This is a genomic window from Gilliamella sp. B3172, assembly GCF_026536465.1.
Classification (GTDB): domain Bacteria; phylum Pseudomonadota; class Gammaproteobacteria; order Enterobacterales; family Orbaceae; genus Gilliamella.
Genome location: NZ_JAFNOA010000007.1, coordinates 57,672 through 158,323 on the forward strand (window position 1 = coordinate 57,672; position 100,652 = coordinate 158,323).

The 100,652-nt window shown below is 36.4% G+C and carries 95 protein-coding genes, 4 tRNA genes and 1 pseudogene (1 of these 100 only partly in view); 46 read left to right on the top strand and 54 right to left on the bottom strand.

Annotated features, from left to right (window positions below; translation table 11 throughout):
• Window positions 1-996: pseudogene (locus J3U37_RS12185) on the top strand (RtcB family protein) (it extends 402 nt beyond the left edge of the window).
• Between the two features lie 313 nt (window positions 997-1,309).
• Here J3U37_RS12185 and ggt read toward each other — a convergent pair.
• From ggt to J3U37_RS08750, 9 genes are all read right to left on the bottom strand, one after another.
• Window positions 1,310-3,049 (bottom strand): gamma-glutamyltransferase, encoded by a 1,740-nt coding sequence (gene ggt, locus J3U37_RS08710; RefSeq protein ID WP_267374392.1) that lies wholly within the window; start codon window positions 3,047-3,049, stop codon window positions 1,310-1,312.
• Between the two features lie 125 nt (window positions 3,050-3,174).
• Window positions 3,175-4,041, bottom strand: a complete 867-nt coding sequence (gene pdxY, locus J3U37_RS08715; protein WP_267374394.1) for a pyridoxal kinase PdxY — start codon at window positions 4,039-4,041, stop codon at window positions 3,175-3,177.
• Window positions 4,042-4,053: 12 nt separating this feature from the next.
• Window positions 4,054-5,331, bottom strand: a complete 1,278-nt coding sequence (locus J3U37_RS08720; RefSeq protein ID WP_267374396.1) for an MFS transporter — start codon at window positions 5,329-5,331, stop codon at window positions 4,054-4,056.
• Window positions 5,332-5,604: 273 nt separating this feature from the next.
• Window positions 5,605-6,492, bottom strand: a complete 888-nt coding sequence (locus J3U37_RS08725) for a hypothetical protein (RefSeq protein WP_267374398.1) — start codon at window positions 6,490-6,492, stop codon at window positions 5,605-5,607.
• Window positions 6,482-7,645, bottom strand: coding sequence for an AAA family ATPase (locus J3U37_RS08730; protein WP_267374400.1), 1,164 nt, complete (start codon window positions 7,643-7,645; stop codon window positions 6,482-6,484). The genes J3U37_RS08725 and J3U37_RS08730 overlap by 11 nt, the downstream gene beginning before the upstream one ends.
• A complete protein-coding gene (locus tag J3U37_RS08735; protein WP_267374402.1) occupies window positions 7,639-9,585 on the bottom strand; it encodes a DUF262 domain-containing protein in 1,947 nt (648 codons plus the stop codon). The genes J3U37_RS08730 and J3U37_RS08735 overlap by 7 nt, the downstream gene beginning before the upstream one ends.
• Window positions 9,586-9,637: 52 nt before the next feature.
• Entirely contained in the window at window positions 9,638-10,741 is a 1,104-nt protein-coding gene (locus J3U37_RS08740) for a DNA cytosine methyltransferase (RefSeq protein ID WP_267374404.1), read from the bottom strand.
• Window positions 10,742-11,206: 465 nt separating this feature from the next.
• The gene (locus J3U37_RS08745; RefSeq protein ID WP_267374406.1) at window positions 11,207-11,413 is read right to left on the bottom strand and encodes a hypothetical protein; all 207 of its coding nucleotides are present in this window, start codon (window positions 11,411-11,413) and stop codon (window positions 11,207-11,209) included.
• 528 nt (window positions 11,414-11,941) lie between these two features.
• Entirely contained in the window at window positions 11,942-12,670 is a 729-nt protein-coding gene (locus J3U37_RS08750; protein ID WP_267374409.1) for a hypothetical protein, read from the bottom strand.
• Between the two features lie 282 nt (window positions 12,671-12,952).
• Here J3U37_RS08750 and J3U37_RS08755 point away from each other — a divergent pair, with 282 nt between their 5' ends.
• Window positions 12,953-13,396 carry a DUF6389 family protein gene (locus J3U37_RS08755; protein WP_267374411.1) on the top strand — a complete coding sequence of 148 codons (444 nt, stop codon included), beginning with the start codon at window positions 12,953-12,955 and terminating at the stop codon, window positions 13,394-13,396.
• A gap of 299 nt (window positions 13,397-13,695) precedes the next feature.
• Here the strand turns inward: J3U37_RS08755 and J3U37_RS08760 are convergent, their stop codons facing one another.
• The 6 genes from J3U37_RS08760 to J3U37_RS08785 form a co-directional block, all read right to left on the bottom strand.
• Complete coding sequence (locus J3U37_RS08760; protein ID WP_220218391.1) at window positions 13,696-14,703, bottom strand: peptide ABC transporter ATP-binding protein; 1,008 nt, start codon at window positions 14,701-14,703, stop codon at window positions 13,696-13,698.
• Complete coding sequence (gene dppD / locus J3U37_RS08765) at window positions 14,690-15,670, bottom strand: dipeptide ABC transporter ATP-binding protein (RefSeq protein ID WP_220218392.1); 981 nt, start codon at window positions 15,668-15,670, stop codon at window positions 14,690-14,692. Before dppD ends, J3U37_RS08760 begins: the two co-directional genes overlap by 14 nt.
• Window positions 15,671-15,683: 13 nt before the next feature.
• Complete coding sequence (gene dppC / locus J3U37_RS08770) at window positions 15,684-16,610, bottom strand: dipeptide ABC transporter permease DppC (protein ID WP_220218393.1); 927 nt, start codon at window positions 16,608-16,610, stop codon at window positions 15,684-15,686.
• Window positions 16,611-16,624: 14 nt separating this feature from the next.
• Window positions 16,625-17,641 carry a dipeptide ABC transporter permease DppB gene (gene dppB, locus J3U37_RS08775; protein WP_220218394.1) on the bottom strand — a complete coding sequence of 339 codons (1,017 nt, stop codon included), beginning with the start codon at window positions 17,639-17,641 and terminating at the stop codon, window positions 16,625-16,627.
• A gap of 137 nt (window positions 17,642-17,778) precedes the next feature.
• Window positions 17,779-19,392, bottom strand: coding sequence for an ABC transporter substrate-binding protein (locus J3U37_RS08780; protein ID WP_267374414.1), 1,614 nt, complete (start codon window positions 19,390-19,392; stop codon window positions 17,779-17,781).
• A 955-nt stretch (window positions 19,393-20,347) separates the two neighbouring features.
• Window positions 20,348-20,941: an isochorismatase family protein gene (locus J3U37_RS08785; protein ID WP_267335978.1), complete on the bottom strand. Its 594-nt coding sequence runs from the start codon at window positions 20,939-20,941 to the stop codon at window positions 20,348-20,350.
• 92 nt (window positions 20,942-21,033) lie between these two features.
• On the opposite strand from J3U37_RS08785, the gene J3U37_RS08790 reads away from it, so the two are divergent.
• Window positions 21,034-21,882 carry a LysR family transcriptional regulator gene (locus tag J3U37_RS08790; RefSeq protein WP_267374416.1) on the top strand — a complete coding sequence of 283 codons (849 nt, stop codon included), beginning with the start codon at window positions 21,034-21,036 and terminating at the stop codon, window positions 21,880-21,882.
• Between the two features lie 171 nt (window positions 21,883-22,053).
• On the opposite strand, the gene J3U37_RS08795 is transcribed toward J3U37_RS08790, so the two are convergent.
• Window positions 22,054-22,129 (bottom strand) — tRNA-Phe (locus tag J3U37_RS08795).
• A gap of 157 nt (window positions 22,130-22,286) precedes the next feature.
• Between J3U37_RS08795 and J3U37_RS08800 the strand changes: the two genes are divergently transcribed.
• The 6 genes from J3U37_RS08800 (at window position 22,287) to J3U37_RS08825 (ending at window position 29,016) form a co-directional block, all read left to right on the top strand.
• Entirely contained in the window at window positions 22,287-22,625 is a 339-nt protein-coding gene (locus tag J3U37_RS08800) for an FxsA family protein (RefSeq protein ID WP_267374419.1), read from the top strand.
• Window positions 22,609-22,755: a hypothetical protein gene (locus tag J3U37_RS08805; protein ID WP_267374421.1), complete on the top strand. Its 147-nt coding sequence runs from the start codon at window positions 22,609-22,611 to the stop codon at window positions 22,753-22,755. The genes J3U37_RS08800 and J3U37_RS08805 overlap by 17 nt, the downstream gene beginning before the upstream one ends.
• Window positions 22,756-22,900: 145 nt before the next feature.
• Window positions 22,901-23,194, top strand: a complete 294-nt coding sequence (locus J3U37_RS08810; RefSeq protein ID WP_220218397.1) for a co-chaperone GroES — start codon at window positions 22,901-22,903, stop codon at window positions 23,192-23,194.
• A 46-nt stretch (window positions 23,195-23,240) separates the two neighbouring features.
• On the top strand, window positions 23,241-24,887 hold the full coding sequence (gene groL, locus J3U37_RS08815) for a chaperonin GroEL (protein WP_220218398.1): 1,647 nt from the start codon (window positions 23,241-23,243) through the stop codon (window positions 24,885-24,887).
• A 353-nt stretch (window positions 24,888-25,240) separates the two neighbouring features.
• Window positions 25,241-26,872, top strand: a complete 1,632-nt coding sequence (locus J3U37_RS08820) for a hypothetical protein (RefSeq protein ID WP_267374423.1) — start codon at window positions 25,241-25,243, stop codon at window positions 26,870-26,872.
• A 14-nt stretch (window positions 26,873-26,886) separates the two neighbouring features.
• Entirely contained in the window at window positions 26,887-29,016 is a 2,130-nt protein-coding gene (locus J3U37_RS08825) for an AAA family ATPase (protein WP_267374425.1), read from the top strand.
• A 1,175-nt stretch (window positions 29,017-30,191) separates the two neighbouring features.
• On the opposite strand, the gene J3U37_RS08830 is transcribed toward J3U37_RS08825, so the two are convergent.
• Genes J3U37_RS08830 through J3U37_RS08840 form a run of 3 tightly spaced genes read right to left on the bottom strand, consistent with a single transcriptional unit; the run spans window position 30,192 to window position 32,645 of the window.
• Window positions 30,192-30,764, bottom strand: coding sequence for a manganese efflux pump MntP family protein (locus tag J3U37_RS08830; RefSeq protein WP_267329010.1), 573 nt, complete (start codon window positions 30,762-30,764; stop codon window positions 30,192-30,194).
• A gap of 59 nt (window positions 30,765-30,823) precedes the next feature.
• Window positions 30,824-31,438, bottom strand: a complete 615-nt coding sequence (locus J3U37_RS08835) for a hypothetical protein (RefSeq protein ID WP_267374427.1) — start codon at window positions 31,436-31,438, stop codon at window positions 30,824-30,826.
• A 25-nt stretch (window positions 31,439-31,463) separates the two neighbouring features.
• A complete protein-coding gene (locus J3U37_RS08840; protein ID WP_267374429.1) occupies window positions 31,464-32,645 on the bottom strand; it encodes a bifunctional tRNA (adenosine(37)-C2)-methyltransferase TrmG/ribosomal RNA large subunit methyltransferase RlmN in 1,182 nt (393 codons plus the stop codon).
• A gap of 101 nt (window positions 32,646-32,746) precedes the next feature.
• On the opposite strand from J3U37_RS08840, the gene J3U37_RS08845 reads away from it, so the two are divergent.
• A complete protein-coding gene (locus J3U37_RS08845) occupies window positions 32,747-33,499 on the top strand; it encodes a M15 family metallopeptidase (protein WP_267329008.1) in 753 nt (250 codons plus the stop codon).
• Here J3U37_RS08845 and J3U37_RS08850 read toward each other — a convergent pair.
• Together J3U37_RS08850 and J3U37_RS08855 are read right to left on the bottom strand one after the other, a co-directional pair.
• On the bottom strand, window positions 33,496-34,797 hold the full coding sequence (locus J3U37_RS08850) for an ATP-binding protein (RefSeq protein WP_220218405.1): 1,302 nt from the start codon (window positions 34,795-34,797) through the stop codon (window positions 33,496-33,498). The genes J3U37_RS08845 and J3U37_RS08850 overlap by 4 nt on opposite strands.
• Before the next feature lie 18 nt (window positions 34,798-34,815).
• A complete protein-coding gene (locus J3U37_RS08855; protein WP_366915688.1) occupies window positions 34,816-35,496 on the bottom strand; it encodes a response regulator transcription factor in 681 nt (226 codons plus the stop codon).
• 333 nt (window positions 35,497-35,829) lie between these two features.
• Between J3U37_RS08855 and J3U37_RS08860 the strand changes: the two genes are divergently transcribed.
• The 12 genes from J3U37_RS08860 to asd all read left to right on the top strand — a co-directional run bounded on the left by J3U37_RS08860 (window position 35,830) and on the right by asd (window position 45,173).
• Entirely contained in the window at window positions 35,830-37,125 is a 1,296-nt protein-coding gene (locus J3U37_RS08860) for a serine dehydratase subunit alpha family protein (RefSeq protein WP_267374431.1), read from the top strand.
• Between the two features lie 125 nt (window positions 37,126-37,250).
• A tRNA-His gene (locus tag J3U37_RS08865) sits at window positions 37,251-37,326 on the top strand.
• 24 nt (window positions 37,327-37,350) lie between these two features.
• A tRNA-Pro gene (locus J3U37_RS08870) sits at window positions 37,351-37,427 on the top strand.
• A gap of 325 nt (window positions 37,428-37,752) precedes the next feature.
• The gene (locus J3U37_RS08875; protein WP_220218408.1) at window positions 37,753-38,475 is read left to right on the top strand and encodes a GntR family transcriptional regulator; all 723 of its coding nucleotides are present in this window, start codon (window positions 37,753-37,755) and stop codon (window positions 38,473-38,475) included.
• The gene (locus J3U37_RS08880; protein WP_220218409.1) at window positions 38,472-39,155 is read left to right on the top strand and encodes a GntR family transcriptional regulator; all 684 of its coding nucleotides are present in this window, start codon (window positions 38,472-38,474) and stop codon (window positions 39,153-39,155) included. Before J3U37_RS08875 ends, J3U37_RS08880 begins: the two co-directional genes overlap by 4 nt.
• Window positions 39,156-39,166: 11 nt before the next feature.
• Window positions 39,167-39,634: a PTS sugar transporter subunit IIB gene (locus J3U37_RS08885; protein WP_220218410.1), complete on the top strand. Its 468-nt coding sequence runs from the start codon at window positions 39,167-39,169 to the stop codon at window positions 39,632-39,634.
• A 14-nt stretch (window positions 39,635-39,648) separates the two neighbouring features.
• The gene (locus tag J3U37_RS08890) at window positions 39,649-40,485 is read left to right on the top strand and encodes a PTS mannose/fructose/sorbose/N-acetylgalactosamine transporter subunit IIC (protein ID WP_220218411.1); all 837 of its coding nucleotides are present in this window, start codon (window positions 39,649-39,651) and stop codon (window positions 40,483-40,485) included.
• Window positions 40,466-41,290 (top strand): PTS system mannose/fructose/sorbose family transporter subunit IID, encoded by an 825-nt coding sequence (locus tag J3U37_RS08895; protein WP_267374433.1) that lies wholly within the window; start codon window positions 40,466-40,468, stop codon window positions 41,288-41,290. Before J3U37_RS08890 ends, J3U37_RS08895 begins: the two co-directional genes overlap by 20 nt.
• Window positions 41,291-41,300: 10 nt before the next feature.
• Window positions 41,301-42,386, top strand: a complete 1,086-nt coding sequence (locus J3U37_RS08900; RefSeq protein ID WP_267374435.1) for an SIS domain-containing protein — start codon at window positions 41,301-41,303, stop codon at window positions 42,384-42,386.
• Window positions 42,383-43,381: an SIS domain-containing protein gene (locus tag J3U37_RS08905; RefSeq protein WP_267374438.1), complete on the top strand. Its 999-nt coding sequence runs from the start codon at window positions 42,383-42,385 to the stop codon at window positions 43,379-43,381. The genes J3U37_RS08900 and J3U37_RS08905 overlap by 4 nt, the downstream gene beginning before the upstream one ends.
• An 11-nt stretch (window positions 43,382-43,392) precedes the next feature.
• A complete protein-coding gene (locus J3U37_RS08910) occupies window positions 43,393-43,824 on the top strand; it encodes a PTS sugar transporter subunit IIA (protein WP_220218415.1) in 432 nt (143 codons plus the stop codon).
• Between the two features lie 245 nt (window positions 43,825-44,069).
• Window positions 44,070-45,173 (top strand): aspartate-semialdehyde dehydrogenase, encoded by a 1,104-nt coding sequence (gene asd / locus J3U37_RS08915; RefSeq protein ID WP_267374441.1) that lies wholly within the window; start codon window positions 44,070-44,072, stop codon window positions 45,171-45,173.
• 45 nt (window positions 45,174-45,218) lie between these two features.
• Here the strand turns inward: asd and J3U37_RS08920 are convergent, their stop codons facing one another.
• The 3 genes from J3U37_RS08920 to nagB are packed head-to-tail and all read right to left on the bottom strand — an operon-like array spanning window position 45,219 to window position 48,441.
• The gene (locus J3U37_RS08920; RefSeq protein ID WP_220218417.1) at window positions 45,219-46,445 is read right to left on the bottom strand and encodes an ROK family protein; all 1,227 of its coding nucleotides are present in this window, start codon (window positions 46,443-46,445) and stop codon (window positions 45,219-45,221) included.
• 35 nt (window positions 46,446-46,480) lie between these two features.
• On the bottom strand, window positions 46,481-47,623 hold the full coding sequence (gene nagA / locus J3U37_RS08925; RefSeq protein ID WP_267374444.1) for an N-acetylglucosamine-6-phosphate deacetylase: 1,143 nt from the start codon (window positions 47,621-47,623) through the stop codon (window positions 46,481-46,483).
• A gap of 11 nt (window positions 47,624-47,634) precedes the next feature.
• Window positions 47,635-48,441: a glucosamine-6-phosphate deaminase gene (gene nagB / locus J3U37_RS08930; RefSeq protein WP_220218419.1), complete on the bottom strand. Its 807-nt coding sequence runs from the start codon at window positions 48,439-48,441 to the stop codon at window positions 47,635-47,637.
• Window positions 48,442-48,689: 248 nt separating this feature from the next.
• On the opposite strand from nagB, the gene nagE reads away from it, so the two are divergent.
• The gene (gene nagE, locus J3U37_RS08935; RefSeq protein ID WP_267374446.1) at window positions 48,690-50,189 is read left to right on the top strand and encodes an N-acetylglucosamine-specific PTS transporter subunit IIBC; all 1,500 of its coding nucleotides are present in this window, start codon (window positions 48,690-48,692) and stop codon (window positions 50,187-50,189) included.
• A 212-nt stretch (window positions 50,190-50,401) separates the two neighbouring features.
• Here the strand turns inward: nagE and tusC are convergent, their stop codons facing one another.
• Genes tusC through fkpA form a run of 3 tightly spaced genes read right to left on the bottom strand, consistent with a single transcriptional unit; the run spans window position 50,402 to window position 51,969 of the window.
• Window positions 50,402-50,755, bottom strand: coding sequence for a sulfurtransferase complex subunit TusC (gene tusC / locus J3U37_RS08940; RefSeq protein ID WP_267335965.1), 354 nt, complete (start codon window positions 50,753-50,755; stop codon window positions 50,402-50,404).
• Window positions 50,756-50,771: 16 nt separating this feature from the next.
• Window positions 50,772-51,140: a sulfurtransferase complex subunit TusD gene (gene tusD, locus J3U37_RS08945; protein ID WP_220218422.1), complete on the bottom strand. Its 369-nt coding sequence runs from the start codon at window positions 51,138-51,140 to the stop codon at window positions 50,772-50,774.
• Between the two features lie 16 nt (window positions 51,141-51,156).
• Entirely contained in the window at window positions 51,157-51,969 is an 813-nt protein-coding gene (gene fkpA, locus J3U37_RS08950; protein ID WP_267335964.1) for an FKBP-type peptidyl-prolyl cis-trans isomerase, read from the bottom strand.
• 230 nt (window positions 51,970-52,199) lie between these two features.
• Between fkpA and fabZ the strand changes: the two genes are divergently transcribed.
• Genes fabZ through rnhB form a run of 4 tightly spaced genes read left to right on the top strand, consistent with a single transcriptional unit; the run spans window position 52,200 to window position 55,206 of the window.
• On the top strand, window positions 52,200-52,646 hold the full coding sequence (gene fabZ, locus J3U37_RS08955) for a 3-hydroxyacyl-ACP dehydratase FabZ (protein WP_220218424.1): 447 nt from the start codon (window positions 52,200-52,202) through the stop codon (window positions 52,644-52,646).
• 42 nt (window positions 52,647-52,688) lie between these two features.
• A complete protein-coding gene (gene lpxA, locus J3U37_RS08960; RefSeq protein ID WP_220218425.1) occupies window positions 52,689-53,468 on the top strand; it encodes an acyl-ACP--UDP-N-acetylglucosamine O-acyltransferase in 780 nt (259 codons plus the stop codon).
• Complete coding sequence (gene lpxB / locus J3U37_RS08965) at window positions 53,468-54,622, top strand: lipid-A-disaccharide synthase (protein ID WP_220218426.1); 1,155 nt, start codon at window positions 53,468-53,470, stop codon at window positions 54,620-54,622. The genes lpxA and lpxB overlap by 1 nt, the downstream gene beginning before the upstream one ends.
• Complete coding sequence (rnhB, locus tag J3U37_RS08970) at window positions 54,616-55,206, top strand: ribonuclease HII (protein ID WP_267374448.1); 591 nt, start codon at window positions 54,616-54,618, stop codon at window positions 55,204-55,206. The genes lpxB and rnhB overlap by 7 nt, the downstream gene beginning before the upstream one ends.
• Here rnhB and J3U37_RS08975 read toward each other — a convergent pair.
• Entirely contained in the window at window positions 55,203-55,811 is a 609-nt protein-coding gene (locus J3U37_RS08975) for a YiiX family permuted papain-like enzyme (RefSeq protein ID WP_267374450.1), read from the bottom strand. The two genes, rnhB and J3U37_RS08975, sit on opposite strands and share 4 nt — an antisense overlap.
• A 101-nt stretch (window positions 55,812-55,912) precedes the next feature.
• Window positions 55,913-57,202, bottom strand: coding sequence for an NAD(P)/FAD-dependent oxidoreductase (locus tag J3U37_RS08980; protein ID WP_267374452.1), 1,290 nt, complete (start codon window positions 57,200-57,202; stop codon window positions 55,913-55,915).
• Window positions 57,203-57,539: 337 nt separating this feature from the next.
• Between J3U37_RS08980 and J3U37_RS08985 the strand changes: the two genes are divergently transcribed.
• From J3U37_RS08985 to rraA, 5 genes are all read left to right on the top strand, one after another.
• A complete protein-coding gene (locus tag J3U37_RS08985) occupies window positions 57,540-58,511 on the top strand; it encodes an HlyD family secretion protein (RefSeq protein WP_416380002.1) in 972 nt (323 codons plus the stop codon).
• A complete protein-coding gene (locus J3U37_RS08990; protein WP_220218430.1) occupies window positions 58,493-59,632 on the top strand; it encodes an ABC transporter permease in 1,140 nt (379 codons plus the stop codon). Before J3U37_RS08985 ends, J3U37_RS08990 begins: the two co-directional genes overlap by 19 nt.
• Before the next feature lie 14 nt (window positions 59,633-59,646).
• Window positions 59,647-60,816, top strand: a complete 1,170-nt coding sequence (locus J3U37_RS08995) for an ABC transporter permease (RefSeq protein ID WP_267374457.1) — start codon at window positions 59,647-59,649, stop codon at window positions 60,814-60,816.
• A 94-nt stretch (window positions 60,817-60,910) separates the two neighbouring features.
• Entirely contained in the window at window positions 60,911-61,813 is a 903-nt protein-coding gene (locus J3U37_RS09000; protein WP_267374459.1) for a 1,4-dihydroxy-2-naphthoate polyprenyltransferase, read from the top strand.
• Between the two features lie 88 nt (window positions 61,814-61,901).
• Window positions 61,902-62,393 carry a ribonuclease E activity regulator RraA gene (gene rraA, locus J3U37_RS09005; protein ID WP_220218433.1) on the top strand — a complete coding sequence of 164 codons (492 nt, stop codon included), beginning with the start codon at window positions 61,902-61,904 and terminating at the stop codon, window positions 62,391-62,393.
• An 86-nt stretch (window positions 62,394-62,479) separates the two neighbouring features.
• Here the strand turns inward: rraA and dprA are convergent, their stop codons facing one another.
• Complete coding sequence (gene dprA / locus J3U37_RS09010) at window positions 62,480-63,580, bottom strand: DNA-processing protein DprA (RefSeq protein ID WP_267374461.1); 1,101 nt, start codon at window positions 63,578-63,580, stop codon at window positions 62,480-62,482.
• A gap of 160 nt (window positions 63,581-63,740) precedes the next feature.
• Between dprA and def the strand changes: the two genes are divergently transcribed.
• On the top strand, window positions 63,741-64,253 hold the full coding sequence (gene def / locus J3U37_RS09015; RefSeq protein WP_267374463.1) for a peptide deformylase: 513 nt from the start codon (window positions 63,741-63,743) through the stop codon (window positions 64,251-64,253).
• A gap of 38 nt (window positions 64,254-64,291) precedes the next feature.
• Here the strand turns inward: def and grpE are convergent, their stop codons facing one another.
• On the bottom strand, window positions 64,292-64,876 hold the full coding sequence (gene grpE / locus J3U37_RS09020) for a nucleotide exchange factor GrpE (RefSeq protein WP_267329451.1): 585 nt from the start codon (window positions 64,874-64,876) through the stop codon (window positions 64,292-64,294).
• Between the two features lie 153 nt (window positions 64,877-65,029).
• Here grpE and nadK point away from each other — a divergent pair, with 153 nt between their 5' ends.
• The gene (gene nadK, locus J3U37_RS09025; RefSeq protein WP_220218437.1) at window positions 65,030-65,908 is read left to right on the top strand and encodes an NAD(+) kinase; all 879 of its coding nucleotides are present in this window, start codon (window positions 65,030-65,032) and stop codon (window positions 65,906-65,908) included.
• A gap of 109 nt (window positions 65,909-66,017) precedes the next feature.
• On the opposite strand, the gene J3U37_RS09030 is transcribed toward nadK, so the two are convergent.
• Window positions 66,018-66,521, bottom strand: a complete 504-nt coding sequence (locus tag J3U37_RS09030; protein ID WP_220218438.1) for a phosphatidylglycerophosphatase A — start codon at window positions 66,519-66,521, stop codon at window positions 66,018-66,020.
• A 98-nt stretch (window positions 66,522-66,619) separates the two neighbouring features.
• Window positions 66,620-67,627 carry an ornithine carbamoyltransferase gene (gene argF / locus J3U37_RS09035; RefSeq protein WP_220218439.1) on the bottom strand — a complete coding sequence of 336 codons (1,008 nt, stop codon included), beginning with the start codon at window positions 67,625-67,627 and terminating at the stop codon, window positions 66,620-66,622.
• Between the two features lie 269 nt (window positions 67,628-67,896).
• Here argF and carA point away from each other — a divergent pair, with 269 nt between their 5' ends.
• Entirely contained in the window at window positions 67,897-69,057 is a 1,161-nt protein-coding gene (carA, locus tag J3U37_RS09040) for a glutamine-hydrolyzing carbamoyl-phosphate synthase small subunit (protein WP_267374467.1), read from the top strand.
• A 1-nt stretch (window position 69,058) separates the two neighbouring features.
• Entirely contained in the window at window positions 69,059-72,274 is a 3,216-nt protein-coding gene (gene carB, locus J3U37_RS09045) for a carbamoyl-phosphate synthase large subunit (protein WP_267374470.1), read from the top strand.
• Window positions 72,275-72,534: 260 nt separating this feature from the next.
• On the opposite strand, the gene J3U37_RS09050 is transcribed toward carB, so the two are convergent.
• On the bottom strand, window positions 72,535-72,957 hold the full coding sequence (locus J3U37_RS09050) for a GFA family protein (protein WP_220218442.1): 423 nt from the start codon (window positions 72,955-72,957) through the stop codon (window positions 72,535-72,537).
• Window positions 72,958-73,171: 214 nt separating this feature from the next.
• Between J3U37_RS09050 and J3U37_RS09055 the strand changes: the two genes are divergently transcribed.
• Window positions 73,172-73,248, top strand: a tRNA-Met gene (locus J3U37_RS09055).
• Between the two features lie 40 nt (window positions 73,249-73,288).
• Here J3U37_RS09055 and metF read toward each other — a convergent pair.
• The 3 genes from metF to J3U37_RS09070 form a co-directional block, all read right to left on the bottom strand.
• The gene (metF, locus tag J3U37_RS09060) at window positions 73,289-74,164 is read right to left on the bottom strand and encodes a methylenetetrahydrofolate reductase [NAD(P)H] (protein ID WP_220218443.1); all 876 of its coding nucleotides are present in this window, start codon (window positions 74,162-74,164) and stop codon (window positions 73,289-73,291) included.
• 103 nt (window positions 74,165-74,267) lie between these two features.
• Window positions 74,268-76,541, bottom strand: a complete 2,274-nt coding sequence (metE, locus tag J3U37_RS09065) for a 5-methyltetrahydropteroyltriglutamate--homocysteine S-methyltransferase (RefSeq protein WP_267374472.1) — start codon at window positions 76,539-76,541, stop codon at window positions 74,268-74,270.
• A gap of 184 nt (window positions 76,542-76,725) precedes the next feature.
• On the bottom strand, window positions 76,726-77,277 hold the full coding sequence (locus J3U37_RS09070; RefSeq protein WP_267329445.1) for a YagU family protein: 552 nt from the start codon (window positions 77,275-77,277) through the stop codon (window positions 76,726-76,728).
• Window positions 77,278-77,467: 190 nt separating this feature from the next.
• Here J3U37_RS09070 and J3U37_RS09075 point away from each other — a divergent pair, with 190 nt between their 5' ends.
• From J3U37_RS09075 to J3U37_RS09100, 6 genes are all read left to right on the top strand, one after another.
• A complete protein-coding gene (locus J3U37_RS09075; RefSeq protein WP_267374474.1) occupies window positions 77,468-77,932 on the top strand; it encodes an AraC family transcriptional regulator in 465 nt (154 codons plus the stop codon).
• A gap of 119 nt (window positions 77,933-78,051) precedes the next feature.
• Complete coding sequence (gene recN, locus J3U37_RS09080; RefSeq protein WP_267374476.1) at window positions 78,052-79,713, top strand: DNA repair protein RecN; 1,662 nt, start codon at window positions 78,052-78,054, stop codon at window positions 79,711-79,713.
• A gap of 52 nt (window positions 79,714-79,765) precedes the next feature.
• Window positions 79,766-80,998 (top strand): bifunctional phosphopantothenoylcysteine decarboxylase/phosphopantothenate--cysteine ligase CoaBC, encoded by a 1,233-nt coding sequence (gene coaBC, locus J3U37_RS09085; RefSeq protein WP_267374478.1) that lies wholly within the window; start codon window positions 79,766-79,768, stop codon window positions 80,996-80,998.
• Window positions 80,976-81,434, top strand: coding sequence for a dUTP diphosphatase (gene dut, locus J3U37_RS09090; RefSeq protein ID WP_220219673.1), 459 nt, complete (start codon window positions 80,976-80,978; stop codon window positions 81,432-81,434). Before coaBC ends, dut begins: the two co-directional genes overlap by 23 nt.
• The gene (slmA, locus tag J3U37_RS09095) at window positions 81,431-82,024 is read left to right on the top strand and encodes a nucleoid occlusion factor SlmA (protein ID WP_220218447.1); all 594 of its coding nucleotides are present in this window, start codon (window positions 81,431-81,433) and stop codon (window positions 82,022-82,024) included. Before dut ends, slmA begins: the two co-directional genes overlap by 4 nt.
• A 57-nt stretch (window positions 82,025-82,081) precedes the next feature.
• The gene (locus J3U37_RS09100; RefSeq protein ID WP_267329441.1) at window positions 82,082-82,918 is read left to right on the top strand and encodes a mechanosensitive ion channel domain-containing protein; all 837 of its coding nucleotides are present in this window, start codon (window positions 82,082-82,084) and stop codon (window positions 82,916-82,918) included.
• A gap of 56 nt (window positions 82,919-82,974) precedes the next feature.
• Here the strand turns inward: J3U37_RS09100 and cysE are convergent, their stop codons facing one another.
• Window positions 82,975-83,742 carry a serine O-acetyltransferase gene (gene cysE, locus J3U37_RS09105; RefSeq protein ID WP_366915689.1) on the bottom strand — a complete coding sequence of 256 codons (768 nt, stop codon included), beginning with the start codon at window positions 83,740-83,742 and terminating at the stop codon, window positions 82,975-82,977.
• 169 nt (window positions 83,743-83,911) lie between these two features.
• Entirely contained in the window at window positions 83,912-85,168 is a 1,257-nt protein-coding gene (locus J3U37_RS09110; RefSeq protein ID WP_267374480.1) for an oligosaccharide MFS transporter, read from the bottom strand.
• 199 nt (window positions 85,169-85,367) lie between these two features.
• Between J3U37_RS09110 and J3U37_RS09115 the strand changes: the two genes are divergently transcribed.
• Window positions 85,368-86,369 (top strand): LacI family DNA-binding transcriptional regulator, encoded by a 1,002-nt coding sequence (locus J3U37_RS09115; RefSeq protein ID WP_267329440.1) that lies wholly within the window; start codon window positions 85,368-85,370, stop codon window positions 86,367-86,369.
• Between the two features lie 47 nt (window positions 86,370-86,416).
• On the opposite strand, the gene J3U37_RS09120 is transcribed toward J3U37_RS09115, so the two are convergent.
• Entirely contained in the window at window positions 86,417-87,886 is a 1,470-nt protein-coding gene (locus tag J3U37_RS09120) for a glycoside hydrolase family 32 protein (protein WP_267374483.1), read from the bottom strand.
• A 283-nt stretch (window positions 87,887-88,169) separates the two neighbouring features.
• On the opposite strand from J3U37_RS09120, the gene J3U37_RS09125 reads away from it, so the two are divergent.
• Window positions 88,170-89,129, top strand: coding sequence for an aminoimidazole riboside kinase (locus J3U37_RS09125; RefSeq protein WP_220218453.1), 960 nt, complete (start codon window positions 88,170-88,172; stop codon window positions 89,127-89,129).
• A 4-nt stretch (window positions 89,130-89,133) separates the two neighbouring features.
• Entirely contained in the window at window positions 89,134-89,685 is a 552-nt protein-coding gene (locus tag J3U37_RS09130) for a sugar O-acetyltransferase (protein WP_267374486.1), read from the top strand.
• Between the two features lie 6 nt (window positions 89,686-89,691).
• On the opposite strand, the gene ispC is transcribed toward J3U37_RS09130, so the two are convergent.
• The 14 genes from ispC to J3U37_RS09200 all read right to left on the bottom strand — a co-directional run.
• Window positions 89,692-90,876: a 1-deoxy-D-xylulose-5-phosphate reductoisomerase gene (gene ispC, locus J3U37_RS09135; protein ID WP_267374489.1), complete on the bottom strand. Its 1,185-nt coding sequence runs from the start codon at window positions 90,874-90,876 to the stop codon at window positions 89,692-89,694.
• Window positions 90,877-90,878: 2 nt separating this feature from the next.
• On the bottom strand, window positions 90,879-91,640 hold the full coding sequence (gene deoR, locus J3U37_RS09140; RefSeq protein ID WP_267374491.1) for a DNA-binding transcriptional repressor DeoR: 762 nt from the start codon (window positions 91,638-91,640) through the stop codon (window positions 90,879-90,881).
• A gap of 55 nt (window positions 91,641-91,695) precedes the next feature.
• Window positions 91,696-92,361 carry a deoxyribose-phosphate aldolase gene (gene deoC, locus J3U37_RS09145; protein ID WP_065562697.1) on the bottom strand — a complete coding sequence of 222 codons (666 nt, stop codon included), beginning with the start codon at window positions 92,359-92,361 and terminating at the stop codon, window positions 91,696-91,698.
• A gap of 614 nt (window positions 92,362-92,975) precedes the next feature.
• Entirely contained in the window at window positions 92,976-93,533 is a 558-nt protein-coding gene (gene frr / locus J3U37_RS09150; RefSeq protein WP_220218457.1) for a ribosome recycling factor, read from the bottom strand.
• A 29-nt stretch (window positions 93,534-93,562) separates the two neighbouring features.
• Entirely contained in the window at window positions 93,563-94,297 is a 735-nt protein-coding gene (pyrH, locus tag J3U37_RS09155) for a UMP kinase (protein ID WP_267329434.1), read from the bottom strand.
• 118 nt (window positions 94,298-94,415) lie between these two features.
• On the bottom strand, window positions 94,416-95,276 hold the full coding sequence (tsf, locus tag J3U37_RS09160; RefSeq protein ID WP_220218459.1) for a translation elongation factor Ts: 861 nt from the start codon (window positions 95,274-95,276) through the stop codon (window positions 94,416-94,418).
• Between the two features lie 88 nt (window positions 95,277-95,364).
• Window positions 95,365-96,102 (bottom strand): 30S ribosomal protein S2, encoded by a 738-nt coding sequence (gene rpsB / locus J3U37_RS09165; RefSeq protein ID WP_220218460.1) that lies wholly within the window; start codon window positions 96,100-96,102, stop codon window positions 95,365-95,367.
• 499 nt (window positions 96,103-96,601) lie between these two features.
• A complete protein-coding gene (locus J3U37_RS09170; protein WP_267374493.1) occupies window positions 96,602-96,820 on the bottom strand; it encodes a hypothetical protein in 219 nt (72 codons plus the stop codon).
• A gap of 455 nt (window positions 96,821-97,275) precedes the next feature.
• Window positions 97,276-97,668 carry a hypothetical protein gene (locus J3U37_RS09175; protein ID WP_267374495.1) on the bottom strand — a complete coding sequence of 131 codons (393 nt, stop codon included), beginning with the start codon at window positions 97,666-97,668 and terminating at the stop codon, window positions 97,276-97,278.
• 45 nt (window positions 97,669-97,713) lie between these two features.
• Complete coding sequence (locus J3U37_RS09180; RefSeq protein WP_267329431.1) at window positions 97,714-98,295, bottom strand: Imm52 family immunity protein; 582 nt, start codon at window positions 98,293-98,295, stop codon at window positions 97,714-97,716.
• On the bottom strand, window positions 98,255-98,434 hold the full coding sequence (locus J3U37_RS09185; RefSeq protein ID WP_220218464.1) for a hypothetical protein: 180 nt from the start codon (window positions 98,432-98,434) through the stop codon (window positions 98,255-98,257). Before J3U37_RS09185 ends, J3U37_RS09180 begins: the two co-directional genes overlap by 41 nt.
• A gap of 9 nt (window positions 98,435-98,443) precedes the next feature.
• The gene (locus J3U37_RS09190) at window positions 98,444-98,626 is read right to left on the bottom strand and encodes an Imm52 family immunity protein (protein ID WP_267335936.1); all 183 of its coding nucleotides are present in this window, start codon (window positions 98,624-98,626) and stop codon (window positions 98,444-98,446) included.
• Between the two features lie 62 nt (window positions 98,627-98,688).
• A complete protein-coding gene (locus tag J3U37_RS09195; RefSeq protein WP_267374497.1) occupies window positions 98,689-99,849 on the bottom strand; it encodes a hypothetical protein in 1,161 nt (386 codons plus the stop codon).
• A gap of 90 nt (window positions 99,850-99,939) precedes the next feature.
• Window positions 99,940-100,652 (bottom strand): hypothetical protein (locus J3U37_RS09200; protein ID WP_267374500.1); only part of this gene is annotated, 713 nt, incomplete at its 5' end.

The window sequence follows — 100,652 nt, forward strand, 5'->3', positions numbered from 1 at the left end:
TTATTGCAAGATTAACGCGATGTACCTGTTACTCCGCAATCTTTTCAAGCATTATTCGATCAAGGTCTTGAAGCATGCTTATCGGCGTTACCGCAGCAAGGTTTGTGGAATTCAGTTAATTATGAACGGTTACAGGTAGAGCTTAGTAAAATATCGGGTCATCATTTAATTAAGGCTGATAGTCAGTATGCGCCTGAAGCCTTTTTTGAAAAGCGCGATATTATTCGCCCAGCGAGTTTAGGTACAGTCGGATCTGGCAACCATTTTGTCGAGTTACAAATTATTGATGATATTATCGATCGGCATTTAGCTTATCAATTAGGTCTTGAAAAAAATAGTGTCGTCGTCATGATTCACACTGGATCGCGTGATGTCGGTTTTTACATTGGTCAGCGTTGGCAAGATAAAACAAAAGCTTTATGGCCGAATAATGAAAAGCAACCAAAATCAGGATTGTTTGGTTTAACAGATAATCACGCGCAAGCCTATTTACACGCTATGGGCGTTGCTGCGCGTTATGCTTGGATTAATCGAATTGTGATTACCGAATTGATACGTAAATCACTTGCAACTATTTTTCATCAAGATAATAGTCAACTTGTGGTCGATATTTCGCACAATATCATTTTGCCTGAACAAGAGATGAATATTCATCGTAAAGGGGCAACGCCTGCTTATGCTGGTCAGATAGCTTTAATCCCAGGTTCGATGGGTGATCACTCTTATGTGGCAGTAGGAAAGGGTAATGCAGATTGGTTATGGTCTTGTTCACACGGTGCAGGTCGTGCAGAAAGACGACAAGCTATGCGTAGCAAAAAAGTCGAATATGATAAGGTTAATTTGCAATGGCAATGTATTACCTTAAAAGAAGAACGGCTACGTGAAGAGGCGCCTACAGCCTATAAACCGATCATACCTGTAATTGAAGCACAACAAAACGCCGGTTTGATTCAAACAGTGGTTAAACTTAAACCGTGGATTACGTTTAAGGTGTAATTTTTATACAACAACCGCATTAATTTGGCTTGATGCGGTTTTAAAAAATACTTTGTTTGCACAAGCATCGGCTAAATCAGCAAAAATACTCACAACAACTTGTTTATAGCAAACAATACCAAGCTAATAGTTGTTGCTTATTAAAATTAAATTCTGTAAAAATCATTGAGAAGCCTATACCCTTATTCAGTTTAAGGCTTCCAACATTCAACGGTGGAAACCTTACCAAAATTAGATAATGTTATAGCTTAAAAGGGATTTTCTGCGTTGGTAAACTTTATTTTATATTTATCAACTCACTACCCAAATAGTATCAATACCCAGCCGCTAAACCATCTCCTCTCGGGTCGGTTGCGCCCATTAGTAGATGATGATTGGTATCGATAAGAATGGCACCGGCATGACCCATGGTATCCGAGTAATCATCAACAATTTGCACATCATATCCACGTAATTTGAGGGAATGAATCACATCGTTAGGTATGCGTCCCTCCACTTTAAGATTATTGGATGATGCACCCCATGTGCGGCCATGTAACCATCTTGGTGCATTAATGGCATCTTGAGGTGTCATGCCAAAATCAACAATTCGTGTCACAATTGCCGCTTGCGTTTGTGGTTGTCCTTCTCCGCCCATGGTGCCATAAACCAGATAAGGTTTATTATCTTTTAAAAGCATGGCTGGATTTAACGTATGAAAGGTGCGTTTATTTGGCTCTAAACGATTAATATGGTTAGGATCTAACGAGAAAAAACTACCACGATTTTGCAATAAAATTCCTGTATCTTTAGCAACAATGCCAGAACCAAAATCATGATAAATACTTTGAATAATAGATACCGCATTTCCTTCTGCATCAACAACACCAAACCAAACAGTATCACCTTTAGGATCTAATGGTTTTATTTCTACACGAGCCTTTTGCATATCAATCTGTTTTGCTTGTTGCTGACCATGTTGGGTAGATAATAAGAGATCAAGCGGAATCTCATTAAAATCAGGATCGGTAAGGTATTTATCTCGATCAGCAAATGCTTGTTTTGTTGCTTCAATAATTAAATGGTAATAATCAACACTACCTTCACCCAAGGATTTTATATCAAAATTATTGAGTATATTTAGAATCTCTAACGATGCCATACCTTGTGTATTGGGTGGTAGATTATAGGCGGTATATTCTCGATAATTAACATGGATCGGGGCTACCCATGTAGCACGATGCTTAGCAAAATCATCTAAAGTTAACACACCACCATGGCTTTGCAGATCGTTGACAATATTTTTAGCAATATCACCCTGATAAAATTCCTTAGCGCCTTTATTTGCTATGGTTTTTAATGTGTTAGCTAAATCGGGTTGTTTAAGGATTTCGCCGATTTGGTAAGCTTGTCCATCGTTTTTTAAGAATACTTTTTTAAACTCCGAAAAACGCTGTAACTCCCGAAACTCTTTGTCTTTTGGATCAATATTGATTGTTGTCCAATAATTTAAGCTAGGTGAAACCGAAAATCCATGTTCGGCATAATCAATTGCTGATGCGAATAACGTGCGCCACGGTAGTGCATTTTTCATATTTTTAGATGCATATTGGTACGCCTCATTCCAACCGGAAACAACCCCAGGAACGGTATTGGCTGCCAAATAGCCACGTGAGGGAATTTTATGGAAACCTTGATTTTTATAATAGTCTATCGTGGCTAAACTACCAGAACGACCACTAGCATTTAGCCCTTTTAGTTCTTTGGTTTTAGCGTTGTAGATTAACCAAAAGTTATCGCCACCAATGGTATTCATTTGAGGATAAACAACAGCAAGCGTTGAGGCTACGGCAATCGCTGCATCAACCGCATTGCCTCCTTTGCGTAATATATCAATTCCAGCTTGAGTCGCTAAATAATTGGGGGACGTTACCATGACATTGGTAGTTATCGGGTTAAGACAACGGGAAGGGGTATCACAGTACTTCCCTATATTGGATAGAGGTATATCAGCAGCGCCAGATAAATGACTAATAAGCAATAAACTTATTAATATTGGGTATCTTTTCCTCATTTTAGAAGTTCCTCAATTGTTAACTGTAACATTTTGAGGAATGCATTTTCTATGCCAATAATAAACTATTTAAATTTTGCAGCTAAAATGATTATGACCAAACGATAATACCGATCTGAATTGCCTTATAATGCTAGCGGTGTCCCACGATACTTCAAATCCGGCTGTTTAATCCACTGCTGAGCATCAATAATCGCCAGCTCTCGGGCATTTTGTTGTTTGGTGACATCAAGCACGTGATTGGCGGCATTGGCGGCGAGTTCAAAGGCGGTTAATTGGGATTGTCCATTGACTAAATGGGCAGTAAACAGACTGCAAATTAAATCACCCACGCCCAATGGACGGTGGGGAAAATCATATAATGGTCGTGCCAGATGATAGCTTTGCGATGGTGTGGCTAAAATCATTTCAAATAATTCAGTCGTTTTACCGGCATGTAGCAGATTTTTAACCAATATGGCTTGAATCGGCTTATTTTGCAGTGTTTTTATTGCGTTAAGCACATCGTTAAACGTTTTGATTTCCAGATTCGATAATATCTGTAACTCCAATAAATTTGGTGTGATATAGTCAGCGTATTTGATTGCTTGCTTAGTGAAGAAATCAATAATATTTTGTGGCAAGGAACTGCCTTTATTGATGTCGCCCCCCATAACCGGATCGCAAACATAAATCGCATCAGAATTATAAAATTTAATCTTTTTTACGGCCTCAAGGATTTCTTCGCCTTGTTCGGCAAGTCCAATATAGCCCGAAATAATGGCATCAATGGATGACAATACACCAATTTTTTCTAAACTATTGACGATTCGAGTGATTTGCTGAGCGCCCAGCACAATGCCGTCATAATGTGGATAAACCGTATTACTCGATAACTGAACGGTGTGAATTGGCATCACTTCGACACCTTGCAATTGCATCGCCAGCGTCGCCACTTTATTACCGGCATAACCATAAACAACATTGGACTGAATTGATAAAACAGTTTTCATATATAGGCCTTATTATTCATCATAATAACGATATTTGCTTAACAAGTAGATGCAGATAATGGATATCAGTGCTAAACCGCAATAAAACAAGGCTAATGGTAACCAGAACGTATTGTAAGTATAGATAATGTATCCCCCTATCATGGGAATAAGACTACCAAAAATCGCGGCGCATCCTTGGTAACTCATTGAGAGCCCAGTATAACGAATTCTTGCTGGAAAAATTCGGCTTAAATATCCGGCTATCACACCATAAAAACCGCTATAACAAATCACATTTAACGAAATACCAATAATAAAACTGGTTTTCGTACCTGAATTTATAATCGGGAATAACAAAAATACTGATGCCATCGCTAATATTGCCGAACAAATCAAAAAGCGAGTTGCCGAGAATTTTTCTGACCAATAAGAGATGAAAGGTTGGGCAACAAAATGGACAAGCGCAATCCAAAATAGAGCATCGACAATTACACCTTTTTCAACACCTAGTGCGATAGTGGTATAACCAATCATTAAGGTATTTGAAAAAATACCACTAAATGATAACACATTGGCACCTATGGCTAAAACTAGTAATGGGGTTGCCTTTTTAAATACATCAATAATGGGAGCGGATTCTTGTTTTAAGTCTGCTTGTTTTTTGCTTGATTCAATAAAAACCGGCGATTCGGTTAAGGTGACACGAGCAATAACCCCAATAATTAACAAAATAAAACTGGCTAAAAAAGGAATACGCCAATATCCACTATCGATAAGTTCAGCAACTGGTAACCGAATAATATAAGAGAAAACCAATAGTGCTAAAATATTGCCGGCAGGGCTTCCCCACTGAGCAAATGACGAAAAGAAGTTTTTCAACCCTTTCGGCGCATGCTCATTTGTCATCAACACGGCACCTCCCCACTCACCACCAACGGCAACACCTTGTAAAATACGTAGTGCGACCAATAAAATTGGCGATATCACACCAGCTTGTTGGTAAGAGGGCAATAAACCAACACACGTTGTTGCTACGCCCATTAGCACTAACGTAATAATTAACGACTTTTTACGCCCTAAGCGATCACCGATATGACCAAAAAGCACTGCACCTAAAGGACGTGACAAAAAACCTACTGCAAAAGTAGCAAACGCACCTAAAATTTGCACAAACTCGTTATCTGAAGGGAAAAAAAGCTGACCAAAAATCAATACCGATGCCAACGCATAGATATAAAAATCATACCACTCAATGGTGGTACCGATAAAAGCGGCGAAAGCGACTTTTTTAGCCGATGAATTTGACATAAGCAACCTTGGTTTAACCAATATTTTATGTAAGTGATAACGATGAAACTAGCATAAAATGAGTGATTTCACAATTTGTTATCTGAAAAGGTGGGGTAAAGATTATATGAAAATAGAAGAAAATTTTTAGATAGTCTTAACTTATCAAATAATAAAAACTTAGAAAGTTATAAGAATTATATTTTTAATAAATTAAAGTTTAATTCAATGAATTGTATATTATTCATAGACTATTTCTTTATTATATAAAATGGCAATTAGCAATCTTTTGTATTATAAATGCCCTCCAATATGGCCTATACAAATTACTTTTCCTTTAGTTTCAATGTTACTTAATCCAAAATAAATTCTATTTTGGTAATGAAAAGAATCACCTTTATTGTTACATGTATTAATTTTTAAATGATATTCGCAAAATATTTTTTTTTCTTCATTTTGACTATCTATTTTAAACATAAAATTAAATCTGTTATCTTTATTGGCTCCTTGCGCTGTGCACTCAAAACCTGCTGTCGCACCAATAATATCTAAGTCATTACTATTATTATTAGAATTTTTAATTAATGGCGCACACTGTTGAAGAGCAGACAATGCCCTAACAAAAGGAGCAGAAAAATAAGTAATATCTTTTCCTTTAATACTTCTAATTGATTCGAAACAATTTTCGCTAAAATATACATCACTAAAAATATAGTTGGCACGTCGGATAAAACTATCATTAGTTAAAGGATATTTAGAAAGAATCTCGCAATCAAAATTATATATCTCAGTTATAGAATGACATTGTTTTTCGATATTGGGCCAAAATATATAATCTTCTAAACAATATGCAGTGTAATAAATACTTCCTTTTTCAAAACTATTATTAGAGATATTTTGAACCATTTGATCAGTAGTATAGCTTGAAATATTACTTCCAATTGTTTGATTATAAAATAAAGACATCAATGCTGCGGTATCCGGAGAATAATTATAAACTGCACCCAATACACTATTATCATGGCCACAAATAAAATCTATACTAAAAGATAACTTTCTAAATTCATTATTAACTTTTTCTTTTAATTCAATTAATGTGTTACTTAATGTTTCAAAATCAGAATAAGTTAATAATTTTTTTATATCAACAGAATAAATTGATAAACATACTTCACTCTTCATTTTCTTTTCCTGTCATAAGGATTTTGAGATCAACAATTTGTTGATCAAAGAATCCCCTTGGCCATTTAGCTAATTGAGCATTATCATCAAAAACTAGCTTTTCAATTAATGGTTGGCTATTTTTCTCCTTATGGATAAAATATGTTAACGTGGCGTTTTTAGGGTAATTTTTATCTAATTTGATTGCCACTCTTATACCATTTATTATGTGTTCACTATGAGTTTCCAAAATGATTTGTATTCCGGCTTTTGCTGCACGAGCTATTAATCTACCCAAATAACTTTGCCCACGAGGATGTAAGTGCGCTTCAGGATTCTCTATAATTACAAGCCCACCTTTAGTAGTACATAATAGTGCTGTTATAATACTTATAACATAGCTTAATCCAAATCCAACATGAATGGATCTATAAGTTATTCCTTCAGTAGTAAAATTAGTATAACTAATCAATGCTTCTTGTATATATTGTGAAGAAATATAAATATCTGGAGTAATTTCTTTCAACCATGCCTCAATATTTCTTATTATAACATTTGTATTTTCTTTAGGGTGTATTCGAGGGTCTTTAAAAGCTTCATGGTGATATGGAGCAGATTCTTCGCAGATTGGCTGAAGGGCAACACTATCCTCGTTTCTTTCTATATTTTCAAATGTTGTGCTGTTTGATAACAACGATAATACTTGTGCTGTATATTCCCCCTTAATACCTAACCAATATTTGGATATCCTAGATGAAGAAGAAGGGTAATTATTTCTAGGCCCTAACCGCTCGGCGATAATAAATTGGTAATTATTATTTATTTTTTCTTTAATATTCTTTAATTCTTTATTATCACTATTTTCCAAATATAAACATTCTTGATTATTATCACCTTTCCAGTTATAAAAATTATCACTTATTCCAATACCTATTTCTAATGATTCATCTTCATCAATGAAACGATTGAATACATCATTATAACTTCCTAGATTTACAAGTGCCCCATCAAATGAAAGCTTATGTACCTCATCTGATTGTAAAAACATTGCTATAGATTGAATAATTGCACTTTTTCCTGAAGAATTAATGCCACAAAAGATATTTAAATTTTTTAATTCTAAATCAATATTCTGATAACATTTAAAATTTTTTAATTTTATACTGCTTAGCATTTAGGAAATTCCTTTGTATAATCAAAAATAGGTTCTAGAGAAACATTAAGATTAGTTATATCATTTAACATATTTATAAAAAAATCGAATCTATATTTTATGGTAACATTTTTACCTGTAGAGTTTGTAATAGAATCGTTAAATCCCCTATTTTTCTCTTGATACACAAGTGAGATCCACGTCGCATATTTAGAAGAATTTGAATAAATTGCATCAAATAATTGATTATAAATTTTATCTTTATATTGTAAAACTAGTTCGATTTGATCTTGATTCAAAGATGAAAAAACAGCAACAATCACTTCAAATAGAGGTTTACTAATAGGTGGGCTTCTCAACGATGATTTTTCTTTTCTAAATGCATCACTTCCAAATAATTCTTGAGAAAGAAGTAAACCTTGATTAAATCTTCTTTTCAATATGCTATAAATTTCATCTGATTTTACAATTTTAGGTAATTCAGCATCTTCATTCAAGCTAGTAGATAACTCAAAAGTAAATTTATTCAAGAATTTCATGGTATTTGATAAGAATATATCAAGTTTATTTTCGTTATAGTTTTTATATCCAAAGATAATGAATGAAATAGCATCCAAACATAACTCCATATCTTTTTGTCGATCTATTCTTACTTTTCTTGAAGTGCTGAATGCAAATTCATCTTGAAGTGCTAAATACCGAATAAATCTAACACTATTTCCACTATTTAATGCCGATCTTATCTCTTGATCACTTAATTTTACTCCATAAGTATTGATACGATGAAATAATTCTACAATTATTTCATTATTAGTATTATCCATTTCTAATAAGTGCCCAGTAATTTGGTGTTCTCTAATTTTCCGTTGATCAATCCTTTCTAATTCACTAAACTTTTTATTATTTAAATAAGTTAATCGTTTAAGCCCTCGAAGGGTAATATCGCCTCTCATGAAATCATATATTGTAGTAATACGTTGTAAACCATCAATAATAACCCAATTTCCATTAGTTTGTTCAGCAAAATAAAATACAGGAAGAGGTAACCCCATGAGAATTGATTCAATAAGTTTTGACTTCCGTTCTAAAGGCCAGATTCTATCCTTACGTTGAAAATCCGGTTGTAAATCTATTTCGTTATAATTAATCCTATCAAAGAGTAAAGATACAGTTGGTGTTAAATGCCTTATTTTTGGCCCATTATCTTTACTTATTTCGACTTCGTCATAAATTCTATCAGATCCATTTTCCTCTTCAATTTCATTCGCCACACCAGTAAATATCTCGTCATCCATCAAATTATCTAATGATTTATATTGATTATCATAATCAATAAATTCTTTTACAGAATAACCAGTATTTAAACTAACTATTGAATTTTTTAATTCGTTGTCTAATTGACAAATTTTATTTAATGCTTGATTTAAATTTTGAACTTCAGAATCGCCAGGGTATTTTTTTAGTATTATATCAAGTGAGTCATAAAGTTTATCGATATTTTTCCTCAAAATTTTATGTATTCTTTTTATATCCAAATTTAAAGCGTTATCAATTTGCTTCTTTACTATTTTCAACTCAGATGAAGATAATTCTGAAATTTCTCCTAGGTTATGAACATCTTTTTCTCGTAATATTAAATGCTTTTTTCGTTCAAAATAAAAAAATTGAATGTAAGGTAAATTAGCAAATATTGTTTCAGGATTATGCCTATTTGAATTAGAACCGCCTAAAGCTTGTTCAACACTTGCAAACCCATTTCTTTTCAAACTGTTCCAAATGGCCTCCAGTTCATCAGTACTGCGAGGGATCACACGCGTAGATTCAGGGGTTTTAACGAAATACTTTTTTTTATCTATATCAACATCAACTAAAATGAGAATTCCCGTAGATTTATTTATTGCTCGTAAAGGAAGGCCTTTCAACCTCTTAATATCATTTAGAATTTCTTCAAAATTTTTCATAACTTTTAATCCATTTTAATATGAATGATGATATAGATTATATTCAATAAATTCAATTATTCATGATTTCATCTAAAAAATCATAAACACTTTTTGCAACACCTTTGGCAGCTAGAAAAGGAACACCATTACCTACAGTTTTAAACATATTTGTTAATGTCATATTTGGAGGTAAATAAAATTCCTTCGGCAAAGATTGAATAGCTAAAGCTTCGGCAACAGTTATCCTTCTTGGCTCCGTTGGGTGTATATGAACCTCATTATTACCATATGCAGCAGTTGGAGAGAACTTATAACGATGTAACCGTTTAAATGATTTTCTTTTATTATCACCCTCCAAAATCACTTTAAACTTATCTAGACCAGCTTTAGCATTAAAGGCATGTAACATATTTGGATGATTTGAGACATCATTTTTATTAAACCAATGTTTTATAGTTAATTCTTCTGGAGTACAACTACAACAATTAGCCTCTCCGATATCTGGCCATTTAAATGAAGAAATTTCTTGTTTAGAATAAATTACATACTTATCCCAATCAAAATCACTTATCGAATGATTTTGTAAAATTTTTTTTTGTATTCCAAATAATATAATTCTATCCCGGTTTTGAGGAACACCGTATTCTAAAGAGTTTATTAATTTTTCTGTTAAAGCATAACCATTATTTTCCAATTGTTTTTTTAACATATTGAAAAATTCACGGTGTTTAATGGTACGGTACAAACCTTTAACATTTTCAAAAATGAAAAAATTAGGTTTTAATTTACATATTAAATCAACATATGATTGAGATAACTTTCCATTTTCACCATTTTTTCCCCGATTTTTACCTCCTATAGAAAAATCAGGGCATGGGGGTCCACCAATAAAGCCTACTAAAGAATTTTTATTTAAACTTTTTTCATTATCTAAAATTAACTGAAGCTTTTGATATTCTTCTCCACTAAAACATTCTTCAATTGATCCAGAAAAGTAACCATATTTGGGGGGGGTAATCCCCATTTTGTTCCTAGCAAATTTGTAAGCGCTAAGAAAAGGTTCATAAAATTCGTTAACATAACAAACTTTAAAACCAGCTTTTTCAAAACCAAGATCTAAAAAACCACTACCAGAAAAAAAAGATAATATTGGTATTTTCTTTGTTTTATTCATAAATATCCTGTAATGTTACTTTTATCAGAAATCGTTTTAAGCACTATTTTAGCATGTAATTCCAATAATTATGTTTAATAATATTTAATATAATATTAAACTTACAGGCTACTTCGCAACCTGATCGCAAATTAATAGTGAATAACTACCACATTTTCAGTGATTTTACAGATAACATGCATTAAGGATGCAATGTTTTACTTTTAACAACCAAAATTATTAAATACCATTATTTTAAATTAGTTCTATTTAAGCGCTATTAATGGAATGTATTTTTTTCACATTCATATACTAAATAACAACTACTAATAAACAAAAATTTTTTAAATCCTACGAATTATTATAAAGCTTAATAAATCGATATGTTTAATTTTATAATATTAATTATTAATCCAATCCCTAAACACTTCCCTAAAATAACATTGACAAACAGATCATGTAATTAATTTTCCTTCGAGGAAAATGCTAACTTAAAATCTGTTCTGCTAATTGATCAATAGCTGATAGATTTTTTATAAGATATTGATAGGACAGTTCATCAAATCCCCCATAAGCTTGTGATGCAACTAGTTGTTTACTGGTCGGTTCTTTACTTGGATTATTGATATTTATGCAATTTTCAATATTAGTTAATTGCCAGAAACCATCATTTCTCAAACACCAAAAAGGCATATTAGGATATTAATGCCTACACTGAAGACCAAAACGTATCAAGAGATTAAGCAACAGTTCCTCAACCTCAATCTTATAATTAAATAAACGCGTATGATCATGTTTATATTTTGATAATACATACAAAATAGGCACATGTTGTGCTCGTTGTTCGCCTTTTTTCCAAATGATGATATCAATGATTTTATGTTGTAATTGTTTGATACCCATTATTTTCATTAACCTAATGTAAAAATCGGGACATTATTACAAATATAGGAATATTTTTGTGATCTAGCTCACAAAAATTTGAAACACACTGAAAAAATAATTTTATTATAGAAAAAATGAGAGTATTTACTTCCAAATCGTATTTGATAAAAAGCCAGCAATCGCTGGCTTTATTTTTTTGGATACTAAATTAGATTACAAATTTTTTTAATTGCATACTCGTTCTTACAGAACGTTTATATAACGTGTCGAAAAATTATTATTTCTTGAAAAAACATATTTATAAATTTTTCAATTCCTACATTCCTCAGTTATTGCTTATTCCTCAATCTCTATTACAGGATATTCTAAACCATTGTAATGCATATAAAATGTTTTATTAGGTAAGGCAATTTCTCGCGCAAGACATTCGCCATAATCATCTACCACAGCTATTTCATTTACATTTTTTTCAAAAACAATTAGGTCGACATAACCATTAGTCATACAAGTTCCTAATATTATATTACGATCATAGATACGAATGTCATGTGCGCACCTTTGATCATTCTCACCTGAAAGTTCAAACATGGGGAGATTATTAACAACGGGTTTTAATTTATCATTTTGTTTAACGTAGAGATTAATATATTCTCCGCTATAAGGAGAGGAAGTTGATCTGATTCTATATTGAATACGTACACCAAAAGCCAAAGTTTCAGGATTAAGTTGATAACTATCTTTATCAATTTCAAAACCAATTAATTCTTTGGCATCACTTTCAAGTGCATTAGGTTGCCAACTATTAGCAATGACTTGTCCTGATTGATTATCAATTAATAAAACATCAAGGTCATAGGTGTCAACTATACCGCCTTTTTGTAGTAAGGGTAAAACAACAATAGATTTGCTTTTATCTGCTTGCCAAACATCGCAAATTGCCATTTTGCTATCACGAGAATGGTGTCGCTCATTGAGCAATATATCAATCCACTTTTCACAATCTGCATGACTAACAACAGGTAAACATAGTAGTGTTAATAACAACGAATTTTTTAAACCAATCATTTGATTATACCTTTCAAGCCTTTTCTGTTGGAATTGCGATGAGGATTATAATTTATATTTTATTAACATGGTTATTTTTTATTCTAATATGAAGGTTATTTTAAATTTCAGGTCAATAAACAACTTTTTTAACTACAATTACAACCGGCAATGAATTAATTATTCAAGTGGGCAAACATCTCGTGAAGGACTGTATTATGTACACTGCCAAACAAGAATTAAACAAAAAACTGTCGTTTATTGCGTATAAAGCAAGGAAAACAAACTAACGAGAAGAAAGTTATGACAAAAACTCAATATATGATAATACTGAAAGATATTCTTAATAGGCACACGCAAGATGCGATTGCGAAGATTAATCGTATTAAACAGATTCTGCCCGAAAAAGCTAGATCGGTTGAGGTTGGTATTCATCCCACCCAAGATGAGGAAGGTATATTTTCTATTATGATTCACCTTATCGGACCAGATCTATACGTACTTAATAAAGTGATAGAACATTATCGTGAACTGTTTGGCATAAAATTCATTGATGCTAAATTACAACCGGAAGTGCCTTTATTTGATCCTTATCAAACTCCATTTTCAGTTAATGATCTAATTGTTGAAGTAAGCATTGACTGGCTTAAGCGGATATGGAATTTGTCAGGGGGGCTAGGCATACCTGCGTATGCATTTGGAGAAGAATGCTCTAAATTTGAGGGATTTATCCCCCTAGGTGAGTAAATAAAAATCCAAAGATAAATAGGTTTCAGGGGAAAATATATTGGTATAGTAAGTCATATATTACCTATCCTACTTTAAGATAGTATTTATTAAAAATAGTGTTTATATATTATTTTAGCACTTTACTCGCTCATATATTTGTTTGGCAAGTCGTTTAATCACTTCTTTTAATTCTACGTCACCCATAACCTTATTACATACTTCTTCATTACCACTCAATCGTTCAAAAAGTAAGTTAGAAGTTTTGTTAATAAAAATTCCGTAAAAATTTCCCATATAATGGCAGTTTAGTGGCAGCATTAACTGCCACTGTTATTAATTTTCTCTTCTGTGCAAAAACAAGCAATTTTATGTTCATTATAATTAATCAGCTTTGGTTGCTGAGATGCACAACGTGAAAATGCCCAACGACAGCGAGCATGAAAAGCACAACCTAAAGGCGGGTTCAAAGGGCTTGGTAATTCCCCTTCTAACTTTATTCTATCACGCCTAAGATCGGGATTTAATCTTGGTGTTGCGGATAAAAGTGCCTGCGTGTATGGGTGTTGAGGATGACGATAGATTTCATCTTTTCTCCCTTGTTCAACACAACGCCCCAAATACATTACCATTACTTCATCAGCAATATGCTCAACGACTGAAAGGTCATGAGAAATAAATATATAAGATAACCCAAGATCTTGTTGCAAATCCATCATCAAATTAAGTACTTGTGCTCGCACAGAAACATCCAATGCTGAAACCGGTTCATCAGCAACCACCACTTCGGGATCAAGCATTAAACCTCTTGCGATAGCAATACGCTGGCGTTGTCCACCCGAAAACATATGAGGATAACGATTATAAAACTCTTCTTTTAACCCAACTTTTTGCATCATTGATAGTACTTTTGCTTTACGGTCACTTGCCGTTAAATCAGTATTGATAATGAGAGGTTCTTCTAATATCGAGCCGATTTTTTTTCGTGGGTTTAATGATGAATAGGGGTTTTGGAAAACGATTTGTATTTTTTGACGACGTAATTTTTGCGCTTGAGGATCATCATTTAATAGGTTCTGATTTTTAAAATATATTTCACCGGATGTCGGTTTTTCAATCATTGTTAATAATCGGGCTAATGAAGATTTACCACACCCTGATTCGCCAACAATCGCAAGGGTTTTGCCTTTACCTAATGTAAAAGAGACACCATCAACCGCTTTGACTTGTTTTTTTTCCGAAAAGAAACCGGTTTTTACCGAATAATATTTTGTCAAGTTTCTGGCATCAAGCAGTAATTCACTATTTTCCATATTATTGTTGTTCATATTGAGGTGTCCCTTCGCGCGATAATGGATAATGACATTTGACTTTCCTGGTTTTGGAATAGCTGATTAATGTAGGCTCCTCGGTATTACAACGCTCAGTTGCATAAGGACAACGAGGATTAAGTAAGCAGCCCACTGGTCTATCGTATTTACCCGGTACAACACCAGATAACGATTCTAACCGTTCTTTATCTTGAGTAAACTCAGGAAGTGATCGTAATAATGCTTGAGTATAAGGATGTAACGGCGTTTTAAAGATAATTTCAGCATCGCCAATCTCCACAACTTGCCCGGCATACATCACAATAATTTTTTGTGCTGCTTCAGAAACTAACGCTAAATCATGGGTAATAAGAACTAATGCCATGTTATTTTTGCGTTGTAACTCAAGCAATAACTCAATAATTTGCCCTTGAATGGTAACATCTAATGCGGTTGTCGGCTCATCAGCAATTAAGAGTTTAGGATTGCACGCAATTGCGATTGCGATCATGACCCGTTGACTCATCCCACCTGACAACTGGTGTGGATAAACACTTAAACGATTTTCAGCATCTGGAATACCCACTAATTTAAGCAATTCAATCGCCCTTGCTTTAAGTGCTTTTTTACTGCCACCTTGGTGAATTTTTAATGTTTCAATAATTTGGTAACCTATAGTGAAACAAGGATTCAAGCTAGTCATTGGATCTTGAAAGATCATCGCCACATCTGCACCTACAATCTTACGACGCATTTTGCTTGTAAGCTGTTGAAGGTTTTTAGTATCAAAATGTAATGCTTCGGCAGTAACTTTGCCGGGAAAATCAATTAATCCCATTATTGCCAGCGAACTAACTGATTTACCTGAGCCAGATTCTCCAACTATACCAACTACTTGTCCTTGTTCGACGTCATAACTAATATGATCTACGGCTTTGAATCCGTTAAATTCAACTGATAATTCTTTTACTTCTAATAGTGCCATGACTGTATCTCCATTACTGCTTCAATTTAGGATCAAGTGCGTCACGCAAACCATCTCCCATTAAGTTGAAAGCTAACACTGTCATTAAAATAATTAAGCCAGGAAAGGTAACAACCCACCATGCAGACTGTGCAAATTGCAATACGTCAGCAAGCATAGTTCCCCATTCAGGTGTTGGCGGTTGTGCGCCCATACCTAAAAATCCTAAGGCGGCCATATCTAAAATTGCATTTGAAAATCCTAACGAGGCTTGAACAATCAGTGGCGCTAAACAATTTGGCAAAATATTTATAAACATCTGCCGTAAGGCTCCGGCACCGGCAACTCGGGAAGCAATCACATAATCTTTATTAATTTCAGCAAGCGTCGCGCCTCGAGTTAAACGAACATAGTGTGGTAATGCAACAAAAGCTAAAGCGATAGAGGCGTTAGTAATAGATGGGCCGAAAATTGCAACCAAAACCAGTGCAAGCAGTAAACTCGGTAAAGCAAGCATAATATCAACAGCTCGCATAATGATGTTATCGACGAAGCCACCAACATAACCAGCAATCAAACCCAGAGTAATGCCCAAAATAAGTGAGATGATGACAACCAAACAACCGACCAATAAGGATAGACGAGCACCATAAATAAGACGAGATAAAATATCTCTACCTACATCATCGGTTCCCAAAATAAATTGCCAACTGCCATCTTTCATCCAGACAGGAGGAGCTAATAATGCTTCTCTAAATTGTTCAGAAGGAGAATGTGGCGCAATAAAATTAGCAAAAACAGCTAGCAATACAACGATAACAATAAAAACTAAACCAACAACAGCCCCTTTATTTTTTGAAAAATAGAACCAAAACTCTCGTAAGGGCGTTAAGGGTTTAGGTGCAACCAAACTAGCATCCGGCTGTGTATTGGTTTTTTCAGCAATATCCTGTTTATTCATCTGTATACATACTCTTATTTATGTCTAATACGTGGATTGATAACGCCATACAACATATCAACTAATAAATTCACTAAAATGATCATACCCGCAACGATTAACACGCCACTTTGCACGACAGGGTAATCTCGGCGTTGTAGCGCTTCAATAAGCCAACGTCCAATTCCAGGCCATGAGAAAACCGTTTCGGTCAATATAGCTCCAGCTAGCATTGAACCAACTTGTAAACCGATAACAGTAATCACTGGAATCATCGCATTGCGTAACGCATGAACAAGGATAATACGAATTCGGCTAACGCCTTTAGCACGTGCTGTTCGGATGTAATCTTCACTCAATACTTCTAACATTGAAGAACGGGTCATACGGACAATGACCGCTAATGGAATAGTACCTAACACAATAGCCGGTAAAATTAAATGAGTTACAGCATCAATAAAATCTTCTGTTTCACCCCACAAGAAAGTATCAATTAGCATAAATCCAGTTAAAGGATTACTTTCATCCAAAAATAGCATATCACTGACACGTCCGGACACTGGGGTTAAGTTTAAATGTACAGAGACTAACATTATTAGCATCATTCCCCACCAAAAAATTGGCATGGAATAACCGGTTAGAGACAGGCCTATCGCTGTATGATCAAATATTGAACCACGTTTCACAGCAGCAAGAACACCGATTGGAATGCCAAAACTGACAGCAAACAACATTGCGCAAAATCCTAACTCAAACGTTGCTTTAAATCGGGGTACAAATTCGTCCCATACTGGTATTTGGCTTTTAAAAGAGATTCCAAAATCGCCATGAAACATATTGATAATATATTGAAAATATTGATGATAAAGTGGTTTATCTAAACCCAGTTGAGTCATCAATTCAGCATGGCGTTCTGGGGATAAGCCTCGCTCTCCAGCAAGCACTGTAATAGGATCCCCTGGGATAAGATGGACAAAAATAAAAGTAAGCAGTGTGATACAAATAAACGTCGTAATCAGTATACCTAACCGCTTTAAAATAAATTGGAACATATAGTTGCTCTTAAATATTGCTTCTAACGTATTGTTTATATGATAGATAATTTTTTATAAAAATAATATTTACTATTTCAACCCTAAAAAAGCTAATGCCGCAATTAACCACAAAAAAGTGGTTAATTGCATTGATGCTATTTTTCAAGAGTAACTTGGTTAAAATTATGTAATGCTAAAGGATCCATGATGTAGCCTTTAAGCTCTTTACGTAATGGCATATAAACCATAGAATGAGCAATCATTAGCGCAGGCGCTTGATCACGCATTTCAACTTGCGCTTGTTTGTATAACTTGACCCTTTTTTCATGATCAGGCTCAATGCGAGCTTGTTGTAATAAATCATCAAATGGCTTATAGCACCAATGTGAATAATTTTGACCTGATTTAACCGCATCACAACTCATCAAAACAGAATAAAAATTATCCGGATCACCATTATCTCCAGACCAACCCATTAACACCGCATCATGTTCACCGTCACGAATACGGGATAAATACTCTCCCCATTCATAACTAACAATTTTAGCGGTTACACCAATCTTAGCCCAATCTTCTTGAATCATTTCAGCCATACGGCGCGCATTTGGATTATATGGACGTTGTACTGGCATTGCCCATAAAGTGATAGTAAATCCGTTTTCTAGCCCAGCTGATTTTAATAATTCTTTTGCTTGTGCTGGATCATAAGGGTAATCTTTTACTTCATCGTTATAACCCCACATTGAAGGAGGAATAAAGTTTTTAGCCGGTTCAGCGGCACCTTGAAAAACAGCCTTAATAATCGCATCTTTATTCACTGCCATATTTAATGCTTGTCGAACTTTTAAATTATCAAGTGGTGGCTTATCCATATTGTAGGCTAAATAGCCAATGTTAACCCCAGCCATTTCTTTCACTACAATATTATTGTCTGATTTCATTCGTTCAACATCGGCCACATTTGGAAATGGCATAGCATGACACTCTCCTTTTTGCAATTTTGCATAACGAATTGCAGCATCTGGTGTAATTGAAAAAACTAAACGATCAAGTTTAGCTTTTGGACCAAAATATTCTGGATTAGCTTTATAAAGGATTTTTGAATCTTTTTGATATTGAACAAAAGTGAATGGCCCTGTACCAACAGGAACTAAATCCACCTTTTCGGGGGTGCCATTTTTAAGCATAGCATCGGCATATTCAGCAGATAAAATTGAAGCAAATGACATCGCTAAATCAGCTAAAAAAGGCGCTTCCGGTTGATTTAATTCAAATACAATTGTATATTCATCAACCTTTTTAATCTCTTTAATTAAATCTGTTAACCCCATACTATCAAAGTATACGTATTGCCCACCAGAAACTTTGTTATAAGGATGATTTTTATCTTTTTGTCGCATAAATGTGAAAATAACATCATCAGCATTTAAATTTCGTGTTGGTTTAAATTCTTTAGTGTTATGCCATTTCACATCATCACGTAAATGAAAGGTATAAGTTAAACCATCTTGGCTAATATCCCAGGATTTAGCTAAAGAAGGTTCAATTTCGGTCGTACCTAATTTAAACTCGACCAAACGGTTATAAACAGGTACAGCGCTAGCATCCATTGAAATTCCACTTGTCACTAACTGTGGATTGAATGTTTCAGGTGAAGCCTCAGCACAATAGACTAGTGTTTGGGCAGCATGAAGCTGTGCACTAGCAAGCATCGTCAGCAACCCAACACCTAACAAAAATTTACGCTTATATTTCCTTAAATTATTCATGATAATTACTCCAATTATTGAATTGTAAATCTATTTTTATATTACTTAAACAAAGTTAAAGACGTTGTATTACTAATATCTTTTAAATAAAGCCTGTATAAATAGTCTGAATTTTGATTTTCAGAACATTTTATTTTATTAGAATCTTTTTTCATCAAATCTTGCACAGCAATAGTGCAAATTGCATTATGATTAAAAGTCCAATATCACATTGAAATTTATAATAATATTCCATTTTTAATTGAAAAATGTTCAACACAAGCTATAAGTGATGTGTAACAAACAAATTCTGCAAAAATAGTGCCATTTTTCAAGCAAAATCATGCTAAACAAAAATATAAAAAACAACTAATCAACACATTTTCTTGATATGTTTAACTTATCTATGTCGCTCGACTGATTAGATGATTTTTCGCTTACTGTTTGATTTTTATTGAATGTATTATAATTAGTGCAGATAAAATAATCATCAAAATTATAATTTTAAATAATTTTTATAATAAACTACCAAAAATAAGATATAGATCACATTTTTCGCATCTCAGTTTGAAAACATAGTCAGTTTTCCTTTTACTTCTTTTTAGCTTTTAACAGTGAGTATCCGGTTTATCACGTTATGCTTTTGTATCCCTCGGAATACCTAAAATTATTATTGATAGCCCAATGAGTATTATCCATGCTTTGGTGACTTGTTGTATTACAGTAGTGGTAACATTTATTTTGACATGATTTATGAAATTTTTTGCTCTAACGTTATTTCGCAAGTGTAGGTTTTATGAAGCGCTTGTTGCTGTCCCCATACTTATCGCAGATTGATTTAGCTATTTATAAATGACTGGTAAGGATAATATAACTATGCCAAACGGCAAAAGAACGATAAGTTGGTTTACAGCATTTGGTGACAGAATCAACCGTCACCTTTAAACTGCAATCAAACTAAATTCAGAAAAGGGGGCTAATTTAATACATCATAAGATTTCATGAGTGTTGCATAACGATCTCCTAATAATGCCATTGAAGATCTGTGTAATAAATCTTCTTCTACTATTTCATCAAATAATGGAAGCTTTCTTGTTGCACAGCAGTCAGTGAGAACAAAGTTATCAAACCCAAGCTCAAAGGCCCTTATAACTGTTGCCGTCACACACATATGACTGGCAAAACCCATTATAACTAATTGCTTTTTACCCGTAAGTTGCAATAAATCATAGAGATCAGTTTTATAGAATGAGTTAGGTATTGTTTTGACAATTATATTTTCACCTTTTCTTGGCTCCAGCTCTTTGATAATGTTGATATCGTTACTGGTACTATTGAATAATTTAGCTTTATCATTACTAACGTGTATAACATGAAAAATATTAACTTTTTTGTTTCTGGCAAAATCAAGAACACTTTTAGCTTTCAAGACAGCGTCTCTCCCTCGCTCTTTTAGATCGAGTTCTCTCTCAAAATATTGATTTTGCATATCTATTAGTAATAAATTACAATTATTCCAATCGATTTGTTTATTTTCAACGCCTGATATCTGTAATAATGTTTTAATCATCTTTTTCTCCTGTTTTAATCATAGTACTACAGCAAAATTGGATGGGAACCATATAAATTGCATATAGGATATTCATAATTGTAGGGAGTAGTATGAATTGGGACGATCTAAGGTATTTGGTTGCAATTATCGACAATAAAACAGCCTCAGCAGCAGCTAAAAAAATGGGCGTTAACTATGTAACTGTTTGTAGAAAAATAGAGAGATTAGAACGCTCGTTGAAAAAAAAATTAATTTTTTTTAAGGACAATAGCTACTATCCAACCAATGAAGGACAAGCTTTATATGAAAAGGCTGTAGAAATCAGTTTATCGTTGATGGATATGGAAGAAGAATCAACGGCAGGTAGTCATTTAAAACAAACCCTTACTTTATCATCAAGCGCTTCTATTGCTGAAAATATATTAATACCAGGCCTAAAACCAATATTAAATAAATACCCTCAAGTAAAAATTAATTTCTTAATAAGTACTAACATTGAAAGTCTCCATAAAAGAGAGTGTGATATAGCAATAAGGTACATTAATACGGATAGAGATTATGAGGGGGATTTATTACGTAATATTAACTACCATTTATGTTGTTCTAAGCAGTATTTGGAAAATGAAATATTGTGTGACAAAAAGATAAAGACATTGCTTTACAATTTTGATTTAAAAGACCTTCCTGAAAACCATTATATAATTGATAAATATGGTAGAAAGTCAATATTATTCGAATCCAATACGCTGAACTCTATTTATGTCGCTATTAAAAATGATTTTGGAGTAAGCCTACTACCAGACTATTTAATTGATGATTCTCTACATATTATCCAAAAAAATGTTTTACAGAAAAAAATAATTATCTGTTTTCCAAAAAGGATACAAGATATTACTGCCGGTAGAATAATTATAGATGAAATAAAAAAAATCTTTTCCGATAATCAGCAATTCACTTAAAAATTAATGACAATTACTGAGGATACTTCCTAATATCGAAACAACATTACCTGCTTTTGCCCGTACTATTTAGCATAATTTCAGTAAAACTTTGTTGATAGGTAAAATAAAAAAACACCCCAAAAGTTTCAGACACAAAAAAACCAGCTTTCGCTGGTGTTCTTTTAGAATTGGTGCCCGGACGCGGAATCGAACCACGGACACGGGGATTTTCAATCCCCTGCTCTACCGACTGAGCTATCCGGGCAACAATGGATGCACATTAAACACGATCTGTGATAATTCGTCAATTCTTTTTGTGATATATTTTAAAAAAAATAAACTGTTTGGTTGAAAAATAACTGATTGGGTTTATATTACTACAAATATTCTGACTGTATCATGTTGTTTCTAGGTAATGACTAATGCGATTTTTAGCCTATTTTATTCTTTTTCTTATTATATTTTATTTTTATTGCGAAATTAGTTTATTTAAACTGGTGATTTCTTTAATCGGTGTATGGCCAACCCTAATTTTTGTGATTGCTAAATTCATTCTTTGTTCTCAATTCGCTAAAAAACAAATTATAAAAAATGATCGATTTATGCAACAGGATGAGACGAATCTAAAGGGTATGAAACTGGAGAGTTTAAAAATTGAAACACTTTCAAATATTTTAACAACAGTTGGGGTTTGTCTTGTCACCCTTCCTGGTTTTGTAAGTGATATATTTGGGGGGGATTTTATTGATTCCCTACGTTAAAAGGTATATAACCAAATCAATTTTAGAAAAAGTATTTAGTAAAACGGTTGTTGTTTCATCAAAAACAACAACCGTTAATCAGTTTGATGAATATATTGAAGGTGAATTTAGTCGTAAAGATGATGAATAAATAATCAATCGGTTATTTTTTTGGAATCTTTCTCTTGAAGAATATAAAAATATCCCCATGTAAAGCACACTATATTTTAAAATCATTAAATTATGATTTATTGTTAATAATCATTTGTTTACAAATTAGTGCTAGGAGATAACTAATGAAAATTCGTCCATTGCATGATCGTGTGATCATTAAACGCAAAGAAGTAGAATCAAAATCAGCTGGCGGTATTGTTTTAACGGGTTCAGCTGCGGGTAAATCAACACGTGGTGAAGTTTTAGCTGTTGGTAATGGTCGCATTTTAGAAAATGGTCAAGTTCAACCATTAGACGTTAAAGTTGGCGATATCGTTATTTTCAATGAAGGATATGGCGTTAAAACAGAAAAAATTGATAATGAAGAAGTGCTTATCTTATCTGAAAGCGATATTTTAGCCATTGTTGAAGCGTAATTGGCAAATAATTTTATTTATATACAGAATTTAGGAGAAATACAAAATGGCAGCTAAAGATGTAAAATTTGGTAATGACGCTCGCATTAAAATGCTAAAAGGCGTTAATGTATTAGCTGATGCAGTTAAAGTAACATTAGGTCCAAAAGGACGTAATGTCGTTTTAGATAAATCATTTGGTGCACCAACCATTACTAAAGACGGTGTGTCTGTTGCTCGTGAAATCGAATTAGAAGATAAATTCGAAAACATGGGTGCACAAATGGTTAAAGAAGTGGCTTCAAAAGCAAACGATGCCGCTGGTGACGGTACAACTACCGCAACAGTACTTGCACAAGCAATTGTTAACGAAGGTTTAAAAGCGGTTGCGGCTGGCATGAATCCAATGGATTTAAAACGTGGTATCGATAAAGCAGTTGTTGCAGCGGTTGAAGAGCTTAAAAAATTATCTTCACCTTGTGCAGACTCTAAAGCGATTGCTCAAGTAGGTACAATCTCTGCTAACTCAGATGAAACTGTTGGTACTTTAATTGCACAAGCAATGGAAAAAGTGGGTAAAGAAGGTGTTATCACTGTTGAAGACGGCACAGGTTTACAAGACGAACTTGATGTAGTTGAAGGTATGCAGTTCGATCGTGGTTATTTATCACCATACTTCATCAATAAACCAGAAACCGCAACAGTTGAATTAGATAGCCCATATATCTTATTAGTTGATAAAAAAATCTCTAATATCCGTGAATTATTACCGGTATTAGAAGCGGTTGCTAAAGCAGGTAAATCACTATTAATCATTGCTGAAGATGTTGAAGGCGAAGCATTAGCAACACTAGTTGTTAATACTATGCGTGGTATTGTTAAAGTTGCCGCAGTTAAAGCACCTGGCTTTGGTGATCGTCGTAAAGCTATGTTACAAGACATCGCTATTTTAACAGCCGGTACTGTAATTTCAGAAGAAATCGGTTTAGAGCTTGAAAAAGCTACTTTAGAAGATCTAGGTCAAGCTAAACGTGTTGTTATCAATAAAGACAATACCACTATCATTGATGGTGTTGGTGAAGAGTCTTTAATCAGTGCACGTGTTGAACAAATTCGTAAACAAATCGAAGAATCAACTTCTGATTACGATAAAGAAAAACTTCAAGAACGTGTAGCTAAATTAGCGGGTGGTGTTGCAGTAATTAAAGTTGGTGCAGCAACTGAAGTTGAAATGAAAGAGAAAAAAGCACGTGTTGAAGATGCATTACATGCAACTCGTGCAGCTGTTGAAGAAGGTGTGGTTGCCGGTGGTGGTGTTGCGTTAGTTCGTGCTGCATCTGCAATTTTAGACCTTAAAGGTGCAAACGAAGATCAAAACGTTGGTATTAAAGTTGCCCTTCGTGCAATGGAAGCGCCATTACGTCAAATCGTAACTAACTGTGGTGAAGAAGCATCTGTTGTGGTTAACGCAGTTAAAGGTGGCAAAGGTAACTATGGTTACAATGCTTCAACTGAAGAGTACGGCGATATGATCGCAATGGGTATCTTAGATCCAACTAAAGTAACTCGTAGCGCATTACAATATGCGGCATCTGTTGCTGGTCTTATGATCACAACTGAATGTATGGTTACTGATCTACCTAAAGATGATAAAGCTGATTTAGGTGCTGCTGCAGGTATGGGCGGCATGGGTGGAATGGGCGGAATGATGTAATTCCTCTCATCTACATACGAAAAGCATTAACTCGAATCACCCGCAAAGTGCGGGTGATTTTTTTTTGGTTATTTTTTAATTGATTTAAAGGTGTAAAACAAATTTTTTCGCTTGATGCGGATCTAATTTTGATAGAAAAAACAGCTACAACCCCACACCCAATGCCCTCACGATATCTTACCGAGATAACCTATCAAGCAGATGAATTTTATAATTTATAATAATTATATTGTCAAAAAGAGAGGTTGATTAGATAATAACGCGCTGAAAAGATGAGACTTATCTTTTTCAAGTAATGGAATTAATTATCCTGTTTTTAAATAAAAGGATAGATTTTAAAAAGGAAAAAAACAATGAGCGTAGCTTCAAAGAAAAAAATAGCCACCCCTGAACAAAGAGATTATTCTGCAAGACAACGTGAAAAAAATACTAAAGCAGAAAACCCGCAAGCAAATATTAAGGACAATACCTTTTTTAATGTCATTTTTTCAGATAGCCTCTCTTTAGAGCAAAAAGTAGAAGAAGTCACCCGCATATTAGCTTTCACTGACAACAAAGAAAATGATCGTGCCAAAATTCAAGAATTTGATGCGTTTAAGGAATACTTACAATCTATCTCAGAAGAGATGTCAAAACAGCGTATCGAAATGACCGATACAGAAGTGTTTGCTGAATTACAACGTGTTTATTCTGATTTTAATGATGATCTTAATGATTTTATTGAAAAAATAAAACCGCTTACCGAAATCACTGATGCACTTTATAACTTGCGCCAAAATGGTGAAACGCGTAATGCATTAGCAAAAATTAAAGCTGATCAACAATGGGATGCAGAAAAAGAGGCGCAACAAGCGCAATTAAACAACGAAATTCATGACAATCAAATACAAATCAAAAAACTTGAAGCTGACAATATTGAACTTGAAAAAGAGAGATCGTTCTTCGGGCTAGGTCAAACCAAACCGGCAGCAAAAGCGAAAATCACCGCTAATGAACAAACAATAGCATTTTTAAAACAAGCTATCGAAAACAAGCGTAAGCAAATTGGCGAGATCGTAGCTGAAGTCAAACAGAATCATCAGCAGCGCACGCAATCAATTGATGTTGAAAAGCTTAAAGAATTACTGAATTTAACTTCCGATCAACACACCTTACGCCAAGCCGATATGGTTCAATCAGCACTAAAATTTGTCAATCAAGGCAAAGAGCGTTTTGGTGCTATCCGCAATCATCTGGAAAAAATGGTCAAGCAAATTGAGGGATTAAGTGATAATAATGGCAATATGATCCAAATCTACGCCATTATGAACGAAGCGACCAAACAAGTTGAAAAAGTTCACCGTGAACGCAGAGCAGAGCTTGAAAACAAAGACGTCGGCGACAATTTACTTGAGTCAATGAAACTCGATGAAGCAAGACGTAATTTAGATGAACATATTGATACCGTTTCAACAGCAACCGTTGATACCATGCAAACTTATGGTGAATTAACCACTGAAGCAATCAAAATACGTAATATGCAAGCGGCAACCAAAAAGCAAGTTGAAAGCGCAAGAGCAATGCACTCTCGCGGTATTGCATCGGTTGCATCACAACTGAGTGTCGTGGTCACAGCGGTTAACTCAGCGGCGATCAATGAAGCACAATCCATGGCAGGCAATACCCTCGCTGAAATGACACGTGTAACTAATGATATTGCGAAAAATGAAGCAATCCGCATCGCAACTGGCCGTGATGAAATTAATAATGATTTAGAAGCCATGTTACAAAACTTAGCAGAATTTGGTGATACCCAACGTGAAGCGACTGAAATCACCCGTTCAGCACTTGAAACAATGCGTGCTAATTTGGAAGAAATCGAAAAAATGTCTAAAGATGTTCAAGAAGACACCCGTGACTTTATTGCAGTAACCGGTGACGTTTTATCAGAAAAAACCGAAACCAAAAAAGAGAGCACGGGTACAACTTCGCCCTTTAAACTATAATAAAGGAATTATCAATGTATTTAGTTAGAGGACGCGAATATTTAGCGCAATATCCCAATTTTGCTTTAGTGGGAAGGGAGCATGATTTAGAAAGAATATCATCGATTCTTATACGAAAAACTTCAAACTCACTATTATTAACGGGTCCAGCAGGTGTAGGCGTTTCGGCGCTTACCCTTGGCTTACAAGCGGCAAAAAATAATCCGGACACACCATTTGACTTAATTGTCAAAAAACTGTTTTGGTTAAATAGTGATGCACTTTTTGCCAGTGGTGATAGCGCAAAAATTAATAACGAGTTTCAACGAATTTTAAAAAAATTAATGCAAACGCCGGAATCGGTTTTAATCATAACCGACACGGCTAATTTTCTTGAAGCCGCACACAACACCGGCAACTCGCACTTTATCAACGCATTAAATAATGCGGATAAATCAGATAATTTCCAAGTTATCTTAGAAGTGCGTGATGATAAATTAAGCAGTGTTTTAAAAGCCAGCACCAATATGTCTGAGCTTTACACCCTTTATGATGTCAAAGAGCCAGCTGGAGATGATTTAAATGCAATTGTTAGTGTTGTTGCACAAGAGTTATCAGAGCACCATAAAATCGCTGTGGATGAAGAAGCCGTCATCGAGGCGATCCATTTAACAAGTAAATATCGTGACAGTTTAGGTTTAGGTGGCGCACAACCACAACGAGCAATTTCATTACTCGATCGTGCTTTTGCCAGCTACCGCCAATTGACCCATAAACAGCACCCTAAAATTACGGAATTAATGGAAAAAATCAGCCGTAGTTCTAATGAATCAGAAAAGCAAGAGCTACAAAAGCAACTTGACCAGTGGCAACAAGATTGGCAAGAACTTAAATCAGAGATTAGCAAAACTTACCAATATCAACGTGATGCTGAAACAATGCGCTTTAAGTTGCAAGATGAGATCACTCAGTTAGAACAAGAAGAAGAGAATAACAAAAATTCAGAATCTTCTGCTATAAAAACCTTTGCCCAGTTAACTTCTGGTGGATTTGATTCACCCGCAGTGACCAAATTAAAAGAAAAAATTCGACAAATCGATGCCGAAATTGAACAAAATAACCAACAACATAAAAAACTGGTCACATTAGCTAACAAAGATTTACAGCTTAAGCGCCAGCAAGTGATCAGTGAATTTAGTAAAATTTCGGGTATTTCGGCCAATAAACTCGATGAAAATGAAATCGAAAACTTAATTCATCTTGAAGATCACCTATTATCACGCATCTTTGGGCAAGATAATATCGTTAAGCATGTCGCCAATTCGGTAAAAGTTGCGAAAGTGGATGCACTTGAAGAGTCGGGTCCAGCCATGTCTTACTTATTCCTAGGTCCGTCCGGTGTAGGTAAAACCGAAATGGCCAAAGCGCTTGCGCTCTATGTATACGGAGACGAAAAATCATTAATACGTTTTGACATGTCTGAATATATGGAAAAACATGCCGTTGCCAAATTGATCGGTGCACCGCCAGGTTATGAAGGCTTTGAAGCAGGCGGAATTTTAACCAATTCAGTTAGAGCAAAACCTGTTGGTATTTATCTTTTCGATGAAATCGAAAAAGCACATCCGGATGTATTTAATATCTTTTTACAGATCTTATCGGATGGAAGATTAACCGACAACGTTGGTCGAACCGTTGATTTTTCCGATATCATGATCATCATGACATCTAACATCGGACAATCTTACTATTTAGATCCGGAACTGTCCGATGAAGTAGCTTGTCAATTGGCAACAAATGAACTCAATAATACTTACCGTTCAGAATTGCTTAACCGCTTTAACGGACGAGAAAATATTCTTCACTTTAAACGCTTGCCGATGCAAATTATCGAAAAAATTATTCGCCGTGAAATCGATAAATTGAATCAAGCTTATCAGCCACGAGGCTATAGCGTTGAAATGCAAGATGCTTGTATCAGCGCATTTTGTCATGAACACTATGACATTATTCGTGGTGCACGAGGTTTACCGGGTTATATTAAAGCCAATATAAGACCATTTATTGTGAATCATATTTTACAAAACCCTCATGATCAGGGCGTATTTAAAGCGATTTATAATCAACAGACGCATAGTTTTGATATCGAATTTAGCAAAAACTAATACGGTATTTTACTTTGGGCAAATAGGTTGATTTATTGCTAAATCATACTTAAGCAAAGGGGGCTATATGCCCCTTTTTTATTTCCTTATCCGCCCCGCATCCTTTAAATAAAAGATTAATCATCAATTTGGCTTTTAAACAAAGCGATCAAATCTTGACAAGAAGTTTCAGAAAATACCCACGTTTTAGTATAAAACACGAATCTTTGCTTTTTTTGAGGTACTTAACAATAGAATCACTGCAAAATCCAATCGTCCCGACAAAACAAGCAATGTATGATTTGGTTTGTGGTTTAATGGATAAATGTTTGACAAGAAGTTTCAGAAAATACCCATGTTTATGTATAAAACACGAATCTATGCTTTTTTGAGATACTTAACAATAGAATCACTGCAAAATCCAATCGTCCCGACAAAACAAGCAATGTATGATTTAGTTTGTAGTTCAATCGATAAATATTTAACAAGAAGTTTCAGAAAACACCTATGTTTTAGTATAAAACTCGAATCTATGCTTTTTTGAGATACTTAACAACATGATCACTGCAAAATCCAATCGTCCCGACAAAACAAGCAATGTATGATTTGTGTTTGTAGTTCAATCGATAAATATTTGACAAGAAGTTTCAGAAAACACCTATGTTTTAGTATAAAACTCGAATCTATGCTTTTTTGAGATACTTAACAACATGATCACTGCAAAATCCAATCGTCCCGACAAAACAAGCAATGTATGATTTAGTTTATAGTTAAAGCGATAAATGTTTTGACAAGAAGTTTCAGAAAATACCAACGTTTTAGTATAAAACACTAATCTTTGCTTTTTTTGAGGTACTTAACAATAGAATCACTGCAAAATCCAATCGTCCCGACAAAACAAGCAATGTATGATTTAGTTTGTAGTTCAATCGATAAATATTTGACAAGAAGTTTCAGAAAACACCTATGTTTTAGTATAAAACACTAATCTTTGCTTTTTTGAAATACTTAACAATAGGATCACTGCAAAATCCAACCGTCCCGACAAAACAAGCAATGTATGATTTGGTTTGTCGTTTAATCGATTAACGTTTGACAAGAAGTTTCAGAAAATACCTATGTTTTAGTATAAAAATAGTAACGGCAGATAATAATCTGCCGTCAATAAAAAACCGTCACGTAGACGGTTTTTCTCATTAGGATAGATGCTGATAAAGCGTTATCACACCAATTAAGATAAGGACTATTCCGCCGATTAGCTCAGCTTTTTTTCCAATAAAACAACCGATTTTTCGACCTAACAATAAGCCAATTGTCACCATAATACAGGTCGCCAGACCAATCATTCCAGCGGCAAGATAGATATTAACACTGGCAAGCGCTAATCCAACCCCCACGGCAAAGGCATCAATACTGGTTGAGATAGCGGTAAAAATAAGCATTAAAAAAGATTTTTTTGACGATTGGGTGACTGACTCATCACAATTTTCATCATCTTCCTTAAAACTATTATAAATCATGCTAATACCTAAAAATAACATGACGGCAAAAACGACCCAATGATCCCACTTTTCAATATATTGCAGAGCAATATAACCGATTAACCAACCCAATAAGGGGGTAATGGCTTCAATGACACCAAATAATAGTCCAACTTTTAATGCGCCAATAAAAGGCGTTGATTGGTAAGATGTGCCACGACATACCGCTACGGCAAATGCATCTGTAGACATGGCTAACGCCAATAACAAAATAGCCCAGAAACTCATGACATATACTCTGCTTCAAATGATATATTTTATATTTAATTTTTATTGTTTAATCAAAACTATTTTTTGGTTACTGAAAATAGGTAATTCGCCACTTTCGCATCCCCTTTTGTTCGGTAGAGTTCTGCGGTTTTTATTACGCTATCTCGACGGCTTGCATCGTATTTAAACAGTTGCTGAAACATTGAGTCAGCCGTTTTTGTATCGCCATTTTGAATCGCACAATATCCATATTGCTCATAGACATCCGCTTTCCAATTGTGCCGGTCGAAATCAAGCCCTTGCTGAAACTGTTGCTTAGCTTCTTGATAGCGATTACGGCCACATAAAAACGATCCATAATGAACATGATATAAGCCATTACCCGGTTGCATTAAGGTAATGCGTTTATAAATCATCTCCGCTTCGTTATATTCACCAACATGCTGATCAAACATTGCCATAGCTAGCATGACCTGCGGATTATTCGGCGAGTATTGTGCGGCTAATTTCAGATTATAATGTGCGGCTTTGACGTTATCTTCTGATTCATCGGCTTTGGCCAAATACCCCAAGCCTAAACGCATTCGGGCTAGCGCCGCTTTTTCAGGATCAAACTCTTCACCATTTGTGTTTTGACAACCCGCTAATAGCATGACCATTAAGCAACTTAATATCGGCACTATTTTTTTCATGTTCAATTCCTTATATTCTGCTTTGTTATGCCGTTTGTTGAGCAAGATTTTGCTTTTTATAAAGCGTTCTTTTCGTGCGATCAACAACTTCACCGGCTAACTGACCACACGCTGCATCAATATCATCACCACGTGTTTTACGGACAATAACGGTAAAACCATAGCCCATTAACGTTTTCATAAAACGGTCGATGCGGGTATTGGAACAACGGGAATAAGGCGCACCGGGGAACGGATTCCATGGGATTAAATTAATTTTACTCGGCACATTTTTTAGGAACTTAGCCAGTTCATGCGCATGCTCAACACTGTCATTAATTTGGTTAAGTAACACATACTCTATGGTGACCTTGCCATGGTTGGCATTGGAAGTCGCCAGATAGCGTAAGATAGAATCTCGCAGCATCGCCATATTATATTTTTGGTTGATTGGCATAATTTCGCTACGGATAGCATCATTAGGCGCATGCAGGGAAATGGCTAATGCCACATCAATCATACCAGCTAATTTATCTAAAGCCGGAACAACGCCGGACGTAGAAAGCGTGACTCGACGTTTTGATAAACCATAGCCAAAATCATCAAGCATGATCTCCATTGCTGGTGCCACATTCGATAAATTCAGTAACGGTTCGCCCATACCCATCATCACCACATTAGTAATCGGACGATCGGCCAATTTACCGGTTACTCCAATAGCATTTGACGCTCGCCAAACTTGGCCAATAATTTCAGAAACGGTTAAATTACGGTTAAAACCTTGCTGAGCGGTCGAGCAGAATTTACACTCTAACGCACAACCCACTTGTGATGAAACGCACAGTGTCGCTCTATCACGCTCAGGGATATATACGGATTCAATCATTTGGTTATTACCAACATCAAGCGCCCATTTAATGGTGCCGTCAGATGATCGTTGCTCCATTGCAATAGTTGGCGCTTTAATTTCTGCCAGCGTTTTTAACTGTTCACGTAATTTTTTATTGATATCGGTCATTTGATCAAAATCATCAATACCAAAATGATAGATCCATTTCATCACTTGGTCAGCTCTAAATGGTTTTTCTCCTAACGAGATAAAAAACTCACGCAATTGCTGCCGGGTAAAATTGAGCAAATTGATTTTTTCAGGCGTTGGATTGAGATCAAGGGTTTTGGTTGTGTCTGAACAATTTACAGACGTATTAGATGTTGCAGTTATTAACATAAGGCCTCGTTTTTACACATTATGGCTATTTCAAATTTCAGGGAAAGGATTATACTGTTTTTCACCTATTGTGGCTAATAGAATATAATGGATAATATAAAATGATTAAGAAGGCAAGAGTTATAAAAATAATTTTTACTTCACTTTCAACATTAACCCCACTTTTATACACAACTTTCACTATGGCACAAACAATACCACTAAACAAACTTATCGGTCAGTTCGATGAAAAACAAGACAGTAATTTTGTTGCTTTAGATTCAACAATCTTACCGGTTAATAAAAAAGGCATGTATCTACAAAAGGAGCCGACAGAGCAACTGATTAAAGCTTATAACGATTTTAAGGCAGCACATCCCGATATTCCATTTATTGTAGTTAGCGCAACACGCAATTACACCTATCAAAATGGCATTTGGCAACGTAAATGGGATGCGCTGGCAAAAAAGATAAATGATCCACAAAAAATTGCTCAAGAGATTTTGAAATTCTCTTCCATGCCCGGCACATCAAGACACCATTGGGGTACCGATATTGATATCACCAGTGTTTCATCAGACTATTTTAAAAATGATAAAAAAGGCATCATTTTATATAAATGGTTACAAGATAATTTAGCTAAATATGGATTTTGTCAGGCATTTAATGAAGGGCGTAAAGGTGGCTATCAACCCGAAGAGTGGCACTGGTCTTATAAACCGATTGCCAGCCAATATATTGCACAATATAAAGCGACATTAGAAACCAATCCGCAATCTATAATGCAATCGCTCAATTTTATCGGTCATGACAAAATTGAATTACAACGGCTCATTAAAGAGTATGTGCTAACAGTTAATCAAGACTGCTATTAGTGTTTACGCCAGTAAGGTAATTTAATTGTCACCACTAACCCACCACCATCACGATTATTTGCTTGAATAGTGCCGTTATGCATAATAACGGTCTTTCTGGCAATGGCAAGCCCCAGCCCATAACCTTTACCTAACTGAGCAGATTGAATACGAACAAACGGTTCAAAGATACTCGATAGTTTACTGGATTCAACGCCGGGCCCCCGATCTTTCACTTCAATTTGTAAGCACTTACCTGACTCTTTTAACGTCACTTCAACCGCTTGCCCGGGTTTGGAAAAACGAATCGCATTACGGATGATATTTTCAACTGCCCGACGGATCTGTTCTGAATTACCTTTCACAATTGAATGAGAAATAGGCGATAAATTAAAATAGACATTAATCAATTGATGATTGGCTTCGTAATTCGCATCGCTTATCACAACGCCAAGTAACTCTTTAAGATCAAAATATTCATCGGTACGATTATTCATCTCAGCACGAGAGTAGTTTAGGATTTCACCAATAAGCTGATCTAATCGTTCTGATTCTAACTCAATACGGGCTAATGCGGTGTCAATATTTTGTTTATTTTGCTGGGCTAGTCCAATGGCTAATTGCAAGCGAGCTAATGGCGTTCTAAGTTCATGTGACACATCATGCAATAGGGCTTGACGATCTGAAATTAAGATGTTGAGCTGCTCAACCATCATATCAAAATCTTTACCCAGTTCGCTTAATTCGTCACGTCGAGCTTTTAGTTTCTCAAATAATCGTACAGATAGATCGCCTTGAGAGACTCGAAAAAAGCCTTCCCTTAGTAGCTTCATCGGTCTGGTTAAGTTCCACGCTAAAAACAGACTAAATAGCAGCCCAACACAAATACCCATTAATACAATAGGTAGAGGCATGTTAAACAGTGCTTTTTTAACGTGATCATCCTTATCTTTATCTTCTTTAAATGACACCGTATAGAGCGTGCCGTCTGGCGCGATAGTGGTGCGTTGATAAACATAAGTTGGCGGTTCTAATTCATCAGTCAGAATATTGACTTGATCATTTTGCGGAGAAACTAACTTTATCGACAACAACGCCCGTTCACGCTCCGGTAAATGGGCGATAAAATTGAGTGTTTCATCTTCGCCAGCAACATGCAATAATTGCGCTATCATGTCGACTTTTGTCGGCATATGATTTAAAAATCGTTGATTTTTACTTTCTATATAGTAAGAAAAAGCAATCCAAGTAAATTGGAAAGTAAGATAAAAAATGACCCCAAATATAATGAGTATTTTTGTGAATAATCGACGATTCATAGCAAGCCTAATTGCAAATTAACGAATACGATAACCAACAGCCCGAATCGTTTCAATTGTGACATCATTTTGGGCGACTTGATGTAATTTTTGACGAATGTTACTGATATGAACATCGACACTACGATCATAGAGCTCACGTGCTCGTCCAAGTCCAATTTCTGAAAGCTCTTCTTTAGTAACCACTCGCTCACTATGTTTGACCAATAAAACCAACAAATTAAACTCGGTTGAGGTCAAATCAATGACTTTACCATTCCAGGTACAAAGTCGTTGAGGTAAATCTAACGTTAAGCCATTAAAATGATATTTTTTATCATCAACCAATTCGACTGAACGTTCATCAAAACGACGTAACACAGCACGCAATCTGGCTAATAATTCACGTGGATAACATGGTTTAGGGATGTAATCATCAGCGCCTAACTCCAGTCCCAAAACGCGATCAATATTATCACCTTTAGCCGTTAACATAATAACTGGCATATTACATTGTTGACGAATACTTTTAAGGACATCAATACCATTAACATCCGGTAACATAACATCTAAAATTGCTGCACGATATTTACCTGAAAGTGCTTCATCAATACCATCTTTACCCAAATAAACACTTTTGATATTAAAACCTTCATTGGTCAAATATTCACTAAGCATCTGTGATAATTCAATATCATCATCAATTAATAAAATATTTATCATATATCGCCATTATTATTTAATTTTAGGTATTTACATTATTGCAATAATAAAAAAAAAGTCAGTCGGTTTTACTAAAATATTACATAATTTGAACGATTGCCGACGATTTAATTTACCTTGAAATAATGCAAATAAGTTTAAGATTTAATGTACGTTTTAGTCTATTTATGACTAAATAACATCGATAAATTAGTCATTAAATATTAACCACTATTGATAATATATTGACATTATTCAATTCTTGATCAACATAGACTAAAATAGTACGTTCATTGTCTGTTAAATGTTCTTCACCATCTAACATTACTTATGACTATATGGAGATAAAAAATGAAACAACAAGTAATGTGGCAACAATTAATTAAACTGGTGAAACATGAAGTTTTGCCGGCACTTGGTTGCACTGAGCCGATTTCACTTGCTTTAGCCGCCGCTTGCGCAGCTCGGCATATTGATAAAAACAGTATTGAAAAAATCGACGCTTTTGTTTCCCCTAATTTAATGAAAAATGGTATGGGCGTAACCGTACCCGGAACCGGTATGATTGGATTACCCATTGCCGCTGCAATAGGTGCGATTGGTGGCGATGCTAATGCCGGACTTGAGGTATTAAAAAATATTACAGATAACCAAATCACTCAAGCCAAAAATATGTTAGCAGACAACAAAATCACGGTACAAATTGCCAAAAGCAATAAAGCTATCTACTCGGAAGCGAATATTTATACCCGCTCTGACCATGTTAAAGTCTGCATCGAAGATCAGCATACTAATGTGACGTTAATTGAAAAAAATGGTGAAACAATTTTTCAAGCCGATAACACCCGCCGATGTGAGTCAAAAAACGATATCATCCTTAAAAATATGTCGGTGAGGCTCATTTATGAATTTGCCAGTCAGGCTAACTTTGACGATATCAAATTTATCTTAGATTCAGCAAAATTAAATGATGCTTTATCACAAGAAGGGTTATCAAAAGCCTATGGTTTAAGTATTGCCACAACTTTACATCAACAAACCAAAACCGGCTTACTGGCAGATGATCTACTTTCTAAAGTGATAATTCGCACAACCGCCGCCTCGGATGCACGAATGGGCGGGGCAACACTGCCAGCAATGAGCAACTCCGGTTCGGGTAATCAAGGCATCACCGCTACAATGCCAGTCGTTGTGGTTGCTGATTATTTAAATGCAACGCCTGAACAGCTAGCTCGAGCCTTGATGTTATCGCATACGATTGCGATCTATATTCATAGCAAGTTCCCGCCTTTATCGGCACTTTGTGCTGCTTCAACCGCTGCCATGGGGTCGGCAGCAGGTATGGCTTGGTTACTGGGTAAAGGGCAATATGAACCGGTTGATATGACGATTTGTAATATGATTGGTGATCTATCGGGCATCATTTGTGACGGCGCATCCAATAGCTGTGCGATGAAAGTTTCAACTTCGGTATCATCGGGTTTTAAAGCCGTTTTAATGGCGTTGAATCAAACCCGAGTCACCGGTAAAGAAGGCATTGTCTGTGATAGTGTGGAAACATCTATCAATAATTTAGGTGCAATAGTTAGCAATAGCATGAAAGTTATCGACAGCCAAATTATTGATATTATGTCGCATAAAGCTTAAATAATTTGGTTATTGCTAAAAGATTAAACTTTTAGCGCTTTTAATATAATCAATCAGCACATTTTTTAAAAAATATGCTGGACAATGTTATTTTTTATGCGTAATATTTCGTCCTGCTTCTTATGGTGGCTATAGCTCAGTTGGTAGAGCCCTGGATTGTGATTCCAGTTGTCGTGGGTTCGAGTCCCATTAGCCACCCCATTTATACGAAGCAAAAACATCTAACGGCGAGTAGCGCAGCTTGGTAGCGCAACTGGTTTGGGACCAGTGGGTCGGAGGTTCGAATCCTCTCTCGCCGACCAATTTAATATAAAAAAGCCTGCTCAATGAGTAGGCTTTTTTATTATCCGCTTCAGCTCTGTTATTCTCCGCAATAGCTTATAAACTGTCGCTTTATCGTATTTATTTAACGCACTATCTGCTGCTATTTTACCCCGCCGCCAACCCTGATTAATATTCATTTAATTTAATTGATTTTATTATATTTCTCATAAAATTTGTGATCTCCCTTACACTTTTGGTACTTAAAATTGACAACATGTATTTTTTTATCTATTTTTTGAACTATATTATGTGATTTAAGATATATCTGTGAATTAAAAAAGCCCAGTAATTGGAGTGTGATCTTTGGAATATCGTGATATTGCGTCTAAAACCGATGTAGAAGAACAAATAAGAGCAAATCCTAAAATTATTACGGAAAAATCGACTGAGCGAGGGCTTGCGGAATTTTTTAAGGTAAGCCGAACAACCGTCAGGAAAGCCTTGCATGATTTAGCGATGGAAAGTTATATTTTTCAAGCCGATAACCACATTCCGAATCACAACGTTTTTGAAATCAATATGCTAAAAATGTCTTCGTTTAGTGAAGAGATCCAAAAAGAAGAAAATGTTCAAATTGAAATAAAAGTATTGTCCAACCAAATTATAAAAATGCCCGCACAATTGCGTAGCTTTTTTGGATCCAACCAGCAATTAATTCGAATTATCCGACAACGTTTATTGGGCAACACTCCGCTTTCTTATGAAATCAATTATCTCCCTTCAGAAAAATTTACCGATTTAGAAAAACAGGACTTAAATAACGTTTCGCTCTATGAATACCTTAAAGAGCATTATCATTTTACCCCAAGCCATGGTCGGGAAGAGATCACTTACGAAGCAGCGACCGAAGATAAAGCACAGTATTTAGCTATTGCCGAAGGAACACCTATCTATAAAGTATCAAGTTACAGTTACGATAATAATTTCCAGCCATTTGAACATACCGATCAATATTTGATTGGCAACCGATTTCGCTATCACTTATCGGCTAAAAATATCTTCAATTATGAGGAAAAACATAAATGAAGCTATTTGAAAAAATTGCCGCTCAATTACTTGAGCAGATAAATACCGGACGATATGGCGTTGGTGCTGAGTTACCACCCGAAGGGCAATTACAAAAAGATTACAATGTAAGCCGAACAACTGTCCGTAAAGCAATAGATCGATTAGTCGATCAAAATATGGTGGTGAGGAAAAAAGGAGTGGGGCTGTTTGTTGCGCCAACGCTTTCGACCCAAAATATTTTAGAGATGACAGGCATCATTAAACCTTACATCTACCCCAATCATAAAAAAGTTATCAAAGAAGCTTACTTAAGACAAGCAGGCGCATATTACAGCCAATTACTAAAAATAAAACCGGCTGAACTGGTCTATTACATTAGCTTCCTTGAAGTGGCAAAAAACAGTATCGTAAAAGCGATCTTTGTGCTGCCATTAAATAACTTTCCCGATTTTCAAATTTCAATTATCAAAGTGTTATCTGCGCTCGAAATCATCAATTCAGGCAAGAAAAAAGTCGATAAATTAGAACAAGATTTGCAATTGATTGTAGCCAACTCAGAGCTCGCCAAACAACTTCGAATCCAGATTAACGACCCATTATTTAAAATTTCTAATCACTATTTTGATACTAATAGCGAACCGATTGCCCTTGAGTATAAGTTTGCTAGTAATACCAAATATGTGGTCGATTTCACTTAGGAGGTACACCAATGATTAAATTGTTACGTGTTGATCATCGCTTATTGCATGGTCAAGTTGTTGTTTCATGGTTCGAAAGTATGGATGCAAACACGATATTAGTTGCTAATGACGTTGTCGCCACTGACGAACTACGTAAATCTGCGATTCGTTTGGCTAAGCCAGAGCATGCAAAATTAGTGATGAAATCTATCGATGACAGTATTGAGGCAATTAACTCAGGCGTTACGGATAAATATCAGATGCTAATTGTCGTTGAATCAGTAGCAGATGCTGAAAAATTAATCCGTGGCACGCAAGGCAAAATAACCAGCCTTAATTTAGGCGGTACTAAGCCACGTGAGGGCACAAAAAACTACTCTAAAACCATTAATTTAACCGATCTTGAAGCAGATTTACTGACCAAATTACAACAAGACGGTATTGATATCTACATTCAGCAAATTCCAAGCGAATCAAAGCAGAAATTTGAGAAATAGTTGAGAGGTACAAAATGAGTATTGAATTAACCGCAGTACTGTTAGCTTTGATTGCGATGTTAGCAAATGGTGAATACTTTTTAGGTTCATCAATGTTATCCAGACCGTTAGTGACTTGTACCTTAGCCGGTTTAGTCATGGGTGATATCACACAAGGCATTATTATTGGGGCAACGTTAGAATTAGCGTTTGTCGGATCGTTTTCAATCGGTGCATCCATTCCACCGGAAATAATTTCCGGCAGTGTTTTAGGTACCGCTTTTGCCATTGGTGCCGGTAAAAGTACCGAAATCGCCTTAGCACTGGGCATTCCAATTGCATCACTGGTTTTATTAGTCAAAAATTTATGTTTTCTTTTTATTCTTCCTTACTTTGTTCACAAAGCCGATAAATACGCCAGCGAAGGCAACGGCAAAGGTATGGATCGAATGAACATACTCGGTGGTTTCTTTTCAATCAATCTGCCAATTGGTTTAGTGGTTGGATTCTCCTACTTATTCGGTAGTTCAGCGGTCAATGGCTTATTAGAAATGATTCCTCGCTTTATTATCGATGGTTTAGGTATTGCAACCGGCTTATTACCGGCGTTCGGTTTTGCTATGTTAATGAAAATTATGATTAAAAAAACCAATGCCACCTTTTTTGTTCTTGGCTTTGCTTTAGCCGTGTATATGAAAGTGCCTGTTACTGGCGTGGCCATTTTTGGTGCCTGCCTAGCACTTATCTTGACCGGTTACTCCTCATTTAATGGAAAAAAAGGCGTAACAGAACAAGACAGTCAGAAGCTAACAACTAACACTGGCAACGTTTTAGGTGCACAGGAGATCGATTATGAAAACGAAGAATTCTAAATTAATAACCAATAAAGAATTAACCCGAACTTTTTGGCGCTCTTTCACCGCTGAATGGTCATGGAATTATGAACGGCAAATGAACTTAGGCTATGCCTATGCCATGCGCCCAGCTTTAGATAAAATTTATAGTGATAATCAAGTGGACCTTACCGATGCCTATCAACGCCACTTAGAATTTTATAATGTTACCCCTTGGCTAATTACCTTCCCTCTAGGCATCTGTATTGCCATGGAAGAACAAAATGCCACCGATAGTGAGTTTGATAAAAGTTCGATTAATGATGTCAAAATTGCGTTAATGGGGCCGTTAAGTGGTTTAGGTGACTCTTTCTTCTGGGGGACATTACGTGTTATTGCCACCGGCATTGGCACCTCTTTAGCACTGGAAGGCAATATTTTAGGTCCATTGTTATTCTTGCTTATCTTTAATGTGCCGGCGATTTTAGCACGATATTTTGGCTTATTAATTGGCTACAACATTGGCGCTTCCTTTATTGAAAAAGTGCAAAAAACCGGCTTAATGGATAAATTGTCCTATGGCGCTTCAGTACTCGGGCTCTGTGTGGTCGGGGCAATGGTTGCCACCATGGTGACACTCAATATGCCATTGAAAATAGGTACCGGTGATGATTCGGCATCCTTACAAGATATTTTTGACGGCATTGTGCCACAGATCCTACCGTTACTCTTTACGTTATTTATGTTTGTGTTGGTGAAAAAAGGGGTTAAAGCACATTGGATCCTTCTACTTATCGCCGCCATTGGTATTTTTGGTGCCTGGACTGGGTTATTAGGAAGTTGAGGAATTAACAATGAAAAGTATTGCTGATTATGTCGCATTAGAGCCGAAATATTATCAAGCTGTTTTAGATAATTATCAGACGTTATTTGCCGATCATATCGATTTAAGTCAAATAAAACAGCTTAATGCCATTGTCATTTTTGCCACCGGCTCCAGTGCTAATGCTGCTTATGGTGCAAGACCGATAATGAGCGAACTGTTGAAGATTCCTGTCTATATTGAAGATCCTTCAATGGCGGCTAATTACCTGCACTATAACGATCCAAATACACTCTATTTTGCCATTTCACAAGGTGGAGAGAGCTACTCAACCATTCATTTAGTTGAACAATTTATTCACCATAACAAGACGATATATAGCCTGACCAGCAATCCGCAAAGTCCTTTGTATCAAGTTAGCAATCACGTTTTATCTATGGGGATGCCGATTGAGGAAATGCCTTATGTCAGTGCCGGTTATAGTATCACCATTTTAGATTTGATCTTAATTAGCCTCATTATTGGGCAAAAAACCGAAACCATTAATCAAACCAAATTTGATGACTATATGAATCAGATTAAAACGATTACCCAATTATTACCACTAGTCATTGAGCGTTCACAAGCGTGGGTTAATCGCCTTGAAGATCAATATAATCAAGCTCAACGGGTAATATTGATCGGTTACGGTGCTACCTACGGGGTTGCAAGGGAAGGAGAAACTAAATTTACCGAAACCGTGCGCAACACAGCGTTGGGTAAAGAGCTCGAAGAGTATATGCATGGCCCTTATCTGGGTTTGCATAGCGATGATCATATCATTTTTATTGAACCGCAAGGGAAACTGGCACAAAGAGCTGATTCTTTAAAACAATTCTTAAATCAGTATGTGAAAAATATTGTAACGATTTATGCACATCAACAAGACAACCTAACAGAAAATGACTTATGTCTAGGTGTCAGTTGTGATGAGCGATTAACTTCGCTGTTTATGACAATTCCTATTCACTTACTTAGCTATCAAGTATCACAGTTAAAAGGTCACAATCTGGAAAAATCAACATATCCGGAATTTGATGAAATTACTAAATCTAAAATTAAGAGGGTTAGAGCATGAGAAAATACGATGAAAAAAAAGAACTCGACAGCATGAATGGTGCATTGGCACTTCGTCCACAAATCAATGAATTTATCGATAAAATTCATTCTCGTGGTTACAGCAATGTGTGCTGGTTAGGTATTGGCGGAACTTACGCTTCATCGATGCAAGCAGTTGTCCATATGAAAGAAAAATCAGCCATTGAAACCTTTATTCAACATGCTGCGGAATATCTGGTAACCGGCAATAAGCGTATAACCAAAGACACCTTAATTATCATCTCATCTGTTACAGGCTCTACCCAAGAAGTCGTTGCGGCTATTGATAAAATTCAACAAGAGGTTGGTGCAACGGTCTTAGCCTTTTTAGATAAAGCCGATTCACCATTAGGTAAAATGGCGCACCATGTGATTTCTTACCCAATGAATGAGCAATTAAAATTCTTTATGGCTGCTGATCGCTTAATGTATTTAGCAGGCGAATATCCTGACTATGATGAATTTTATCAACAAATGGATCAACATTTTGCTAAAAACATCGTCGAAGTGGCGAAAAAAGCTGATGCATTCGGGCAAGAAGTCGCATTGAAACATCATAACGATGCTATGCACTATTTTGTCGGCGCTGGCAACCAATGGGGGGCGACTTATTCTCATGCGATGTGCTACTGGGAAGAGCAACACTGGCTACGTTCAAAATCGATCGAGTCTGCTGAATTTTTCCATGGCACACTAGAAGTGATTGACCGTGATACGGCTGTAACCGTTTATGTTGGTGAAGATAGTCAACGTCCATTAAGTGAAAGAGTGGCAAAATTCTTACCGCAAATTTGTGGTAACTATACCATTATTGATACCAAAGACTATCCATTACCGGGTATATCAGAAAAATATCGTGGTCATTTATCACCGTTTGTGTTTAGAACGATAAATAATCGAATTGATGCTTATGTTGAACACTTGAATCGACATCCAATGACTATTCGTCGCTATTATCGTTGTCTGGATTATTAAGGAGTGCAACAATGGTTGCAGTATTAATCAGTACTCATGGACCAACGGCGCAAAGCTTGATCGTAAGTGCCGAGATGATTTGTGGTAAACAAACCTTATGTGAAGCAGTGCCCTTTTTAATGGGGCAATCGTTAGATGATTTTCAACAGCAGATTGAAAATCATTTAGCAAGCTTTGCCCAACAAGGCGAGGCAATATTGTGTTTGGTGGATTTAAAAGGCGGAACGCCTTTTAATACCACAGCGCAGCTTATGGCAAGTTATCCCAATCTCGAAATTATCACGGGTGTGAATATCCCTATGTTATTAGCGACTTTTATGCTCAGAGAACAATTGCAGCTAGATGATTTATTACCGGAAGTAATCAAAGCATCAGTGGAAGGTATTGAGCAAATTAATATCGCATCAATGACAACCAATTCCGATCAAGATGAGGATTTTTAGCACATAGCTATCGCTCAAGATAAGTCGTCTATATAAGTAAGGCAAACTGGTTTTAAAACACTCAAAACCGCTGCCTTGCTTATCAAGCACTTAATAAACTCATTGATTTAGCTGTTTAATATAACGCCATGTTATTTTGTTATACCCTGTAGAAATAATTCTTATCTTACTTTGTTTTATCAAGATATTTTGTTTTAATAGTAAAAATATAACTTAATATAACATCTACTTTTTGGAAATAAATTATGAAAAATGTTGGTTTTGTCGGTTGGCGTGGAATGGTGGGATCTGTTCTGATGCAACGTATGGTTGAAGAGCATGATTTTGATTATATCAATCCGGTTTTCTTTTCTACATCTCAAGCAGGTCAAGCTGCACCTACATTTGGAGGTAAAACCGGGACATTACAAAGTGCCGATAATATTGATGCGCTAAAAGCATTAGATATTATTGTTACCTGTCAAGGTGGTGATTACACCTCAGAGATTTACGCCAAACTTCGTGCAACCGGTTGGCAAGGCTATTGGATTGATGCCGCTTCAACACTTCGAATGGAAGATGATGCCATCATCGTGCTCGATCCGGTAAATAAAGCTAACATTCATACAGCATTGGATCAAGGCTTCAAAACTTTTGTTGGTGGTAACTGTACTGTCAGCTTAATGCTTATGTCGCTCGGTGGCTTATTTGCTGAAAATTTAGTTGATTGGATTTCTGTTTCAACCTATCAAGCCGCTTCCGGCGGTGGTGCTCGTCATATGCGTGAGCTTTTAACACAAATGGGCATGTTACATGCTGAAGTTGCTAAAGAGTTACAAGATCCTAATTCATCAATTTTAGAGATTGAACGTAAGGTGACGCAAAAAATGCGTGACGGCAGCTTACCGACCGATAACTTTGGTGTGCCGTTAGCCGGCAGTTTAATCCCATGGATTGATAAAGCGTTAGACAATGGTCAAAGTAAAGAAGAGTGGAAAGGTCAAGCTGAAACCAACAAGATTTTAGGCACCAGCCAAATTATTCCGGTTGACGGCTTGTGCGTTCGTATCGGCGCATTACGCTGCCATAGCCAAGCCTTTACAATCAAGCTGAAGAAAGATATCAGCGTGCCTGAAATTGAACAATTACTTGCTGGGCATAATGATTGGGTGAAAGTGGTACCAAATGATCGCCAGTTATCGATGCAAGAACTCACTCCGGCTGCTGTTACCGGAACATTAACAACGCCGGTTGGTCGTTTACGTAAATTGAATATGGGCAAAGATTTCTTATCTGCCTTTACCGTTGGCGATCAGCTATTATGGGGCGCCGCAGAGCCGTTAAGAAGAATGTTACACATTTTAGCCTAATTGACAAAGCCCGAATCATCGGGCTTTTTAGTCACTAAAATCTATTTAATTATAGTCATCAAACAGCGTCATTAATAACGAACCATTAAACAGCGCTTGTTGAATTAAGGCAAATGCACCAATAGCCGATCGGTCATTGAGCGATGAGCAGTTAATGGTAAGATTCTTTCTTAAATCCTCTAAACTTAGCGCATTTAAAGCACTATTGACGGCACTTAAAAGGATTTGTGGTGATTTGGTTAGCTCACCGGCTAACACTATGCGTTGTGGATTAAAAATATTCACCATAATTGCCACAGCTCGACCAAGATTTTCGCCGGCATCTTTGACTAATTTTATTGCCAGCTCATCGCCTTGATTAGCACACTGACAAATGTTAGCAATATGGCACGCATCAAGAGTGAGTTTGGTTGGATAACCTTGTTCTATCATCTGTATGGCACGGCGTTCAATCGCATCGTTTACAACTCGATTTTCCAGACAACCGAAATTACCACAATGACAACGCTCACCCAAAGCATCAACTTGAATATGACCAACTTCACAAGCGCTCTGATTATGGTTGGTTAAAAGTTGTTGATTAACAATAACGCCCGAACCCACTCCGCGATGAACACGAATCAATATTGAGTCTTCAACATCTTGAGTTGAACCAAAGTAGCTTTCTGCCAGTGCTAAGCTTTGAATATCGTTGCCTAAATAAATGGTCACATTAAACTCTTTTCGCAACACTTCAGCTAGCGGCCACGCTTTAACTTGAATATGAGGCGTATAACGAACGATGCCTCGCTGTGAGTCAATCAAGCCAGGTAATACAACTGATATAGCAACCAGTCGTTTAATTTTTTTACTGTGGTTTTCTATAAACTGTTTAAGTAAGCTAATTAAATATTGTTGTACTTCTTGCTCTGTGAAAATTGTCAGCGGATGCACTTCTGACATCAACGAGCGGCCACCTAAGTCATAAAGTTCAATGGTGATATGCGAACGGCTTAACTGCACACCGATTGTTTGATAGTAACTAAATTTTGCCTGTATCGAAACAGCCGGGCGTCCGCCAGTTGATTGTTGCGCATCAACTTCTTTGATCAGTTTATTTTTAAGAAGTTGACGAGTAATTTTGGTAATACTTGCGGGTGCTAGCTGACTGACTTCGGCTAATTGAATGCGTGATAGTGGTGCTTGCTGAACAATCAAACGATAAATAATTGCATAATTTAACTGTTTGATTAGCTCAGCATTACCCACTAAGTTCAGATAATTAAATGTCATATATTATCTCAATATTTTCTTAATTATCTGATATTCTAACGGCTCATCTCTCCATTAACAACCGTTTTAAGTACAGTAAAATCCGGATTAAAAATAACTAAGTTGGCAATTTTGCTTTCAGTTATGGTACCGAGTTGTTTATCAACACCAATGGCTTTAGCAGGATAAAGGGTTGCCATTCTTAATGCTTCATCCAATGCGATACCGACATACTGCACCGCATTTTTTACCGCTTCAATCATGGTTAAGGCCGAGCCACCTAGCGTACCATTTTCATCAATACAGCGACCGTCTTTATAATAAATCGTTTTACCGGCAAATACGCCCGATTCTAAGTTTGAACCGGCAAGCAACATCGCATCGGTAATTAATATTAAGTGATCTTGTTTGATTTTATGGCTATTACGAATGTTTGCCCAACTCACATGTTGACCATCAGCGATAATCCCAACATACACTTCAGGTTCATCATAAATTGCACCAACAACGCCCGGTTCACGCCCGGTAATATAAGGCATAGCATTAAATAAATGGGTGCCTAAACGAATACCGTCATTAAAACCACGACGACAGTCATCATAATGTCCATTTGAGTGCCCAACCGATACATGAATACCAGCTTTAACAAGTTGTTTGATAAAATGACTTTCAACCCGTTCCGGCGCTAAGGTGATGACTTTAATAACATCGGCATTTTCACAAAGAAAATCTATCATTTGCTGTGAAGGTTTACGAATAATATTTTGGTCATGAATCCCTTTCTTTTCAGGATTGATATAAGGGCCTTCAAGGTGTAATCCTAACGCTTGATTCGGATGCGTGGCTAAATATTCCCGCATAACTTTAACCGCTTTAATCATAAACTCATCAGTTGAAGTGATAAGTGTCGGTAAATAGCTTGTGCAACCATAAACAAGGTTGGTCACTTGCATCGCTTCTAATGTTTCAACGCTTAAGGCATCAAGCGTTTCATTAAATTGGACTCCCCCACAACCATTTACTTGGATATCAATAAAACCGGGTGCAACAATTGCGCCTTGTAGATTTTCAACAGTAATATCGGTAGGTAGTTCATTTTGTTTACAGACTTTGGCAATCTTATCGCCGTCGATAACAACGGCGTGATTTTCAAGAATCTCATAACCAGTATAAATACGACAATTGGTTAATGCGTACATTGAGTTATCCTTTATAAAACGGTCACTTTAAGATTATCAGCTTCCATTTGTTTAAAATATTTTAGTGTCTTGACTTTAAGATCATCAGTGCTTGGCTCATCACAAACAATGATTGATGCAGGATGCATTTGTAGTGCGGTGACTGTCCATAAGTGATTAATTGATCCTTCAACACCCGCTTGTAAAGCTAAGCTTTTATTATGTCCACAAACTAATAAAATGACCTCTTGCGCATCCATTAACGTTGCAACACCAATAGTTAGCGCATGTTTAGGCACTTGATCTTTGTCATTATCAAAGAAACGCGAATTCGCAATGCGAGTATCATCTGTTAAGGTTTTGATACGGGTACGGGAGCAAAGTGAAGAGCCGGGTTCATTAAATGCAATATGCCCATCTTGACCAACACCACCAACAAAGATATTAATTTTACCATAGGCTTTAATTTTTTCTTCATATTGACGACATTCGGCATCGATATCTGGTGCATTTCCGTTTAATATATGAATGTTGTTTTTATCAATATCAATATGGTCAAAGAAATTTTCATGCATAAAAGTATGATAACTTTGTGGATGATCTTCTGGCAAGCCCACATATTCATCCATATTAAAAGTCACAACGTGTTTGAAACTCACTTTACCCGCTTGATACTGTTTAATTAATTGTTGATACATGACCAAAGGAGAGCTTCCGGTTGGCAAACCTAACAAAAACGGACGATCTGCTGTTGGATTAAATTGATTAATTTTATTAACAATACGCTGAGCAACCCAAGCGCCTACTTCTTGGGCATTTTCTAAAGGAATGAGTCTCATGGGGGAATACCTCTTTTGATATAATTAAATAACTTCTTTTTTTTTAATGTAAAATATGTTGTCTGTATTCTACTATATTAATGTATTTAAGCAAAAAAAATCGTGACAAAAATCACAAAAAATGAATAATTAATTTGCGAAGTAAAATAATATAGAGTCAAATAGTAAATGATTTACTACAATTACTGAAAAAAGTGAAATTTCATTATTTTTCAAGTAAATCCCAAATAAATATATGAGGTAAAAATATGGGAATTTTAGCTTATTTGCAACGTATCGGGCGCTCATTAATGGTGCCTGTCGCAGTATTACCTGCCGCTGCAATACTATTAGGCATTGGATATTGGATTGATCCAGATCCAAATGGCTGGGGTACCAATAATATTGTCGCTGCATTTTTAATTAAATCCGGAAGTGCCGTTCTTGATAATATGCCTATCCTTTTTGCAATTGGGGTAGCTTATGGTATGTCTAAAGATAAAGACGGTGCTGCGGCGCTTTCCGGTCTGGTTGGTTTTTTAATTATTACGACTTTATTATCGCCTAATACTGTGGCACTCTTTCAAGGAGTCAATACCAAACTAGAAGGCTGGGAAAGTCAGATATCACCAGCATTTGCAAAAATCAATAACCAGTTTATTGGTATTTTAGTTGGGATTATTTCAGCTGAATTATACAACCGTTTTAGTTCTGTTGAACTGCATAAAACGTTAGCATTTTTCAGTGGTAAAAGATTAGTGCCAATCATTGTCTCTTTCGTCATGCTATTGGTTTCTGCTATCTTATATTTCATCTGGCCTGTCGTATATAGCTCATTAGTTGTATTTGGTGAATGTATTAAGAATTTAGGCTCGGTAGGTGCTGGTATTTATGGTTTCTTTAACCGTTTACTTATTCCTGTTGGTTTGCATCACGCACTCAATTCAGTATTCTGGTTTGACGTTGCCGGCATTAACGATATTCCTTACTTCTTAGGTGGGCAAGACTCAATTAAGGACGGCCACGCTATTGTAGGTCAAACAGGTCGTTATCAAGCTGGATTCTTCCCGATTATGATGTTTGGTTTACCGGGTGCGGCATTAGCCATTTATCACACGGCTAAAAAAGCTAATAAAGATAAAACAGCGTCAATCATGATCGCAGCGTCTTTTGCGGCATTCTTTACCGGGATTACTGAACCGCTTGAATTTGCCTTTATGTTTGTAGCACCAGTGCTTTATGTTATCCACGCTGTGCTTACCGGTATCTCATTATTTATCGCCGCTACCATGCAATGGATTTCTGGTTTTGCATTCAGTGCTGGTTTGATTGATATGTTACTACAAAGCCGTAATCCACTTGCTGTACATTGGTATATGCTAATATTACAAGGTATCGTTTTCTTCGTTGTATATTACATTGTGTTCCGCTTTGTGATCGTTAAATTCAATCTTAAAACACCTGGCCGCGAAGATGGCGATGTTTCTTCCGAAGAAACACAAAATCAAGAACAAGTACAAACAGTTGGTGATGTATCAAAACTTGCGCAACAGTACTTAGTTGTTGTCGGCGGTAAAGAAAATCTCACCGGTATTGATTCATGTATTACCCGTTTACGATTAAACGTCAATGACTCAGATTTAGTCGACGAACAAGCGGCAAAAGCGCTTGGTGCAATGGCGGTGATTAAGCTAGGTAAAACCGGCGTACAAATCGTTGTTGGTCAGCAAGCAGAGAAAATTGCCGATCAGATGAAACAACTAGTTTAATTTATTATAACTATAACATTTGATTGATTTTGCCCACTCTATTCGCTTAACTTTAAATAGGGTGGGCTTTTTTATCTAACCAGCCCACAAAAATTCATTGTACCTTTGTAAATATTTACCGTTGGTAAAATCGCTTGCGACTGTTTTAATTTATTTAGTCAGTAGAGAGGTTGCAGATCAAATCCGGTTTTCAATATAAATATCAATATCAATTAGAAACGTAAAATCATATCTTGCTTAGCAAGTAGTTGATTTAACGTTAACCTATCAATAATTTGAGTGGGAATATTTAACGTAATATCAGTTAGATGCTCTGCTTTAAGTGAAGATTGGTCTACATAAACATCTTCAATATCATAAAGTTCAAGCATATTAAATGTCGCAATATAATCACGCATCAAAATTTGTTCAGGCGATTGATTTGCCAATAAATGAAAGATACCACTATCGATAAATATAACCGATATATGGTTAATTGCAGACAGGGCTAAGGCGGCATCAAGTGCTTCTCTGCCTTTAGCGTTACCATGAGGTGGCGAGCTAATAATGATTGCAACGTTTTTCATTGAATATGACCTTAACCTAAAATTGAATCACACGATCTGATTCGGCTATTGATTCACCCAGTTCGCCAAGCCCGGTTAATTCAAAATAGTCAGCAAGATTATCTTCAGTAATACCTCGCCGTTGTGCAGCAGCAACACAAACCGTTAATCGAATAGCATATTTTTTTGCTAATTGTTGCCATGCGTTAACTAAATCAAACTCATCACTAGCTGGATCGGTACAACGGTTTGCGTTGTAACAACCATCTGCATAAAAAAAGATATTTTCAATGCGGTGTGGAGTATGAGCCAGTAGAGCTTGTGCAAATTGATAAGCACAATAAGCTGATTGGGTCCCATAAGCAGGACCCAAAATGACAAGTGTATAGTTTAAAGCGTTAACCAAATTCGTTAACCACGGGTTATTGTTGTGGTTCAGCTGAAGGTTTTACTTTTTCTTCATGCCCTAACGGTTGAATGCTTTGCTGAGAATCATCGCCATCAATGCCGAGTAATTCAACTTCAAATACAAGTGTCGATGCTGGTCCGATACCCGGTTTGTCTCCTTGACCACCCCGTTTTTGATCGCCATAAGCTAATTCAGGTGGAACAACTAACTTAATTTTACCGCCAACGCCAATTAATTGAATGCCTTCAGTCCAACCACTAATTACCGCTTTTAATGGGAATGTTGCCGTTTCGCCATGATCATAAGAACTATCAAATTTCTGACCGTTGGTTAATGTTCCTACATAGTGAACAATTACGCTATCATCAGCGGTTGGATGACGCCCATTGCCTTCTTTAATAATTTGGTAAAGTAATCCAGACTTAGTTTGATTTACACCTTTTTGTTTAGCAAATTCTTGACGGAATTTTTCACCAGCGGCAGTATTTTCAGTTTTTTCTTTTTCAAAACGTGCTTTGCTCTCTTTTTCAACACGTTCACGAAATGCGTTTAATGTTTTTTTAATCTCATCTTCTGAAAGTTGTGATGCGCCACGATAGGTTTCTTCAAAACCACCGATTAAATATTCTAAATCTGTTTGAATTTCGTTTTGGTCTAAATTATCTTTCATATAGGTTGCAAAAGAGGAGCCTAACGCATAAGACTCTTTTTGTGCATCAGTCGAAATGGTAAGTTTGCCAGTAGATGCGTTTTCGTTTTCATTACAGCCGGCTAATGCAAATACCATTGCACTACTTATTAAAGTCATTTTAATCAATGATTTCATTTTACTTCTCCGAGTTAAATGGTTTTTTGTTATTATTCACAATATTATATATGAATTAAAACTTTATAAAATAATATTTACAAATCATTTATTTAAATACCAGATACCAATATTATTTCCAGCGATTTAATCAATCAAAGCCTTGTGGTTGAAATCATCCTTGAGTGATAGCGGGATCCTCAGTTATAATGTTCAAAATTTATTGAAAATAATATATAAGGATAGCTATTTTGACTACCGAACTTAATACCCTTGATATTGAAGAAATCATCAGTTTATTACCTCACCGTTATCCATTTTTAATGGTTGATCGTGTTATTAGTTATGAAAAAGGTAAAACATTAAAAGCCATTAAAAATGTTACGGTTAATGAGCCATTCTTTCAGGGGCACTTCCCAAATAAACCTATTTTCCCGGGTGTTTTAATTTTAGAAGCTATGGCTCAAGCAACCGGAATTTTAGCCTTTAAAAGTATTGAAGAGCTTTCACCAGGCCAGCTTTATTACTTTGCTTCAATTGATAAAGCACGTTTTAAACGCCCGGTTGTGCCAGGTGATCAGCTTATGCTTGATGTGGAATATATTAAAGAGCGTCGTGGTATTGCCTTGTTCCATGGAGTTGCAACTGTTGACGGTAAGTTAGTTTGTGAAGCCGAAATGATGTGTGCTCGTAAATAACTTCGATTTAAAGATATCCCAAAACAGTATTAAGGAACGGTTATGGCAGCAGAAATACATCCAAGTTCAGTGATAGAAAAAGGGGCAAAAATTGGCAATAATGTCAAAATTGGGCCTTTTTGTTATATCGGTGAAAATGTTGAAATTGGTGATGGGACTTTTTTAAAATCGCATGTGGTTATTAATGGTCATACTCAAATTGGTAAAGATAATCAAATCTATCAATTTGCTTCCATTGGCGAAGTTAACCAAGACTTAAAATATCGTGGCGAACCAACTCGGACTATTATTGGCGATCGTAATTTGATTCGTGAAAGTGTGACAATTCATCGTGGCACGGTTCAAGGTGGCGAATTAACACGTATCGGTAACGATAATTTACTGATGATTAACGCCCATGTTGCTCACGATTGTATTATTGGTGATCATTGCATCTTAGCGAATAATGCCACCCTTGGTGGGCATGTTCATTTAGATGATCATGTAATTATTGGTGGTATGACAGCTGTACATCAATTTTGTGTGATTGGATCACATGTTATGGTGGGTGGCTGTTCTGGCGTTGCACAAGATGTTCCCCCTTACGTCATTGCACAAGGTAATCATGCAACACCACATGGCGTAAATTACGAAGGTCTAAAACGTCGTGGTTTTAGTAAAGATGCGTTGCAAGCAATACGCAACAGCTATAAGGCACTTTATCGAAATGGATTAAGTTTTGATGATGCCAAAGCTGAAATTGAGATAATTGCCAAACATCATCCCGAAGCGCAACTTTTTGTCGACTTTTTTAGCCGCTCAACACGTGGCATTATTCGTTAATGACCAATAAACCGTTAACTATCGCTTTAGTCGCCGGAGAAACCTCTGGCGATATCCTCGGTGCAGGTTTAATCCGTTCTCTTAAACAACATCATCCTAATATTCATTTCGTCGGTATTGCCGGCCCTTTAATGCAAGCGCAAGGCTGTCAAGCATGGTATGAAATGGATGAATTATCGGTAATGGGTATTGTTGAAGTATTAGGGAGATTACGCCGTATTTTAGCTATTCGCAAGGATATCACTAAACGATTAATTGCGCTTAAGCCGGATATCTTTATCGGTATTGATGCACCTGATTTTAATCTTTCTTTAGAAGGAAAATTAAAACAAGCGGGCATTAAAACAATTCATTACGTTAGTCCGTCAGTTTGGGCTTGGAAACAAAAACGTGTTTTTAAAATTAAACGTAATACCAATTTAATACTGGCATTTTTACCCTTTGAAAAAGCTTTCTATGATAAGTTTGACGTGCCTTGTCGCTTTATTGGTCACAAAATGGCAGATGATATCCCGCTTGAGCCAGATCAAATCGCAATGCGTCAGCAATTAGGTATTGCCCCTACTGGCCGCTGTTTAGCTTTACTACCCGGTAGTCGCCATGCTGAAGTGACCTTATTGTCAGCCCCATTTTTACAAGCTGCCCAGCTATTGCGTGAGCGTTATCCTGATCTACATATTGTTGTACCGTTAGTGAATGCTAAAAGGCGACAAGAGTTTGAGCAGATAAAAGCCCAAATAGCGCCACAACTTGAAGTACAATTACTCGATGGTCATGCTCGTGAAGCGATGATTGCCAGTAATGCAGCCATATTAGCCTCTGGAACGGTGGCTTTAGAGTGTATGCTAGCTAAGTGCCCAATGGTGGTGGGGTATAAAATGAAACCTTTCACTTTTTGGTTAGCTAAAAAACTGATCAAAACGCCTTATGTTTCGTTACCCAATATTTTAGCGGGTAAACAGATTGTGCCGGAACTATTACAACATGATTGTACCCCGGAAAATATTGCCAACCATATTATTCCTTATTTAGAAAGCGATAATGCCGATTTGAAAAATACATTCTTATCTTTACATAAGCAAATTCGTTGTAATGCTGATGAACAAGCAGCACAAGCTGTACTTGATGTATTAGAGGATTCCCCTTGTTGTTAGAATTTACCTACCCTGATGCCACTTTAATTGCCGGAGTTGATGAAGTTGGACGAGGCCCACTTTGTGGTGATGTTGTTACTGCTGCTGTGATTTTAGATCCAAATAAACCGATAGAGGGATTAACCGATTCTAAAAAGCTGACAGAAAAAAAACGTGAAGCTTTATTTGATATTATCAAGCAAAATGCATTAGCGTGGAGTGTTGCCAGAGCATCAGTCGATGAGATTGATAAGCTTAATATTCTTCATGCCACTATGCTGGCTATGCAACGGGCGGTGTCTGGTTTAAAAATCAAACCCAATTATGTTTTAGTGGATGGCAATCGTTGTCCTGAATTTGGTATTCAAACACAAGCTGTCGTTAAAGGCGATTTACTTGTTGCTGAAATTAGCGCTGCGTCGATTCTTGCGAAAGTGACTCGTGATCGTGAAATGGTTGAATTAGACAAATTGTATCCGCAATATGGATTGGCAAAGCATAAAGGATATCCCACCAAAGATCACCTAATGGCTATAGAATCACACGGTATCAACCATTTGTATCGTAAGAGCTTTGCTCCAATTAAGAAATTGTTACTTATCTAATTCGACCAATGTTGATCTACTGTTATTAATAATGGCGAATTAAATATAGCAATTGGCGAAATAACGGTTTCTTGATAAGGGATCTTATCTCCATAACGCTCAGTTAGTTTTTGTTTAACTGCTGGTGCTGACAGATTAAAATCTTTAATCCTTTGTAATTGTCCAATTTTCAAGTTAAGTGCTTTATTATAAATTTTCCAAACGAGTTCTGAGCAATAAATATACTTATCATCCCAGCCAAACCAAATATCGTAAGGCTTATTTTCAAATGAATGAGCGACTCGTTTTAAATTAGCAATTTCTTTTTGTGATAAAGCGTGATCTTTCAGGCGTTTAATTATATATTGTCTGTTTTTTCCTCGATTTACCCATTTATCAAACGGTGTATAGACCACTTTAGATGCTGCTTCAAAGACATAAGGTTTTCCATTTTTAATAAAAATTATTCCCATGTGACTATAAGGTGACTTGGTTGCTAGCTCAATCGCCTTGCTTTGGTTTGATTGAGAAGATTGGAAAATAATATCGCCATCTAGTGGTTGGTAATCTGCTGTGGCCGTGGTGTAGGTAGCGAAAAGTAATATAATAATTAAAATAGAACGCATGATTCTTTACTTAAAAAAATAAATCAGAGTAATATTATAAATATTATTATCTAAAAGCTACTTAAATAAATTTTAAGTAGCTTTTAGTCATGTTTTAGTAACTAATCCCGATTGCTGAAAATCGATGTCGATTTTGTTTTGTACATAAATTTACTCGCTCGAGCAAAACGGATCGTTTTGAAAATACCGAGTAAACTTGCTTGATGCATTCGATATAACAATCGATGAATAATTAGCGCAAACCACCCTTTTACACTCATTTCACTCTTGCCACCTAGCTTAATCACGCCTTGGGCTGTATCGTGCAACGAGATAATAGTACCATTATCAGTATATTTAAATGATTTTAATGGTTGATTATTCAGTAGATTAACGATGTTTTCATAACAAATTTTTGCCATTTGGTGTGCCGCTTGCGCAGTAGGTGGTGAAGCACGACCGCTTTCCTGCATTGCATAAGCACAATCACCAATCACAAAAATGCTATCATCGCGGGTCGTTTGTAATGTTGTTTTAACCACTAATTGGTTAGAGCGACTCGATTCTAAGCCAGCAATCTCTTTTAAATAATCTGGCGCTTTAACCCCGGCTGTCCAAATCATAATATCGGCTTTTATCGTTTGACCGTCTTTTGGATAAAAACCATCACTTTCAGCCTTCGTAATCATCGTTTTAGTTAACACGTGAATTCCACGGCTTTCTAAAGTTTTAGTGATACTTAATGCAGTAGTTTCAGGTAGGGCTGGTAAAATGCGATCGGTAGCTTCAATGACGGATACATCCAAAAGATCTGAACACATCTTATTACGACCACAAGCACCAAAAGTTTCAACCATGTGTGGTAATTCGGAGGCTAATTCAACACCGGTTGCCCCACCACCAACAATGGCAATACGGATTTTTTCTTGCTCAGTGGAATCTTTGTCATCAATGATCGAACAAAAACGAGTGAATTTTGATACTAAGGTTTCACGTAATTTGATTGCCGCATTTTGGTCATCTAAAAAGATACAGTGCTCTTTCACGCCCGGCGTACCAAAATCATTGGACGTACTACCAATAGCCACTACTAAAATATCATAATCGATAGTATCGGTTTGATTGTTAATATCAGTAATTTTGATCTGTTTATGGTCACGATCAAGATCGGTGAAGGTACCTTGAGTGAATTGAAAATAGTGTTGTTGCCCTTGGGATGCATAATAAATATTATCAACTTGCTCATCAAGCACCCCTGTTGCAACTTCATGTAACAAAGGTTTCCAAAGATGATAACTATTTTTATCAATTAAAGTAATTTGCGCTTTATTGTGTTTACCTAATTTATCACCAAGGTCCGTGGCTAGCTCTAAACCGCCTGCTCCGCCACCAATAATAACTATTTTTTCCATATTACAAACCCTATAATTTTCAATTAAAAAATATCATACTAAATAAGTAGGTTTTTATCTATTTCTTTTGACTGATAATATTCATAAATAAAATCTATTAAAATGTTGGTTTACAATTATTGAAATTTATTTAATGCTCACATAGAATAACTAAAATGTATTAGATGTTAATAGTACCAATATATTCTTTTTTGCCACATAAATGTAGCTTTCATTGTTTAAATAAAGCACTATTCGTATGGTATAATAATCATAACTGACGTATATTGAATCAATCTTACATACAATTTTCCTAGTTCTTTAGGCCTTATCTAATTATTGTCACTTATACAAATTTATGAATAAAAAAACTTTTATTATAATTGCATTAATTGTTATTCTGATTTCGATGACAATTTTAATCCGCGCTCACAACAGCCAGCTTATATTGCAGGGCGAAGTTGATGCGCCTAATGTTAGCATTGCCTCAAAAGCTAAAGGGCGAGTACAACTGATCCATGTTAATCGTGGTGATGATGTTAAGCAAAACGATATTTTAATTACACTCGATAGTCCCGAACTTTTAGCGCAAGTTAGAGCCGCTGAAGCAGCCCGGGATCAAGCACAAGCGCAGGTAGAACTTTCTAAGCATGGTACCCGTGAAGAAAGTATGCGCTATTATGAGGCTTTAGTTGAACAGGCTAAAGTTGCTTATGATAATGCAAATCGAGAGTATAACCGTAATAAAGCCCTTTCTACTAAGGGGTTTGTGTCACAATCGGTGTTAGATAGTGCATTAAAAACCCGCGATGCTGCCTTTCAACAAGTCCAATCAGCACAAGCTAATTTAGATCAAGCTAAAAACGGCGACCGTATTGAACAACGGCAAATTTATGATGCTAAATTAAAAGAAGCACAAGAGCAGCTCAAGCAATTACAAATTCAGTATGACGATTTAATCGTTAAAGCGCCTGTCGATGGTGAGGTGGGATCAATCCCTGCTGAAGTTGGTGAACTTTTTAATGCTAATAGTCCTTTACTAACATTGATTCGATTACCGCAAGCCTACTTTGTTTTCAACCTTCGTGAAAACATTATGCCAAATATCCATAAAGGTGATCGAATTAAACTCAAGGTACCAGCGCTAGGTAATGAAGAAATCGAAGCTGAGATTCGTTATATTGCGCCAATGGGTGATTATGCAACTAAACGGGCAACTCGTGCCACCGGTGACTTTGATCTGAAAACATTCGAAGTTAGACTTTATCCATTAACACCTGTCAAAGGTTTGCGTGCAGGTATGAGCACATTATGGAAATTAGACAACTAACCTTTGACTTTTGGCACCGCTTTAAAGACGCCTTTAACGATGAGATACCGGTTATATTTAGGCGTTTTACCTTTCACTGGTTAATGTGGATTTTGCCACTGATTATCTTTGTTTTAATCAGCAGTATCTTTTATCGTGGGGTACTGTATGATCTGCCTGTCGGCTATGTTGATCTAGATAAAAGTGCATTATCGCGAGAAATAGTTCGTAATCTCAATGCCGGTGCCCATGCCGATCTAGTCAATTATGATAGTGCGCTTGCTGATGCTGAGCGAGATTTACAAAAAGCCAAAATTTACGCCATTTTATATATCCCTTCTAATTTTGAAGCAGATGTTTTAGCTGGTCGCCAACCTACGCCTATGCTCTATTACAATGCGTTATATTATAGTGCCGGGTTATATTCGATTATGGATTATTCGGGCTTAATTGCGCAATTAAATACCCAATATCGAACCACTATGGCAACCAGCATCGGTTTACCGGTACCGACACTTGCTAAAGTGAATTTTAATTATGACGGGCTATTTAACGCCAGCGGTAACTCAATGTACTTCCAGCAATTTTCCGCAGTCGTACATCTGTTACAACTTTTTGTTGTGACAACAACCATTCATATTTTATCGCAACTGCATAAGCGAACTCGTCTTAGTTATCCATTTGTACTTGGCAAATTAGCACCTTATACCATTTGGTATACCATGCTACTTATATTCGAAATCGCAATGTTGGTGCTGTTTTCAGATGCACGAGTATCTGGCTCTCCATTTGCGATGATGATTGTGGTATTTTTTTATGTCATTGCAGCGCAAAGCATTGGCATTTTACTTTTTACTTTCACAAAAACATCACTTGATGCTTACACCTTTATCGGCTTACTGGTAGGATTAGCCTTAACCTATTCCGGTGTTGTTGTGCCCGAATTATCAATGCCGTGGATAGCGAGGTTTATCTCATCACTTGAACCGTTAACTTATGCACTTAATAAACTGTTCGATCTTTTCTTACGGCACTCGACTTATCTCTCTATATTTAAAACTTGTGGGATTTTGATGATCTATCCAATAATAATTACCGTGTTAGTCAGAAAACGCTTAGTTAAGCGTTTACACGCACAGTAAGGAGAAAAAGATAGATGCTTAAAATATTTTTTTCTTCATTTTTAAAAACGTTTATGTATATGTTAGTGCGACCTGTGTGGTTGCTACTACTTATATCCGTATCATTGATGAGTTTAGTATACATTAATGGCACCATTACTAATTTACCAGTAGCCATTGTGGATCAAGATCATAGTGCAACCAGTCGTAGTTTGATTCGTTCATTAAACACCAGTTCTAAAATCGAAGTATTGACTTATGAGAACTCATTGCAAGCTTATGATGATATCAATAATCGTAAACTTTTTGCCGTCTTTACCATTCCAAGAGATTTTGAAAAAAACATCTTAAATGGTCAAGAGGTCACAATACCGGCTTATGGCGATGCTTCGAGCCGTTTAGCGAATGGTTTAATACAAGTTGATATTAGAGGTATTTATCAGCAAATTTTAACCGATTTTAATACCCGTATCATGCGCACCAATGGATTTTCGGATAAACAAATCGATATTATTTTATCGCCCATAAAAGGACAAACTCAGCCCCTTTATAATGCCGGTATCAGTTTTGCCGCCATTACATTTCCGGGATTACTCGTGATGTTATTGCAACACTCATTTTTAATTGCTTCAACCCGTACCAATATTACATTGCACTCTTTACCTCAAGGTAAACCGCCTTTCATTGCTATTTTTGGTGCGCTATGTGGTTTGATACCTATTTGGTTATTTTTATCCATTGTGCTATTCGGTTTGTGGCCTTGGGTGCTGGGCTATAGGCAGCTGGCGAATATATTGGAAATTTTGATAATGACATTTCCGCTACTGCTTGCGGTTTTAGGTTTAAGTAAGTTACTTACTGAATGCTTGCGCCGTTCAGAGATGATTTATCTTACCTTAGCATTTTTGACAACACCGGTGTTTTATCTCTCCGGCACTATCTGGCCGCTCGATGCAATGCCACTTTGGGTACAATTTGTATCGAAAATGCTACCTTCAACTTGGGCAACCAACATGATTGCTGGCGTCAATCAAATGGGGCTTAGCTTATCGGATAATTGGTTTAATATCTTTATGATCTTAATGCTAGGTGTAATTTATGGTTCACTTGGTTATTTCATTGCGGCATTACGTACCGGAAAAGTGAGACGATTTTTCAAAAAAGCCAAAATGTCACCAAACGCATTAAAATGCTTAAGCAAGTAATAGAGAGCTAATTCGGCAGTTGTTATAACGTGAATTTAATATCAATTATTGTTATGATGACTGCTTATTTTTATCGATTTAAATATCATGTTGTATGCACATTAAATATAATCCGTGGATTATTAGTTTACGCCCTAAGACGTTAGCGCTTTCATTAACAACTGTTTTATTAGGCAATGCACTGGCTTTTTGGCAACAATCGTTCAACCTACCTGTTACGATTTTTACTATCATAACAGCTGCATTGCTACAAATATTATCCAATCTTGCCAATGATTATGGTGATGCCATTAAAGGCACAGACAAAGATAATCTAATTGGTCATCAACGTGGAATTCAATTAGGTTTAATTAGCCTTCGGCAATTAAAAGTTGGTTTATCGATTAACATTTTGCTGAGTGTTGTTTCTGGCCTTTGCTTACTTTTGCTGGCGTGCAATGATATTTACCAATTATTAATTTTTATACTATTAGGGCTGTTATCTATCGTTGCGGCGATAACTTATACCATAGGTAAAAAACCTTATGGGTATATTGGGCTTGGCGATCTGTCGGTTTTTATCTTCTTTGGAATAATCGGTGTAATGGGGAGTGACTATTTGCAAACCAAAATAGTATCGCTATCCATTATTTTACCTGCCATAAGTAGCGGTTTACTGGCGGTTGCAGTACTTAATATCAATAATTTGCGCGATGCCGATAACGACCGCATTCACCATAAACGCACGCTGATTGTGTTATGGGGTAAAACATTTGGTAAATACTATCACTTAAGTTTAATCCTTAGCGCATTAAGTCTACTCGGTCTATTTGCTTATCTGTATTTAAAGACAATCTGGAGCAGTTTATTTATCTTAACTTTTCCTTTATACATCCAACATATCTATGCAGTATTTAAATTTAATCAAGCAAAAGATGCTACACCGTTATTAATTCAAATGGTCAAACTTGCTTTATTGACAAATTTACTTTATTGTTTGGGTATTATTTTGAGCTAGCTCACGTTTATGAAATTTAATATCGTGTCACTCAATATTAGCGTTATACTAGAAACAATTCATTATTACAGCAAAAGGAGACTCGATAATGGAGTTTGATACTTCTATTCTTTGCGATTACTACCCAGAAGATGTTAACGTCGTTGAACCAATTTTCAGTAATTTTGGTGGGGTAACATCATTTTCAGGTCAAGCTGTAACAGTCAAATGTTTTGAAGATAACGGCTTGTTATACGAAGTTTTACAATCAAATGGTGCCGGCAAAGTTTTGGTGATTGATGGCGGTGGTTCAGTTCGTCGAGCATTAATAGATGCTGAACTTATTGATATTGCTATCCAAAATCAGTGGGAAGGCATTATCGTTTATGGTGCTGTACGGCAGGTCGATTATTTAGCTGACGCTGAAATTGGTATTCAAGCACTAGCAGCAATTCCAGTCGGATCGGACGATCAAGGCGTAGGCGAAATTGATATTCGTGTCAATTTTGGTGGCGTCACCTTCTTTTCCGGTGATTTTGTTTATGCAGATAATACCGGTATTATCCTTTCTGAAATTGCACTGGAAATTGAAGAAAAATAGAATTGATTATACCGCCGATCACAATCGGCGGTTTTTATATTCAAACACAGGATAATTCTGAAAACTTTTGTCAGCATTGAGATGCCTTAAATTGTTCGGTTTCGTATATATCCGCCTGTAACGGTGATAATTAAGCCGGCTAATTCCATTTCTAATAATTTACTGGTTAATTCCGGAATAGGTATATCAACAAGTAAGGCAATAATATCAACCGGTGTAGGTTGATGACGAATCACTGCAAAGATATCCGGATATAAAATATTGTGACTATCGCCATTACTTCTGTTCGCTTGTCGATTAATCGTCGATAAGTATCCACTATAATGCTCTAAAATATCGGTTGGCTGACTAACTAAATAAGCGCCTTGTTTAATTAAAGCATGGGTTCCAGAGCAATTTTGATTATCGATATCGCCCGGTAAGGCAAAGACATCACGATTTTGCTCAAGTGCATAGCGTGCAGTAATTAATGAGCCACTTTTTTCGGAGGCTTCTATCACAAATGTCCCTAAACTTAATCCGCTAATAATTCGATTACGGCGAGGAAAATAGACCGATCTTGCTTTCTCAAAAGGTAAGAATTCCGACACAATTGCGCCGTCTTTCATTAAAATTTCATTAGCCAAATTTAAATTTGTTCTTGGTGCTATTTGGGCTAAGCCACTTCCCAATACAGCAATAGTATAGCCCGATACATCCAGCGCACCTCGATGACATATCGCATCTATCCCCAACGCTAAACCACTGGTTATTGTCAAACCATTAATTGCCAATTCACCCGCAAAGTATCTTCCCCATTGAGCGCCATAGTCACTATACTCACGGCTACCGACCATTGCCAGTTGGGGAGAGTTTAATAATTGCCGGTTACCTAACACAAATAACAATAAAGGTGGGGAACAAATTTGTTTTAATAGTAATGGATAGTCACTATCGCAATAAGCAATAAGATGCTTTTGTGGCGTTGGAGAATTTAACCATTCAAGTATGGGTTCAAAATGGAGATACGAGGTTTGATAAAACTGTACTAGTTGAGCGTCATTTAATCTTAATTTATCTAACAAAAAAGAGACATCTTGTATAATGTTGGGTAAACCACACGCAAAAAGCTGTCCTATTCTGTCAAAAATTGCTTGTTTTCCATACCCAAGCATTGAAATTCTTAAGAAGAATTCATATTTAGTCATTATAAACCTTTATGAAACAGTTAAAAACCAGTGTCCTGATATGGATTGATAAGATATATCTTACCAATAGCCTGTAAGGACTGTTCATTGTGATAATAAATGTTTACAATGTGTGAGAATCTAAAAAATATTGATAATTGAGGAGTAGATCGAACAATTTATGGCTATTTTACCGGTATTACGTTTTCCTGATGAACGACTTCGCAAAGTTGCTAAGCCCGTTACTAATTTTACCCCAGAACTACAAACAATCATTGATAATATGATTGAAACCATGTATGCCGAAAATGGCATAGGTTTAGCGTCGACTCAAGTTGATGTGCATGAGCAAATTATTGTGATCGATGTATCTGAAGATAAGAGTCAAGTCTATGTGATTATTAATCCTGAGGTGATTAGTCAAGAAGGTGAAACAGGCATTGAAGAAGGTTGCTTATCGATACCCGATTGCCGTGGATTTGTCCCGAGATCTGAAAAAATAAAAATTAAAGCGCTTGATCGGCATGGCAATCCTTATCAAATTGATGCTGATGAGCTACTAGCTATCTGTATTCAACATGAGATGGATCACTTAAAAGGGAAGCTCTTTGTCGACTATCTTTCACCTTTAAAGCGTCAACGAATTGAGCAAAAAATGAAAAAATTAACCCGCGAAGAACAAAGAAACAAATAAAAAAACCGCCATAATTACTGGCGGTTTTTTATATACTTTTATTTTGCAACAATAACCATTGCCGGGCGAATTAAACGACCATTTAAGGTATAGCCTTTTTGGATTGTGTTAACAATTTGACCCGATTGATGTTCCGGCGATTCAACCATACTAATCGCTTGATGCACATCTGGATTTAGTTGGGAATCTTGAGTATTAATCACTTCTATTCCAAACTTTTTAACAGTATCTAAAAAAGATTTTAAAGTAAGTTCTAAACCTTCAACGGTTGCTTGATGTTCCGGATTGTTTTTATCGGTCGATTCTAATGCACGCTCTAAATTATCTATTACCGGTAAAAGCTCATTTGAGAATTTTTCCAGCGCAAATTTACGGGCTTTATCAACATCCTGTTCAACACGTTTGCGAACATTATCGATTTCAGCACGAGCACGAATCATTGCCTCGCTTTCGTTCTTTTTCGCTAGTTGTAGCGCTTGCTCAAGCTCAGCAATTCGGGCATCTTTGGCTTTTAATTGCTCTTCAACATTCGCTTGTGATTCAGTTTTTTGCTCGGTTGATTCTTCCGTTGTGGTTTCAATATTTGTCTCATTTTCTGACATATTGTTATCTTGTTCTGTCATACTGTACTCCAAATGTAGTCGAAAACTTAGTTAATTACGGTTATTATGGGGGCAAATTTTATTATTACAAGTTTATCGATCGGCTGATAACTATTTTTTTAACCCTCGATTAAAAAATATAAAAATTTATATCATTAATTACTAGGATATTTTATGGATACACCATTTAAATGTATAGGTCTGATTGGGCTTCCACGTAAAATAGAAGCAATGCAAACTCATCAAGTGTTGCATGATTGGCTAGTTGAGCTTGGTATTCGTGTTTTAGTCGAAGACCGCTTAGCGGAATATTGCCAGTTTCCCGCCAACGAATATGCTTCGCTCGATACCATTGGTCAGTTAGCTGATTTAGCCATTGTGGTTGGTGGTGATGGAAATATGCTACGCTCAGCTCGTTACTTATCACACTATAAAATTAAAGTGATTGGTGTTAACCGTGGTAATCTTGGCTTTTTGACTGATATTTTACATGATCAAGTGATTGAACAGTTAACACCTGTCATTGCAGGCAAGTATGATGATGATCCACGTTTTTTACTTGAAGTCTCTATTTATGATAATGGTCACTTAATTAATTCCGGTTTTGCGGTTAACGAAATTGTTGTCACTCCCAATACCGTTGCCCATATGATTGACTATGATGTGTATATCAATGAACGTAATGCTTTTTCACAACGAGCCGACGGCTTAATTATTGCCACACCAACCGGATCGACCGCCTATTCATTATCGGCCGGAGGCCCGATTTTAGCGCCGCATTTAGATGCTCTGATTATTACACCAATGTTTCCACACTCATTAGCTATTAGACCGCTGGTGATTAAAAGTGATAATCCTATCCGACTTAAATTTCCAACAACGGCGCTTGATCTTAATATTGCCTGTGATAGCCAAATCATTTTACCGGTAAAACCAACGCAAGATGTCATTATTCGCCGTTCATCGTATGAATTTAATTTAATACATTCAAAAGATTATGACTATTTTAATAATCTTTCAAGTAAATTGGGCTGGTCTCAAAAAAGGTTTTGAACTGCTTAGATAAACTGTTGTAAAGCGATAATAACAAAGCTTTGCAACAGTTTGTGGAAGTCTTGAAAAGCATGCTAGTTTAAAATAAAAGATGAAATATTCGCAATATTTAGCTTGCTAGCAAATAAGCCAATACCCATACCGTAATTGATGAAAAAATAGCTGCAATAACATCATCAACCATAATACCAAAACCGCCCGGCACACGCTTATCAAACCAACGAATAGGCCAAGGTTTTGCCATATCAAACAATCTAAATGCGACAAAAGCAATCGTCACCCATAGTATTGAAAATTGAGGAATGAAATACAGCGTTATCCACATACCGACAAATTCATCCCAAACAATATGACCCGAATCATGAGTATGGGTATCATCCGACGTTTTTTGGCAAATATAACAACCAAACACAAACGTCACTAAAATAAAAACCCAATATAAAGCAGGTTGTAAACCCCAAAATAAAAGCCACAGTGGTATCGCCATTAATGATCCCATAGTACCAGGCATAATGGGTGATAGCCCACTGCCCAATCCGACCGCTAAAAAATGAATTGGATTAGTGAGTTTTAGGTATTTTTTAAAATCTTTATTGCGCGCTTGTTTCGTCATTCTGATGATAATCGGTTGATAAAATTATGCCGACTTGAGGTCGGCAAAAAATTTGCTTAGCTAACTTTAGCCAGCACTAATAATATTTAGCTATATTATTAGTCTTTAGCTAAGGTTGCAACCATTACTGCTTTGATCGTGTGCAGGCGATTTTCGGCTTCATCAAAAACGATACTATGTTTAGATTCAAAGACTTCATTTGTCACTTCTAAACCATTTTTCAAACCATACTGGGCAGCCATTTGTTGACCTACTGTGGTATTCATATCATGGAAAGCCGGTAAGCAATGCATAAATTTAACATTTGGATTCTCGGTTAATTTAATTACATTTTGATTAACTTGGTATGGGGTTAATAATTTCACTCGCTCATCCCACACTTCTTTTGGTTCGCCCATGGAAACCCATACATCGGTATAAAGAAAATCAACGCCTTTCACACCTTCAGCGACATCTTCAGTTAAAACGATTTTAGCGCCTGTTGTTTTAGCTATCTCTTGGCACTTTTGAACAAGCTCTGATTCAGGTTGGCACGCTTTAGGCGCCACGAGTCGGATCTCCATACCCATTAAGGCTGCGCCTTCCATTAACGAATTGCCCATGTTATTACGAGCATCACCTAAATAAGCAAATTTAACGCTATTAAGTGGGCGCTCACCGATATGCTCTTTCATGGTCATAAAATCTGCTAAAATTTGCGTTGGATGCGCTTCAGTCGTTAAACCATTCCAAACCGGCACACCGGCATATTTTGCCAAAGTTTCAACAATATCTTGCCCATAACCTCGATACTCAATACCGTCATACATGCGTCCGAGTACTCGAGCTGTATCGGCTATCGACTCTTTATGCCCAATTTGGCTACCACTTGGCCCTAAATAGGTGACTTGAGCACCTTGATCATATGCACCGACTTCAAAAGCACAACGAGTACGGGTTGAGTCTTTTTCAAAAATTAAGGCAATATTTTTGCCAACCAAATGTTTTTTCTCAGTGCCTTGTTGTTTAGCCTGCTTTAATTGAATGGAAAGATCGATTAATTGATTGATTTCATTTGGCGTAAAATCCAGTAAACGTAAAAAATGGCGCTGATAAAAACCGTGCATAACTAGCTCCTGATAGATGTGATAATTCAAGTCATTCTATTTGAATAATTATGCATTTTCAAGTTAAACCTGATAATATCGTCGATAATCTACAGTAACTTGCAATAAGTCTCAAAAATGAGACATTATTATTTAAATAATTTTAATAATATCGCTTTTTTTGTACAAAAAAGTGTAATAAAATGACCATTCATTGAATCCTGAAAGATAAGCGGTTTTGAATTTTTATTCATAAATAGTAATTCTTTATTCAAAAGGTCTTTTTAACCATGCAAACTTATGCCCTCCTTATATTACAAGACGGTTCACAATTTATCGGTAAATCAATCGGTGCCGACGGACAAACTGTTGGTGAGGTCGTTTTTAATACCTCAATGACCGGTTATCAAGAAATACTCACCGACCCTTCATATTGCGAGCAATTAGTCACGTTAACTTACCCCCATATAGGTAATGTCGGTACTAACAATGCCGATGCTGAATCTAATCAAGTTTATGCAAAAGGGCTGATTATTCGTGATTTACCACTATTAGCCAGCAATTATCGCAATGAGCTCGATCTTTCGAGTTATTTAAAACAGCATAATGTTATTGCCATTGCCGATATCGATACTCGCCGTTTAACTCGAATCTTGCGTGAAAAAGGGGCTCAGCATGGCGTGATTATCACGGCAAACGATAAAGAAACTTTACTTGAAAAAGCCGATACCGCTAAACAAATGGCGATCGATTTTAAAGGATTATCCGGACTGGATTTAGCCCAAAAAGTCACCTGTACAAAAAGCTATTTGTGGACACAAGGTGTATGGACAAGAGAGCAAGAACACCCCGCGGCAAAACCGGAAAGCGCCTTGCCTTATCATGTTGTGGCTTATGATTTTGGCGTAAAACGTAATATCTTACGGATGTTAGTTGCACGGGGTTGTAAATTGACCATTGTTCCGGCCAAAACCTCTGCGCAGGAGGTATTAGCATTAAATCCTGACGGTATATTCCTATCAAATGGTCCCGGTGATCCGGCACCTTGTACTTATGCCATTGATGCCATTAAACAGTTTTTAGCCACTAACATACCGATATTTGGTATCTGTTTAGGGCATCAACTGTTAGCGTTGGCTTGTGGTGCAAAAACCATAAAAATGAAATTTGGACATCATGGTGGCAATCATCCGGTTAAAGATCTTGAAAATAATCGAGTTATGATTACCGCGCAAAATCATGGTTTTGCCGTTGATGAAATGAGTTTACCGACTCACTTACGTGTGACGCATAAATCACTGTTCGACGGTTCGCTACAGGGTATTCATCATAATCAAAAACCCGCTTTTAGCTTTCAAGGCCACCCCGAAGCGAGTCCCGGGCCTCACGATGCCGCCCCACTATTTGATCACTTTATCGAATTAATTAAAATTTATAAGCAGGAGCAATAACATGCCTAAGCGAACAGATATTAATAGCATTCTCATTATTGGCGCTGGCCCAATTGTTATTGGTCAAGCTTGTGAATTTGATTATTCCGGCGCTCAAGCTTGTAAGGCTCTGCGTGAAGAAGGTTATCGGGTTATTTTAGTCAATTCTAATCCTGCCACCATTATGACCGATCCGGAAATGGCGGATGCAACCTATATTGAGCCGATTGATTGGACAACGGTGAGTAAAATTATTGAACAAGAAAGACCCGATGCCATTTTGCCCACCATGGGCGGACAAACAGCGCTCAATTGTGCGTTAGAACTGGATAGAAGAGGTATTTTAAAACAATTTAATGTCGAAATGATCGGCGCTACCGCTGATGCAATTGATAAAGCTGAAGATCGCAAACGTTTTGATCAAGCTATGAAAAAAATTGGTCTTGATACCGCTCGTTCCGGCATTGCTCACTCATTAAAAGAGGCTTATGCGGTACTTGAACAAGTTGGCTTTCCTTGCATTATCCGCCCTTCTTTTACTATGGGGGGAACCGGTGGCGGGATTGCTTATAACACTCAAGAATTTGATGAAATTTGTACCCGAGGACTTGATCTGTCGCCCACCAATGAACTCCTCATTGATGAGTCATTAATTGGTTGGAAAGAGTATGAAATGGAAGTGGTACGAGATAAAAATGATAACTGTATCATCGTCTGTTCGATTGAAAATGTTGACCCTATGGGCATTCATACCGGGGATTCTATTACCGTTGCGCCAGCTCAAACACTAACTGATAAAGAGTATCAAATCATGCGTAACGCATCGATAGCGGTACTTCGTGAAATTGGCGTTGAAACAGGTGGTTCGAATGTACAATTTTCGGTTGATCCTAAAACCGGACGCTTGATTGTGATTGAAATGAATCCAAGGGTATCACGTTCATCAGCATTAGCATCTAAAGCAACCGGTTTTCCAATCGCAAAAATTGCGGCCAAACTTGCGGTTGGCTATACCCTTGATGAGCTATCTAATGATATTACCGGAGGTAAAACGCCAGCGTCATTTGAGCCTTCAATCGACTATGTAGTGACAAAAATACCCCGCTTTAATTTCGAAAAGTTTGCCGGGTGTAATGATCGTCTAACAACTCAAATGAAATCAGTGGGTGAAGTGATGGCTATTGGGCGGACTTTTCAAGAATCATTGCAAAAAGCGCTACGAGGGCTTGAAGTCGGTGCGTGTGGTTTTGATCCGAAAATTGACAATTATGATGATGAAAAAAATCTCAGCAAAATACGTTATGAACTGCAAGAAGCGGGCGCTGAACGAATTTGGTATATTGCTGACGCTTTTCGAGCCGGCTTTAGTTTAGATGAAATTTTCACATTAACGAATATCGATCGCTGGTTTTTAGTGCAGATTGAAGAACTTATCAGCCTTGAAAACCAACTAAAATCGCAATCATTCGCTAGCCTGAATTCAGAATCATTATGGCAACTTAAGCGTAAAGGTTTTTCAGATTTACGTATTGCTAAACTGCTTAATGTTGAAGAACAAGACGTTCGTGATCGAAGAAACCAATACGATATTCATCCTGTATATAAACGAGTTGATACCTGCGCGGCGGAATTCTCGACCGATACAGCTTATCTTTACTCAACCTATGAACAAGAGTGCGAAGCTAAACCACAATTCATTCGCCCTAAGATTATGATATTAGGCGGTGGACCTAATCGGATTGGGCAAGGTATTGAGTTTGATTACTGTTGTGTACACGCAGCGCTGGCGCTCCGTGAAGACAGTTATGAAACAATTATGGTTAACTGTAATCCGGAAACGGTATCTACCGATTATGATACCTCAGATCGACTCTACTTTGAGCCAGTCACACTGGAAGATGTGCTTGAAATTGCTCACGTCGAAAAACCAAATGGCGTAATTGTCCAATACGGCGGGCAAACACCATTAAAATTAGCCAGAGCGCTTGAAGTCGCTGGGCTACCGATTATTGGTACCTCGCCAGATGCGATAGATCAAGCTGAAGATCGCAAACGTTTTCAGTCGATTGTCGATAAGTTAAAGTTAAAACAGCCAGTTAATGCAACGGTTACCGATATTGAAGATGCGGTGATTAAAGCCGAACAAATTGGCTATCCATTAGTGGTCAGACCGTCTTATGTGCTTGGTGGTCGAGCCATGGAAATTGTGTATAACGAGCAAGATTTAAGACGTTATTTTAAAACCGCAGTCAGTGAATCGAATAATGCTCCAGTACTACTTGATCACTTTTTAGATGATGCTATTGAAGTTGATATTGATGTGATTGCCGACGGCGAGCAAATCGTAATTGGCGGCATTATGGAGCATATTGAACAAGCGGGAATTCACTCGGGTGATTCTGCTTGTTCATTACCAACATATACTTTAAGCCCGGAAATTTTAGACCAATTGCGCAAGCAAGCTAAACAGTTAGCGTTAGAACTTAATGTAAAAGGGCTTATGAATGGGCAATTTGCCATCAAAGATAACCAAATTTATTTGATTGAAATCAACCCTCGAGCCGCTCGCACCGTGCCATTTGTGTCGAAAGCTACCGGTTTGCCATTAGCGAAAATTGCTGCACGAGTTATGACAGGGCAATCACTTGCTAAACAAAATATCACCAAAGAAGTCATACCGCCTTATTACTCAGTGAAAGAGGTGGTATTACCGTTTAATAAATTTAGTGGCGTGGACCCAATTTTGGGGCCTGAAATGCGTTCAACCGGTGAAGTGATGGGAATTGGTAAAACCTTTGCCGAAGCCTTTGCCAAAGCACAACTTGGTAGCTTATCCAGTATGAAAAAATCGGGAAAAGCTTTGCTATCTGTTCGTGATCAAGACAAAACTCGCTTGTTAGCGATCGCTAAACGATTAATTGCGCATGGTTTTAGTATTGATGCTACTTTGGGCACCGCTAAGGCATTACAACAAGCTGGCATACCCTGCCAAATGGTCAAAAAAGAGAACGAAGGGCGCCCCAATATTCATGACCATATTAAAAATGGCGAATATAGCTATATTCTCAATACCACATCTGGACGGGCTGCCATTGAGGCATCGAAAATTTTGCGCCGCAGCGCAATCCAATATAAAGTGTATTACGATACCACGATGAATGCGGCCTCTGCCACAACTGCCGCATTAGACTGCGATCCAGCACAATATGTTGTTTCATTGCAAACACTTTATGCATAAATATTGGCTAAAAAGTAAGCCTGTAAAATACATAGCGGCTGACAGATTTGCGCAAAACAAGAACCTTAGTACGATTAAAATATAGTACTAAGGTTGATTTAAAAATGGTGATAATTTGCAGGCTTTTCGCACTTGTATTAACTTTACGCTAAATAAACCTTAATCACTTGCCATTGACTAATGTTGCATCTTGTTTATTTGCTATATCCAAATTATAAGTAAATTTTTATTTAAATTGTCGACGATTTAATTAATTGTATTTATTTAGAATTTTGATTAACTATAGCTAAAATATCGGCCTCTGTCAGTTTCTGCGTCGGATTAGCAAAAGCGTAACAAGTTGGTTTTTTGTCAATAAAGACCTCTGATGTAAAATCCAAATTCTTAATATCATTAAAAATCCAGGCAGCAAGATAATAATTTTGTGTGCCGGTTAAATGATAATAAAGGTGAGATCCGCACTGCTGACAAAATGCTCTTTCAGCCCATTGTGATGAAGGATAATGACGTATATTGTCTTGACCTTCTACGGTAAGCTCACCGTTATACATTAATGACATAAAAGGTCCGGCACTCCACTTCCGACAGGTTTCACAGTGACAGGCACTTAAATGTAAGTTTTTGAAAGGGACAACCAACTTAACTTTGCCACATAAACATGTCCCATGATACTCAGTTGACATAAATACTCCTTTTTGATTGAAATGAATAATTTTTACTCAAACCTAAATCATTATAACTAAAAAAACAAGTAAATCTTGCCAAGAAGTTTCAGAAATACCCTACGTTTTAGTAAAAAAACCGTATTTATTTGTTTAAAAATGTTTAAAATTAGCTCGCTTAAGCAAAAAGGTATTGCTTTATTATTTTATTACTATAATATAGCCACCTCTTTGACGCGGGGTGGAGCAGCTTGGTAGCTCGTCGGGCTCATAACCCGAAGGTCGTTGGTTCAAATCCAGCCCCCGCAACCAATTCCTCAAAAATCTATTCTAAATTATTCTTAATAATAAACTATTCTGATTTCGGTACAGCCAGTAGCGTTGATACAGCTTCACTAATTCTTCTAGCAATATAGCTATTATTCATGGTGTACAAATGGATACCGTCAACATTTTGTGAAACTAAATCAACAATCTGATCGATAGCATAAGCAATACCGGCGTCACGGAACGCATCAGGGTGATGCTCGTATTTCTCCATCATCTGTTTGAATTTCTTCGGTAGATTTACGCCACACATCGATACCATACGTTCAATTTGGTTTTTGTTCGTTACCGGCATAATCCCTGCTTCAATTGGTACATTAATTCCCATATCACGGGCTTTGTCTAAGAAAGTATAAAAATAGTCATTATCAAAAAATAGCTGTGATATGAGTTGATCTGTTCCGGCACTCACCTTTTCTTTTAAATGTATTAAATCTTGTTTTAGCGTTGATGCTTCAAGATGACCTTCAGGATAACATGCCCCAATCACATTAAAATCACCATTTTCTTTAATAAATGAAACCAGCTCGCTGGCATAGCGAAAATCATCTTTAGGTGTAACTGTCGGGCTAATATCGCCTCGCAGTGCAAGCACATTATCGATACCGGCACATTTAAGATCATGAAGAATTTTTTGCATTTCTGCTTTATCAAAATTAATTCCCGGCAAATGAGCAACACTTTCAATGCCATAAGTATGTTTGACAGAGTGGGCGATATCAATTGTGGTTTGACCATTCAAACTACCACCAGCGCCATAAGTAACACTGATAAAATCAGGTTTGAAGTAACCAAGTTCACGCAATGTGCTATAGATTGTCTCTAAAGGTGACGTTTTTTTAGGGGGAAAAACTTCAAAAGAGAACACGGTTTTTTTATTAAAGAGTAAATTAGTTTTCATCTGTATCATCCATTGGTGTGATTACTATTATCCTTACTGACATTTCCGCCGCCAAAATCGGCGGCGGAAATTAAGGTAAAGCAAATTAATTAACGCAACAGTGTTAATTAAGCGTTTTTCGAACTTCTAATGTTGCTTGAACTAAATGTTCTAAACTTGCAACAACTTCTTTCTCACCACGAGTTTTTAAACCACAATCCGGATTAATCCAAAGTTTTTGCTTGTCAATTTTTGCCAATAACTTCTCAATTGTTGCTTTGATTTCCGCAACCGGTGGTACACGTGGTGAATGGATATCATAAACACCCGGTCCAACTTCAGTTTTAAAGTTATTGGCTTTAAGTACATCAATCAATTGTAGATTAGAACGTGATGCTTCAAATGAAATCACATCAGCATCCATGGCATCGATATCTTTGATAATGTCAGCAAATTCGCTATAACACATATGTGTATGAATTTGTGTATCAGCTTGTACTTTGCTGTGTACTAATCTAAATGCTGGAATAGCCCAATCCAGATATTCACTATTCCAATCAGCTTTACGTAATGGTAATTTCTCTTTTAACGCTGCTTCATCAATTTGGATGACTTTAATGCCGGCCGCTTCAAGATCTAACACTTCATCACTGATTGCTAAACCAATTTGGAATACTGACTCTTTTTGTGAAATATCTTCACGAGGGAACGACCAGTTAAGGATCGTCACTGGGCCAGTTAACATGCCTTTAACGGGTTTGTCAGTTAGGCTTTGTGCATATTGTGAATATTCAACGGTAATTGGTTTAGAGCGTGAAATATCACCCCATACAATTGGTGGCTTAACACAACGAGTACCATAAGATTGCACCCATGCTTTTTCAGTAAAGACAAAACCATTTAAGCTTTCACCAAAATACTCAACCATGTCATTACGTTCAAATTCGCCGTGAACTAACACATCAATACCAATCTGTTCTTGAAGCTTGATACATTCTGCAATTTTTTGTTTGTTAAACTCGGTATATTCATTTAAACAAATTTCACCTTTCTTGAATTTTGCACGGTTTAAACGTACATCAGGTGTTTGCGGAAATGAACCAATCGTTGTTGTAGGTAATAATGGCAAATTAAAGGCTTTTTTCTGTGCTGCTTCACGTACTGAAAATTCCGGTAGACGAGTAAAATCAGACGCTTTTAAAGCCGAAACTTTTTGACGTACCGCTTGATTTGCTCCTTCACGCTCACGCGTAAATAGGGTTTGATTTGCTTTGTAAGCCGGACTATTTTCAAAATTCGAGTCTTTGACTAATTCACCAAGTTCTGCTAACTCTTGTAGTTTTTCTTGAGCAAAAGAAAAATAAGCTCGTTGTTGAATCGTTAATTTAGTTTCGTTTTGTAATGTATAAGGTACGTGGAGTAAAGAACACGAAGTATTAATCACAATGTTTGCCGCTTTTTGCTTAATTTTTGCGACTAATTCCAATGTTTTTTTATAATTATTTTTCCAAATATTTTTACCATTTACCACACCGGCAAATAACACTTTATCAGCCGGGAAACCATGACTTTCAAGTAATGCTAAGGATTGTTTACCTTCAACAAAATCAAGTCCGATACCGTCAAATGGTAACGCCACTAATTGTGGGTAACAATCACGCACATCGCCAAAGTAAGTTTGTAAAACCACTTTGGTTGTACCTTTAACGGATAAAATTGACTGATAAAGCTCATTAAATAAAGCAATATCTTCATGAGTTAAATCAGTCACTAAAATTGGCTCATCAATTTGTATCCACTGCGCACCAAGTGCAGTAAATTTCTGAATTATTTCTTGATAGGCTTTAATAATATCGGCTTTAAAATCAACTAGCTGTTTATTACCTAAATACTGTGCTAATTTGAAAAAGGTTAATGCCCCAATCACAACCGGTTTGGTTTGAATACCTAATGCTTTGGCTTCTTGATATTCGTCAAAAGGTTTGGTGCTGGCTAGTTTTATTTGTAGTGAATCTTCAATTTCCGGCACTAAGTAGTGATAGTTGGTATTAAACCATTTTTTCATTGCCAGCGCTCGCACATCACCTTTTTCACCTTGATAACCACGCGCCATGGCAAAATAACGATCGAGTTCAGGTAAGCCTAAATCTTGATAACGTTTTGGGATAACATTCAGTAAACAGGCTGTATCTAATACCGCATCATAAAATGAAAAGTCATTAGAGGAGATTAAAGCAATTTTATGTGATGCTTGTTGTTGTAGATGTTCAGCACGTAGGGCTTTTGCTTCGTTTAATAACTCAGCTTGAGTTTTATTACCTTTAAAATAAGCTTCGGTTGCAAATTTAAGTTCACGAAGTTTACCAACACGAGGATATCCAATAACTGCAGTATTCATTTTCTTTTCCTTATTTAGCATTTAGCACTTTTCTTTAGTGGTTAAAAAGATAGCAAAAAAAAATGTTATTGAATAATTCTAGTTTTTTATCAAAAGATATAGTTTTTAACTATACCTAAAGGTATAAAAAAATCCCTCTGTTTTTCAACAGAAGGATTGAAATATATGAAAATTAATAAATTAACTACTGGCGCCATTCGCCACGGATTGGTCTTGAAAAGTGAGCAAGCACAGCGATCATACAGATTTCAATCGACACGCCCCAATAGATATGCCCTAAAATTTCACTCCAAAGTTCATAACCATTTAGGTTCCATAACCAACCTACCGTACCTTCCGGATCATAAGCAGGATGACGAAAACCTAATAGTGGAATTAAAAAACCATGCATCATAACGGTAATGATAATGCCATAAAATGCACCATACCATAATCGAATATTATTCCAAAAGTAGGCAATAAATACATAAACGAAGGCAAAGGCAAAACTAAATAACCAGTGATAAAGTGTTACTGCGCCCGAAACGATTGCCGTTTGGTAAACATAATCAAGTGAATGAGAATTAATGCCTAACCAACCAAGCCATGCATCAATGTGTGCTGCTGGCGGTGAAATTTCCCCGGGAACACGAGGAGGCATATTAACTTCAGACCCCCATTTAACCAGTGCGCTAATGAATCCACCAATCAGAGTAGTCCAAATAATAATTTGACGATTTATTTTATTTCCAAACATTTAAAAATACCTTTATTGTTATAGTTGAAAAGCTTGTAAATTATATCCGTAAGCAATCTTGGAATGAAAGATAATAAGCCGAATTGACCGAGTGTAAAAGTTATTGTTATAATTGGTAAAAATTATTTATTAAGCGTCTTTTAATAGCGTGGCTAAAAAGTAGCAAATAAATTTTCCATGGATTTAGGTTATGAATGTAGAAATTGTACAATTTCCTGCTACACAATTAGCTGTCATTGAGCATTATGGTTCACCTTTATTAGAGAATAACACTCTAAATAAATTCATTAAATGGCGACAAGAAAACAATTTTTTAGATAGTCAAAAGCATCAAAGTTATGGTATTCATTATACCAATCCAAATACAACTCCACTCAATGAGCATCATGTCGATTTTGCAATATCGATAAATTGCACAATTCCACCAAATGATTACGGAATCATCAATAAAACAATTCCAGCACTTCGTTGTGCCAAGGCAAGGGATATTGGATCTAGAGAAAATAATCAAGCCATTATTTACTTACTCCAAACATGGTTGCCACAAAGTGGCGAGCGAATAGGGAACTTTCCTCCAATTTTCCATTATGTAAATGTTGGTTTAAACATTCAACCACAAGAGATGATTACAGATGTTTATCTACCTTTAGCATAAACAAATTGTCACCTATCTTGATAAAATTCTTATAAATAAAAGTAATCAACTGTATTTATTTACAGTGCCTTTGCTGTTATACTGCCAATATGGTAACAAACCTTATGTGCTAATTTATTATGATAACGCAATTGACTATTAATAATTTTGCTATCGTCGATCAGCTGTTAGTGGATTTTACAACAGGGATGACCGCAATTACGGGTGAAACAGGTGCAGGTAAATCGATTGCGATCGATGCATTAGGGCTTTGTTTAGGGAATCGTTCCGATGCTTCATCTATCCGATCCGGCGCTGATCGTGTCGATATTTCAGCTTGCTTTGTGCTTGATGACACCCCCGCTGCCTTTTCTTGGCTAACTGAGAATCAGCTAGATGAAGGTAATGAGTGTATTTTACGACGAGTTATTAACCAAGATGGACGTTCTAAAGCCTTTATTAATGGTCGGGCAGTACCAATATCACAACTGAAAGATTTAGGACAACTATTGATTCAAATTCATGGTCAACATGAGCCTCAGCGACTTTTACGTAGTGACTATCAACAGCTTTTACTTAACCATTATATGAATGAGCCATCGTTGCTTAGTCAAATGAATCAAGCATATAAACAGTGGAAAACAGCTTGTCAAACTTATCAGCAATATCAAACCTCCAGACAAGAGCGTGAAGCACATATTCAACTTTTACAATATCAACTTAAAGAGCTTAATGAGTTTTCCCCTATTGAAGGTGAATATCAGCAAATTGATGAAGAATATAAACGCCTTTCCAACAGTGAACAGTTAATTCAGCTTAGCCAACAATCAGTGATGCTGTTGGACGAAGCCGAAGAATATAATGTCAGTAACTTACTCAATAGCGTGAAACATACCGTACAGGAGTTATCGGCTTTAGATCCAACTCTAAGCGATATTTGTAATTTGCTTGAAGATGCTTCCATTCAAATTAAAGAAGCCAGCTACGAACTACGCCATTATAGTGAGAGTTTAGAGCTTGACCCTGCCCGTGTGATGCAACTTGAACAGCGACTTTCAAAACAAATATCCTTAGCTCGTAAACACCATGTGGCTCCTGAAGCTTTACCGGAATTACATCAAAATCTTTTAGCTGAGTTTAAGCAAATTAATCAACAAGACGAACAAAGCGAACAACTGAAAGCTGACATTAATAAATACCACCAAGTCACATTAGAACTTGCCAGTAAATTACATCAAAAACGTTTAGCCATCAGTAAAACCTTAGCGAAAAAAGTGACTGCTATTATGCATGAGTTATCGATGCCAAATGGGCAATTTAGTATTGAAATTGCCTATGATGAAAATCGGTTAAATGAAGATGGTGCCGATCAAGTCACGTTTTTAGTAACAACCAATGCCGGCCAACTCGCACAACCACTGGCTAAAGTTGCATCGGGCGGGGAGTTATCTCGTATTGCCCTTGCCATTCAAGTTTTAACTGCGCAAAAAATGGATACACCTGCATTAATTTTTGACGAAATCGATGTCGGTATCAGTGGCTCTACAGCGGCAAAAGTAGGGCAACTGTTAAGACAATTAGGTCAATCAACACAAGTTATTACAGTCACGCATTTACCACAAGTTGCTGGTCAAGCCAATCAACACTATTTTGTCAGTAAAGAAACCAACGGTAAACAAACATCAACCGATATGCAAAAATTGGATGAAAAGGGTCGTATAAACGAACTGGCACGGCTTTTAGGCGGTGATAAAATAACTAATGCAACATTAGCCAATGCGAAAGAGCTACTTATTATCTAATTGAATTGTGGTAATATAACGCTTTCGATTTGGCTATAAAGGAAACGCGATCATGAATCTAGCGGGTAAACATATTCTATTAGGGATTGCCGGAGGCATTGCAGCTTATAAATGCCCTGATCTTGTTCGCCAATTAAAAAAAGCCGGGGCGCAGGTTCATGTGGTACTCACTGAGTCAGCGAGCCACTTTGTCACACCACTAACACTACAGGCAGTATCCGCAAACCCTGTATCAAGCGACCTGTTTGATCCGTCAGCTGAATTATCAATGAGCCATATTGAGCTGGCAAAGTGGGCTGATTTAGTTTTAATCGCACCCGCCACTGCAAATATCATTGCCAAAATAGCCAATGGTATTGCTGATGATCTATTATCGACTGTTTGTTTAGCAACACCAGCGCCAATAGCTATAGCGCCGGCGATGAATCAACAAATGTATAAAGCAGCAGCAACGCAACATAACCTTTCCATTTTAAGTGCCAGAAATTGCCTAATTTTAGGGCCGGATACAGGTTTTCAGGCGTGCGGTGATTGTGGTCCGGGTAGAATGCTCGAGCCACAAACGATGATAAACCAACTCGATAGTTACTTCGCTGATTCATCTTTACTTGCCGGAACATCAATTACTATTACCGCCGGACCAACGATTGAAGAAATCGATCCAGTCCGCTATATCAGCAATTACAGTTCAGGTAAAATGGGCTTTGCTATTGCAAAAGCTGCAGCTGAAATGGGGGCAACGGTCACTCTTATTAGTGGACCGGTAAATTTAGATACACCGAATAATGTCAATCGAATTGATGTTAAAAGTGCAAATCAAATGTATAATGAAGCTATCAAGTTTGCCAAAAAATCGTCTATTTTTATTTCTTGTGCTGCCGTAGCCGATTACCGTGCTGAAACAATCGCCAAGAAAAAAATAAAAAAAACAGATGACAACAATGAGCTAATTATCAAATTAGTCAAAAATCCAGATATTGTTGCCACTGTTGCTGCATTAAAAAGACAGCGCCCTTTTGTAGTAGGTTTTGCTGCCGAAACCAACAATGTTAAGGCTTATGCCCTTAAAAAACTAACTGACAAAAATTTAGATTTAATTTGTGCTAATGATGTTTCCGATAAAAGTATTGGTTTTAATTCAGATCAAAATGCATTAACCCTTTACTGGCAAAATGGTGAGCAAAAATTACCATTAGATAATAAACAGCAATTAGCCAAACACTTACTTGAAGCATTGATAATACGATATAAAGCGAGTCATGATGAAAAGAAAAATCGATATTAAAATATTAGATAAACGTTTAGGTGAGACATTTCCACTACCAACCTATGCCACTGAAGGATCAGCGGGTATTGATTTGCGTGCAATGTTTGACAAAACAACCGAAATCAAGCCAGGTGAAACCATTTTAACCCCTACGGGTTTATCAATGCATATTGCTGATCCAAATTTAGCCGCATTAGTTCTACCTCGCTCCGGTTTAGGCTCTAAAAATGGGATTGTATTAGGTAATTTAGTCGGTTTAATCGATTCTGATTATCAAGGGCAACTGTTTGTACCAATTTGGAACAGAAGCCAAACGCCTTTTGTGATTGAACAAGGCGATCGAATTGCGCAATTAATTATTGTGCCAGTTGTTCAAGCTGAATTTAATATTGTAGATGAATTTACCGAGTCAGTGCGCGGTGAAGGTGGATTTGGACATTCGGGTAAAAAATGATTGTGAGTAATAAAAATAAAAATCGCAAAGAGGATATATTACAAGCGTTGGCAACAATGCTTCAATCCAATGAAGGGACACAGCGAATTACTACTGCTAAACTAGCCGCGACCGTTGGGGTGTCTGAGGCGGCGCTCTATCGTCATTTTCCAAGTAAAACCAAAATGTTTGAAAGTTTAATTGTCTATATTGAGGATATTTTACTTTCTCGTATCAATGTTATTTTACAAGACGAGCCTAACACAATGATTCGTTTGAAGTTAATTTTAGCGTTGATATTAGGCTTTTCAGAAAAAAATCCTGGCTTAACCCGAATTATGACCGGGCATGCCTTAATGTTTGAACAAGATCAATTACAAGAACGCATCAGCCAACTATTTGAACGAATAGAAACACAAATTAAGCAAGTTTTACGAGAGCGTAAAATCCGTGAAGGAGTTGGATTTACCACCGACGAACGAATTTTATCGAGCCAATTATTAGCTTTCTGTGAAGGTATGATGTCCCGTTATTCTCGTTCAGGATTCGAGTATCTACCGACGATAAATTTTGAGACACGTTGGGCATTATTAGCTAAACAATTAGTGTAAAAAATAACTAGCTACTTTTATGTATCAATTACGTGATCAACTATCAAGGATTCCATTATGAATTTCGAAAATACTATGGAACAAATCATCTTATTTATTGAAAAATATGATAGTGTTGTTCTAAATTATATCGCCCATTTTTGTTTTGCCATTATTATTTTCATCCTTGGGCGGATGATTGCCAGATTTATTAGTCGTCAATTTAGACGCATTTTAACCAGTCGTGAGGTCGATCCGACAGTGGTTAAGTTTGTGAGTGCTTTATCTTATTATGCCATTATTATTGTATCGCTGGTTGCCGTATTAGGCCAATTAGGTGTACAAACCGCTTCAATTGTCGCTGTAATCGGTGCAGCCGGTTTAGCCGTCGGTTTAGCCTTACAAGGGTCACTATCTAACTTTGCCGCAGGGGTAATTTTAATAATTTTCCGCCCATTTAAAGTGGGTGAAACAGTCATTATTAATAATCAACGAGGTGTAATAGACTCAATTCAAATCTTCTCTACCACAATTATTACTCCAACCAATGAATTGGTGGTGATACCTAATAGTCAGGTAGTAAGTGCCAATATTATCAATTATACTCGTTTACCGGAAAGACGCTTAGACTTAGTAATTAATGTCGGTTATGATTCTGATATTCAAAAAGTTTATCAAGTGTTAACACACGCGGTTAACCAAACTCAGAATATTTTGACCAGTAAAGAGGCCATCATTCGTTTGGATCTTTTAGATGCTTCGTCGATGAACTTTAATGTCTTAGTTTGGACACTTAATGCCAATTATGGATCGGTCAAGGCCGAGTTACTTGAAAATATTAAAAACAGCTTAACTGAAAATGGCATCAACATTCCTTATCCAACTATGGATGTCAATGTTAATCCAAACCATTAAATAGATTAATAACCTATCTGCTTACCAATAACGGATAGGTTATTTTGCCCACCTCACTAAATTAAATAGTCTTGATCCATATTTAGCGCTGGTTTGTCACAGTCGGGGCAACCAACCACTTTTGCCGGCACGCCAGCGACAGTTGTGTGCGCAGACACTGGCTCTAATACCACTGAACCGGCACCGATTTTAGCCCCTTTGCCAATTTCAATATTTCCTAAAATAGTAGAATGTGCACCAATCATTACTCCCTCTCGAATTTTAGGATGACGATCACCGTTTTCTTTACCTGTACCGCCTAGTGTTACTGATTGTAAAATAGAAACATCATTTTCAATCACAACCGTTTCACCAATTACAATGCCTGTTGCATGATCAAACATCACACCACAACCAATTTTTGCCGCAGGGTGAATATCCACACCAAAAACAATAGCAATCTGACTTTGTAAGAATGTGGCTAAAGATTTACGATTTTGCATCCAAAGCCAATGTGCTATTCGGTATGCTTGTAAAGATAAAAAACCTTTATAATAGAGTAATGGCGTTGTGTAGTAGTTGGTTGCCGGATCGCGAATATAAACGGCCAAAATATCGGTAATAGCAGCCTTGATAATCCCCTTATCAGCCTCATACGTTTGACGGGCTATCTCTCGAATTTCAATAGCTGGCATAACTTGCGTTGCCAGTTTATTTGCCAAAATATAACTTAATGCACTGCCTAAATTTTCATGATTTAATAGCGTTGCATGGAAATAACTGGCTAACATGGGTTCACTTTCAACTAATTCTGTCGCTTCTTGCCGAATGGCTTGCCATAGCATATCGGGTTTAACAACCGTTTTTATATTGTTCACAACAACTACCTATAGATATTAATCAATATAGTGAACATTGTTTCTCAAACTTAACAAGTAAGCAAGCATTGTCTGCATTAACCGATATCAAAAACAGAAAAATGGAAACAATTTGTTTCCATTTTATCTATATATTTCATGATTGATGGGATTGAAGCTTAGCTTTTTTATCATCACATAGAGTAAATATACCAATGAGTAAAATTGTAAGAACAATACTGGCAAGAATATAAAACGTGGTTGTAAACCCGTTATTGTCAAATAACTTACCGACTATCCATGACAGCACAATAACACCAATATTTGATGAAATATTAAATCCGACTAAATAAAGGGTAGAAGACAACCTTGCATCAAAATTCGCAACTACATATTTAAATACCGCTAAAATAAATAACGGTGTTTCGATAGCATGAAAGAGTTTAACAAATGAAATTAAATAAACATTATCCAATGTGGCAGATAATGCAATGCGACAAATCATCACTAATACGGCAATTAATAGCGATCTTTTAGCGCCCATTTTATTAATAAAATAAGGAGCCAAAATCATAAAGCCCGCTTCTAAAAAGACTTGGAAGGAATTTAAATAACCATAGGTTTCATAACTATCTTCAGGTATCTCAAAAAAACTGGTATAAAAATTAGGAAATAACTGCTGATCATAAATAGTATAAAAACTATTGGTACCAATGATAAAAAAGACAAATAACCAAAACTTCTTCATACCAAATAGTGAAAAAATTTCGCTCATGGTTGGTATCGTTGATTTTGTTTCAGCTAAAACTTTACTACTGTTATCGGTTTTTGATGCTGGATCGCGTTTAGGTTTAAAAGCAAGGTTAATGACACAATAGGTTGTAGCAATAACCGATGCCATCCAGAAGTTAATATGCGGATTAATACCAAATAAGATACCTGCAATGAATGTAGCAATCGCATAACCAAATGATCCCCAAAATCGAGCGGGTCCAAATTCAAAACCAAATAATCGACTAATACGCTCGATAAACGAATCAATTAATGCACAACCCGAAATAAAGCCAGCACTTAACACCGGTGCTCCAATGCAAGCTCCCAAAATAAAATCGTTTTTGAGTAAAGGTTCATACACATAAATTAAAAATGGTCCAATAAGAATCATTACAATACTTTGGAAGGTAATTATCGCCTTTCCGATTTGTAATTTATCTTGAATAACACCGTAGAAGATCATAAAAAACATGGCAGCAGCTGAGTTAGCGGAATAAACAATTCCCAATTGTTCGCCGGATAATCCTATATTACTTTTTAGCCAAATGGCATAAAAAGACCACCAAAGCGACCAAGCTGCATAAAAAGTAATAAGGTAACCTGATGAGAACCAATAGTTTCTATTATATATAATATTCATATTCATTACTCTTATGTTGTTGAAGTTTAACGTTAACATGTTAAGGTTAACATTATTGTCATAATTAATATGAAATAGATAGTATCGATTATCATAATTGTTACTTACCTCACACTTTTTATCATTTTTATTTGTGGTATCATCAAAATAATAAATTTAAATAATTAATCTTTTAATGCTGAGCTAAAAGGGTTTAACTATGGTTTCACTTAAGGATGTTGCAAAGTTGGCATCGGTATCATTGATGACGGTATCACGTGCAATTAATAATCCGGAAAAACTAAATAAAGAGACTTATAAACGAGTCAAAAAGGCGATTGAGCAACTTAACTATGTTCCGGATTTATCCGCCCGTAAAATACGCGGTGATCATACCGCCCCACACGCTATTGGTGTTTTGGCATTAGAAACGGCAATGACACCATTTTCTGTCGAGCTTTTACAAGCCATTGAAAAAACTGCTCAACAACATGGCTGGAACACCTTTATTGTTAATTTGTTTGATGATAAACAGCCCGATCATGCAATTAACACCTTATTATCTTATCGCCCTGACGGAATTATCTATACGACAATGGGGCTAAGAAAAGTAGAATTACCTGAAAAACTCCTAGGCAAAGATGTTGTATTAGCTAACTGTATCAGTGATTCCGAGCAGCTTGCCTGTTATATTCCTGATGATTACAACGGTCAATATCTGGCAATGCAACAGGTTATTAAAAAAGGTTATCAAAAACCACTTTGTATCTATCTATCTGAAAACACATTAGCTGGTAATATTCGGCGCAAAGCAGCAGAGCAAGCATGGTTAGATGCGGGTCGAAATTTAGATGATATGCTTAGCTATCACACAGTATTACAACATGACCTTGCACAAGAGTATATGATGACGGTGGAAATACTAAAACAGCATTGTAAAAATAAACCGGAATTTGATGTATTGATTTGTGGCAATGATCGAATTGCTTTTGTTGCCTATCAATTCTTACTAAGTCAAGGCTTTAATATTCCAAACGATATTGCAGTGTTAGGTTATGATAATATGGTTGGTACTGGCGAATTGTTCTACCCACCACTAACAACGGTACAGCTTCCACATTACGAAATCGGCGAGCAAGCGGCTTTACATATTATTGGTGGTAACACACAGAAAAAAACCACCTTAGTGGCATCTCCCTTTTTACAACGAGAATCATTATAAGCAGGATCTTAAATCCACCACTTTTTTTGTGGTGGATTTAAGATTGGTTAGGCATAAATCGATTTTAATTGCCAACTATCTAATTGCGTCACTACCGCCTGACCATTTTCGGCAAATAGATTAATCATTCTTTGAGCGGGTAATTTTGGATAAATACGGCTTGAAAAGCTATATAGATCACCATTAACAAAGACCTCAACCGAGGAAGCATCTACAAACACATGCAGATTTAATTTTTTCGTTTTAGGTAAACGAACGCTACGATAACCTTTTAATTCAAGCCCGGAAAGACTGCGATCAAGTACAATACGGTTTGATTGTAAATCCACATATAAAAGCGTCGCCTGCTTTCCATCTTCGGTTGCAGCAAGTTGTAAACCAAAACGTTCAGCATTACTTTGCATTAAATCGATTTCAACTTTTAACTCACAACTAATTGATTCTATGCGAGTATTTTTAAGTTCATTATTTAATACAATATTGGATAATGATTGCGGTTTTTCACGCAATGCTTCAAGCTCTTTAATTGGTCTGTTACGAACATTATTATGACGATCTAAAATCAGTTCACGAGGCAGGGTAAAAGCGCCCATCCATTTATCCATTTTACTAGGCATGACAGATTCCCACATGTCCATCCAGGCAAAAACAATGCGGCGACCGTCAGCGGCAAGAAACGACTGCGGTGCATAAAAATCATGGCCAAAATCCATTTCTTGAAATGGTTTAATTACGGAGAATGTTTTTCCCGGTTGCCAGTTACCCACAATATAGCCGGATTGGAATCGATTACGATATTGATAACCATTAGCTTTCATACCTTGCGGAGAAAACATCAATATCCATTTATCGCCGAGAGGGAAAAAGTCAGGGCATTCAAGCATATATACATTGGGATCAATATCGCTGATCAGCACATGATCGAATTGCCATTTTTTAAGATCCTGAGATCGAAAAAGTAAAATTTGCCCCACATCATTGTTATCACGTTGGCCAACGACCATCCACCATAGATCATCTTGTTGCCAGACTTTTGGATCTCGAAAATGCATAATGCCGTCTTCTGGCGTCAAAATTGTGCCCTGTTTTTCAAAATGAATACCGTCTTTACTGGTAGCAAGACATTGGGTTTGGCGGATTTGTTCATCATTACCTTCACCTTTTAACCAAATATGACCGGTATAAATCAAACACAGTTCACCATTTTTATCGACAGCAGAACCCGAAAAACATCCACTTTTGTCATATTCATTACCCGGAGCAATAGCAATCGGTAATCTTCGCCATGTTACTAAATCATCACTAACAGCATGCCCCCAATGCATTGGCCCCCAATTTTCATCATAAGGATGATGTTGATAAAAGGCGTGATACTGCCCTTTAAAGTAAATCAAACCATTAGGATCATTCATCCAACCCGCTTGTGGCGCCAAATGAAAATGCGGATAATACTGTTTGTTCATTTTACTTTCTAATTTTTTAATAGCTTGATTAGCTTTATCAATAGCAGTAGACATAAAATCCCCTTTGTTCATCCTATATATGATTAATATAATAACATGGTACATCAATTTAATTGTTAACGTTAACTATAGGCAAAATAAACAGTAAAATATGTGATGTTAATCACATATTTTTAACGTTAACAATGAATTTTTTTAGAAATCATTTAGTCTATTGTTAATGACTAATTGTTAAACAAAGTCTAATCTATACCTAATTGGCTAAATTAAACAACAAATTGCCAACACAGTAATAAATTTTCAACCAAATTAACCATATATTATATAGAGTAATTAAATGAATAACACAAAAGTCTGGTCGCTTGGGGATGCCGTTATAGATTTATTGCCATTTGGCGATATGAATTATCAAGCTTGCGCTGGTGGTGCGCCGGCTAATGTTGCTATTGGTGTTGCTAAATTGGGACTTCCTTCAGCGTTTATTGGCCGAGTCGGTAACGATCCATTTGGTCATTTTATGGAAAAGACATTCAAACAATACCATGTTGACTGTCAAAGCCTTGAAAAAGACGATAATCATAGAACTAGTACTGTTGTTGTAGATTTGGGTGATAATGGCGAACGTAGCTTTACTTTTTTAGTCTCTCCTTCGGCCGATCAATTTTTATCAAAACAAGCATTGCCTAATTTTAATCAAGATATCTTACATTTTTGTTCTCTTGCACTGGTGGGGCATACCTGCCGGCAAACGCTAAAAACTGCAATTGAAGATCTGACGGCCAAAAATGGGTTGATTAGCTTTGATATTAATTTGCGCGAACAGATGTGGCAAGATAAAGACGAAATGCGCACGGTTATTACGCAATTTTGCCATGATGCCGATATCCTTAAACTGTCTGATGAAGAGCTATTTTGGTTAACAGAAAGTGATGATTGGCATCATGCCTTAAATAAATTAACACAACATTATAATGCTCCGCTTAAGCTAATAACTAAAGGAAAAGATGGCAGTATTGTTATATGGCAAGGTAAACGATTTTCTTTTGATTCCTATCATGTCAATAGTGTTGATACAACGGGGGCTGGGGATGCTTTTGTGTCAGGATTGTTAAGTAGCATAGCTTCATCAGGAATGCCCGAAGATAAATTAATGCTAGAAAGCATGATGACTATCGCCAGTGCCTGTGGTGCATTAGCAACAACCAAAAAAGGGGCGTTGACGGCGCTACCCGATAGCGCATTTTTACAATCATTTATTGGCGACAATCCAGCCTTAACCGCTAAACAAATGGCATAATTTAATGACAGAAAAAGAAAAGATGCTTGCCGGTTTGTTATACGATCCCTGTATCAATTTACTGGCTAAAGAACGGCTTTATGCGCAATATCTCTGCTTTCAAATTAATCAACTATCACCACTGGTTGAAGAGCAGCGACAACGATTATTTCAAACCCTGTTAGGAAAAACAGGAAAGCTATTTACAATTATGCCCGGTTTTCAATGTGATTATGGCTACAATATTGAAATTGGAGAGAATTTTTTTGCTAATTTTAACTGCATCATGCTTGATGCGGCCAAAATTACATTCGGAGATAATGTCCTTGTCGCACCCAATTGCGGTTTTTATACCTCAGGTCACCCACTTGATAGCCAAATACGCAACAGTGGGCTTGAGTTTGCCAAACCGATTACGATCGGTAATAACGTTTGGATTGGTGGTAACGTAATTGTACTACCCAATGTGACTATCGGCGATAATACGGTTATTGCAGCTGGCAGTATTGTGGATCGAGATATCCCTTCAAATGTCGTTGCCATGGGTACGCCATGCCGAGTGTATAAAACACTTTAATGCCATTTAAACTATCTGTTTGCTACATTGTGCTCTAGCCCATGCATCAATAATGAACACATCATCAATAGTGGCAGGTTCCGGAAAATTAAGTTGATCTAACGTGGTTGCAACCTGTTTGGCAATATCCATAAAACCAATTTTATGCTGTAAAAATGCTTCAACCGCCACTTCATTGGCAGCGTTAAGCGCTGTTGTTGCCGCTTGCCCTTCACCACAAGCCTCAATGGCTAATTTTAAGCATGGATAGCGAATAAAATCGGGTTGATTGAAGGTTAATGATGAGATTTGAGTAAAATCTAAAGCAGGTACACCGGATGAAATACGTAATGGATAAGACATTGAATAAGCAATTGGCGTACACATATCTGGCACGCCTAATTCTGCAATAATACTGCCATCTAGATAACGAACCATCGAGTGAATAATCGATTGAGGATGTACAATAATCTCCATTTGCTCAGAACTAGCATTAAACAACCAACGAGCTTCAATATATTCCAAGCCTTTATTCATCATCGTTGCCGAATCAACAGAAATCTTTTTACCCATTGACCAGTTAGGATGTAAAGTCGCTTGCGCAGGCGTGACTGAAGTTAATTGATTTAACGGTATCTCCCGAAAAGGCCCGCCAGATCCGGTTAACACAATTTTGGCGATACCATGATCAGTCAGATTAGCAAATCCAAGATCATGTTGCACTGCGGTAGGTAAACTTTGAAAGATCGCATTATGTTCACTATCGACCGGCAGTAGCTCGGCGCCATATTGTTTCACCGCTTGCATAAATAAATGCCCACAAGTGACTAATGACTCTTTATTAGCGAGTAAAATGCGTTTACCTTTTTTAATTGCAGCAAGAGTCGGCCTTAATCCCGCAGCACCAACAATTGCAGCCATAACTTGGTTAACTTCGGGAAGCTGTGCTAAATCACACATAGCTTGCTCACCACTCAGTACTTCTATATTCAATTTTAGGTTAGCTAAATTTGCTTTAAGCTCTTGCGCTGCTTGTTTGCTCGCCATAGCAACATATTTTGGTTTAAACTCCTGACACTGCTCTGTCATTTTTGCAACATTAGCGCCACCTACTAACACATAAGCTTTGTATAAAGTTGGATTTTGCCGAATGACGGCTAACGTGCTACAGCCGATCGATCCTGTTGAACCTAAAATTGCGATATTTTTCATAATTAATAAATTAAACCAATGTTATTTTCTTCAAAGTAAGCGACGTAGCCTAAATCCGGCGCTTTATCGGTCATCACCAAATTAAACTGATCAAGGTTACAAATAAAAGCCGGTTTAACTTGATTAAACTTAGTATGATCGGCAATTAAAATATTTTGATTAGATTTTTTCATCGCCTGATGCTTCATATTCAGTTCATCAAAATGGTAACAAGTTGCACCTTGAGTGAGATCAATACCTGCTGCCGAAATAAAAGCTTTATTTGGACAGATAAAATCGAGCGGATTATGGGAACTAATATTGGTAAAAATTGCATTATTAAGCTGATACTGCCCACCGCATAAAATGATTTTACATTTTGGTTTGTTTTGTAACGCTAGAAAGGCATTGAGTGAATAGCAGATTGCAGTAAAGGCAATATCATCACTAATTTCATCAATGATAAATTGCATGGTTGTACCGCAATCAAAAAAAATAGTATCGTTCTCATCAACAAATTGACTAACTAGTTTGCCAATATAACGCTTTTCATCTACATGTTTATCTTTTTGATCTGAAACAAAATATTGCGATATGGTATGGCGTGCTTGGTTAACAACATAACCGCCTAAAACAGCTAAACATGATGATTGATTGCTAAGATCTCGACGAATCGTCATTTCAGAAACAGCAAGCATTTGCGCTGCTTGCTTTAAATGAATTTTATCGGTAGTTTTTAATTGCTCAATAAGTGCATTAACTCTTTTTTGCGGTTGCGTTTCCATTGCCATTCCATAAATAGCAATAAGCTACTATACAGTAAGCTTATAAAAGGATAAATTAATAGCCGCTAGATGATGCTTTATCGCCTGATACAATTGCAATACCAGCACTAGCGCCTAACCGTGTTGCACCAGCTTGAACCATTTTTTCAGCAGTTTGACGATCTCTAATGCCACCTGATGCTTTAACACCCATTTTATCACCGACTGTTTCGCGCATCAATTTAACATCTTCAACTGTTGCCCCTGATAAGCTAAAACCGGTTGAAGTTTTAACAAAAGCAACACCAATTTCTTTACAAATTGTACAAACTGTAACGATTTCTTCTTTAGTTAATAAGCAAGTTTCTAAAATAACTTTTAACGGCACTGAACCACAAGCATTAAATACTGCTTGAATATCTTCTTTAACCGCCGTTAAATCATTGCTTTTTAGCCAGCCGACATTGATAACCATATCGATCTCTTCTGCGCCAGCTTTGACTGCCATTTCAGTCTCAAATGCTTTAGCAGAAGTCAGCATAGCACCTAAAGGAAAGCCAACGACTGAACAAACCTTTACATCGCTACCTTTAAGCAAGCTAGCGACTAAAGGCACATAGCCTGAATTAACACATACAGAATAGAAATGATACTGCTTTGCTTCTTCACAAAGTTTACGTATTTGATCTTCTGTGGCATTCATCGCCAGTAAAGTATGATCAATATACTTTGCATAATCCATAATGATGTCCTTTAATTGTGTTTAGTAATGTCTAGTAAATAATAGTCTTTAGTAAATGTTAGTAATGTTATAAAAATAACATATATAGCCCTATAATGTTATTTCCGTAACATTATATACTTAAATTTTGATAATTAAAAACTAAACTATTTACTAAACTATTTAATAAACTATTTAATAAACTATTTAATAAACTTAAACAATTAAATCAAATTGAAGTGATTGGTATGAAAAAGCTAAGCAATGCGCAATTTAACATTACCTATTAATTGAAGTTATGATACGTGATTCACTAAATCAACTTGGAAACCATGATTTTGACAAACTTGATTAACTTTAGTGGCAAATAATGCACTAATACAAATAGAATCTTTTACCTTTTAATTGTGCACAAACGCATTATTTGTATTGATCAACTATAGATAAACTCAGTTAGACTTTATATCGCTTAAATAGAAGGATAACTGTTTATTGAGTGATTTTTTATTTTTGATCTATTCGCTAACGGATAAAACTAATATTTTGTATTTTTTAGCGGTAATGAAATGATTGATAATTGATAGGTAAAAAATCAAAAAGCCTAGTTTTATCAACTAGGCTTTTTAGACAAGAGATTAAAATTCCATTAACTCTTTTTCTTTATCTGCAAGCACTGCATCTAATTTTTTGATAGCTGCATCTGTTGCTTTTTGAATTAAATCTTGTGATTTACGTTCATCATCTTCTGAGATTTCTTTATCTTTTAACAAAGCTTTGATTTGATCGTTGGCATCACGACGAATATTACGAATTGACACACGACCTTGTTCTGCTTCATTACGAACTATTTTAGTTAAATCACGGCGACGTTCTTCAGTTAACGGTGGCAGAGGTACTCGAATAACTGTCCCGGCTGAAGCAGGGTTAAGCCCTAAATCAGAAGTTAAAATTGCTTTTTCAATCATTGGCGTTAATGATTTATCAAACACCGTAATAGCCAGCGTTCTTGCATCTTCAGCAACAACATTAGCTAATTGACGTAGTGGTGTTGGGCTACCATAGTATTCAACCATAATTCCGTCTAATAAGCTTGGTGAAGCACGCCCGGTTCTAACTTTAGAAATATGATTTTGAAACGCCTCAATACTTTTTTCCATGCGCGCTTGCGCTTCTTTTTGAATCTCGTTTAACATAATAAAAACCTTATTTAAAATAAAGATGACTAACAGCTAACTGTAGCCTGATTATTAATTAATGTTCCTTCTTGTTCACCTAAGATGACTCGGCGTAATGCTCCTGGTTTATTCATATTAAATACACAAATAGGCAGGTTATGATCACGAGCTAAAGTAAACGCTGCTAAATCCATGACTTTTAATTCATCATCTAACACTTTTTCATAATTTAATGTTTTATATAGTGTTGCATTAGGATCTTTAACAGGATCGGCTGAATATACCCCATCAACTTTGGTTGCTTTTAAAACAACATCTGCTTCAATCTCGATACCACGTAAGCAAGCGGCAGAATCAGTTGTAAAAAATGGGTTACCTGTCCCGGCAGAAAGAATAACGACTTTACCATGGCGAAGTAAGCTAATTGCTTCAGTCCAACGGTAGTCATCACACACACCATTTAATGGAATTGCCGACATTAAACGTGCATTAACTTCAATTCGATGCAGCGCATCACGCATGGCAAGTCCATTCATCACCGTTGCTAACATTCCCATGTGATCACCAACGACACGATTCATACCCGCTTTAGCAAGGCCTGCACCACGAAATAGATTACCGCCCCCAATAACAACAGCAACTTGAACATTCATTTCGATAAGTTCTTTGATTTCTTGCGCCATGCGGTCAAGAACGGTTGGATCAATACCAAAACCTTCATCGCCTTGTAGTGCTTCGCCACTGAGTTTAAGAAGAATACGTTTATAGAAAGGGGTTACCATATGAAGTCTCACTATTTCGTTATTTAATTACCTAATTAGCTAGAATAACTAGCGGGTAACTATTTTAAAATATTTTGTAGATAAACAAAACCGCCTTACGGCGGCTTAGATAAAACAATTAAGATTGTTTCGACATCGCAGCAACTTCAGCTGCAAAATCAACTTCGACTTTTTCGATGCCTTCACCCACTTCAAAGCGGATAAATGTAGCAATTGTCGCTTTTTTCTCTGCAAGTAAATCACCAACAGTTTTGCTTGGATCCATAACAAATGGTTGACCAGTAAGTGATACTTCACCAGTGAATTTACGCATACGGCCTTCAACCATTTTTTCTGCGATTTCACGTGGTTTACCTGACTGCATTGCAATATCGATTTGAATATTACGTTCATGTTCAACAACATCAGCTGGAACATCACTTGGATCAACATATTCTGGTTTGCTTGCAGCGATATGCATTGCAATATGTTTCACTAATTCTTCATCACAGCCACTGTTTGCCGCAACTAATACACCGATACGTGCACCGTGTTGGTAACTACCAACAACATCACCAGTGATCTCTTGAACACGACGAATACCGATATTTTCACCAATTTTAGCAACTAAAGCAGTACGCTCTTCTTCAAATTTTGCTTGTAAAGCAGCAAGATCAGTAATGTGATCATTTAATGCCGCAGTTGCTACTTTTTCACTAAATGCGATAAAACCTGCATCTTTAGCAACAAAGTCAGTTTCACAGTTGATTTCTAGAATAACACCTGATTTTTTATCAGCAGAAATTTTAGAAATAATCACACCTTCAGCAGCAACACGACCAGCTTTTTTAGCTGCTTTTGCTTGACCTGATTTACGCATATTATCGATAGCAAGATCGATATCGCCATTAGCTTCAACTAATGCTTTTTTACATTCCATCATGCCTGCGCCTGTTCTTTCACGCAGTTCTTTTACCATAGAAGCGGTAACTTCAGCCATTTTTTAATCCTCTATTTAACCATTATGATGATTTTCATTAGAATGGGTCGATTGATTTTATTATCGACCCTGAAAATATTTGAGTTTATTACTCAGCTGCTGGTGCTTCTTCAACGAAGCTTTCTTCTGATACTGGAGATTGGTTTTGCTCACGACCAGAACGAACAGCTTCAGCAACTGCATTTGCATATAATTGAATTGCACGAATAGCATCATCATTACCAGGAACGATATAATCAATACCATCTGGATCTGAGTTAGTATCAACAACAGCAATGACTGGAATACCTAAATTGTTAGCTTCTTTGATTGCGATATGTTCATGGTCTGCACCAATTACAAAAATCACATCGGGTAAGCCACCCATGTTTTTAATTCCACCCAAGCTATTTTCTAATTTCGCCATTTCACGAGCACGCATTAGTGCTTCTTTTTTGGTTAATTTGTCAAATGTACCATCACTAGCTTGTGTTTCTAAATCTTTTAGACGTTTGATTGATTGACGAACTGTTTTCCAGTTAGTCAACATACCACCTAACCAGCGGTGATTAACATAGTATTGGCCACAACTTTCAGCCGCTTGCTTAATCGCTTCGCTAGCTGCACGTTTTGTACCAACAAATAAAATTTTACCTTTACGCGCTGCAATCTTGTTTAATTCAGCTAAAGCTTCATTAAATAAAGGAACTGTTTTTTCAAGATTGATGATGTGAACTTTGTTGCGTGCACCAAAAATAAATGGTTTCATTTTTGGGTTCCAATAACGAGTTTGGTGTCCAAAGTGTACACCCGCTTGTAACATATCGCGCATTGATACTGTAGTCATGATTTCCTCATTTTGACGTTGGGGTTATGCCTCCACATATCCGCTTTATCCGACCTTATTACTTAAAGTACAAGGCACCCCGGAAAAGAGTAATGATATGTGTGTGTTATAACGTTAATTAAATTTTAAAATTTGTGCTTATAATCCATAATCATTTTGCTAAAAAATAATCTGGAAAGTAGCGCAGGCTTTATACCATATTTAGCTAACTATTACTAGTTTTATTTATATCGATGTGATTTTTATTGGCAAAAAAAGATTTACAGTCATAATAAATGGGGTTTAAGTTATCGATTAATACCTTAAATTTAATTTTTAGATACCATCAATTTCATTTCATAAAAATACATAATCCACATTTTTTATTACACTATTTTTATTAAAAAATGATTTAATTAAATCGTTTTTTTTTAAATTGGCTCAATTCGACCCGTACCGGCATATCAAACGGTTTAATAAGGTTATGCTAATCACATTTACTATCATAATCGATGAAATATTATTCTTCTGCCTCTGAGACTTGAATAGTATAAATTTTTTCAAAATAAGAAGCTGGCACATACCAGAAAGCAGAAGACATCTTTCCTTTAATAACAACTTTAATATCACCTGTTATTTTGGGAATGCCTTTCACTGCTAAATAATTATATTCAACATAACCATTTATTTCAGGGAATATAATTTCTAAACCAGAATTTTTTGGATAAATTTCCCTCAAAAATCCTCTTTCTAAAATTGGCCCAGAACCGCCTCGAATGTTAATCGTAGTATAATAATTTTTACCTATAACAGCTTACGGTAGCTTATAAGGCGTTATCATTACTTTCGGGGCGACGATACAACCTATCAATAAAAAACAGGCTGAAAAAACGATACATAATCTTTTAAATTTTAATTTTCTCATTGTTATTATGGTATCTTTTTAAATACCATTACTCCAAAATTATGGTTCAAAAACTTACTCAATGTTAATGTCATATCTATCTGCTCAAAAAAATAACTTTACCAAAATAATGCTAACTATTTTGTTATTTTCTTTATCGCAACCTTATTGCCAATAAAAAAATGACAACAGCATTTTATCGAAACAGATAACAAATATTATCATTACAAAAATGATACCTAAAGTGGTTCCCTATTCAACAATATTTAACAAATATCATTGATGAAATATTATTCTTCTGAATCTGCTACATGAATAATATAAATTTTTTTAAAATCACCAGGCGTGATATTCCAGTAAGTCGGAGTCATTCCCCCTTTAATAATAACCTCAATATCACCTGTGATTTTTGGGATCCCTGTCACTGCTATATAATTACGTTCAACCATTCCATCTATTTCACGTAATATTATTTCTAATCCAGAGTTTTCGGGATAAATTCTCGTCCAAAATGAAAGTGGTCCAGAGCCTCCTTCAACATTAATCGGCGCATAATAATTTTTACCTCTAATACCTTTTGGTAATTCATTCGATGTTATAATGACAGGGGTGATAACACAACCTATCAATAAAAAACAGACTGAAAAAACGATACATAATCTTTTAAATATTAATTTTCTCATTGTAATTATGGTATTTTTTTAAATACCAATCCTCCATAAAATAGTTTACATGTCTGTATACAATGGCAATAGATCCAACTCACGTAGCCGAATATCAACCCGATTCACCGCTTTAATATCATCTGCAGTTTCTTTATCAAAAAAATGGGGCAACGTTACCACTAGCGTTCCGGTTACCAGTCCTTCCTCGTTTTTGACACTTACCACATCCGACGATTCGGGTACTATTTCGTGCGTTAATTGAGCCTTGGGTAGATATATCATCCAGCCTGCTGATAGTCTGTCGGGAAAAACAGCTTTTCGGGGTAAATAATTTCCATTAACTATAATATAGGCACTATTAAATTTCTGAACTAAGGCTAAAATGAACTCAGTGACTGTTTGAGATTTAGTAATCCTAATATCTATTTTGAAATCTAATTCAATTTTAAGGAAAAATCTTTTCTCTAAAAGTTTCTCATATATAAAATAACATAGAGCTGCCTCTTCAGTATTTTTATCCCAAATAGATCCACTAAAAGAATTCTTATTTTTCTTATATTTTTGAGTTATTTTTTCCAATCCAACTTTAGTTACGCCATTTTTATCAAATAGCTGGTAAATAGATGACTTTTTTCTTAGAAACACCACATAAGTACCAATTTTCACTTTTATGAAGATAGTAATGCTGGATTTTTAATATCTGTTCAATTTGCGCAATACACACAGAGAGTGGTAAATAGGCTTCAGGTTTAAAATACATCTCAATAGTTAATTGTTTTTTCATATTGGCTTACTATAAATAACTTCTTATTGGTAATAAATCAGCATCACGCAATCTTAAATCAATACGATTGATTGTTTTCACATCTTCGGTGTTTTCAATACTTGGCATATGATCAAGCGATACAATCACTGTTCCTAGCTGTTTATCGTCTTTATATTTAGCTATATCTTCAAATTCTGTCCGATTAAACATCAATGAATCATAATTAGCTCTCATCATTGATTAAAGCAGGTTTATCAAGATTTTTAATCAAACTAGGGTTTAGGGTGAAAATCATCTATCTGATCTCGCCATTCATTGTAATCCCAAGTTACAATTTTGGTTTTCAGCGTTTCCAAATAATCTAATGCCGCTTGTTTTTCGGTTAAAGTAAGCATTTGTTCCAAACGATTTTGGATTTCTTTGTTATATTCCCAAACCGGTGGGAGTTGATAAGCATGCCACGCTAAATTATTGTCTATCTCGATAATTTTTTGTTTTGCATAATCACTTAACAGCGACCAGGCATAGGCTTTAACCGGATCTTGCTCCCGTCCTAATCCATAGAAATACGCTTCAGTCATGCGCAATATGCCTATAATTGAGCTATGCTCTGCCATTAGCTGCGCATAATCTATTGCCTGTTTTAAATCGTCTGATTTTAATACTTTACGGTATTCGGTTAATTTATTCAGCTGTTCATATTTCTGATCTTTATAGTGCTCCCCTTCTTGAAATAATATTCGAGCAGTCAAAGCTTCGTAACAATGATAGCCACCTTCAATCGCATAGTTTAAATACTCAATACTTTTTTCTAATTGCTCATCGGTACTTGGTGGCATCATTCCTTGTTCATCAAACCAACGAGGCGCATAACTATAAGACTTACGATAAGCAAAATAAGGATATTTTAAATCAGCAAACTTATCCCATAAATAACCTCTCATTTCAACATTTTTAAACACTATTGGCTCTACTAATGGATTACCTGCACTATCAACTATCTGATCCCGATATTTGCGCATAAACTCATCAAAGGACATCATAATACCGTCCTCTTTTCCCCTTTCATCATAAAAGTCTTTCCAACCAAGAAGTTTATAGTAATATGGCATGGCATTTTTATCCCATTGCCAGGCATGCTTTAGAAATTTTATTAACTTTTCTGGATAAATTACTCCGTAATATACGCCATCATCAAATGCTGAATGATAAAGCTTTTTAGCCTCATCTATGCGTAATAATTGATTTTCAGGAATGGTTGAAGGGTAAATTGTAAAGTCCATAGGTAAGTTTTCGGATTCAACAAAACCAAAATTGACTTGTCTATCGGATGATTGATTAAAATAGAATTGATAAAGGCTAATAACCATTATCACACTCATGGCTAACATGACTATTTTGAACGTTGAACGTTTCAATTTGCTATTCTTCACACGCTATTCCCTGCACTAAAACTCACTCTATCCAGATTAATCTCTATTATTCAACCTCAAATTTTACTCACTGCAATATAGTCAAATAAATTACGGTTTAGGATGAAAATCATCTATCTGATCGCACCATTTATTATAATTCCAAGTGACCACTTTGGTTTTCAGTGTTTCCAAATAGTCTAATGCCGCTTGTTTTTCGGCTGGGGTAAGCATTTGTTCTAAACGATTTTGGATTTCTTTGTTATATTCCCAAACCGGTGGTAGTTGATAAGCATACCACGCTAAATTATTGCCTATCTCGATAATTTTTTGTTTTGCATAATCACTTAACAGCGACCAGGCATAGGCTTTAACAAAATCTTGCTCTCGACCTAATCCATAGAAATACGCTTCAGTCATGCGCAATATGCCGATAATTGAGCTATGCTCTGCCATTAGCTGTGCATAATCTATTGCCTGTTTTAAATCTTCTACTTTTAATGTACTACGGTATTCGGTTAATTTAATTATTTGTTTATATTTCTCATCCTTATAATGGTCACCTTGTTGAAATAACATTCTGGCTATCAAATCCTCGTAGCAATGATAACCACCTTCAATAGCATAGTTTAAATACTCAATACTTTTTTCTAATTGCTCATCTGAACAGGGGCGCGTCATGCCTTGTTCATCATACCAACAAAACCCCATTCCCCAACCTTTTTCATAGGCAAAATAGGGATATTTTAAATCAGCAAACTTATCCCATAAATAATTGCTCATATCAAAATTTTTAAACACTACTGGCTCTACTAATGGGTTAC

What these genes read in the sequence shown, in the direction of transcription:
- ggt (WP_267374392.1), bottom strand. Translation starts at nt 3,049, where the DNA reads ATGAGGAAAAGATACCCAATATTAATAAGTTTATTGCTTATTAGTCAT.
- pdxY (WP_267374394.1), bottom strand. Translation starts at nt 4,041, where the DNA reads ATGAAAACTGTTTTATCAATTCAGTCCAATGTTGTTTATGGTTATGCC.
- J3U37_RS08720 (WP_267374396.1), bottom strand. Translation starts at nt 5,331, where the DNA reads ATGTCAAATTCATCGGCTAAAAAAGTCGCTTTCGCCGCTTTTATCGGT.
- J3U37_RS08725 (WP_267374398.1), bottom strand. Translation starts at nt 6,492, where the DNA reads ATGAAGAGTGAAGTATGTTTATCAATTTATTCTGTTGATATAAAAAAA.
- J3U37_RS08730 (WP_267374400.1), bottom strand. Translation starts at nt 7,645, where the DNA reads ATGCTAAGCAGTATAAAATTAAAAAATTTTAAATGTTATCAGAATATT.
- J3U37_RS08735 (WP_267374402.1), bottom strand. Translation starts at nt 9,585, where the DNA reads ATGAAAAATTTTGAAGAAATTCTAAATGATATTAAGAGGTTGAAAGGC.
- J3U37_RS08740 (WP_267374404.1), bottom strand. Translation starts at nt 10,741, where the DNA reads ATGAATAAAACAAAGAAAATACCAATATTATCTTTTTTTTCTGGTAGT.
- J3U37_RS08745 (WP_267374406.1), bottom strand. Translation starts at nt 11,413, where the DNA reads ATGCCTTTTTGGTGTTTGAGAAATGATGGTTTCTGGCAATTAACTAAT.
- J3U37_RS08750 (WP_267374409.1), bottom strand. Translation starts at nt 12,670, where the DNA reads ATGATTGGTTTAAAAAATTCGTTGTTATTAACACTACTATGTTTACCT.
- J3U37_RS08755 (WP_267374411.1), top strand. Translation starts at nt 12,953, where the DNA reads ATGACAAAAACTCAATATATGATAATACTGAAAGATATTCTTAATAGG.
- J3U37_RS08760 (WP_220218391.1), bottom strand. Translation starts at nt 14,703, where the DNA reads ATGAACAACAATAATATGGAAAATAGTGAATTACTGCTTGATGCCAGA.
- dppD (WP_220218392.1), bottom strand. Translation starts at nt 15,670, where the DNA reads ATGGCACTATTAGAAGTAAAAGAATTATCAGTTGAATTTAACGGATTC.
- dppC (WP_220218393.1), bottom strand. Translation starts at nt 16,610, where the DNA reads ATGAATAAACAGGATATTGCTGAAAAAACCAATACACAGCCGGATGCT.
- dppB (WP_220218394.1), bottom strand. Translation starts at nt 17,641, where the DNA reads ATGTTCCAATTTATTTTAAAGCGGTTAGGTATACTGATTACGACGTTT.
- J3U37_RS08780 (WP_267374414.1), bottom strand. Translation starts at nt 19,392, where the DNA reads ATGAATAATTTAAGGAAATATAAGCGTAAATTTTTGTTAGGTGTTGGG.
- J3U37_RS08785 (WP_267335978.1), bottom strand. Translation starts at nt 20,941, where the DNA reads ATGATTAAAACATTATTACAGATATCAGGCGTTGAAAATAAACAAATC.
- J3U37_RS08790 (WP_267374416.1), top strand. Translation starts at nt 21,034, where the DNA reads ATGAATTGGGACGATCTAAGGTATTTGGTTGCAATTATCGACAATAAA.
- J3U37_RS08800 (WP_267374419.1), top strand. Translation starts at nt 22,287, where the DNA reads ATGCGATTTTTAGCCTATTTTATTCTTTTTCTTATTATATTTTATTTT.
- J3U37_RS08810 (WP_220218397.1), top strand. Translation starts at nt 22,901, where the DNA reads ATGAAAATTCGTCCATTGCATGATCGTGTGATCATTAAACGCAAAGAA.
- groL (WP_220218398.1), top strand. Translation starts at nt 23,241, where the DNA reads ATGGCAGCTAAAGATGTAAAATTTGGTAATGACGCTCGCATTAAAATG.
- J3U37_RS08820 (WP_267374423.1), top strand. Translation starts at nt 25,241, where the DNA reads ATGAGCGTAGCTTCAAAGAAAAAAATAGCCACCCCTGAACAAAGAGAT.
- J3U37_RS08825 (WP_267374425.1), top strand. Translation starts at nt 26,887, where the DNA reads ATGTATTTAGTTAGAGGACGCGAATATTTAGCGCAATATCCCAATTTT.
- J3U37_RS08830 (WP_267329010.1), bottom strand. Translation starts at nt 30,764, where the DNA reads ATGAGTTTCTGGGCTATTTTGTTATTGGCGTTAGCCATGTCTACAGAT.
- J3U37_RS08835 (WP_267374427.1), bottom strand. Translation starts at nt 31,438, where the DNA reads ATGAAAAAAATAGTGCCGATATTAAGTTGCTTAATGGTCATGCTATTA.
- J3U37_RS08840 (WP_267374429.1), bottom strand. Translation starts at nt 32,645, where the DNA reads ATGTTAATAACTGCAACATCTAATACGTCTGTAAATTGTTCAGACACA.
- J3U37_RS08845 (WP_267329008.1), top strand. Translation starts at nt 32,747, where the DNA reads ATGATTAAGAAGGCAAGAGTTATAAAAATAATTTTTACTTCACTTTCA.
- J3U37_RS08850 (WP_220218405.1), bottom strand. Translation starts at nt 34,797, where the DNA reads ATGAATCGTCGATTATTCACAAAAATACTCATTATATTTGGGGTCATT.
- J3U37_RS08860 (WP_267374431.1), top strand. Translation starts at nt 35,830, where the DNA reads ATGAAACAACAAGTAATGTGGCAACAATTAATTAAACTGGTGAAACAT.
- J3U37_RS08880 (WP_220218409.1), top strand. Translation starts at nt 38,472, where the DNA reads ATGAAGCTATTTGAAAAAATTGCCGCTCAATTACTTGAGCAGATAAAT.
- J3U37_RS08885 (WP_220218410.1), top strand. Translation starts at nt 39,167, where the DNA reads ATGATTAAATTGTTACGTGTTGATCATCGCTTATTGCATGGTCAAGTT.
- J3U37_RS08890 (WP_220218411.1), top strand. Translation starts at nt 39,649, where the DNA reads ATGAGTATTGAATTAACCGCAGTACTGTTAGCTTTGATTGCGATGTTA.
- J3U37_RS08895 (WP_267374433.1), top strand. Translation starts at nt 40,466, where the DNA reads ATGAAAACGAAGAATTCTAAATTAATAACCAATAAAGAATTAACCCGA.
- J3U37_RS08900 (WP_267374435.1), top strand. Translation starts at nt 41,301, where the DNA reads ATGAAAAGTATTGCTGATTATGTCGCATTAGAGCCGAAATATTATCAA.
- J3U37_RS08905 (WP_267374438.1), top strand. Translation starts at nt 42,383, where the DNA reads ATGAGAAAATACGATGAAAAAAAAGAACTCGACAGCATGAATGGTGCA.
- J3U37_RS08910 (WP_220218415.1), top strand. Translation starts at nt 43,393, where the DNA reads ATGGTTGCAGTATTAATCAGTACTCATGGACCAACGGCGCAAAGCTTG.
- asd (WP_267374441.1), top strand. Translation starts at nt 44,070, where the DNA reads ATGAAAAATGTTGGTTTTGTCGGTTGGCGTGGAATGGTGGGATCTGTT.
- J3U37_RS08920 (WP_220218417.1), bottom strand. Translation starts at nt 46,445, where the DNA reads ATGACATTTAATTATCTGAACTTAGTGGGTAATGCTGAGCTAATCAAA.
- nagA (WP_267374444.1), bottom strand. Translation starts at nt 47,623, where the DNA reads ATGTACGCATTAACCAATTGTCGTATTTATACTGGTTATGAGATTCTT.
- nagB (WP_220218419.1), bottom strand. Translation starts at nt 48,441, where the DNA reads ATGAGACTCATTCCTTTAGAAAATGCCCAAGAAGTAGGCGCTTGGGTT.
- nagE (WP_267374446.1), top strand. Translation starts at nt 48,690, where the DNA reads ATGGGAATTTTAGCTTATTTGCAACGTATCGGGCGCTCATTAATGGTG.
- tusC (WP_267335965.1), bottom strand. Translation starts at nt 50,755, where the DNA reads ATGAAAAACGTTGCAATCATTATTAGCTCGCCACCTCATGGTAACGCT.
- fkpA (WP_267335964.1), bottom strand. Translation starts at nt 51,969, where the DNA reads ATGAAATCATTGATTAAAATGACTTTAATAAGTAGTGCAATGGTATTT.
- lpxA (WP_220218425.1), top strand. Translation starts at nt 52,689, where the DNA reads ATGGCAGCAGAAATACATCCAAGTTCAGTGATAGAAAAAGGGGCAAAA.
- lpxB (WP_220218426.1), top strand. Translation starts at nt 53,468, where the DNA reads ATGACCAATAAACCGTTAACTATCGCTTTAGTCGCCGGAGAAACCTCT.
- J3U37_RS08975 (WP_267374450.1), bottom strand. Translation starts at nt 55,811, where the DNA reads ATGCGTTCTATTTTAATTATTATATTACTTTTCGCTACCTACACCACG.
- J3U37_RS08980 (WP_267374452.1), bottom strand. Translation starts at nt 57,202, where the DNA reads ATGGAAAAAATAGTTATTATTGGTGGCGGAGCAGGCGGTTTAGAGCTA.
- J3U37_RS08985 (WP_416380002.1), top strand. Translation starts at nt 57,540, where the DNA reads ATGAATAAAAAAACTTTTATTATAATTGCATTAATTGTTATTCTGATT.
- J3U37_RS08990 (WP_220218430.1), top strand. Translation starts at nt 58,493, where the DNA reads ATGGAAATTAGACAACTAACCTTTGACTTTTGGCACCGCTTTAAAGAC.
- J3U37_RS08995 (WP_267374457.1), top strand. Translation starts at nt 59,647, where the DNA reads ATGCTTAAAATATTTTTTTCTTCATTTTTAAAAACGTTTATGTATATG.
- J3U37_RS09000 (WP_267374459.1), top strand. Translation starts at nt 60,911, where the DNA reads ATGCACATTAAATATAATCCGTGGATTATTAGTTTACGCCCTAAGACG.
- rraA (WP_220218433.1), top strand. Translation starts at nt 61,902, where the DNA reads ATGGAGTTTGATACTTCTATTCTTTGCGATTACTACCCAGAAGATGTT.
- dprA (WP_267374461.1), bottom strand. Translation starts at nt 63,580, where the DNA reads ATGACTAAATATGAATTCTTCTTAAGAATTTCAATGCTTGGGTATGGA.
- def (WP_267374463.1), top strand. Translation starts at nt 63,741, where the DNA reads ATGGCTATTTTACCGGTATTACGTTTTCCTGATGAACGACTTCGCAAA.
- grpE (WP_267329451.1), bottom strand. Translation starts at nt 64,876, where the DNA reads ATGACAGAACAAGATAACAATATGTCAGAAAATGAGACAAATATTGAA.
- nadK (WP_220218437.1), top strand. Translation starts at nt 65,030, where the DNA reads ATGGATACACCATTTAAATGTATAGGTCTGATTGGGCTTCCACGTAAA.
- J3U37_RS09030 (WP_220218438.1), bottom strand. Translation starts at nt 66,521, where the DNA reads ATGACGAAACAAGCGCGCAATAAAGATTTTAAAAAATACCTAAAACTC.
- argF (WP_220218439.1), bottom strand. Translation starts at nt 67,627, where the DNA reads ATGCACGGTTTTTATCAGCGCCATTTTTTACGTTTACTGGATTTTACG.
- carA (WP_267374467.1), top strand. Translation starts at nt 67,897, where the DNA reads ATGCAAACTTATGCCCTCCTTATATTACAAGACGGTTCACAATTTATC.
- carB (WP_267374470.1), top strand. Translation starts at nt 69,059, where the DNA reads ATGCCTAAGCGAACAGATATTAATAGCATTCTCATTATTGGCGCTGGC.
- J3U37_RS09050 (WP_220218442.1), bottom strand. Translation starts at nt 72,957, where the DNA reads ATGTCAACTGAGTATCATGGGACATGTTTATGTGGCAAAGTTAAGTTG.
- metF (WP_220218443.1), bottom strand. Translation starts at nt 74,164, where the DNA reads ATGAAAACTAATTTACTCTTTAATAAAAAAACCGTGTTCTCTTTTGAA.
- metE (WP_267374472.1), bottom strand. Translation starts at nt 76,541, where the DNA reads ATGAATACTGCAGTTATTGGATATCCTCGTGTTGGTAAACTTCGTGAA.
- J3U37_RS09070 (WP_267329445.1), bottom strand. Translation starts at nt 77,277, where the DNA reads ATGTTTGGAAATAAAATAAATCGTCAAATTATTATTTGGACTACTCTG.
- J3U37_RS09075 (WP_267374474.1), top strand. Translation starts at nt 77,468, where the DNA reads ATGAATGTAGAAATTGTACAATTTCCTGCTACACAATTAGCTGTCATT.
- recN (WP_267374476.1), top strand. Translation starts at nt 78,052, where the DNA reads ATGATAACGCAATTGACTATTAATAATTTTGCTATCGTCGATCAGCTG.
- coaBC (WP_267374478.1), top strand. Translation starts at nt 79,766, where the DNA reads ATGAATCTAGCGGGTAAACATATTCTATTAGGGATTGCCGGAGGCATT.
- dut (WP_220219673.1), top strand. Translation starts at nt 80,976, where the DNA reads ATGAAAAGAAAAATCGATATTAAAATATTAGATAAACGTTTAGGTGAG.
- slmA (WP_220218447.1), top strand. Translation starts at nt 81,431, where the DNA reads ATGATTGTGAGTAATAAAAATAAAAATCGCAAAGAGGATATATTACAA.
- J3U37_RS09100 (WP_267329441.1), top strand. Translation starts at nt 82,082, where the DNA reads ATGAATTTCGAAAATACTATGGAACAAATCATCTTATTTATTGAAAAA.
- cysE (WP_366915689.1), bottom strand. Translation starts at nt 83,742, where the DNA reads ATGCTATGGCAAGCCATTCGGCAAGAAGCGACAGAATTAGTTGAAAGT.
- J3U37_RS09110 (WP_267374480.1), bottom strand. Translation starts at nt 85,168, where the DNA reads ATGAATATTATATATAATAGAAACTATTGGTTCTCATCAGGTTACCTT.
- J3U37_RS09115 (WP_267329440.1), top strand. Translation starts at nt 85,368, where the DNA reads ATGGTTTCACTTAAGGATGTTGCAAAGTTGGCATCGGTATCATTGATG.
- J3U37_RS09120 (WP_267374483.1), bottom strand. Translation starts at nt 87,886, where the DNA reads ATGTCTACTGCTATTGATAAAGCTAATCAAGCTATTAAAAAATTAGAA.
- J3U37_RS09125 (WP_220218453.1), top strand. Translation starts at nt 88,170, where the DNA reads ATGAATAACACAAAAGTCTGGTCGCTTGGGGATGCCGTTATAGATTTA.
- J3U37_RS09130 (WP_267374486.1), top strand. Translation starts at nt 89,134, where the DNA reads ATGACAGAAAAAGAAAAGATGCTTGCCGGTTTGTTATACGATCCCTGT.
- ispC (WP_267374489.1), bottom strand. Translation starts at nt 90,876, where the DNA reads ATGAAAAATATCGCAATTTTAGGTTCAACAGGATCGATCGGCTGTAGC.
- deoR (WP_267374491.1), bottom strand. Translation starts at nt 91,640, where the DNA reads ATGGAAACGCAACCGCAAAAAAGAGTTAATGCACTTATTGAGCAATTA.
- deoC (WP_065562697.1), bottom strand. Translation starts at nt 92,361, where the DNA reads ATGGATTATGCAAAGTATATTGATCATACTTTACTGGCGATGAATGCC.
- frr (WP_220218457.1), bottom strand. Translation starts at nt 93,533, where the DNA reads ATGTTAAACGAGATTCAAAAAGAAGCGCAAGCGCGCATGGAAAAAAGT.
- pyrH (WP_267329434.1), bottom strand. Translation starts at nt 94,297, where the DNA reads ATGGTAACCCCTTTCTATAAACGTATTCTTCTTAAACTCAGTGGCGAA.
- tsf (WP_220218459.1), bottom strand. Translation starts at nt 95,276, where the DNA reads ATGGCTGAAGTTACCGCTTCTATGGTAAAAGAACTGCGTGAAAGAACA.
- rpsB (WP_220218460.1), bottom strand. Translation starts at nt 96,102, where the DNA reads ATGACTACAGTATCAATGCGCGATATGTTACAAGCGGGTGTACACTTT.
- J3U37_RS09175 (WP_267374495.1), bottom strand. Translation starts at nt 97,668, where the DNA reads ATGAGAAAATTAATATTTAAAAGATTATGTATCGTTTTTTCAGTCTGT.
- J3U37_RS09185 (WP_220218464.1), bottom strand. Translation starts at nt 98,434, where the DNA reads ATGAAAAAACAATTAACTATTGAGATGTATTTTAAACCTGAAGCCTAT.
- J3U37_RS09190 (WP_267335936.1), bottom strand. Translation starts at nt 98,626, where the DNA reads ATGTTTAATCGGACAGAATTTGAAGATATAGCTAAATATAAAGACGAT.